We start from the raw sequence: 113,548 nt of genomic DNA, 5'->3' as shown, positions 1-113,548 counted from the left end.
GTAGGCCGCTTCGGCGGTCTTGCGTTCGGCGAGGCGCTTGGCCGCCAGCCGCTCCTGCGCGGCAACGATGTCACCGGGATAGTTGTCGCCGTCGGCGGCGATCGGCACGTAGCCGACCGATTCGAGATCGAGCAGTTCCTGGCGCACCTGGGCGCGCGTGAGCGTCGAGTGCGACGCCTGTGCGTACGACGCGGACGGTGCGGCGAGGAGAACGGTGGCGGTAGCGGCGACGGTGGCGATGGTGACGATGACGGATTTCACGGTTTCCTCAGACGGTTTCGTTACGGTCCGGCGCGCGTTTGGCTGGCTGAACCGACGACACAAGTTTAGGAACCCGGACCGCCCGGATAAATGCGGAATCCGTGCCAGCTGTGTTACAGAACGAGCAAGAGTGGGCCGGGCGGCGCCGTTGCGTCAGTCGCCGAACAACTGGCCCTGCCCGGAGATCACGCGTTCGAAATCGTCCCGCAGGAACGGCAGGATCGCATCGGCGACCGGCTGCAGCTGGCGGCTCAGATAGAACGCATAGTCGATCGGCGAGCGCATCGTTTCGAGCGGCTCGGGGCCGGCCGTCGTCATCACGTAGCTGATCCAGCCGCCGCGCTGATACTGCAGCGGCCGCCCCTGCGCGAGGTTGAACTCGTCGGCGATCCGCGCCGCACGCACGTGCGGCGGCACGTTGCGTTCGTATTCGCGCAGCGGCCGGCGCACGCGCTTGCGGTAGACGAGCTGGTCGTCGAATTCGCCGGACAGCGTGCGCTGCACGTAGTCGCGGATGAAGTCCTGGTACGGCTCGCGCCGGAACACGCGCCGGTACAGCTCGCGCTGGAACTGCTGCGCGAGCGGCGTCCAGTCGGTGCGCACCGTTTCGAGCCCCTTGAAGACGAGATCCTCGCCGCCGCCGGCCGCGGCCGCGAGGCCCGCGTAGCGCTTCTTGCTGCCCTCTTCCGCGCCGCGCACGGTCGGCATCAGGAAGCGGCGGTAATGCCGCTCGTATTGCAGTTCCAGCGCGCTCTCGAGCCCGAAGTGGTCGCGCAGGTGCGCGTGCCACCAGCGGTTCACGTGCTCGACGAGCGCGCGGCCCTTCGCGCCGGCTTCGTCGTCGTCATGCGTGCGGCCGAGCCACACGAACGTCGAATCGGTATCGCCGTAAATCACTTCGTAACCCTGAGCTTCGATCAGCTCGCGCGTGCGGTGCATGATCTCGTGGCCGCGCATCGTGATCGACGACGCGAGGCGCGGGTCGAAGAAGCGGCAGCCCGTCGAGCCGAGCACGCCGTAGAACGAATTCATGATGATCTTCAGCGCCTGCGACAGCGGCGCATTGCGCTGCCGCTTCGCGTCGTCGCGGCCTTCCCACACGCGGCGCACGATATCGGGCAAGCAGTGCGCGGTTCGCGAGAAGCGCGCGCCGAGAAAACCGGGCACCGATGCATCGTCGCCGGGGTTCGCGAGCCCTTCGATCAGGCCGACCGGATCGATCAGGAACGTGCGGATGATCGACGGGTAGAGGCTCTTGTAGTCGAACACGAGCACCGAGTCGTACAGGCCGGGGCGGGAATCCATCACGAAGCCGCCGGGGCTGTTCTGTCCCGTCACGTCGCCGAGGTTCGGCGCGACATAGCCGAGCCGGTGCATGCGCGGCAGGTACAGGTGCGTGAACGCCGCAACCGAGCCGCCGGTGCGATCGGCCGCGAGGCCCGTGACGCTCGCGCGTTCGAGCGCGAAGGACAGCAGGTCGGCCTTGCCGAAGATGCGCGTGACGAGCTCGCAGTCCTTCAGGTTGTAGCGCGCGAGCGCGGGCTTGTCGTGATCGAAGCGGCGCTGGATCTCGTCCATCCGCTGGTACGGGTTGTCGATCGACTTGCCTTCGCCGAGCAGCGACTGCGACACGTATTCGAGGCTGAACGACGGGAAGGTCCACGTCGCGGATTTCAGCATGTCGATGCCGTCGAGGATCAGCCGGCCGGCCGCGCCCGCGAAGAAGTGGTCGGGCTGCTGCCCGTGCGCGCGCCAGTCGAGCACGCTGCCGCCCCGGCCGAGCTTGAGCGGGATGCCGTATTGCTCGGAATGGGCATGCAGGATGCGCAGGTCGAACTGCACGAGGTTCCAGCCGATCACCGCGTCGGGATCGTGTGCGTCGAACCAGTCGTTGAGCCGCGTGAGCATCGCGGGCCGGCTGTCGCAGTAGTCGAGGTTGAAGTCCAGCGTGGCTGCAGCGCCGCTTGCGTCGCCGTTCGGCGGGCCGAGCATGTAGACCTGCCGTTGCCCGCAGCCTTCGAGCGCGATCGAATACAGCTCGCCGTGGACGCTGGTTTCGATGTCGAGCGACACGCAGCGCAGCGTCGGGCGGTAGTCGTTGGCGGGTTTCAGCTCGCCGCCGCTCAGCGTGCCGCCGCGGCCGGGCTGGCCGCGAAACTGCACGGAGGCCGTGATGAAGCGCTCCATCGCGTAGCGGTCGGGCGGCTGCACGTCGGCTTCGTAGACGTCGACACCGGCCGCGGCGAGCCGCTTCTGGAGCCCGGACAGGTGGCGATAGCGCTTGCAATAGAGGCCGACGACGGGGCGCTGCCGGAAGTCGCGCAGCGCGAGCGGGCGCAACTCGGCGTCGTGCTCGCCGGCCAGCGTGCGTTCGGCGAGCGCCTGCTGTTCGGCGGGGATGAACGCGACGGCTTCCTGCGGGCGCAAGCGCACGCGGCGCGGACCGTGTTCGGTTGCCAGCCAGAACTCGATCTCGATGCCGGATGCGGTGTCCCGCCAGTGGCGGGTAAGGATGAAGCCCTGCTCGAACGCCGTCAAAACGCTTGCTCGTCGTGGATGCTCAGGCGGCGGATTTTAGCGCTTGAATGGCGGTCGTGCCGACGGGGTGCGCGTGGCAACAGGTGGCAGGAAGCCGTCGGGCGATGCGCGATCCTGTGCGTGCCGACTGGTGTCGCGGTTGCTCAAAGCGGTCGGCGGCAGGCGTGCGACGGCAAGAAGAAGGCTACTCGCGACGCAGCGTTTCGAGCTCGGCGGATGGCGGCCGCTGGCTGGCGCCATAGCCCTTCGACTGCAGCCTGGGCATCATGCCGACGACGAAGTCGATGAACGCTCTTACCTTGGCCGGAACGTGGTTTCGACTGGGATAGTAGACATAGAGCGGGAACGTCTCGTCGCGCCAGTCCGTCAGAATCGGCTCCAGCGTGCCCGCACGCAGGTGCGTGTCGATGCCGAGGTCGATCACCTGAGTGATCCCGAAGCCTGCAAGGCAGGCGCCGATTTTGGTTCCCGCATCCGTGACGGTCAGGTTGCCTTTTACGGCCACTTTCACTTTTTCGTCGTCCCGCCAGAACTCCCAGTCGAAAGGCCTGCCGGTAGCCGGATCGATGGCCAGGATGCATTCATGGTCATCATCGACCAGATCCTGCGGCGACCCCGGCCGGCCGCGCTGGTCCAGATAGGACGGCGCGGCCACGGTCAGCACCCGCGGACTGTAGAGCCTGCGACAGACCAAGGTTGAAATGGATGGCGGTCCAAACCGGATGGCGAGATCGAATCCGTCGCTGACCAGGTCCGAGAGGTCGTTCCGGGTCTCCAGCTTCAGGTGAAGCGCGGGGTGATCCTTCATGAACTGGGCCAGCTCCGGCGCCAGCACGAGGCGGGCGAACACGGCATCGCACGCCACACGGAGCGTTCCGTTGACGACCGAGGTCTGGCCGGAGGCATCGACGGTCGCCGCTTCGATGCCCTGGAGTAGCGGCAGCACCTTCGATAACAGCTCATGGCCCGCGTCCGTCACTTCGACGTGGCGGCTGGTGCGATGCACGAGCTTCGCGCGCAGGCGGTCCTCCAGTCGCTGGATGGCGCGACTGACTGCAGGCTGAGTCTTGCCCAGGCGAGCGGCGGCACGACCGAAGCTGCCCGATTCGGCCAGCGCTGCCAGGACAAGCAAGCCGCTGACCAGTCCTCCATCGAGGTCTTCCATGATCCATGTGTTCCTGTAATGGCAGCGATAACCGGGTCGCCGTAGCCGATGGCGGGGACGATCGCTCACTATACGAGCCGTTCACTACCGAGGAAAGCCAGCCATGACCCAGACCCAGGCCGTCGTCGCGTTGATCGACGACTACTTCAATTTGGCTTATGAGCCGAAGAGCCGCGACTTCAACACGGTCTTTCACCCGAGCTGCCTGATTCAGTGGCTGGATGAAGGCCGGTTGCGCACCCTGTCGTCGCAGGAGTATGCGGCGCTCATCAACGGAAGGCCGAGCCCTCGATCGACCGGCGCGCCAAGGGACGAGGCGATCCTCTCGATGGAGAATGTCTCGGACGGCCTTTCAACGGCGACGGTGCGGGTGCGGATCGGCAACAGGCTGTTCAACGATCACTTCGTCATGCACAAGGTGGAGGGCCGCTGGCTGATAGCGACCAAGGCGTCGGCCGTTGTGCGTACTTTCGACTGAAGTGCGGCGCGGCAGATGCGCATCAAGGTCCGGATTCGTGAGAGTGCGACCGGAGAGGAGCAAACACTGGCGAGCGTTGTTCTCGGCGGAGCCTTTGTGGCCTACTGGGTGTGGTTCCGCGTGTTCTACGCTCCCGTGGGCCGCGACACCGTCGAAACGTCTCGGGGAATGTCGTCGTCGTAGAAGCCAAAGGCGGATGGAGGCGATTCGCCGGCGTACGGCACGCCGGCGGATCCCCGGAAGACTGCAGATCCCGGCCCCCTCAAACATGCCCCTCATGCTCGATCGCCCCACCACGCGTGGCCCTTTCCGCGACCCTCACCGGCACTCCTGACAATCTAGCCGCCCGCTTCGCCCACATCGCCGTCAAAATCGGCACGAGAATCGCCGTCACGAGGCAAGCCGTCGCGACGATCGCCGTCGCGGCCGGCACCATCGGCTTGAACTTCGGAATCATCTCGCCGATGATCGCCGGGTTCGCGACCGCGGCGCCGGCCGTCGACGACGCGGCAAGCCCGGCAGTGCCGTTGCCGCCGCCAAGCCACTTGTCCGCCAGAATCAGCGGCACACCCGTCACGACGATTACCGCGAGCCCGAGCGCAATGCCCGGCAGCCCGCTCTTCGCGATCACGTTCAGATCGATGCCGTTGCCGAGCGCGAAGCCGAAGAACGGGATCAGCGGATGCACGCAGCGTCCGAACAGCTCGCGCAAATCTTCATCGAGGTTGCCGAGCGTGAAGCCGATCAGGAACGGCAGCACCGCGCCGACGAAGAGCCGCGTCTCGAACACGGCGACACCGGCCGCGCCGAGGATCAGCATGCTGACGAGCGGCCCCGATTCGACCGACATCAGCACGAACGCGCCGGCTTCTTCCTTGCTGCCGTACTGCTGCATGACGGCCGCATAGAGGCCGCCGTTGGTCATGTCCATCGACGTCGTGATCGCGAGCAGCGACAGGCCCGCGAAGAGGCCCGTGCGGATGCCGTCGTCGGGGATGAACTGCGCGGCGATCACGGTCGCGAGCCACGCGACCACGATCTTCGTCGCGAGCAGCGTGCCCGATTTGCGCAGCACGACACCGGTCGCGCGCAGGTTGATCGTCGCGCCCATGCAGAAGAACCAGACGGCGAGGATCGGCACCGTGCCCGCGATCAGGCCGTTGGTGAACGAGCCGAAATACTTCCCGGCGTTCGGCGCGAACGTATGCACGCACGCGCCGAGCAGCATCGGGACCAGCATGAGCCCGCCCGGAATGCGGTCGATAGCCTGTTTCAGCTTCACGTCTCCTCCGTGGACGTCGATGCGTCCCGTTGTCGAATGATGTCTGCTGACTGACTATAGAACATGATTCGGAACGACGGTCCGTTTTTGTTATTTGGATGGATAGTCGTATACCCGCATCGGCATAAATCTATGATAATTATCGGAAATATGCGCCGATAGCACGGTACTCAAATTTCGGATCGGCGTTCCGTATTTGTGGAATCTGTGCTTCAATTCATCGTATGACCGCCGTCGAAACGGGGGCCGGCGGCCTATTCATTCCTCACGGAGAACCGGCATGGAAGTGCGGCAGGGCATACACAGCGAACACGCGAAGACGCTCGATACGGCCGGCCTGCGCCGGCATTTCCTGGTGGAGAACGTGTTCGCGCCGGACGCGCTGTCGCTCACCTACAGCCATATCGACCGGATCGTCGTCGGCGGCGCGTGGCCGGCCACGCGGCCGGTCGAGGTGCCTGCGTCGCTCGGCGCGGCGATGGGCGTGAGCCATCTGCTGGAGCGGCGCGAACTGGGCGCGATCAATATCGGCGGGCCCGGCTGGGTCGAGGTCTGCGGGCAGCGTCACGCGGTCGGCACCGAGGAGGCGATCTACATCGGGCAAGGCGGGCAGGGTGTCGTGTTCGGCAGCGACGATCGCGTGCATCCCGCGAAGTTCTACCTGAACTGCGCGCCCGCGCACACGGCCTATCCGACGCGCACCATCACGCTCGCGCAGGCGTCGCCCGAAACGCTCGGCGATGCGGCCACGAGCAATCGCCGCACGATCTACAAGTTCATCGTGCCCGACGTGCTGCCCACCTGCCAGTTGTCGATGGGGATGACGAAACTCGAGCCCGGCAGCCTGTGGAACACGATGCCGTGCCATACGCACGAGCGCCGGATGGAGGTGTATTTCTACTTCAACCTCGCCGACGACGCGGCCGTGTTCCACATGCTCGGCGAGCCGCAGGAAACGCGCCACGTCGTCGTGCACAACGAGCAGGCGGTGATCTCGCCGAGCTGGTCGATCCATTCGGGCGTCGGCACGCAGGCGTACACGTTCATCTGGGGGATGGCCGGCGAGAACCAGGTGTTCAAGGACATGGATCACCTCGCGGTTGCCGACCTGCGCTGACACCATGAAACGCGATACGCCCGATCTTCCTTCCCCCGACGCGCGCAGCGCGCTCGCCGGCCTGTTCGACCTGACCGGCAAGGTCGCGATCGTCACCGGCTGCAACACGGGGCTCGGCGCGGCGATGGCCGTCGCGCTCGCGTCGGCCGGGTGCGACATCGTCGGCGCGAACCGTTCGGCGCCTGCCGAGACATCGGCGCGTGTCGCAGCGGCTGGTCGGCGTTTCGTCGACGTGCGCGCCGATTTGTCGACGCTCGAACCGGTCGAGCGGATCGTCGGCGGTGCGGTCGATGCGTTCGGTCATGTCGACATCCTCGTCAACAACGCGGGCATGATCCGCCGTTGCGATGCACTCGAATTCACCGAAGCCGACTGGGACGCCGTGATCGACGTGAACCTGAAAAGCGTGTTCTTCCTGTCGCAGGCCGTCGCGCGGCAGATGGTGCGGCAGGGGCGCGGCGGCAAGATCGTGAACGTCGCGTCGATGCTGTCGTTCCAGGGCGGCATCCGCGTGCCGTCGTACACGGCGTCGAAGAGCGGCGTGCTGGGCCTCACGCGCCTGCTCGCGAACGAATGGGCCGCGCGCGGGATCAACGTGAACGCGATCGCGCCCGGCTACATGGAAACCGACAATACCGCACAGCTGCGCGAGGACAGCCGGCGCAGCGACGAAATCCTCGGCCGCATTCCGGCCGGCCGCTGGGGCGTGCCCGACGATCTCGCGGGCGCGGCCGTGTTTCTTGCGTCGCGTGCGTCGGACTACGTGCACGGTCACACGCTCGCCGTCGACGGCGGGTGGCTCGCGCGCTGAGCGCGCCGCACGGCGGACGCGTTATGCTCTCCCGATTCGCACTTACGGATTCACGGACATGACAGCAACGCCCAGGCAGCGCAAGCGCGATCAGGCGAACCCGGAGGCAGGGGCCGGCCGTCCGGGGGCCGGCCATCCGGGGGCCGGCCAGCCGGAGGCCGACGCGTCGTCGGCAGGCGGCGCGGAGAAGGCCGATTCGGTCGCGGCCGTCGGCAAGGTCTTCACGATCCTCGCGGCGCTCGGCGATCGCCGCGAAATCGGCATCAGCGAACTGTCGCATCAGCTCGGCATGTCGAAGACGACCGTGCATCGCTTCCTGCAGACGCTCAAGGCGCTCGGCTATGTCGCGCAGGAAGGCGAGACCGACCGCTACCGGTTGACGATCCGTCTGTTCGAACTCGGCAGCAAGGCGCTGGAGAGCGTGGACCTCGTGCGCGAGGCCGATCTCGAGATGCGCCGCATCGGGCAACTGACGCGCGAAGCCGTGCATCTCGGCGCGTTCGACGAGGACGCGATCATCTACATCCACAAGATCGACGCCGACTACGGGCTGCGCATGCAGTCGCGGATCGGCCGGCGCAATCCGCTCTACAGCACGGCGATCGGCAAGGTGCTGCTCGCGTGGATGTCGCCCGGCGAGGCGCGTGCGGTGCTGGCGGGCGTCGAGTTCCGGAAGTCGACCGCGAAGACGCTGGCGTCGGCGGATGCGGTGATGAGCATCCTGCCGCGCGTGCAGCAGCAGGGCTACGGCGAGGACAACGAAGAGCAGGAAGACGGCCTGCTGTGTCTCGCGGTGCCCGTGTTCGACCGTTTCGATCGCGTGATCGCGGGGCTGTCGCTGTCGTTTCCGACGATGCGTTGCGGTGCGGACACGAAGGCGCATTACGTCGCACTGCTGACGGAAGCCGGGCAGGCGATTTCCGCGCGGCTCGGCCATCGTCCGGCTGTGGCCGGCGTCGAGCCCGCAACGGTCGCGCACGATTGAGCGCGTGCCGGTCGCGAGCCGGCAGAATGAAAAACCACGACGACGTAAAGAACGGATCATGCAGATGAAAATGACGATGCGCATGGGCATCGCGATGCTGGTGCTCGGCGCGAGCCTGGCGGCGAACGGCGCGCAGGCAAAAAGCGCGGTGGATTGCGGGCAGCTCAACGCGGCCGCGAGCGGCCCGGACGACAACTTCCGGCCGCCGGCGTCCGGCAGGGTCGTCGGCGCGGGGCGCGCGTACTTCTACTCGGCGCCTGACGCACAGTGCATGACGAAGCGGACCTTCATCGTCCCCGGCGATTCGGTGACCGTCTACAAGCCGCACGGGCGCTGGTACAACATCATGTACGTGAACGGCAAGACCGGCGACGACTTCGAGGGCTGGGTCGAGCAGGGCCGCGTGCACCTCGACGGGCAGTACGGCGCGCAGTAGCCGCCGGCGGCAACGCCCCTATGCCGACGCCCACGCGAAGTCGCGCTGCAGGTGCGCCGCGCGCAGCGGCCGCTGATACAGGTAGCCCTGCGCATACTGGATCCCGACCGCATGCAGCGCGCGGTGCTGCGCTTCTGTCTCCACGCCTTCCGCGATGATCTTCAGGTCGTAATGATGCGCGACGGCCGCGATCCCCTCGATCAGCCCCGCGCCGCCGTCGTTCAGTTGCGCGACGAACTGGCGATCGATCTTCACGTAGTCGAACGGAAAGCGCGACAGCATGTCGAGATTGCTGTGATGGGTGCCGAAATCGTCGATCGCGAACTTCGCGCCCTTCGACCGCAGCGCCTGGAAGATCTCGGTGGTTCGCGCGTTCTTCTCGAGCAGGATGCGCTCGGTGATTTCGAGCACCAGCGTAAAGCCGGGCGGCAGCGCGTGGATCGCTTCCTCGACGATGGAGACGAACTTCGCGCGCTCGAGATCCTTTGGCGCAACGTTCACGGCGATGCGCAGCGGCACGGACGGCGTCAGCGCGGTCAGTTCGGACACGGCCGTGCTCAGTACGAAATCGGTGATCTTCGGCAGCACCGCGCTCGATTCCACCTGCGGGATGAACACGGCCGGGCTGATGGCCCCCCACTTCGGATGGTGCCAGCGCAGCAGCGCCTCGACGCCGACCGTCCTGCGCGTCTGCACGTCGACGATCGGCTGGTACACGACATGGAATTCGTTGCGCCTGAGCGCCTGGCGCACGGCTTTCAACAACAGCCGCCGCGGCGCCATCGCCAGCAGGTAGGCGGCCATCACGAGGCCGTCCGCCAGCAGCACGATCGTCGCGCAGATCAGCCGGTAGTGGCGCCGGACCTGTGAGGCGTAGCGCGCCGATGCCGTGACCGACACCGTGAATGGCCAGCGGTGCGACGCGATCGTGCTGCCGCCTGCGGGGGCCGCGTCCGCTTCCGGCGCGAACTTGCCGTGCTGATCGAGACGGCCCGAGCCCGCGATCGACAGCGTGGCGGCTTTCGCGCCGTTGCCCGCGCCGTGCGCGAGCGCGTCGGCCACGTAGTCGCCCTCGATCAGGTACAGGATGCCTGCGCCGCTCGCGGTGGCCCGGAACATGGACACCACCGGAATGCCGCGCTGAAACGGCGTCTGGCGCAGCAGCGTGACGGCCATCGATCCCGGTGCGGGCTCGCGTGTATACGCGTCGAGCGGGAGGTCGATCGCACCGAGCGCCGACGAGCAGGTGACGCGGCCGTTGTGTACCAGCGCGACCGCGCGCAGGTAGCGCAGGCGAGTACCCACTTCGGCCAGCGTCCGGAACACCGTCGAGCAGGGCCGTCCGACGAGTGCGGTCAGTTCGTCCGCATGTCGCAGGCGAGCACTGTCCAGGATGCGGTCCACCGACGCCGCGATGTCGTTCGCAACGACGCGCTCATGTGTGGTGACGGCCTCGCGTGCGTAGCGATCGGCCAGTGCGATGGCGAATGCGGGCACGAGCACGCAAACGATGACGGCGACGAAAAAGACAACACGCGGCCACGCGCCGCTGCGGTAGAAAACTGGCTTCGAGCCTGGCGTGAGCGCCGACATTCCCGCGGTTGCCTTTGGTGTTGTACGCATGGCGTGGCAAGTCGAACCGGTCGACGCGCAAACGGCGCGCATGCCGCATGCCTGGTTCGGGCCGTGCGGCTCGCGCGCCGGATTCGGGACGCCGGTCGATCCGGCCGGCGCGGCGGGCATGGCGGCAGCCTGCTCGCGATCGGTCCTTCATCTGGCAGCATTCCTCAATAACATGCGTTCATCAAGCATGTATATCGGCGCAGCGTACCGAAAAAAGCCCCGGCCGCACGAGGGTGCAGCCGGGACAAAAAACACCGTCTCTTGGCACGAGGATGGTGCGCGGCAAGTATAAGATGAGCCGAGGTATTACGAAATATTGTTGTCTAAAAATTGGTGCAGTTTTGTGATTGTGTCTCAAAAAGAAACATTTCCACGAGCGACGCCGTGTTCGATGGCCTGCCGCCGGCGCACGGACGGTCGCCGCGGGACGGCCGCACATCATGCCGGAGCGTCGCGATGATGGAAGACAAACCCGCGCCCACGGTCATCGTGACCGATGGCGCAGCCGCCGCGGACGGCGGCTCGCTGTGGATCCGGATTTCGGTGGACGGGCAGGTCCGCAACTATTCGCTCGATCGCGCGCTCGTGTCGCGCGGTACGCCGCGCTACGACACGATCAGCGGCGAGGACGGCGTGCTGTCGAAAGGAGAACGACAGGAACTGCGGGGGCTGCTGGCGCGCATTGCCGACCCCGCGATGTGGGCCGGCATCGTCGGCACGTTCATCGAGGTGCTGAAGCGGCCCGACGTGGCCTGACAAGGGATAAGCGATGCAGTGCCGGCGCGTGGCGTCGGCCGCGATTCAGAAATCGTTGCGCATCTTGTGCAACAGGTCGCCGGGTGATTGATGCGTATCCACTGCGGTGAGGACGTCGGTCACGAACCACGGCAGGTTCAGTTGCGTATCGGAATCGCCGACGCATACGCGGATCGGCGGGGCCTTCGATGGCGCGCCGGCGGGCTGCGCGGCGTCCCGCGACGGCACGCAATTTTTCCCATGCGTTTGAGCCGGAACCGGCGCACCGGCGATGGCCGGCACGCTGACGGCGGCGAGCAGGGTCAGGACAGCGGCAATGGCAACGCGTTTCATGAAGATTCTCCGGCGATGCTCGTTCGACCGTGCGGGCGCACGCGAGTTCGGCGGCGGCGCGGCCGCGTCGCGCGTTCGTCCGCTCAGCCGCTCAGCCGCGCGCGACGCTGGCCGCCCGCACCGGCTGCCGGTTGCGCCACTGCTGCGGCGATTCCCCGGTCCAGCGCCGAAATGCCCGCGTAAACGCGCTGTGCTCCGAATAGCCGAGCAGCCAGGCGACTTCCGCCAGCGTCAGCCGCGGATCGTTCAGGTGGTCGATCGCGAGCCGCCGCCGCGTGTCCTCGCGCAGGATCCGGAAGTTCAGCCCGAGGTCGGCCAGCCGGCGATGCAGCGTGCGCGACGACACATGCAGATCCGACGCGATCTGCTCGATGCTCGCTTCGCCCTGCGTCAGCAGGCGCGCGACGGCTTCGCGCACCGACTGTTCCAGGTCATCGGTCTGCCGCAGCTCGGCGAGCAGCGCGCTCGCCTGGCGTTCCATCATCTGCCGCAGCGCGTCGTCCGGCTGTTGCAACGGCTGCGTGAGCAGGCGCAACGGGAACGCGAGCCGGTTCACCGGCTGGCCGAAGCGCACCGGGCAGCCGAAGTAGTCGAGATATGGTTGTTCGTCGCCGGGTGACGGGTGCACGAAGCAGACTTCGTCGGGCCCGTTGCGTGTGCCGGTGATGTTCCGTGCAAACTGGACGATCGCGGTCAGCGCCACTTCGTCGACGAGCGGGCCGAGCGGTTCGGGCGCATCGTGCCATTCGATCGCGACCGATGCCGCCTCGACGCGCACTTCCATGCGCGCGACGTTCGCGATCAGGTGTTCGTATTGCTGCCAGCGCGCGAGCGCGGCGCCGGCGTCGCGGCACGCATGCAGCGCATAGCCGAGCGCGCCGAGATGCGCGGGCGTGATCCGCTGGCCGACATGCAGGCCGAGCAGCGGATCGTCGAGCGCGCGGACCGCGCGTTCGAGCAGGCTTCGCCAGTGCGCGCTCGCATACAGCGTCAGCCCGCGGTCGTCCTCGGGCGGCCGCGCCTCGCCGAGCACGTGCGCCGCATCCTGGCCCTGCGCGGACAGATAGTCGAACAGCAGCCGTACGTAGGTGCTCGAATAGTAGACGCGCTGGGTCGAGAGCGGGGAGGCGGCGGGCATGGCGGAAAGTGTCAAGTAATCGTCGGCAAGTGTCAACGCGGGGCGACCCGTGCGCGACCATACTGCCCGGCAGTTCCCGATCGAGGCTGCCGACATGCCGACCGAATTGATGACGTGGCTCCATGCGTTCCTGGGTAACGACGTGGACTGGAAGCAGGTGCTGCTGATCGGCATGACGCCGGTGTTCCTGGTCGCGTTCGCGATCGAATACGCGGTGATGACCGGGCGCGGCCGCCGCGAGCCGTTTCGCTGGAAGGAGATCGTCGCGAACCTGTCGCTCGGTGCCGGCTATCAGGTGGCCGAGACCGTGATGGGGCTGCTGTTCACGGGCGCGATCTTTGCGTGGGTCTACCGGCACCGGCTGTTCGACGTGCCGGTGAACGGCTTCACGATCGTGCCGATCTTCGTCCTCGTGGAGTTCTGCTATTACTGGTTTCATCGCACGTCGCACCGCGTACGCTGGTTCTGGGCCGCGCACGTGCCGCATCACAGCGGCGAAGTGATGAACTTCACGACCGCGATGCGGCAGTCGCTGTTGAACGCGTTCGTCGGCGTGTTCGTGTTCTACCTGCCGCCGGTGTGGCTCGGCATCCCGCCCGCCGTCGTGCTGTTCCTGCTCGCGGTCGATCTCGCGTACCAGTACTTCGTGCATACCGAAGCGGTCGGGCGGCTGCCGCGCTGGTTCGAGTACGTGTTCGACACGCCGTCGAACCATCGCGCGCATCATGGCCGTAATCCGCGTTATATCGACAGGAACTACGGCGGCGTGCTGATCATTTTCGATCGCATGTTCGGCACGTACGTGGAGGAAACGGAACCGGTCGACTACGGGATCACGCAACAGATTATTTCGTACAACTTCCTGGTTCTGAACGTGCACGAGTTCGTCGACATGTGGCGCGACGTGTGCGCACCCGGGCCGGTGCTGCAGCGATTGAAACATCTGTGGATGCCGCCCGAGTGGGAGCGGCCGGGGCATCGGCCGATCCATACGTGGAGCGTCGAGCGGAAGGGGGAGGAGGCGGACGTGGCGATTCCGCACGCCGCCTCCGTGGAAGAGGCTGCCGCATCCGGGCGCAAGATCGTACAAGCCACCGGGACGCGCCCGGGCTAGGCTCGGTGTTTTCTTCGGCGGAAGGCGTGGCGGGCGATGACAAGGAAAGTATTCTGGGACGATCCCTACCGGACCACGCTGGATACCGTCGTCACGCACGTCGACGGCGATCGCGTGCAGGTGGACGCGACCATCTTTTTCGCGTTTTCGGGCGGGCAGGAAAGCGACGCGGGGGCGCTGGGCGACTATCCGGTCATCCAGGCCGAGAAGCGGGGCCTCGACATCGTCTATACGCTCCCGCGTGACCACGCACTGCGGATCGGAGATCATGCGGCCTGGCGCATCGACTGGGCGCGCCGGTACCGGTTGATGCGCCTGCACTTCGCGGCCGAAATGGTGTTGCAACTGGTCTACCGGCTCAGGCCCGGTATCGAGCGCATCGGCGCGCATATCGCGCAGGACAAGGCGCGCATCGACTTCGCGAGCGACACGAGCCTGTCGCCGTTGTTTCCGGAGATCGAATCGGCCGCGGCCGACCTGTCGAAGCGCGACCTGCGCATCGTGACCGACTTCAGCGATGTCGATGCGCAGCGCCGGTTCTGGACGGTCGACGGCTTTGCGACGATGGCGTGCGGCGGCACGCATCCGGCGACGACCGGCGAGATCGGGATGCTGACGCTCAAGCGGAAGAACACCGGGAAGGGCAAGGAGCGGATCGAGGTGATGCTGCTCGAGCCGCAGGTGGCGGACGGGCATGCGGCGGTGCGGCTCGCGTGACCCGCACCGCGCTTCACCTGCGCGTCACCGATACCCGTAACACTGCTTCAACCCGGCGTAGTCGTAGAAGTGGCTGCCCGGCGCGATCTTCGCGCCGTCGCACGCGGCCTGGAAATCCGTCTCGCGCTCGTTGTACAGCATCTTCACGATGAGCCGCGATCCGTTGCGGTAGACATCCCACTGCATGTTCGCGGCCATCGGCGACACCTGGTCACCGCGCCACGGATTGTTCGCATACGTGTAGGTCTGCGCCTGCGGCGTCGGCACGAACACGTTCTTCAGGTTCATGATCGATGCGAACGGAATCACGATCTCCGCATGCGTGAAGCGCAGCTTCGCAGCGCGTGTCAGGTCGCCGCGCGCGATCGCGTCGACTTCGCCGAAGAAATCGTCCTGCAGCACCTTCGCCATCCGGTACGTCACGGGGTTCGCCTCCTGGATACCGGGCCCCTTCTGGTAGTAATCTTCGGCATCCTGCAGGTATGCAAGATACTGCGCCTGCTCCGCGCCGATGTATTTCTCCAACGTGACGCCACCGGTCTCCGCCGTCATCGCGGGCGCGACCTGCAGCAGGTTGTACAGTACGTTGGCCGCATCGACGGCCGTCGCGATTTTCGTCTTGCCGTCGCCCTTCAGCGTGTTGGTGAACTTGCCGTCCGTCGACGTGAACGCAAAGGTCCCCGTGTTCGCGAACGTGTAGCCGTCGGTGCCGAGCTTCGCGATGAACGCCGGCGACACGAGCGCGGACAACACCGTCTGCGCGACGTCGGCCGCCTGCGGCGCAGCCTTGATCGCCTTCAGCTTCGCGGCCACCGTCGTGTCGTTCGCATAGGCCTGGTACGTCTGGCTCGCCTGATAGGTCGCGTAGTACGGATCGCTCGTATCGGTGACGAGATCGGTGGCCGGCTTCAGCGAGTGGAAGTACAGCAGGAAGCGGTGGGTGCCGGCCGGTTGCACGGCGGGTGCGTTCGCCGGATAGCCGGACGGCGCAGCCGGCAGCGTGATGGCCGGCGCCAGCGCCGGCTGCGCGGCGACGAGTGCCGCGGAGAAATACGTCGAGCTGTCGACCGCGCGATCCTGGCCCGAGTTGACCACGACGACCTGCCGGTTGCCCGCTGCAAACAGCGCGGGCAGCCGCTGCGCGAGACGCGTGGCGAGTTGCTGGTGTTCGCGGATCCCGGTTTGCGTGAGGTTGCCGTACCCGGGTGTCGAGATGCCCTGCACGCCATAACCGAGCAGCGCATTGGCCTTCATCATCGCGTACGTGTCGGCCTTGAGCTGCGTGCCGAGCGCGGTCAGCGCGCCGTCGGCCTCGGCCTTGACCAGCATCGCGTAGATCGCGCCGTCGTACTTGAAGCCCGACAGCCCGCGCGAGCCGTGGCGCGCGACGAGCCCGGTATAGACGGGCGCGTAGCCGGCGGGCGGCGCTTCGTACGTCGCGGCGTCCTGCTGTGGCCGATACGGCGTCTTCGTCTGGTAGTAGGTCGCGGGCGCCGGTGTCGGCTTGGGCTGCGGCTGCGGTGCGGGTGTCGCGCCGCTGTTGTCGGCCGACGTGGCGGGCGGGGGCGAGTCATCCCCGCCGCAGGCGGCGAGCATCAGGCAGGCAATCGCGAGGGCGGCGGCGGTGCGGGTCGGGCGTGTCATCGTGGCGAGCAGCGGGCGGGACGATGCGGGTTCGCGTCGTCCCGTCTCCGGGAGAGGTCGGTCAAGCCCGGAAGTGTTGCAAGCAACTTTGACAGCAGAATGTCAGGATACGGTCGGGCAACCGTCGGATTGCCGCCGGATCGATGCTGGCCGGCCGCCGCCGGCCCGAGTGCCGGCGTTCAGTGCAGGCCGGCCGATGCGATCGAGCGCACGGTGTCGGTGATGTTTACGCAGCGCGACAGGCCAAAATGCTCGGCTTCGCGGCGTTCCGGTTCGCTGCTCGCGATGGCGACCGCGCGTTCGGGCGGCACGCCGAGCGCCTGCAGCGCGATCTCGAACGGATGCTGATTTGATCCGGAGTCCTGTTGATTGGCGTCGGTGACGACGACCGAGAAGCGGTCGAGGTTCGCGCGGCCGAACTGGCCTTCGAACATGTCGCTGAGCCGTGCGGCCGGCAGCGTCGTGACGAGACCGAGTCGATATCCTTCTTCCGATGCACGGTCGAGCCACTGGATGATCGCGTCGCGCTGATGGCGCGATTCCCGCGAATCCGGTGTTGCTTCGATCTGCGCGAATGCTGCGTCGAGACGGGTGACGATGGCTTCGATAACCACGGTGATTCCTCTTCAGAGACGTGATGATCCGTTCGCCGACGGGAATGCCACACACCTTAGCGTCGATCCGGAAAACGCGACCAATTAATATTTTTATCAGACCTATATGATTTGACTAATGAATGGGGTGGCGAGCCAGAGCGGGCGCGGGATGCGTGTCGTGCGGGGTGTTCCGCGCGAATTGCGTCGCATCGACGGCCCTCGATGTGATGCACCAAACTCGCGCACGTTGTGGATGCAACCGTTATATGCATATAAAAAAACGGCATATCGAGCGATGGCCGCCCGGTATGCCGTCATGCGATGCCGCGTGCGAATCGTCGCTCAGTGCAGCTTGATCGACGGCTGGTTGCGGCTTTGCAGCCAGTGGCTCAGCGACTGGAACAGCGCGCGCTTCACGCCGACCACGCTGAACAGGTGCTTGCGATACAGGAACTTGTACAGCCCGATCGCCGCCAGCCCGTCGACGATCAGCGAGCGCGACCGCACGCCGATATCCGCCTGGTACACGGCGCCCGCCTGCCCGAGCGACACGACGGTGCCCGCATCGTGGAACGTGAAGCCGGCCACCGGCTTGCCGGCGATGCGCCGCGCGAATGCGTTGACCAGATACACGGCCTGCTGGTGCGCGACCTGCGCACGCGGCGGCAGGAATCCGCTCGCGCCGGTCGAAGGGCACGCGGCGCAGTCGCCGAACGCATACACGTGCGGATCGTCGGGCGTCTGCAATGTGCCGGTCACGATCACCTGGTTCGAGCGGTTGAGCGCGATGTCGCCGATGTCGCGCAGCATCGCGGGGCCAGCCACGCCGGCCGCCCAGATCGTGATGTCGCTCGCGAGCCGTTCGCCGGTTGCAGTCGTCACGGCATCCGCGCCGACTTCCGCCACGCGCGTATCGGTCAGCACGTCGACGTTCAGCGCGCGCAGCTGCGCGTGCATCTTGCCGGACAGCCGTTCGTCGAGTGCCGGCAGGATGCGCGGGCCGCCTTCGATCAGCCGGATGTGCACGTCGCGTGCCGACACCAGTGCCTTGAAGCGGTACGTCGTCAGTTGCTGGACCGCGTGCCGCAGCGCGGCGGCCAGCTCGACGCCCGTCGCGCCCGCGCCGATCACGTTGATGCAGATCGGCGCCGCGCGCCGCGCCGGTTGCTGCTCGGCCACGTGATTCGCCTTCGTGCAGGCCGCGAGGAACTTGCGGCGGAAATCCTCGGCCTGGTCGAGGTTTTCGAGCGGCAGTGCGTGGCGAGCCGCACCCGGTACGTTGAAGAAGTTCGTCACGCTGCCGACCGCGAGCACGAGGTCGTCATAACCGAGTTCGCGTTGCGGCAGGATTTCGGTGCCGTCCGCGTCGTGCACGGCCGCGATCGTCGCGGTGCGGGCCGCGCGGTCGACCTGCTGCAGCGCGCCCTGCACGAAGCGGAAGCCGTGGCGCTTCGCCTGTGCCGCGTATTCGATCGTGTGGGACGCCGGATCGCGATGGCCCGATGCGGCTTCGTGCAGCAGCGGCTTCCAGAAGTGCGTCGGATAGCGGTCGACGAGCACGATGTCGGCCTGGCCGCGACGTCCGATCGTGTCGCCGAGACGCGTGGCGAGCTGCAGGCCGCCGGCGCCGCCGCCGACGATCACGATGCGCGGCAGGCGCGGTGCGCGGTCCGTTGCAAGGGTGGGCGTGGTGTTGTCCATGTTGGGCTCCCGCTGAATGACGATTCGGATGACATTGCTCAAGAACCGACGATATAGTTTGGAACCCACTCGAACAATTTAATGTTTATAAGCGACTCATATGTATTCACTTATAGGAAAGACCGCGACGTTCCGGCAGCTGAAGGCGCTGGACATGATCGCGCGGCTCGGCAGCGTGTCGCGCGCGGCCGAAGAGCTGAACCTGACGCAGCCGGCCGTGTCGCTGCAGGTTCGCCTGCTCGAGGAGGCCGTGGGCGCCGCGTTGCTGCAGCGGGTGGGGCGCGGCGTGCAGCTGACCGCGGCCGGCGAGATCGTGGCGCGCTATGCGCGCGAGATCCTGCATCTGTGGAGCGAGGCCGGCGACGAAGTGGCCGCGCTGACGGGCGACCTCGGCGGCACGCTGCGGATCGGCGCGATCACGACGGCCGAGTACCTGATCCCGCCGCTGCTCGTCAAATTCACCGCGACGCGCCCCCACGTGAAGACCTATTTCAAGGTCGGCAACCGCGACGACATCATCCGCATGCTCGCAACGCATGAAATCGATCTCGCGGTGATGGGGAGTGCGCCGAAGGAACTGCGCACGCATGCGGTCGAGTTCGCGAAGCATCCGATGGTGTTCGTCGCGGCGCCCGGCCATCCGCTGATGCAGCGCAAACGCGTCGCGCTGAAGGATCTGGAATCCGCGCACCTGCTCGTGCGCGAACGCGGCGCGGGCACGCGCTCGACCGTCGAAAGCCTGTTCAAGAACGCGGGCTACCGGTTCCATGTGGGCTCCGAACTGTCGAGCAACGAGGCCATCAAGCAGATGGCCGAAGCTGGGCTCGGCATCGCGTTTCTGTCGTTGCACGCGTGTGCGCTCGAACTGCGTACGGGACTGCTCGGGCAACTGCCGTTCCCCGGCAACCCGATCGAGCGCGAATGGTATGTGGTCACGCTCGCCGACCGGCGGATCTCGCAGGTGACGGGGCTGTTCCGCGACTTCCTGATCAAGCAGGGCGCGCCGGTGATCGACGGTGCGACGGTGGCGCCGCACGAGCGGCGGCGCAAATAGGTGGATACGTCGACCGGCCGGTCAGACGAGCCCGAAGTCGTCGTTGCTGTCGGGAATCGACGCCAGCAGCCGTTCGAGCCGGTACCAGCCGATGCGGCGCAGGCACCACGCGGCGACGGAAGTCCGGTCGTGGCGGGCGTCGGGGCCGGATGCGCGGTGGGTGGGGGTGGAAGGCGCGAGCGCGATTGAAGTCGCGCGCAGCGGGCAGGAATGGGGCATGACGGGCTCCGTAGGTGTCGGATGAGGCGATCGTAAGCGTCGCGGCGCCCGCCGGCGCGCACGCAAGGATCATCCGGAGCAGAAACGGATGATCTTTTTCTGCTCGACGTCGCGGCAGGCGCGCAGGCCCGGCACGCCGGCTCGAAACGCGTCACAATGCGCGTTCGGCACCCGATCTGGTGGAGACAAGCGATGAGCGATCCGATTCTTGCCGCGCCGACGGACAACGGCGTCCCGGTCAGCCTGCGCTCCAGCCGCGGGCTGGGCTGGCAGGGCTTTGGCGCGTCGCTGCTGGAGATCCGCGCGGGCACGTACCGGATTCCGGCGGCCGAGCATCACCGGATCGGCGTGCATATCGGCTCGCCGGTCCGTGCGGATTGCGTGTGTGACGGCGAACGTGTGTCGCGCATCCAGGCGCACGGCGACGTCGACGTGATTCCGGCCGGCCTGCCCGGCCAGTGGACCGACAGCGCCGACTGCCGGATCCTGCACATCGCGCTCAGCGACACGTTCGTGCGGCGCACGGTCGAACAGCTCGAGCTGAAGCCGTCGCAGGCACAGATCCGGCGCCGGCTGCAGGTGCGCGATCCGCGCCTGCAGCACATCGCATGGGCGATGGCCGCTGAACTCGAAGCGGAAGACGCGTCGGATCCGCTCTATGCGGAAAGTCTGTGCACGGCGCTCGTCGCGCGGCTGGTCGACGGCCAGCCGGCGTTCCGCGAACGCCGGCGCACGCTTGCGCCGAAAGCGGCCGCGCGCGTAATCGACTATGTCGAAGCGAATCTCGACCGGCGCATGACGCTGGCCGAGCTCGCGGCGCTCGTGTCGATCAGCGTGCCGCATTTCAAGGTGTTGTTCCGCGAAACGCTCGGGATGCCCGTGCACCAGTACGTCGTGCGGCGCCGGGTGGAGCGCGCGAAGGCGCTGCTGCTCGAAGGCCGGCTCAGCATCAGCCAGATCGCGCTGGAAGCGGGGTTTGCGCACCAGAGCCACATGGCGAACTGGATGAACCGCGTGCTCGGTGCGACGCCGACGGAGATTGCGCGGTCGGGGGCGCGGGGCGGGTTGCGGCTTGCTTATGACGGCGAGGACGGCGCGAAGCCTGCGCGTCGATAGCTGGACGGGCGGATGGCACGATCCGTGCGGACCTTTGCATCACGTCATCCTTTCCTGCTCGATTCATCCCTCCCTGCGCGCCGCGCCGGCCGCGCAACCCGACAATCACAGCACCTTCATCCCCCCAGGAGCGAACCGTGTTCGTGATCTTTGGAGCATCAGGCAACGTCGGCCTGTCGACCGTGACGACCTTGCGCAACGCAGGCCATGCCGTGCGCGCGGTGTTGCACGACGCACGTCATCGTGACCGCTTCGTACAACTCGGCTGCGATGTCGCGATCGCGGAACTGACGGACCCGAACGCGATCGCCGCGGCGATCGACGGCGCGCAGGCCGTGCAGATACTGTGTCCGGTGCCGGTTGCCGACCCGGATCCGGCCGCGACGATGACGCGGACGATCGACGTGGCGACCGCCGCGCTCGCCGCGAACCCGCCGCCGGCGCTGCTCGCGCTGTCGGACTACGGCGCGGAGCGCGATGGCAATACCGGCATCACCCGGCTGTTTCATCATTTCGAGGAACGGCTGAAGACGATGCCGACGCAACTGACGTTGCTGCGGTCGGCCGAGCATCTGCAGAACTGGGCGCGCGTCTTGCCGGTCGCGCTGGGCGCCGGCGTGCTGCCGAGCTTCCACCATCCGGTCGGCAAGGTCTTTCCGACGGTGTGGGCGCCCGATGTGGGCGTCGTCGCGGCGCGGCTGCTGCTGGATGCACCGGAAGGCGGCAGCGGGCCGCGCATCGTCAGCGTCGAAGGGCCGCGGCGGGTGAGCGTGACGGCCATCGCGGATACGCTCGGCGCGGCGGCCGGCCGCGCGATCGTCGCGCACGAGCTGCCGCGCGACACGTGGAATGCGACGCTGCTGCGCGCCGGGCTCAGCGAACGCCATGCGCAACTGATCGTCGATCTGTACGACGTGCACAACGCCGGGCAGATCGACGTCGAGGCAGGCGCGTCGGAGCGCGCTTACGGGACGACGTCGCCGGCGGACGCGCTTGCGCAACTGGTGCGCCAGCACGCGCGCTGACCGAAGCGGCCGCGCGGCGCGCATCACGCCGCGCGCCGCACCTTGTTCAGCACCGCATACGACAGCGACCCGATCACGATCCCCCAGAACGCGGAGCCGAGCCCGAGCCACGTCATCCCCGACGCGGTTGCGAGGAACGTGATCACCGACGCTTCGCGGTGGTTCTCGTCGTCGAAGATCCCGTGCACGTTCGCGCTGATCGCACCGATCAGCGCGAGCCCCGCGAGGATCGCGACGAATGCCTTCGGCAACGCGAAGAACACCGTGACGATCGTGCCCGCGAACAGCCCGCCGATCAGGTAGAACGCGCCGTTCGCGAGGCCGGCGATGTAGCGCCGGTCCGGATCCTCGTGCGCGTCCTTGCCGGTGCAGAGCGCCGCGGTGATCGCGGCAACGACGATCGTGATCCCGCCGAAGCACGCGACCGCGAGCGACATCACGCTGGTCGCGGTGATGATCGGGCGCGCGGGTGTGTGATAGCCGGACACGCGCAGGATCGTCATCCCCGGCAGGAACTGGCCGGTGAGGCTCACGACGACGAGCGGCAGCGCGAGGCTGAGCGTCGTGCCGAGCGTCCATTCGGGCGCGATGAAGATCGGCCGCGCGATGCTCGGCGACACGTTGCCCAGATGCGTCATCCCGAGCAGCGTCGCGAGCGCGGCGCCCGTCAGCAGCACGAGCACGATGCTGTAGCGCGGCAGCAGGCGCCTGAAGATCACGTAGGCCTCGATCATGCCGAATGCGAGCACGGGCTGATCCGACGCGGCGGAGAACGCATGCATGCCGAACGGCAGCAGGATGCCGGCCATCATCCCGCACGCGATGCCGCGCGGAATGTGGCGCACGAGCCGGTCGAAATAGCCGGTCACGCCGATCACCAGGATGATGAGTGCAGCGGTGATGTACGCGCCGACGGCCTGGTTGAGCGTCAGTTGCGGAAACAGGCCGACGAGCAGCGCGGTGCCGGGCGCCGACCACGCGGTGATGATCGGCACCTTCATCTTCCAGCTCGCGAACAGGCCCGATACGCCCGCGCCGATCGAGATCGCCCAGACCCACGACGACACCATTTCGTTGGATACGTGCGCGGCCTGCGACGCCTGGAAGAAGATCGCGAGCGGGCCCGCGTAGGAAATCAGGACCGCGAGAAAGCCTGCGGTGATCGCGGAAACGGACCAGTCGTTGCCGATCGTGCGGATCGCGCCGGGCGGGGAGTTGGGTTGCATCGTCGTCGGGGAGTGCGGCGCGCGGCCGTGAGGCAGAGCCGGGGCGAATGATTGTTGGAAGCCCCGGATGAGCCGTCATTCTGGACATTGCCGGCGCAATTGGCAATTCGCCGGCGAAGCTTGGCGTTGTCGGCGTTTCGTAAGGATTTGCGCCGATGCGGGCGGATCGATGGCCCCGCCGGGCGTCACGTACTGATCTGCAGCACCTTGTCGACCACCGCTACCTTCACCCCGCTTCCGGTCGACAGCGATGCCGTGCCTTCGTCGAACGGATGCACGGGCGGATCGGTCGGCGTCCACGCATGGCGCGCGAGCAACGCGCGATAGCCGCCGCGGATCACGAAGCCGCCGCATTTCCGCGCATACGCGTCGCGTCGCATCCGGTACGCGCGCGGCAGGTCGTACCACGGCAGCTTCGGCAGGTCGTGATGAACCAGGTGGTAGTTGTTGTTCAGGTACAGCAGCCGCATCGCGAAGCCGGCCTCGTTGATCGTGATGCGCGCCTTCGGATGCCGCGCGGCGCGGTGCTCGTACAGCGAGCGGATCATCGCGAGCGACAGCGCGGGCCACGTGACGGCCAGCAGGTAGTACCACCACGGCACGCCGATCGCCCATTGCAGCCACGCGAGCAGCGCGGCCACGCAGGCGGCATGCGTCGCCCACATCGGCAGATAACGGAAGTCGCCGCGCCGGAACGCGGCGAGCGCATCGGCGACCGTCGCCACGACGGAGAGTGGCGGCCCGACGACGATTCGTCCGATGAAAGTCTTGCGCGCGACCGTGAGCGCCCGGCGCCAGCGCGGCAGCCGCGCCCAGCGTTCGCGCGTCACGTAGTTCGTTTCGGGATCGACGCCCGGCACGGTCAGGTCTTCGTCGCGATGATGGTCGAGGTGCGTGTCGCGATACAGCGTGTACGGATACCAGACCGTCAGCGGCGGATAGCCGAGCAGCTTGTTCACGAGGGCAGAGCGTGTCGGATGTCCGTGCAGCAGTTCGTGCTGCAGCGACATGTGCCATGCGCCGAGCAGGATCAGCAGCGGCGTCGCGGCCGCGAGCGACAGGTGCCCGTCGCGCACGAGCAGCAGCACGGCGAGCCAGCCGCCGTAGATCACGGCGACCAGCAGCCAGGTCGGCCACTCGGTGCGGGCAGTGAAGCGGGCGTCGAGCGCGGCAATTGCGCGCGCATGATCGACGTCGAAGTATTCGGCCATGGCGTTGAGGCGGGATGGATCGGGCAGGGCGGGGAACGAGCGGTAGAACCGGTGCGCTCGGCCCGGGTGCGCAGGTGTCTCGCGGATCACGGTCGGCCTGCCCGGCATCGCGCACGATGGCGGCGCCGGCAGGCCTTCGAACGGTACCCGGCGGCGGCCGCCTGGCCAACCAATCGATTCGCATTTGCTTATCGTCGTGCGGCCGATAAGCATCGGGGCCGCCGCCGATGCGTAGAATGCCCGCATGAACCCTTGGATCGCAGTACTGCCGATGTACAACGTGACGCCGCGCCACGCCGCCTTGTGGCGTGCGCTGTTGCGCGACGCGCTCGATGCGTTCGCGAGCGCGGGCGGTGCGGCCGGCGTCGCGCTGCCCGATGCGCCGTTCGACGACCTGCACGCGCTGTGGCGGCGCGACGATCTGTTGCTGTCGCAGACCTGCGGCTACCCGTACCGGATGCTCGGCTTGCGTGACGCCGTGCGATTGATCGCGACGCCCGCTTTCGACGCGGACGGCTGCGACGGGGCGCGCTACCGCAGCGTGCTGGTCGTGTCGGCGCGCGTGCATGCGGGCGGCGCGACGACGCTCGCCGCATGCCGGGGGCTGCGCGCCGCCTTCAACGGCGAGGATTCGCATAGCGGGATGAACGCGTTCCGGCACGCAGTCGCGCCGCATGCGCATGACGGACGGTTCTTCGGATCGGTCACGCCGTTCGGCTCGCACGTGAACGTGCTGCGTGCGCTGGCCTCGGGTGAAGCCGATTGCGCGTCGATCGACTGCGTGACGTTCGCTTATGTGCGCGACGCATTGCCCGAGCTGCTGAAGGACATTCGAATCATCGGCACGACGGCCTCTGCGCCGGGATTGCCGCTCGTCGCATCGCGCGCGCTGCCGGAAACGCAGATCGGTGCATTGCAGGATGCGCTCGACCGCGCGGCCGCGGCCGATGCGGAACGCGCGCGTGTGCTGCGGCTGACGGGATTCGAACGGCTGTCACCCGCCGACTACGACACGATTGCGCGGTTCGCGCAGGATGCGGCCGCGCACGGCTATCCCGAACTGGCCTGATGCAAGGGCCGGCGCGCAACGCTGCGGCCGTTCGCGCCGCGTACTGTCATTCCTCGTCCATCAAGCGGACCTTGACCCGCTTGCCCTTGATCTTCCCGGCATTGAGCTTGCGCAGCGCGTCGTGCGCGACGCCGCGCTCGATCGCGACATAGGTCGAGAACTCGGTCACGTTGATCTTGCCGATCTGCTTGCCGTCGAACCCGGCGTCGCCGGTCAGCGCGCCGAGCACGTCGCCCGGGCGGATCTTGTCCTTGCGCCCGCCGAGAATCTGCAGCGTTTCCATCGGCGGCAGCAGCACGCTGTCGTCCGCCGGCTTCAGTTCCGCGAGCGGATGCCATTCGACTTCGCGCTTCTGCGCCTGCTCGATCCCGCCGACGCGGCCCATCTCGTCCATGCTCGCGAGGCTCAGCGCCCAGCCGTCCTGATCCGCGCGGCCCGTGCGGCCGATGCGGTGCACGTGCACTTCGGGATCGGGCGTCACGTCGACGTTGATCACCGCTTCGAGCTGCGCGATGTCGAGCCCGCGCGCGGCGACGTCGGTCGCGACCAGCACCGAGCAGCTGCGGTTCGCGAACTGGATCAGCACCTGGTCGCGCTCGCGCTGGTCGAGCTCGCCGTGCAGCGCGAGCGCGTGGAAGCCCTGCGCATGCAGAACGTCGAGCAGGTCGCGGCACTGCTGCTTCGTGTTGCAGAACGCGATCGTGCTCACCGGCCGGTAGTGGTTCAGCAACTGGCCGACCGCATGCAGCCGCTCGTCCTCGGTCACTTCATAGAAGCGCTGGCGGATCTTGCTGTCGTCGTGACGCTCCTGGAGCTTGATTTCCTTCGGGTTACGCAGGAACTGCTGGCTCAGCTTCGCAATGCCGTCCGGATAGGTCGCGGAGAACAGCAGCGTCTGGCGCGTCGTCGGGCACATCCGCGCGACCTTCGCGATGTCGTCGAAGAAACCCATGTCGAGCATCCGGTCGGCTTCGTCGAGCACGAGCGTGTTCAGCGCGTCGAGCTTCAGGTTGCCGCGATCGAGGTGATCCATGATGCGGCCCGGCGTGCCGACGACGATGTGCGCACCGTGCTCGAGGCTCTGCGCCTGCGGGCGCATCGGCGTGCCGCCGCACAGCGTCAGCACCTTCACGTTTTCCTCGGCGCGCGCGAGGCGGCGCACTTCCTGCGCGACCTGGTCGGCGAGCTCACGCGTCGGGCACAGGATCATCGCCTGCACGTCGAAGCTGCGTGTGTCGAGGCGTGCCAGCAGCGCGAGCGAGAACGCGGCGGTCTTGCCGCTGCCCGTCTTCGCCTGCGCGATCAGATCCTGGCCGGCCAGCGCGACCGGCAGGCTCGCGGCCTGGATCGGCGTCATGTCGACATAGCCGAGCTGCGCGAGGTTCGCGAGCGTGGCGGGCGTCAACGACAGCGCGCTGAAGGGCGTGGCGGTCGGCTGGGTCATTCGAGGTCTCCGAGGTAAGGCTTGCCTTCCATCTGTTCGTAGACGACGGTGCCGTCGTCGCCCTCGAAGCGTTCGAGATAGTTGCGCGCGCCGCACAGCGGGCAGCGGAACAGCAGCCCCTGGCCCTCGTCCTTGATGACGACGTCGGACTGCTCCCACTGCGTGCCGCAGCTCTGGTTTCGGCAGGTAAACACGGTCTTTCTCCAGCTGAATTCGGTTGATGGCGCGCCCCGGGCGGGCGCGGCAACGGCGGGCGGCGCTCGCGCGGCTTGGGCGCGGGCCGCACCGGCGTCGCTTGGGTGGCGTCGATGCGGATGATGGATCGGGCGGCGACAGGGTCGCGCGTGCCGCAATTCTAGCGGATGCGGGGGGCGGGCAGCCGGCTATCGGCAGCGGACGGCCCGGCCGCGGCACGATCGTCGAGGGTCCCGGCAGACGGCGCACGCCGCACCGCGCGCATCCACGATGAAAAACGGCCACCCCGTGGGGCGGCCGTGCAGTGCGATGAAACGGGGCCGGACGCGTTACAGCGCCATGTCGGCCGACGCCTTCGCCGGGCGGGCCGGCGCGTTGCCGGCCGGCTGCGACGGCACGCTGACGTCGATCTTCGGCGGCGGCGACAGTTGCAGCACGTCGCTCGTGTAGGTCCATTCCTCGACGACCTTCGCCGGGCTGTCGTTCAGCTTCGTACCGTAGCTCGGCACGATCTGGCGGATCTTCTGCTGCCACTCGGGCGTCGCGACCTTGTCCTTGAACACCTTCTTCATCAGGTTCAGCATGATCGGCGCGGCCGTCGATGCGCCCGGCGACGCGCCGAGCAGGCCCGCGATGCTGCCGTCCTGCGACGCGACGATTTCGGTGCCGAGCTTCAGCACGCCGCCCTTGACCGGGTCGCGCTTGATGATCTGCACGCGCTGGCCGGCCTGCCACAGGCGCCAGTCTTCCTTCTTCGCGTTCGGGAAGTATTCCTTCAGCGCGTTGAAGCGGTCGTCGTCGGACAGCATCAGCTGGCCGGCGAGGTACTGGACCAGCGGGAATTCGTCGACGCCCACGCGCATCATCGGCGCGACGTTGTGCAGGTTGGTGCTCTTCGCGAGGTCGAAGTACGAACCGTTCTTCAGGAACTTGGTCGAGAACGTCGCGAACGGCCCGAACAGGATGATCTTCTTGCCGTCGATGATCCGCGTGTCGAGGTGCGGCACCGACATCGGCGGCGAGCCGACCGATGCCTTGCCATACGCCTTCGCGAGGTGCTGCTTCACGACGTCGGGGTTGTCGGTCACGAGGAACGAGCCGCCGACCGGGAACGCGCCGTAGTCCTTCGCTTCGGGGATGCCCGACGCCTGCAGCAGGTGCAGCGCACCGCCGCCCGCGCCGATGAAGACGAACTTCGCGTCGACCGATTGCGGCGGTTCATCCGAGTGCAGCTTGACCCACGACACGTGCCACGTGCCGTCGGCATTGCGCGTGATCTCGCGCACTTCGCTCGACAGCGACAGCGTGAAATTCGGCTGCGTCTTCAGGTAGCCGACGAACTGGCGCGTGATCTCGCCGAAGTTCACGTCGGTGCCGATCGGCGTCCACGTCGCCGCGACCTTCTGGTTGCGGTCGCGGCCTTCCATCATCAGCGGCACCCACTGCTTGATCTGGTCGTAGTCTTCCGAATACTGCATCCCGCGGAACAGCGGGCTTGCCTGCAGCGCTTCGTAGCGCTTCTTCAGGAAGCGGACGTTGTCGTCGCCCCACACGAAGCTCATGTGCGGCGTCGAGTTGATGAACGAGTGCGGGTTCTTCAGCACGCCCTGCTTGACCTGCCAGGCCCAGAACTGGCGGGAGATCTGGAACGATTCGTTGATCTCGATCGCCTTCGAGATGTCGATCTTGCCGTCCGCCTTCTCCGGCGTGTAGTTCAGTTCGGCGAGCGCCGAGTGGCCGGTGCCGGCGTTGTTCCAGCCGTTCGAGCTTTCCAGCGCGACGCCGTCGAGGCGTTCGACCATCGTCATCGACCAGTCGGGCTGGAGCTCGTGCAGCCAGACGCCGAGCGTCGAGCTCATGATGCCGCCGCCCACCAGCAGGACGTCGACCTTCTTCGTATCGGCGGCATGCGCGGACGATGTCGCGACGCACAGCGCGAGCGCCGCCAGTATTACCCGTAACGTTTTGATCACAGCAGATCCCTTTTTCAACTTGGATGCATCGGTTTGCCATGCCGCCCGGCGCGCAGTTCCATCGCGCCGACACGCGGATCCGGAGATCCGGACCGCGAATCCGGAATTCCGGATCGACGCTGCGCGCCGTTGCATTTGCGCACGCGAAGCCGTTCGGAAGGACACCTTCGGATCGGCTTCCCGCGGGCAGGCAACTGCCTGCGTCGCGAGGGTGCGCAACGCGCCCGGGCCCTCGTGGCAAGCCTGAGCGGACGGCGCTTCAGGCTGCATGGAAAGAGGCCGCGCGCGACGCGTTTTTGCGGGGGCGGGTGGCAAGGGGCGCGTAATATAACCGAACTCGGACAACGTGTCGCAGACGACGAATGTCCCTGTTTTTGTGGGGTTTTTTGTGTGTCCGGATTTCCGGAACGACGGTGCGCGAAGCGGGAAAACGGGCGGGGTCGGAGGGGTGAAATGCGCGGGATGGGCATGCCGTGCACCACGCCGATACTTCATCGGGTCGCGGCGTTGCACCGCGACCCGTCCACATCAGATCACGTCACTTCGCTCCGCCGTTCCGGCAGAACTGCTCGTAGACCTGCGCCGAATTCGCGAAACCATGCGCCTTCGCGAGTTCCCACGGACGCTCGCATTGTTGCGCGCGTTCGCACCACGCATAGCCGGCCGAGCCGATGCAGCCGTGTGCATCGCGATCGCCGCCGACCATCGGCGGGGCTGCTTGCGCGGCGGTATCGGCCGGCGCCGGCGCATTGGCCGGTGCGGACGATTGCGCCGCACAGGCGCTCAATGCGAATGCGCAGGCGATCGCGGCGGCAAACGACGCGGAGGGAAGGTAACGTTTCATCGGGTAGCGCTCCATGGGATGACGATCGACTGCGGATGCCCGTGCGCGGGCGCATAACAGCATGAACGGTCACGCATCCGGCACCGGCACGCGCGACGAGAACTTCACCTCGCGCAACGCGAGGCTCGACTGGATCGACGACACGCCGGCCTGCTTTCTCAGCACGCGCTCGACGAATTCCGCATACGCGTCGAGATCGGCCGCGACGACCTGCAGGATGTAGTCGGCCGCGCCCGTGATCTTGTGGCACGACGTGACCTCGTCGTGACGCCGCATCACCTCCTCGAAGTGATCCGAATCCTGATCCGAGTGCATGTTGAACGTGACCTGCACGAACGCGAACACGTTCATGCCGAGCGCGCGCCGGTCGAGGTTCGCCTGGTAACCGGTGATCACGTGCTCGTCCTCGAGCCGTTTGCGGCGGCGCCAGCAGGGCGTGACGCTGAGCGACAGCTTCTCGCCGAGCGTCGCGTTCGACAGTGCGCCATCTTCCTGCAGCAGGCGGAGCATCGCGCGGTCTACGCCGTCCAGTTCAACTGAAGCGCGATTTTTGCTCATATCCGGAGTTCCGTAGGCAGATTTCTCAAAATTGTACGAAACGAAGAGGCGAAAAGCAAAGCTATTGCCAGCTGGCGTCAATAGACTGTTGCCACCCCTTTCCCCTCGTCATCACGGCAACGGTCAACCATGCTCACGGTCTACAGCAGCGATCACCACCTGCATCGCGGCGTCGAATTGAAGGACGGCGCGATTACCGAGTCGTTCGAAAACCCCCTTCGTGCCGAAACGGTGCTGGCGCAGGTCCGCGCGGCCGGCCTCGGCGACGTGATCGCGCCGCGCGCGTTCGACCGTGCGAGCTATGCCGGCGCGCACAGCGCGCGCTACGTCGATTTCCTCGCCGGCGCATGGGACGAATGGACGGCGACCGGCCGCACCTGCCAGGCGCTGCCGCTCGTGTGGCCGGTGCGCGCGATGCCGGCGTCGACGACGCTGCCCGGCTTCATCGATGGCAAGCTCGGCTTCTTCGCGATGGACGCCGGCGCGCCGATCAACGCAGGCACGTGGGACGCGGTGAGCGCGAGCGCGAACTCGGCGCTCACGGGCGCCGACCTGCTGTCCGGCGGCGGCGCGCGCGCGGCGTTCGCGCTGTGCCGCCCGCCCGGCCACCATGCGGGCCGCGAGTACATGGGCGGCTATTGCTACCTGAACAATGCGGCGATCGCCGCGCAGCACGGCATTGCAAGCGGCGCGGCGCGCGTCGCGGTGCTCGACGTCGATTTCCACCACGGCAATGGCACGCAGGACATCTTCTACGAGCGTTCCGATGTTCTGTTCGCGTCGCTGCACGGCGAGCCGCCGGTGTCGTACCCGTACTTCTCCGGCTATGCGGACGAGCGCGGCGCAGGGGCCGGCGAAGGGTTCAACCTGAACCTGCCGCTGCCGAAGGGCACGCAGTGGGACACGTATTCGGCCGCGCTCGGCCAGGCCGCTGCCGCGATCGCGAAGCACACGCCCGATCTGCTCGTCGTGTCGCTCGGCGTCGACACGTTCGAGCACGACCCGATCAGCCATTTCAAGCTGCGTTCGCCCGACTACCTGCGGATCGGCGAAGCGCTCGCGCGCCTGAACCTGCCGACGCTGTTCGTGATGGAAGGCGGCTACATGGTCGACGAGATCGGCATCAACGCAGTGAACGTATTACTGGGATTCGAAGGGCGCGCGTGAGCGTGCGGCATGACTTCGACGAACGACGGATCTGAACACGAACGAAGCGCGACAAGGACGGAGACAACCATGAATCGACATCACAAGACGGCACTCGCCACCGCGGCCGCACTGACGTGCGCGCTGTCCGCAGGGGCCGCGCACGCGGACGACATCGTGCGCATCGGGCACGTCGCACCGCTGACCGGCGCGATCGCGCACCTCGGCAAGGACAGCGAGAACGGCGCGCGGCTCGCGGTCGAGGAAATCAACGCAAAGGGGCTCGTGATCGGCGGCAAGAAGGTCACGCTGCAACTTGACGCGCAGGACGACGCGGGCGATCCGCGCACCGCGACGCAGGTCGCGCAGCGGCTCGTCGACGACAAGGTCATCGGCGTCGTCGGCCATCACAACTCGGGCACGTCGATCCCCGCGTCGCGCGTGTATCGCGACGGCGGTGTCGTGCAGATCTCGCAGGCCGCGACCAACCCGACGTACACGCAGCAGGGCTTCAAGACGACGTATCGCGTCGTCGCGACCGATGCGCAGCAGGGGCCGGCGCTCGCGATGTATGCGGCGAAGAACATGGGCATCAAGACGGTTGCCGTGGTCGATGACTCGACCGCATACGGGCAGGGCCTGGCGACCGAGTTCGAGAAGGCTGCGAAGTCGGCCGGGATGAAGGTCGTGTCGCGCGACGCGACCAACGACAAGGCGATCGATTTCCGCGCGATCCTCACGAAGATCAAGGGCGAGAACCCGGACGCGATCATGTACGGCGGGATGGACGCGACGGGCGGGCCGCTCGCGAAGCAGGCGCGCCAGCTCGGCATGCGCGCGAAGATCCTCGCCGGCGACGGCGTGTGCTCGACCGACCTGCCGAAGCTCGCGGGCCCGGCGTCGGACAACGTCGTGTGCTCCGAGGCCGGCATCGCGCTCGAGAAGATGCCGGGCGGCGCGGCGTTCGCGAAGCGCTACGAAGCGCGCTACCACCAGCCGATGCAGGTGTATGCGCCGTTCTCGTACGACGCGGTGTACATCATCGTCGACGCGATGAAGCGCGCGAATTCGACGGATCCGGCGAAGGTGCTGGCCGCGATGCCGGCCACCGACTATCGCGGCGTGATCGGCGAAACGAGCTTCACGCCGCAGGGCGACCTGAAGCACGGCGCGATTTCGGTATTCACGTACAAGAGCGGCAAGAAGGCGCTGCTCGATATCGTCAAGATGTAACGCGGCACGCACCGCTGTCGCGGCCCACCGCAGGCGCAGACCTCAGGCCGCGACACCGGCGAACACGTTGTGGACGACCACTCCTGGCACGAGGCGGGGCTGCCGCAGCCAGTCGAACGCGTGCGCGACGATGCGCACCGTCGGCTGGCTGCCGTGCAGCGACCCGAGCGATTCACGGTCGATCCACGCGCAAAGCGCGATCCCGTTCATCGGGCGTCGCCGTTACAGCCGCTGCACCTGCGCGCGCGTGCCGGCCTGGCGCGTTTCCGCGTCGTGCACGATATGCAGCTCGCGCGTGCGGATCGGCAGCGCGCAATTCGCGTCGGCGAGGGTCTTGCGCACCTGGCGCGCGAGGCGCCAGCGCATCGCCCAGAACCTGTCGGTATGCGTCCACACGCGCAGGTTCGCGATGGCCGTGCTGTCGTCGAAGCGCATCACCATCACGTCCGGCGCGGGATCCTGCAGCACGTCGGGATCGGCCACCGCCAGCGCCCGCAGCGCGTCGAGCGCGCGATCGATATCGTCGTGCACCGACACTTCCACTTCGAGATCGAGACGGCGCGTCGGGTTGCGTGTGTAGTTGCGGATCGCGCTGCCCCACAGCGCGCTGTTCGGTACGTACTCGCAGATGCCGTCCGGCTTCGTCAGCCGCGTCATGAACAGCCCGACCTCGTCGACGGTGCCCGCGACGCCCGTGCCGCCGTCGATGTAGTCGCCCACCTTGAACGGCCGCAGCAGCAGGAGCATGATGCCGGCCGCGATGTTCTGCATCGTGCCCTGCAGCGCGAGCCCGATCGCAAGGCCGGCTGCGCCGAGCACCGCGATGAGGCTCGCGGTCTCGATGCCGAGCTGCGACAGCGCGCCGACGATCGCGACGATGCGGATGCCCCACACGGCGACGTCGCAGAGGATCGGCCGCAGCGTGTCGTCGACGCGCTCCTTGTTCGAGAGCAGCCGGCTCAGCCAGTTGCCGATGCGTTTCGACAGCCACCAGCCGGCGACGAGCAGCGCCAGTGCGGCGCTCAGCTTGATCGAGAGGGTGGAAAGCGCGTTCCACAGGAACGTCCAGCGTTCCGGATGAAGTTGATCGAGAAACATGACGGAATTCCGGGTTGAGGACAGATGATGCAGCGCGTCGCGCTGCCGGCAGCGTTCGACTGTACACGCGGCGCGGTGGTTCACGCGAATGCCTGGGGTCGGAGCGCGTGGATTTAATGCGGGTACTAAGGGCGTGTTATAAAAAATAGGATTCGTCCTATTCAGCCATGTTGAGCGGACCGATACACTCGCCTTCATGTTGCCGGATCGCGATGCTGGCTCCTCCGCGATACCCGGTCCTTTCCCGGTTTTTCATCGATAGACAGTGAGTGACGACGTCATGCGGTCAGACCTGCGTTTTCGTCTCGCACGCGAGCAAGGTCGACCCGCACAACACGGCGTTCGCTGTTTCCCGTTTCGCCATGCGCTGCTGCGCGCCGTCATTGCGGCGCGATCGCGCAAGCGTTTCACGACGCCGCGCCGTTCACGCCCGTGGTGGCGGGCATGGCACACCTTGTCGCACCGGCAGGTCGCGCGGTGCATGCGTCGGAGCGCGGCGTCGTGACGTTCATCGGCACCGAGCCGCGCGGTTATGGCACGTACGTGGTGATCCGCCACGACGGCGGCTATGCGTCGTACTACGCACACCTGTCGGCGTTCGAGCCGACGTTGCGAACCGGCAGGCGGGTCGTGCGCGGCCAGCGCGTCGGCGCGGTCGGCCGCACCGGGACGGCCACCGGCCCGCATCTGCACTTCGAGATACGCAGGCATGCCCGCCTCGTCGATCCGGTCGCGCGGATGCAGGCGGCCAAGTCGGCGAAGCTGAAGGGCGAGCAGCGTGTCACGTTCAACCGCGTGGCGCGGGATGCGCGCACGCAACTCGCTTCGGCCGCGTGGACGCAACCGGTTGCGAGGTCGGAGCCTTCCGCGTCGCACGCAGGCTGATCGTTTGCCGGACGCGAGCCTTCGCGGCCGGCATTGCGTCATCGGGTACACACGTTGGCTGTCGCAGCGTCGTCACGATTCGGAGCGCGCGTGCGTTTGAATGACAGGTCATCGTGCGAAGCAACATCACTGAATGGCGTGCGGCATGTGCGTCGCCAATCATTCGTCGCATTGCGTCAAATTTTCCGATTGCTTCGGAATGCGGCGCGATCTCCTTCAACGCGTCAAGCAAAGCCGGCAATTTCAACCGGCAATTCGTTTCATCCGGCTACGGCGCCCGCGACGCCTTCATATGCCGCACAGCGGCAATTCCGCTTTCCTTATTTCCCAATCCGAAATTAATCGCGGCGTGATTGCCGATATCACGTCACCGGATCTTGCGATTATTTCAAGACAGGTGATATAACCCGTTTCACGCACCGATTTGCAGCAATAACGTCACCAATAAAGGCGAACGGCAAAATGAAAAGAAAGGCGCGGAACCTGGGTTTGGGTGGGATGGCGATCCTGACCGGCGCGATGCCGGTGGGCGTACATGCGGCGTGCTCGGCCACCGCGCCGGGTAGCGGCACGACGGTCACGTGCACGGGTGCGAATGCGCCGTCGGTCGTGGCCGCGACCGGCAGCACCAACGTGACGATCAACCTCGATTCGACGGTGACGGGCAGCTATGTGCTGACGTCCACCCCGACGCCGTTTTCCGTCGACACCTCGAGCGCGATCGCCAACAACGGCAACCTGTCGATGTCCGGCAACGGCACGGGCGTCGCGAACCGCGGCGCGGTGCTGCTCGGTGTGAACAACGGCAACACGCTCACCAACGGTGCGACCGGCGTGATTTCGACGACGGGCGCCTACAACGACGCGATCGCCGCGAACGGCAACAACAACACGCTCGTCAACAACGGCTCGATCGCGACTACCGGCAACAATTCCTACGGGATGACGGCCGCGTGGGGGCAGAGCAACCCCGGCGCGTCGGGCAACCAGATCGTCAACACGGGCACCGTGACGACGTCCGGCAACAACGCGCGCGCCGCGTCGCTGCTCGGCGGCAACGGCACGATCACCAACAGCGGCACGCTGACGTCGAATGGCCGCGATGCGCCGGCCGTCTACATGCAGGGCAACAACGACACGCTGGTCAACAGCGGCACGATCCAGACGACCGGCACCGCGACGAGCGGCGGCAGCGTCGACGCGGTCGTGTCGAACACGCTCGGCAGCTCGTTTACCGCGACGATCACGAACCAGGCCGGCGGAAAGATCATCAGCAACAACGGCATCGGCGTGCGCTCGACCAATGGCGCGACCACGATCACCAACGCCGGGCTGATCCAGGGCGGCGGCGGCACCGCGATCCAGGGCGGCAACGGCAACGTGACGCTGATCCTGCAGACGGGCTCGCAGATCGTCGGCACCGCGAACGGCGGCGGCGGCGCCAACACGGTGACGCTGCAGGGCACGGGTACCGCGTCGAACGCGTTCACGAACTTCCAGAGCCTGACGATGGCCGGCACCGACTGGACGTGGGCCGGCACCGGCACGTTCTCGACCGCGCTCGTGCAGAGCGGCACGCTGAACCTCACCGGCACGCTCGGCACGACGACGGCGTCGGTCGTCGCGACCGTCAATGCAGGCGCTACGCTGCAGGCGAACGCGTCGAACCTGCCGCTGTCCGTCACCGACAACGGGCTCGTGCGTTTTCAGCAGGACAGCGCCGGTACGTACACGGGCACGATCAGTGGTTCGGGCGCGGTGGAGAAGACCGGTGCGGGCACGTTGACGGTCACGCCATCGTCGGCGGGCGGCAACACGTACTCGGGCGGCACGACGATCACGCAGGGCACGCTGTCGGTCGCCGCCGACAACGCGCTCGGTGCGGCGCCGGGAGGCCTGACATTCAACGGCGGCACGCTGCAGCTTGGTAGCGCGTTCAACCTGGCGTCGGGCCGTGCGGTGTCGATCACGTCGAACAACGGCACGATCGATACGCAAGGCTTCAACTCGACGCTGACACAGGGCATCACGGGCGCCGGCGCGCTGACGAAGCTCGGCAGCGGCACGCTGACGCTGAACGGATCGAACAGCTATTCGGGTGGCACGAACGTGAACGCCGGCACGCTGGTGGTCGGCGATGGATCGAGCGCCACGTCGGCCCTGGTCGGCGGCGGCCCCGTGGCGGTCGCGCCGGGCGCGACGCTCGGCGGGTATGGCAGCGTGACGGGCAACGTGACGAACAACGGCACGATCTCGGTGGCCAACGCACTCGCGAGCCTTTCCGGCGGCGCGACCGGCAATTTCCTGATCAAGGGCAATCTGACGAACGCGGGGCGCGTGCAACTCGGCGGCAGCGGCGTCGGCAATACGCTGACGGTGGCCGGCAACTACGTCGGCCAGAACGCGACGATCGCGTTGAACACGACGCTCGCGGGCGACGGTGCGCCGTCCGACAAGCTGGTCGTCAGCGGCGGCACGGCGAGCGGCAGCAGCGCGCTGAAGGTGACGAACGTCGGTGGCGCGGGTGCGCAGACGACCGGCGACGGCATCCAGGTCGTGCAGGCGACCAACGGCGCGACATCGAGCGCCGGCGCGTTCACGCTGTCGGGCGGCACGGTGAGCGCGGGCGCTTATTCGTACTTTCTCGCGAAAGGCGGCGCGGCGAACGGCACCGGCGACAGCTGGTACCTGCGCAACACGGTGCCGCCGAAACCGGAACCGCCGGTCGTCGAGCCGGGGCAGCCGACGCCGCCCACGCCCGAGCCGGTCACGCCCGCCGAAGGCACGCCGGAGTCGATCGTCGAAGCCGTCACGGATGCCGGCGCCGGCGGCAACCCGGAGCCGATCTATCGCCCCGAGGTGCCGCTGTACGCGGAAGCGCCGGCCGTCGCGCGCCAGCTCGGCCTGCTGCAGATCGATACGTTCCATGACCGGCAGGGCGAACAGGGCTTGCTGGCCGAGAACGGTTCGGTACCCGCGTCATGGGCACGCGTATGGGGCGGCAACAGCAACATCAAGCAGAAGGGCGATGTGACGCCGTCGTTCGACGGCACGGTGTGGGGGATGCAGGTCGGCCAGGATCTCTACGCCGATACGACTGCCAGCGGCCATCGCAACCACTACGGCTTCTTCCTCGGCTTCTCGCGCGCGGTCGGTGACGTGAACGGCTTCGCGCTCGCGCAGCAGGACATGGGCGTCGGCTCGCTGCAGGTCAACGCGTACAACCTCGGCGGCTACTGGACGCATATCGGCCCGGGCGGCTGGTACACGGATGCCGTGCTGATGGGCAGCGCGCTGACCGTACGCACGCATTCGAACGACAACGTAAGCGGTTCGACGAACGGCAACGCGTTCACGGGTTCGGTCGAAGCCGGGCTGCCTATCGCACTCGGTTACGGGCTGACGCTCGAGCCGCAGGCGCAGCTCGTGTGGCAGTGGCTGTCGCTCGATCGCTTCAACGACGGCGTGTCGAGCATCGGATGGAACAACGGCAATACGTTCCTCGGCCGGATCGGTGCGCGGCTGCAATACGCGTTCGATTCGAACGGCGTGAGCTGGAAGCCGTACCTGCGCGCGAACGTGCTGCGTTCGTTCGGCACCGACGACAAGACGACGTTCGGCGGTTCGACGACGATCGGCACGCAGGTCGGGCAGACGGCCGGCCAGATCGGCGCGGGGCTCGTCGCGCAGCTGACGAAGCGCGGCAGCGTGTATGCGACGGTCAGCTACCTGACGAACCTCGGCGGCGAGCACCAGCGCACGATCACCGGGAACGCGGGCGTGCGGTGGGCGTGGTGATTGAAAGGGCAGGGATGCGTTGATCGATCGGCCGCGGCGCATATCGTCGCGGCCGGTCCGCGCACGCCACTTACGCAGCGTGTTCGACCGGTAACCAGATTTCCAGCACGCCAGCGCCCGTCACCGGATCGTAGTCGCCGCTGTAGCGCTCGAACTCGGGTGCGTCGACCGCCTTGAATCCCGACGCCGGCAGCCAGCCGTTCCAGATGCTGTAGAAGGTCTGGTGCAACGTCGAGATATGCCCGGCGTGTTCGAACACCGCATACCGCTGCGGCGCCAGTTCGACCCAGCGAAACGGCGCGGGCAGCCGGTCGCGGCTCGTGACTTCCACGCCCGCGATGTATTCGAAGCTGCCATCCGCATCGGGGTTGCAGCACACGCCGTACGTCACGTCGCCGACCTGGCCCGGAAGGGTACCGATGTATGGGATGAACGCTTGCCACAGCGCCGGAATCCCTTCGTTGGTTTCGAACGTATAGCGGTCGCTCATGCCCGCGATCAATCGCTTGCCGGCGGTTTCGAAGCGTGATGGCGTCACGTCGATGATCTTCAGTTCTTTCATGCGAAGCGGCTCCACAAGAGACAACCCGTCGAGTGTGCGCCGTGCCCGCACGTCCTCGGGCGTCTTGCCGAAGAGATCGCGGAAGGCGCGCGTGAACGCCTCATGGGAGCCATAGCCGGCATCGAGCGCCACGTGCAGGATGTCCGGCGCGCCTTGCGCCAGTGCCCGCGCCGCACGCGTGAGCCGCCGCGACCGGACGTAGCGCATCACCGGCCAGCCGGTATTCATCGAGAACAGGCGCGAGAAGCCGAAGCGCGACATGTCGCAACCGGCGGAAATCCTGTCGAGCGTCAGTTCCCTGTCCAGTTCGGTTTCGATCAACCAGAGTGCTTTTCCTACCGGGTTCATGGCGGGCCAATGAGGGTGTCGGGCGAACTATATGGTATCGGCGTCTCGGGCATTTGATCGTTCTTGCACGCGCAAGCGGGTTTCGTCGCGAAAAAGGTGTCACAAGTGACTTTGTCGCCGACCTGCGCTACGCTCCCAACTCCGATACCCCGAGTCGTAATAGCATGTCGTTCATCAGCACCGGCGTCGAGTATGGCCTGCATTGCCTGCTCTACCTCGCCGACACTTCCACGGGCGTGCGCGATGCCAGCGTGCGCGATCTGGCCGAGATGCAGGGCGTGTCCGTCGACTACGCGGCCAAGTTGTTCACGCGTCTCGCGAAGGCCGGGATCGTCGCGTCCAGCGAAGGCATTCGCGGCGGCTTTACGCTGGCGAAGCCGGCGCGTGACATCTCCGTGCAGGATGTCGTCGCAGCGATCGACGGCGACAAGCGGCTGTTCGACTGCCGCGAAGTACGCAGCCAGTGCGCGGTGTTCGAGGGTGACGCACCCGCGTGGGCTACGCGCGGCACCTGTTCGATTCACGCTGTGATGCAGGCGGCCGAACAGGCGATGCGGGAAGAACTGAAGAAGCAGTCGCTCGCCGATCTTGCCGGGCGGGCATGGTCGAAAGCGCCGGCCAGTTACGGTCCGAAGGTGGTCGGCTGGTTTGCCGATCGCGCGGCGAACCGTGGCGGCGAGCGCTGATTCGTGTTTGCGTGAAACGACAATATGCGGGACGCTTTCACCGCGCCCCGCGCATCATCGGCGCACGTGCGCCGGTCAGGCCACGACGATCCGCAACGGATCCGCGGCCGTCAGCGCTTCCGCACGATCCGCACGCGGCGGATAGATCCACTCCGAATTGATCCGGTGCTTGAGTTGCTTCGCTTCAGCACCCGTCAGTTTCACCTCGCGCTCCCAGCCTTCCGTATAGACCGCGCCCCACGGGCCGAGGTCCAGGCACGTCACGTACTTCGGCTGGCTGTACGGAATCGGTTCGAGACCCAGCAGATCGGCCGCCACGTTGTGCCCGGCCGAACGGCCCAGGTTCATCGCGTGCTGGCACGACATCATCGTATGGTTGCCTTCGTCGTCGGTTGCCGCATAGGCGACGTCGCCCGTTGCATAGACGCCCGGCACGCCGTCGACCGCGAGGTTGCGGTCGACGTGCAGGCGGCCCGTCGCGTCGCGGCGGCCCGGAATCTGTTCGGTCAGCGTGCTCGCACGCAGGCCGGCGGTCCAGATCACGGTGTTCGACTCGATGCGCTCGCCGTCGGCCGTCGTGATGCCGCCTGCGTCGACTGACGCGACGCCGGAACCGAGCTGCCACGTCACGCCGAGCGTGCGCAGCGCTTCCTCGATGACGGGGCGCGGCCCCGCGCCCAGATCGGGGCCGATCGCGTCGTTGCGCTCGACGATCACGACGCGCACGTCGGCCTGCTCGCCCAGCACGGTGCGCAGGCGCGCCGGCATTTCCGCTGCCGTCTCGATGCCCGTGAATCCGCCGCCTGCCACTACGACCGTATTGCGTGCGGCGGAAGCCGGCTGCCGCGCCAGGTCGCGAATGTGCGCTTCGAGTTCGACGGCTTCGTCGGTCTGATCAACGCTGAACGCGTGCTCGACGAGGCCCGGAATTGCCGGGCGGAACAGGCGGCTGCCGGTTGCCAGCACAAGGCGGTCGTAGTCGAGCGTCGACGCTTGGCCGCCGGTGCCCAGCACCTCGACGGCCCGGCGCGCGGCGTCGATGCGCTCGACCGTGCCCTGGACGAACGTCACGCCGACCGCGTCGAAGATCTCGCCGAGCGGCGCGCGGAAATTCGCCGGGCCTTCTTCGTAAAGGCGCGGACGAACGTGCAGGTGCGCGTCGGGCGCCACCACGGTGATCTCCACGTCGGTTCGGCCGTGCAGGTCGAGCAGACGCGCCGCGCTCAATGCGCTCCACATGCCGGCAAAGCCGGCCCCGATAACAAGAATTCGTTGTGCCACTGTTCCACTCCGGTTGATTGATGCACGAGGTCGGTAGAACACCGACGTTGCCTCCCGCATGGATGCGCTCCATAACTACGATTCTATGAGTCGTAGTTATGGAGCGCAAGTCCTGTGTTCGGAATGACCCGGCGAAAAATCAGGGAGTGACCCGGTTGGAGGCTGTGTCGCGCACCCGGTTCGGAGCCGGTTTGCCGGCATGCTCGCGGGGCATTGCCGCGCGACTGGACCGTAATCGGGTTGGCCTGACGCCGATCCGTCGCCCGCACCGTAACGATGTCGCAGTCGTTGGACGGGCGACCGTTGCTGCGTCATGACGCGAAGCGATGCTGAAGCGCAGGGGAACGTGCCGGCGCCGGGATCCGGCGTCCGGCTTCATGGTTGCCGGCCTTCGCCGACGGCGCTCAACGTCCCGCCGCGAGCGCGATCGGCGAGCGTCTTCCGTTGGCGACGTGATGACGCAGGCGTTCCCGGGCGGCCAGATACAGGTGCCCGGTGATGGCGGACAGTTGCTGATCGTGGATCAGCAGGATGCGGCTGACCGCTTCCGGTTCGTGATCGACCAGCCGGCAGCAGGCGCCCTGGTCGACGCGTGCGACGCACGCGTGAAGCGCGCGCTCTGCGCACCGGTATGCCATGACGTTCGTGTCGATCGACGCCGTATCGCGCAGGTAAAACGTCAGGTAGACGATGCGGACCAGGTAGCCGACCTGATCGAGGTTGCCGCCGCCCGACGTCACCGACTCCAGCGCCAGATGATGGGCCAGCGACAGGGTTTGCACGATGTCGGTCGGCAGCGGTTTCAACAGGTGCCGGGTGTCGCTGCGACGACCGGCCCATTTCATGATTGCCTTGCCTGCTGGCATTGCTTCCTCGTCAAATCCATTGACTGGCAATCGCCGGGTGAATCGGCCCCCGGCGATTGCCTTCCCGTTGATGGTGCGGCCGGTTAACCCAGCGGCCAGTTCAGGAACACGATGCCGTCGTTGTAATCGTCGTCCGTACCGTCTTCCGACCCGACGATCCCGAAGTACGACTTCTTGAAGAGGTCGACCTGCCGCGAGCCCAGGCGCGACGGCTTGCCGTTGGCCATGACGATCACGCGCACGCGTCCCTTGCCGGAGTCGAGCACCTTCGTGCCGAGGTTCTGGTCCTGCACGCCCGCGCCCTTGAACGTGGCGGCGGGTTTCGGGTTGTCGTCGATGTAGATGTCGATCGTCTGGTCGTTCGCCGCGTTGGTGAGCGCGGTGACGCCGAACTTAATGTTCGGCGGCAGGTTGAACGTGCCGTCGCGTTCGCCGCCGGCGCCGACGTTGCCGGCACCGGTGTTGCCGCCCGCACCGGTTTCGCTGCTTCCGCCTCCCTGCGACGACGATTGCGCGGCTGTTTCGCCGATCGCGGAAAGGCTCGCGTACGAATCGATATGCATCGCGCTGCCGCGCACGCTTTTCCACTGGCCTTTCACGAACGTGACGCCGCTGCCGACGTCGATCGTCGCGACGAGCGTGAACGGCATGCGCCCGGTCGACTCGGGCACCTTCGATGAATACGTGAAGCAGCCGTCCGCGACGAGGCCTTTGTCGGTCGCAATCGCGAAATAGATGCCGGGGAAGTTGTTGCCGGTCGCGTACGGCGTCGGCACGTTGAGGATGACCTGCAGCTTTCCGTTGCGAATCTCTGCTTTGGCGATGTCGATATACAGGCCCGGGATGTCGACGTAGGTTTCTGACGTCACGACAGGCGCGCTGACGATCGAAGCCGAAAGAAGCGGCATGGAAGTCTCCGGTGATAACGCAGTTCTGGATGGGGGGCGTGAGGGTCCGCCGAACGCGACGCAAATCCGCCGGCCGGCAGGCTGCCGGCCGGCGGCGGTCGGTCGTTTGTTGCGCGTCAGGTCAGCCGATCGGCCACTGGAGCACGACGATGCCGTCGTTGTAGTCGCTGTCGTGGCCGTCTTCCGACACGACGATGCCGAAGTTGACCGTGTACGGCGAGCCGTCCGACTTCTTGCCGTTGATCGGCGCGAGGCGTGCGTCGGTGGCCGACGGCTTGCCGTTGACCGACACTTCGAAGCGGAGCTTGCCGTTACCGGAATTCAGCGTGACTTCACGCGTGCCGTCGCGCGTCGTCAGCTTGTGATAGGCCGCGGGTTCGGCGCTGTCGCCGATAAACAGCTTGATGTGCTGTTGCTCGGCCGCATTCGCGAAGAAAATCGCGCGGAAATCGGTATTGGGCGGAATCGAAAACTCGCCAGCGCGGTTGGAAGACGTTTGAGAGTCGGCCATGCGTTCCTCCTGAGGAGTGTTGGGTAGGGCGTGAGGCCCTGTCGCGCAAACGTTTGCCGTTTGAAATGCGACTTCCCGAGCATGCCGAAAAATAAATAAAAAAATATTCGAAATTGAATGATTATTGTTTAATGAATCGAAAATCACGTTTAATCGATTCAATGAAATGGATTGAATGAAATGAGTTTCGAGGTATTCGGGAAATGATGTCGATGCGCGTATCGTTTTATTGAACGCTGCGTGGCTGTGCCGGCGGGGAGGGGGCGGGCGCGATTGGGCTTCGGAGCCGACACTCGGCGTTCGCATATGGCAGCGTTGTCGTTTCAACATCGACGCCTCGGTCGTGGCCGCGCCACCGGCCACCGTCGAACGCCCACACCGAAACCCGGTTACAAGGGGAAGGGGCGGCGACCGGCGAAGAGGATGGACCGACTCACTCCGAACATGAATAGGACCTCACCGGCGCCGCACCCGTGAAGCATATCGACAGGGCAGGGCGCCGCCTATCGGACACGACTGATTCTGCGCACACAAAAAACGCGCGATTCCCGCGCACCCCGTTGACAGCCCCGGCCACCCTGTGATTTGATTCTGGCCATGCAAGCCGCCCAGTCCCTCTTCTCGCTACGACTACTAGCCCGTTTCTCCGGGCTGGGTCTGCGGCTGCGCGCTTTCCATCTGCTTCTTTCCTGAAGCGCCAGATTTCCCCCGTATCGCCGACCTGGCCCCGGTTATCGACCGGCGCCTGAGTTCGTCTTTTTTCCGTATCGCTCCGCTCCGTCCCGGTCGCTCAACCGCCAAGGCTGTCGTTCGCCGTACCGCTTTGCCGTTGTGCCGTTTCATCGCTGTCACCGCTGCGCGCGCAGCCGGCCACTCCCGCCGATGGCCGCCGCGACGCGGTTTCCCGACAAACCGACCGAGGACCGAACACCATGATGCTGAAGAACCCCGCGACGAAGTACCGCCCGTTTACGCCCGTCAACTTGCCGAACCGCACGTGGCCGTCGCGCACGATCACGCAGGCGCCGATCTGGATGAGCACCGACCTGCGCGACGGCAACCAGGCGCTGTTCGAGCCGATGGACGCCGCGCGCAAGATGCGGATGTTCAAGACGCTGGTTGCGATCGGTTTCAAGGAGATCGAGGTCGCGTTTCCGTCCGCGTCGGAGACCGATTTCAACTTCGTGCGTGAATTGATCGAAGGCGGCCACATCCCCGACGACGTGACGATCGAGGTGCTGACGCAGGCGCGCGACGACCTGATCGAGCGGACCTTCGCATCGCTGCGCGGCGCGAAGCGCGCGATCGTGCACCTGTACAACGCAACGGCGCCGGAATTCCGCAAGATCGTGTTCGGCCTCGAGCGCGACGGCGTGAAGCAGCTCGCAGTGAACGCGGCGCGCACGATCAAGCGCTTCGCCGACGCGGCGACCGATACGCAGTTCACGCTGCAATACAGCCCCGAAACCTTCACGGCGACCGAGCTCGATTTCGCGAAGGAAGTCTGCGACGCCGTGTTCGACGTGTGGCAGCCGACGCCCGAACGCAAGTCGATCGTGAACCTGCCGGCGACCGTCGAAGTCGGCACACCGAACTTCTACGCGGACCAGATCGAGTGGATGCACCGGAACCTTGCGCGTCGCGATTCGCTGATCCTGTCCGTGCATCCGCACAACGATCGCGGCACCGCGGTTGCGGCGGCCGAGCTCGCGGTGATGGCCGGCGCGGACCGCATCGAAGGCTGCCTGTTCGGCAACGGCGAACGCACGGGTAACGTCGATCTCGTTACGCTCGCGCTGAACCTGTACACGCAGGGCGTCGATCCGGGCCTCGATTTCTCGCAGATCAACGAAGTCGCGCGCACGTCCGAGGCGTGCACGCAGTTGCCGATCCACCCGCGTCATCCGTATGTCGGTGACCTCGTGTTCACCGCGTTCTCCGGTTCGCACCAGGACGCGATCAAGAAGGGCTTCGCGGTGCAGCGTGCCGACGCCGTATGGGAAATGCCGTACCTGCCGATCGATCCGAGCGATCTCGGCCGCACCTACGATTCGATCATTCGCGTGAACAGCCAGTCGGGCAAGGGCGGCATCGCGTACCTGCTCGAACAGGGTTACGGCGTCGCGTTGCCGCGCCGCATGCAGGTCGATTTCAGCGCAGCCGTGCAGCGCCTGACCGACGACAGCGGGCAAGAGGTGACGAGTGTGCAGATCTGGTCGCTGTTCCAGCAGGAGTACGTCGAAGGCGATGCGCCGCTGCGCTATGTCGGCCACGAGCTGACCGAACGCGACGGCCGCGAGTCGATCGTGCTGACCGTCGACGTGCACGGCGAGCGCCGCGTGCTGCGCGGCGAAGGCAACGGCCCGCTCGACGCACTGATGCATGCGCTCCACACGCCGTTGCGGATCCAGCATTACGAGGAACGCGCGCTGTCGCAGGGCGCCGACGCGAAGGCGATCGCGATCGCCGAGCTGGCCGGTTCCGGCGTGCGCGGCAGCGCATTCGGTGTCGGCGTCGACGCGAACCTGACGACCGCGTCGATTCGTGCGGTGATCAGCGGCGTCAACCGCGCGTATGCCCGTGCGGACGAGGCCGTGCAGGCGACGTTTTTTGGCGCACGGGCCGCGGTGAAGGCCGTCGCGTAAGCGGAGCCGGGGTGGCCGCGCCGGGGTGCTCCGGCGCGGCGGCCTCGCCGGTCGCTGTGTCGCTGCTGCTGCACGATCCGGCAAGCGAGTCGTGCAGCGCTTTCTTCATGAAGTTCACCCACGCGCGCGTTTTCGCATCGAGAAGCTGGCGCGACGGATACGCCAGAAACACCCTCACGTCGTCCGCGCGATAGTCGGGCAGCACGCGCAGCAGCGCACCCGAACGCAGCGCGTCATCCACGACGAAATCCGGCAGCAGGCCGACGCCCGCCCCTTCCGTTACCGCGATCGCCAGCGAAGCCGCGATATCGGTCGTCATGGCCGGTTCGAACGCGATCGTCTCCGAAGCAGTGCCGTTCGTCAGCGTCCATTCGCGCGCCGGGTACGCGGGCGCGACCAGTTGCACGCAGCGATGCCGTGCGAGGGCGCGCGGCGAGTCAGGCATCCCGTAGCGTGCGACATACGCGGGCGAGGCGCACAGCACGCTGCGGATCCTGCCGACGTCGATCGCGACCTGGTCGGAACTCGGCAGGCTCGGCATCGCGATCACCGCGACGTCGTAGCTGCCGCGGATCAGGTCCGGCACCTGCGGCGCGAGCGTCAGGTCGACGCTGACGTCCGGATAGCGCGCCTGGAACCGCGCAACGAGCGGAATCACGAAGCGGTTTGCGATGCTCGCGCTGCAGTGCGCGCGCAGCCGGCCGTGCGGATGCCGTTGCGCGCCGCGGGCCTCGCGTTCGCTCGCGGCGACGGCGAGCGTGATGTCGCGTGCGCGCGCGAGGTAGCGTTCGCCGGCTTCGGTCAGGCACATCGAGCGCGTCGTGCGGTTCAGCAGCCGGATGCCGAGATGCGTTTCGAGTGCCGCGATCGTGCGGCTCACGTACGCGGTCGTGAGGTCGAGCCGCTTGCCGGTCTCGGTGAAGGTCCCCGCGTCGGCGAGTGTGACGAAGACCTGCATGCTTTGAATCAGATCCATCGGCGTGGCGCGTGTGTGGTGCGATGCCGCTACTGTAGCGAGCGGCCCGGCGCGCCGCGCGCGCCCGCCAGCGATCGATCGTCGCGAAACGGACAGTCCGGCTCAGCGCCGCCGGAAGTATTCGCTCGGCGGGACGCCGAGTGCCTTGCGGAACATCGCCGCGAATGCGCTCGGGCTGTCGTAGCCGTGTTCGAGTGCGAGTTCGAGGATCGGCGTGCCGGCCGCGAGGCGCGGCAGGCTCAGCAGCAGCCGCGCATGGCGGCACCACGCGCCGTGCGTCATCCCCGTTTCGCGCTTGAACGTGCGCGCGAGCGTGCGCTCGTTCATGTGCGCGTCGCGCGCCCACGACTGCAGCGTGACGGCCGTCGCTGGGTCGCTGATCAGCTGCGTACACAGCGCAGCGAGCGCCGGATGGCGCGGCATCGGCACATGCAGCGACAGCAGCGGCGCGATCTCGATTTCATCGAGGATCAGTGCGAGCACGCGGCCCGCGCGATGCGCGAGGTCGTAGTCGGCCGGCAGTTCGCATGCGGTCACGATCAGCTCGCGCAGCAGCGTGCCGACCTCGATCACGCGGCATTCGCGCGGCAGGCTCGGCCGCACTTCCTGCGCAACGAACACCGTGCGCATCTGCACGTCACCGGCCATGCGGATCTCGTGCCGCGTGCCGCCCGGCACCCAGACCGCGCGGCCCGTCGGCACGACCCAGCTGCCGGCGTCCGCATGCACGAGCATCACGCCGGAAATCGCGTGAATCAGCTGGCCATGCCGATGCGAATGCGGCGGATAGGCGATGCCGGCCGCTGCGTCCGACGCGACGGCGGCAATCTGCTTGTGCTTGTCCTTGCGCTCGAGCGCGCTGAAGAATTGATCCACGTGTCCTTTTCTCGACGACGAATGCGCTTTACGCGCGAGATCGACCGACCGGGTCGAAATTACCATAGGCCCATCGTTTTTGTTCGATTGCCATTGCACGATGCGCGCCTCGTTATTGCCTCCGGTTTTTCTTCGTTCGTCCGTTGCTGTTGTGTTGCTGAGCGCGGCGATGCTCACCGCGTGTTCGGTCGGTGCGCCGTACCGGCCGCCCGCACCCGATGCGGCGCGCATCGGACCGTTCGACGCGGTGTCCGACGTGCCGGTCGCGGCCGCCGGCGAACCGCCCGCGCGCTGGTGGCGGCTCTACGACGATCCCGTGCTCGACGGCCTCGTGCGCGACGCGCTCGCGCAGAACCGCGATCTCGCGGCCGCCGCCGCGCGGGTCGAGCGTGCGCGTGCGGTGTTCGACGAGGCCGGCGCCGCGCGGCTGCCCGACACGACGGCCGGGTTCGGCGTCGACTACGGCAAACACGCGCCCGACCAGATCGTCGCGGCGGCCAAGGGCACCGATGCGCATACGCGCGGGGGCTTCGCGCCGTCGTTCTCGCTGTCGTGGGAAGTCGATCTGTGGGGCCGCGTGCGCCATCTGGTCGACGCTGCGCGCGCCGATGCCGATGCCGTGCAGGCCGCATCCGATGCGATGCGCGTCGTGGTGGCTGCCGAAACGACGGCCGCCTATGCGCAGGTGTGCGCATACGGCGAGCGGATCGACGTGGCCCAACAATCGGTCGGGATCGCGGACCGGCTGGCCGCGCTGACGGCGAAGCAGCGCGCCCACGGGCTCGTGTCCGACCTCGAGGTGGCGCGCTCGCGCGCGTTCGCCGGCGACACGCGCGCCGATCTGCCCGCACTCGTCGGCTCGCGTCGCGCGGCGCTGTACGAACTCGCGGTGCTGACCGGGCGTGCGCCCGGCGCGTTGCCCGATGCCGCCGCGCATTGCCGCACGGCGCCGGTGCTCGCGCGGCCGTTCCCGGTCGGCGATGGCGCGTCGCTGCTGCGCCGCCGCCCCGACCTGCGCGAAAGCGAGCGCCAGCTGGCTGCCGCGAATGCGCGGATCGGCGTGGCGACGGCCGAGCTGTATCCGTCGATCTCGCTCGGCGGCTCGGTGAACTGGCTGTCGACCGGCAGCGACCCGTCGACGCTCGGCGACAAGTACGCGATCGCATGGGGTGTCGGACCGCTGATCACGTGGCGGTTTCCGAACCTGGCGGCGAGCCGCGCGCGACTCGCGCAGGCGCGCGCCGACGACACGCTCGCCCGAACTCAATTCGATGCGCAGGTGCTGCGCGCGCTGAAGGAAACCGAGCAGGCGCTCGCGCGGTACGGCGCCGCTTGGCGCCGCCGCGCCGCGCTCGAAACCGCGCGCGCCGAGCATGCGCGCGCCTATCGCCTCGCCGAGCTGAACTACGAGGCCGGCGCACTCGATTTCCTCGGCGTGCTCGATGCGCAGCGCAGCCTCGTTGCGGTCGATTCGGCGCTGGCCGAGTCGACGCAGCAGGTCTCGCTCGACCAGGTCGCCGTATTCAAGGCGCTCGGAGGCGGCTGGCAACCGTAGCCCGCCGCATTCGCTGCACCCCCGTCCGTTCTCTTGCACGCCCACTCATCATTCCGATCATGAGCACGACTGCCATACCCGAAAAAGCCAAAACCGCCCGATTCTCCCGGCGCCAACTGATTGCCGCGGGCGTCGTGCTCGCCGTCATCGCGCTTGCCGTGTCCGGCTCGCACTGGTGGACCGTCGGCCGTTTCATCGAGGGCACCGACGACGCGTATGTCCGCGCCGACGTCGTGACCGTCAGTTCGCGCGTATCGGGTTACGTCGTGCAGGTCACCGTCGACGACAACCAGCCGGTGAAGCGCGGCGACGTGCTCGTGCGGCTCGACGACCGCGACTATCGCGCGAAAGTCGACGATGCGCAGGCGGCCGTCGCGGCGGCCGATGCGACGCTGCAGGCCGAGCAGGCGGCGGCCGCGACGCTCGACGCGCAGGTCGGCCAGCAGCGCAGCCAGATCGCGCAGGCCGACGCCGACGCGGCCGCCGCACGCGCCGAAGCCGCGCGACGCGACGCCGATGCGACGCGCTACAAGCAACTGCTCGCCGAATCGGCAGCGAGCGGACAGCGCTGGGAGCAGGCGCACGCGGACGCGCTGAAGGCGCGCGCCGAGCTGGCCCGCGCGGGCGCGGCCGTGCGCGTGCAGACCGACCAGCAGACCGTGCTGCAGCGCCGTCGCGAGCAGAGCACCGCGGCGATCGCGCAGGCGCGTGCGCGGCGTGCAGCCGCCCAGGCGAAGCTGGCACTCGCACAGCTCGATCTCGACCACACGGTGATCCGTGCGACGCGCGACGGCAGTGTCGGCCAGCGCGCGGTGCGCTCGGGCCAGTACGTCGAAGTGGGGATGCCGCTGCTCGCGGTGGTACCGCTGAGCGACGTGTACGTCGTCGCGAACTTCAAGGAAACGCAGCTGGGCGCGATGCGCGACGGCCAGCCGGTCGAGATCGACGTCGACACCTATGCGGGCCGCACGCTGCACGGCCGCGTGATCGGCCTCGCGCCGGGTTCCGGCGCCCAGTTCGCGCTGCTGCCGCCCGACAATGCGACCGGCAACTTCACGAAGATCGTGCAGCGCATTCCGGTGAAGATCCGCGTCGATGTGCCGCCGGCCGGCGTCGTGCTGCGGCCCGGGATGTCGGTGATCGCGCGCGTCGACACGCGCGGCACGCAGGGGGCCGGCTCGTGACGGATACGACTGCGCAGGCTGCGCACGACGAGACCGTTTCGCTGCGCGCGTGGGTCGCGGTGCTCGGTGGCGTGTTCGGCTGCTTCATGGCAGGCATGAACGTGCACGTGACCAATGCGTCGCTGCCCGACATCCGCGGCTCGCTCGGCGCGAGCTTCGAGGAAGGCTCGTGGATCACCACCGCGTACCTGGTCGCCGAGATCGTCGTGATTCCGCTTACCGGCTGGCTCGTGCAGGTGTTTTCCGCGCGGCGCGTGCTGCTGGTCGGGGCGTCCGGCTTCCTCGCGTTTTCGCTCGCGTGCTCGGTCGCGCCGAGCATCTCGACGATGATCGCCGCGCGTGCGCTGCAGGGCGCATTCGGCGGCGTGCTGATTCCGCTGTCGTTCCAGTTGATCATCACCGAGCTGCCGCCGTCGAAGCACCCGCTCGGGATGGCGCTGTTCGCGATCGCGAACAACGTCGCGCAGGCGGCCGGGCCGTCGATCGGCGGCTGGCTGACCGACGTGTATTCGTGGCGCTGGATCTTCTACCTGCAGATTCCGCCGGCGATTGCGCTGGTCGCGGCGATCGGCTGGGCGATCCGGCCGGTGCCCGTGCAGCTTGGAATGCTCAGACGGGCCGACTGGTTCGGGATCGCGACGATGGCGGTCGGCTTGAGCGCGCTGCAGATCGTGCTGGAGGAGGGTGGGCGCAAGGACTGGTTCGCGTCGGGCCTGATCGTCGAGCTGTCGCTCGTCGCGGCGGCGGGGCTGGCCGCGTTCGTTGCGATCGAGCTGCGGTGCAAGGAGCCGTTCATCAACCTGCGCCTGCTGGGTCGCTACAACTTCGGTATCGCGAGCCTGATGCAGTTCCTGTTTGGCGCGGTCGTGTTCGGCGTGGTGTTCCTCGTGCCGAACTACTTCGCGGAACTGCACGGCTACAGCGCGCGCGACATCGGCCTCGCGATGATTCCGTACGGGCTCGTGCAGTTCGCGATGTCGTTCCTCACGCCGCCGCTGATGCGCCGCACGAGCCCGCGCACGACGATCGTGCTCGGTTTCGTGCTGGTCGCGGCCGGGTGCCTGATGAACATCCACCTCGACGCCGACGCCGCATCGAACGTGATCGTCCCGTCGCTGATCGTGCGCGGGATCGGGCAGTCGTTCGTCGTGATCGCGCTGGCCGTGATGGCCGTCGACGGGATCGAGAAGGCGCAGCTCGGCTCAGCTTCCGGCGTGTTCAACATGGTCCGCAACGTCGGCGGCGCGATCGGCATCGCGGTGATGAGCCAGCTCGTCGTCGAACGGCAGAAGCTGCACGCGATGCGCATCGGCGAGGCGGTCACGCCGTTCTCCGAAGCATTCCAGGAACGCATGGCGATGCTCGCGCGGCTGCTCGCACGCGTGCATGCCCCGCGTGTGGACGTACTGCCGGGCGGATCGATCTCCGGCGTGCACGAGCTCGCGCTCGGGCTCGTGAACCAGCGCGTGATGCGCGAGGCGCTGCTGATGGCGTACAGCGATGCGTTCCTGATTGCCGGGATCGCGATGATCGGGTGTACGGCGGCGGCGTTCGTGTTGAAGGGGAAGAGGAAGGGGTGACGGTGGAGGGGGCGCGATACCTCGTATTCGACGCCATCGCATCGTGCGATGCACTGCCCGGTTTCGGGCAGTGTCTTGTTGCGCGCACGCGAGTGCCGCGAGATGCGTACCAGCTTTCGGACGCGTGATTGACCGACCTCGAGGAAGCGCGGCGTCGGCCGTCAGACTGAAACCGTGATACCTGCCGAAGCCGAGTGTCCGGCCGGTCGCACGACGATTTCCACTTGCTGCCCAAACGCCACCAACGTGAGCATCAGTTGATCCAGCGACACGCTCCGGAGCGTGTCGCGCTGCTCCGGAGTCACCACCGGCCGGACCATTTCCGTGAGCGCGGCAGCCTCGTCGTCGCTCAGGCCGCGCGACGCGATCAGTGCATTGAGCTTCAGCACGAGCGCGGACTTGGCCGCCAATTCACCGACGTCATAGAAATCGAAATCGGCCGGCACGTCGTCGGCAGGTTGGTGCGGGGCGTTGCGATTCATCGTGCATTTCCCGTTGTCGGCGAAAGCGGTTGCTGCTGGTTTGCCGTCGCGGGACCGGGCTCGGGGAATCGTTCGCGCTCGAAAGAATCGCAGTCGCTTTCGTCGATTGGCGTGATCACCAGACGCCTGTGCGATACCTCGATTCTCAGGCGCTGCCCCGGATCGAAACCCGCTGCCTCGATCCAACGGCCGGACAGCTTCATCGATAGATACCGCTCGGGCGGCGCCATGTCGGTGAGTCGGAGGTGCGGATTGGTGCGGCGATGTTCAAACGCCGCGTGGGGCATGACGAAACGATTGGGGAACAGAACGGTTGCGCTATGATTCGCGTCAGCCATGGCTAACTCCTGCTGTGAGTCGGTTGTGGTCAGCGGCGCGTGGGTGTTCGTGCACCCGCGCGCCGCGCTCGTTTACACGACGGATTTTTGTCGGCCAGGCCATCGCATACATGACACGCTCGATGGCCATGCATCCTCGCGAAAACGCACAGCCACTGTAGCGTAGTCGCGATTGGGGCGGGTTATGGAAAGATGCGTTTTCCTAACTTTGGCCATGTGGACGATGCAGGGCGCGATCGTCTCTGCAACGATGTACATGCCGTTCATGCGCGTTCGCCGGTAGAGCCGGCAGCACGCGCGACACGCGTGAGAGCGTTGTGCTGTCAAGGTTCGGCACGTTGAGATCCGGCGTTGCCGGCACGGGGGGCGCGATGTTCGATGCGAGCTTGGTCATCGTGCAAACGAGATACGCCGATCAGTTGTGGAAACTGTGAAGAATTGTCCGTAACCGTTCGTGCCAAACCGATCGGCTCGATGCGGTCGAACCCGAGCGCCGGCCACCACGATGCGGCTGGCAGATCGAATTCGAACAGGACAACGTCGCAGCTCCGAGGGCGCCCGGCGTGGCGTGTGTCTTCGGTGCGATCGAAGCACAACGTACCGAACGGATCGGACAACGGCCCTTCGCCACCGGTGCGGACGCGAAGCAATACGACGTATGCGCCGGGCGGCCTGAATCGGGCAGTCGCGCGAGGCGCGGCGATGGCTGATTCCGATACGTCGGGCATCCCACCCCAATGTTCGGGGCGTACATCGCGCAATCCGGTTTCGAATGGATCATCGCAATCCGTTCCCGGCACGGGCAACGTCTCGGGCGGATTGCATCGAGAAGAACCGGATGCCGACAGGGCGTCGAGCCGGCGCCTCACGCGCATTGCTCGCCATCACGCCTGCTTCACATATTTCAATATTTCGACTATCATGGAAATATGGAAACGAAACAGACCGTTGCCGCGCTCGCGGCGCTCGCGCATGAATCCCGGCTTGCCGTGTTCCGCACGCTCGTGCAGGCGGGGCCGGAAGGCTTGCCGGCTGGCCAGATCGCCACGCTGCTCGATGTGCCGCCGTCGTCGCTTTCCTTCCACCTGAAAGAGCTGGCGCACGCCCAACTCGTTACCAGCCGGCAGGAAGGGCGCTTTGTGATCTATTGCGCAAACTTCGATACGATGAACGGGTTGCTCGGCTATCTCACGGAGAACTGCTGCGGCGGCAATCCATGCTCGCCCGTGTCCGTTTGTTCGCCGGCCGGTGGAACGGCTCGCGCCCGTCAACCGTGAAGCGCACGCGCGCCCCCATTCATGACGACCAACGTACTGATCCTCTGCACCCATAACTCGGCACGAAGCGTGTTGTCGGAAGGGATGCTGAACCATTGGGCCGCGAAGCTCGGCAAGGACGTGCGGGCGTACAGCGCCGGCAGTGCGCCGAGCGGGCGACTCAATCCGTTCGCGCTGGAGGCGTTGACGAACGCGGGTGTCGACGTCGACGGCTACCGCAGCAAGAGCTGGGACGAATTCGTCGGCGACGGCGCGCCTGAAATGCGCATCGTCATCACGGTGTGCGATGGCGCGGCGGCGGAAACCTGCCCGTACTGGCCCGGCAGTCCCGTGAAAATCCATTGGGGCTACGCCGATCCGTCGAATGCGACAGGGGGGGACGAAGGCAAGCGCCTCGCGTTCGAGCTCACGCGTCAGGCGATCGGTTACCGGATGCTGCAGTTGCTGGCGCTGCCCGTTGATCGCATGAGCAATGCCGAACTGCAGACGGCGCTGACCGCCATCTCGCAAAACTGATCGCATGCGTGGCGGCTCGAAGCATCGAGCCGCCACGCGCGACTTCAACACCGACGCCCACGCCATGAATACCTCCAACGTCGCCCCGCCGGGCAAGGCTGTCGCGAAGCCCGCCATCAATTTCTTCGAGCGCTACCTGACCGCCTGGGTTGCGCTGTGCATCGTCGCCGGCATTGCGCTTGGCCAGGCACTGCCGGCCCTGTTCCAGCAGATCGGCCGGATGGAATATGCGCAAGTCAATTTGCCGGTCGGGCTGTTGATCTGGGTGATGATCATCCCGATGCTCGTCAAGGTCGACTTCGGTGCGTTGCACGAGGTGCGCCGGCACGTGAAAGGCATCGGCGTCACGCTCGTCGTGAACTGGCTCGTCAAGCCGTTCTCGATGGCATTCCTCGGCTGGCTGTTCATCCGCCATCTGTTTGCACCGATGCTGCCGGCGGACCAGCTCGACAGCTACATCGCCGGGTTGATCCTGCTGGCGGCCGCGCCATGCACGGCGATGGTATTCGTATGGAGCCGGCTGACGGGGGGCGATCCGCTGTTCACGCTTTCGCAGGTCGCATTGAACGACAGCATCATGGTGGTCGCGTTCGCGCCGCTGGTCGGTCTGCTGCTCGGTATGTCGGCGATCACGGTGCCTTGGGCGACGCTGCTCACGTCGGTCGTGCTGTACATCGTCATCCCGGTGATCCTCGCGCAACTCTGGCGCAGGCGTTTGCTTGCAAAGGGGCCGGCTGCCTTCGATGCCGCGATGGCGAAGATTGGCCCGTGGTCGATCGCTGCGCTGTTGGCCACGCTCGTGTTGCTGTTCGCGTTCCAGGGCGAAGCGATCCTGAAGCAGCCGCTGGTGATCGCGCTGCTCGCGGTGCCGATCCTGATTCAGGTGTTCTTCAATTCGGCATTGGCCTACTGGCTCAATCGTGCGGTCGGCGAGCAACACAACGTAGCGTGTCCGTCGGCGCTGATCGGCGCATCCAACTTCTTCGAGCTGGCCGTCGCAGCCGCGATCAGCCTGTTCGGCTTTCATTCCGGCGCGGCGCTGGCCACGGTCGTCGGCGTACTGATCGAGGTGCCGGTGATGTTGCTGGTCGTGCGCATCGTCAATCAGTCGAAGGGCTGGTACGAGTGCCGGACCTGAGAACATCGGAGAACTCACCCATGACTGACTACCTGAACGATTTGCCGCAACTCGACGGCGACCTGTTCCGCGTGCCGGACGCCGCTCGATTGCGGCCTGCGACGCCCTCGACTCATCCGCCCCGGCTCCTGCTTCTTTACGGCTCGCTGCGCGAGCGTTCGTTCAGCCGTCTGCTGGTCGAGGAAGCCGGGCGCCTGCTCACGGCGATGGGGGCCGACGTGCGCGTGTTCAATCCGAGCGGCCTGCCGCTGCCCGATGACGCACCGGACAGTCATCCGAAGGTCGTCGAGCTTCGCGAGCAGGTGATGTGGTCGGAAGGAATGGTGTGGTGTTCGCCGGAACGGCACGGCGCGATGACCGGCATCATGAAATCGCAGATCGACTGGATTCCGTTGTCGGTCGGCGCCGTGCGGCCGACGCAGGGCAAGACGCTCGCGGTGATGCAGGTGAGCGGCGGCTCGCAGTCGTTCAACGCGGTGAACCAGATGCGCGTGCTCGGGCGCTGGATGCGCATGCTGACCATCCCGAACCAGTCGTCGGTGGCGAAGGCGTTCATGGAATTCGACGAAGCGGGGCGGATGAAGCCGTCGGCGTATTTCGATCGCGTGGTGGACGTGATGGAAGAACTGGTGAAGTTCACGCTGCTGACGCGCGATGTCGGTCCCTACCTCGTCGATCGGTACAGCGAACGCAAAGAGACTGCGGAGGCGCTGTCGCTGCGGGTCAATCAGCGCAGCATCTGACCTTTCTCGACGTCGATCGATGCGTGACGCTGCGTCACGCGTACCCGCGCTGCACATACGTGGCAGGCACGCGTCGACTTACGCGAGCAGCGCTTCCATCCGCTGGCGCGCATGCTCCAGCCCGGCATTGAAGCCGTGCGGCTTCATGTCGAGCCCTTCGGCATAGACGAATTCCACTTCATTGATACCCATCAGGCCGAGCACGGCGCGCAGGTATGGCGTGACGGCATCCGTCGCCTGGCCGACGTGCACGCCGCCGCGCGCGCTGAATACGATCGCGCTGACGCCTTCGACGAGGCCCATCGGATAGGTCTCCGTGTAGCGGAACGTCACGCGTGCACGCGCGACGAGGTCGAACCAGTTCTTCAACTGCGTCGGCACGTTGTGGTTGTACATCGGCGCGCCGATCAGCAGCAGGTCGCTGCTCTTGAGTTCGGCGATCAGCTTGTCGGACAACGCGATCGCCTGTTGCGCGCGTTCGCTGGGATTCTCCGCGCCGCGCAGTGCGTGAAACAGCTCGCTGTCGAGTATCGGCAGGTCGTCGCCGACGAGGTCACGCACGCTTACTTCATCCGTGTGGCCGTTGGCCTGGCGCTGCGCGAGGAACGTGTCGATCAGCGTACCGGTTTGCGACTGGCTGCCGTTGATGCTGGATTTGAGGGCGAGGATCCGGGCCATGGGGGCGTGCTCCATTGCGAATGTTGAGGACTGGAATCGATCCTATCATTCACTTTTTATCGCCAAAAGCGATAAGATCGACGCATTGTGTAGCGTAATTGTCCTCAATTGCATGCGAAACAACCTGAAAGGCATCGACGTGTTCGTCGCCGCGGTGGAAGCGAGCAGCTTCGTGCAGGCGGCCGAGAAGCTGCACATCACGCGTTCGGCGGTCGGCAAGAGCATCGCGCGCCTCGAGGAGCGGCTGGGTGTCGTGCTGTTTCAGCGCACGACGCGCAGCCAGAGCCTGACCGACGAAGGGGCGCTGTTCTACGAGCATTGCCTACGCGCGATGGACGAGATCCAGGCCGGCGAGGCACTGCTCGAAACCGGCAAATGGCAGATGAAAGGGCGGCTGCGCGTGTCGATGCCGACGCTGTTCGGTCATCTGTGCCTCGCGCCGATCCTGATCGAACTGGCGAAGGCGCACCCCGATCTCGATCTGGACCTGTCGTTCAGCGACCGGTCTGTCGATCTCGTCGAAGAGCGTTTCGATCTCGCGGTGCGCATCGGCACGTTGCCGAACAGCAGCGGGCTGGTCGCGCGTCCGCTCGGCGAGCACCGGATGGCGTTCTGCGCATCTCCGGCTTACCTGAGCCGTTACGGCGAACCGCGAACCCATGAAGCACTGGAACAGCACAAGGCGCTGGCCTACACGCGCTTTGGCCAGGTGCATCGCTGGCCCGTCATCGTCGACGGTCAGCGCGTGGAACTGCAGCCCGCTGTTCGGCTGCTGTCGGACGACCTGCGCGCGTTGATGGATGCCGCGCTGGCCGATCTCGGCGTGGCGTGGCTGCCGTACTGGCTGGCGCGCGATGCGTTGCACAGCGGCGCGTTGCGCGAGTTGCTGGCCGATCGGCCGGGCGTGATCTATCCGATCCAGGCGGTATGGCCTTACACGCTGCATCTCCCGCTGAAAGTCCGCGCAGCGGTCGATGCGCTGCTGGTGCACTTGCCTGCCCGGCTGGCGGTAGTCGAAGGGCGGATGTGATGAGGCGGCATCGCGCCGCCTCCCGTCCGCCGGCGCGCGTTACTGCCCGAAGCGTTGCGCGACGGCGTCCTTCAGTCGCGCGGCGGTCAGCTCGCCCATGTGCGACTCGACGAGGTCGCCTTTCGCATTGAAGAACAGCGTCGTCGGCAGCCCGCGCGACCCGTACGCATGCATCGTGTGCAGCGACGGGTCGAGCAGCACGTGATCGAAGCGCAGGCCCTTTTGTTCGAGGAACGCGCGCACGACCTGTGCATTTTCGCCCTGGTTGAGCATCAGCACGGTGATGCCCGGATGGTCGCGCTGTGCCTGTTCGAGAATCGGCATCTCGCGCTGGCACGGCGGGCACCATGTCGCCCACAGGTTCACGACGACCGGCTTGCCGACGAAGCTTGCCGGCAGCACGGGCGTTGCATCGAGCGCCTGGAGTTCCATTGCGGCCAGCGGCGGCGCGCTCTGCTGCAGTGTCGCCAGCGTGCCTTGCGCGATACCCCACGCACCGAGGCCCGCGACGATGCCGGCCAGTACCGGCCGCCGCAGCGCGGGCAAGCGGCGCAGGCGCCAGCCCGCGAACACCAGGGCGGCCGCCAGACCGATGCGCCAGTCGAAGCCGCCGTCGCCGAGCGCGACGATCGAGCGCGGCGATGCCGCATAGTCGCTCCACCACTGCGCGATATAGCCGACGCGCGCGGCGACCAGCCCGAGCAGCAGCACGTCGAGGATCAGGCTCGATGCCGTCTTGTGATGTCCGTCAGGCGGGCGGCGCTGGATGACACGCGCGACGAGCCACGCCAGCAGCGCGGCGGCAGCGACCGCGACGACGCGGATCGAGAAGGGACCGAGGCTCAGCATGAAAGGGAATGGTTGGACGTGAACGAGCGGGGCAGGAGAGGGGATTGTCCGCCGCGGCGATGAAACCGTCGACGGTGATGTCGGCGATTCGACCGGTTGCCACGTATGGGGGTTCCCTTCGAGAACGTAACGGCGTATTGCGGATTCGGCGAACGCGCGTGGATCAGGACTGCGTGATGTTCATGTGGATGGGCAGCGAATCAGACCGACCTGATGGCCAGCGGCATTTCGCTCATCAACAAGATGCATGCCGGTGAGATGTGGTGTCACCCGGTATCCCGAACCGGGAACGTTCTTTGACGGCCGCTCCTCTCGCGAGCGGCCGCTTTTTTATCGTCGTGCGAGCGGGGGTGAATGCCTAGTGGCGGCCGGTGGGCGCGGCCGCGCGCCGATGCCAGTCGGCCGGACCAACGGAACAGGAATGCTGCCAGATGCGAGCGCGGGGCATTCACTCGCGCATCGCATGATGTTGGTTGTCGACCGGCGAGGCTGCTCGTTGGCGGCGGCATGGGGTCTGCCGCCATGGCCCGACGGGCCGCGCATCCGCGTTCCGTCGGGCATCGGGCCTTACAGTTTCTTGGACGCTGCCGATGCGGCGGTGGCCTGCTGCGCCGCGGTCGCCGGATCGAGCGTCGCGAGCGTCTTCTCGGTGAATTTCTCGTACAGCCAGTCCATGCGGATGCTGTCGACACCGGCGATACCACCGAGCGCATACGACGCCGACACCTTGAAGTGGTCGACCGGATGATTGTCGGCATCGGCAAACGTGACGGCGCCGTCGATGTAATCGCTGCCGGCCATGAAGCCGAACATGACGGCAGAGAAACTCGACCGCACGCGAATACCGGTGACTTCGACATTCAGGTGCATCGCATCGGTTGAATCCGCCTTTGCCAGAAGCTTGCGTGCGTCCAGCGCGCTTTCGATTTTCTCCTGCAGCTTTTTGGCGTCGAACTTCAGGTTGTCTTTCAACGCCTCCTGCGCAGCATTGTCGAGCGTGACCTTGACGATCACGGGTTTCGTACCGAATTGGGTCGTCGATGCGGTCACGTCGGCCCCCGCCGGATTGCCGGCATCGCGTGTCACGCTGCTGGCGCAGCCCGACAGGAAGCCGATCGTCACCAGTGCCAGCGCGGCATGACGGAAAAGAGATTGCATGGTTTGGTCTTTTGATTGGGGTTATTTGAATTGGCTCTGTGGCCGGGCCGGAATCTAACATGACGCGATCCGATCCAGATAGTCGAATGGATCGAAATTCGATTCGGTGTTTATGCATCGTGGTGCTTAGCGCCGATGCATGGCGGCGGCACTGCGTGGTGTCGGACGACAGGTGTTGGAGACCGGCCTTTGCGGTCGCGGCGGCGACCCATTGCGTGCGATTACTGTCGGTTGGCAGATACCGCACCACCCAGCCGATACGCGGTAAAGAACTCGTACCACGGCGACCCTTCCCCGACCGGCACGCCGAGCGCCGCCGTCCGCTGCTTCAACGCGCCGAATACGTCGTTGATGCGCGCCGTCTGTCCCGCATCGTTGAACGGATAGGGCCGCGACCGGCCGGCCGCGAACGCGCCGTACGCGATGGCGAGCAGGCGTGCGTGGTCGTCGGTTGACGCGATCGCGCCGTTGATCGTCTCGGCGAAGCGCGGCCGGTCTTCGGCGCGCGATCCGGACAGGCACAGGAACACGATTGCCGACAGTTCATGCAGGTCCTTCACCCGCAGCAACGCGGGCAGCCGCGCGACGATCCGCTCGACCGGTTCTTCACGCAGCGCGTCGCCGAAGTCGAGCACGGCGGTCATCGGATTCGTGTCCGCCGTCAGGCGATCGAGCGCGGGTGGTGCGGCCGACGCGCCATCCGGCGCCGCACCCGGCGCGGACCGCAACGCAGCGGCCACCTGCTGCGTCCATTCCGGAAAGATCATCCGCACGTTGCCGAACTGCTCGCCGCCTTCCGCCGCCGGATTCCACCGATAGACGATCGTGCCGCCGCGAATGAACGGCGAATACAGGTGTTCGGGCGTTTGCGGCAGCGGCCGCCGGTTGATCGGCAGCCACGACAGCGTCAGCCAGTCATAGCGGCCCGTCGCGGGCACGGCGGGGCTCGAACTCGCGACGACCTGCCACGTGCCGCGGTTCGCATAGCGGCGGCGCGCATCGGGTACCGCGACGGTCTGGCCTTTTGCGGTGTCGAAATACGTCGTGCCGGTGACGTTCGTTCCGCTGTCCTTGGCGGGCGTGACGGTCGAGATGACCCACGATGCACCATCCGCCGAATGGTAGTCGGACGGTTTCAGCGTCGCCACGTCGTGCACCATGCGTGTTTCCGCCGCGACAGGGCTCGGGGGGAGGTTGGCTTGAGCGGCCAGGATGCTCGGCATGGACTTTCCTCGGAATCGGGTGCGCATCGTCGAGGGGGCGATACGCGGCGGCGCGGGTTGTTTCTCGTAACTGTAGGACGTTGCGGCCGGAAACGGAAACCGGCCCAATGCCGTAGCCGGCCCACGCCGTTCGCCGCTTCGGCTTACCATCCGCATCCTGGGCAACGACGAATACCGGGCGGAAGCGGACATGACCGACACGAAAGCCATTACCGAACACTGGATGCAGGTCGCCGACCAATGGATTGGCTGGGCCGGCAAGCCGGGGCACGATGCGTTCTGGAAATACCGTGCGGGGCTTGCGGCCTACATTGGCCGCGGCACCGGCCTCGCGCTGGAGATCGGTTGCGGCGAAGGCCGCGTGAGCCGCGAGCTGAAGGCGCTCGGCTACGACGTGACCGCGAGCGACGCGGTGCCCGCGATGCTCGACGCGGCACGCCACGCCGATTCCGCGCATCGCTATCAACTGGCCGACGCGGCGGCGCTGCCGTTCGACGCGGCCAGCTTCGATCTCGTGATGGCGTACAACGTGCTGATGGATCTCGACGACATGCAGCGCGCGTTGAACGAGGCGCGCCGCGTATTGAAGCCGGACGGGACGCTGTTCATCTCGCTCGTGCATCCGTTCCGCGATCGCGGCGGCTTCGCGGGGCCGCAACCCGATGCGCCGTTCGTGCTGAAGGGCAGCTATTTCGGGCGCGAGCATTTCGACGGCGTGGAAACGCGCGACGGGCTGTCGATGCATTTCGCGGGGTGGTCGTTGCCGCTGCAGGCGTACATGGAAGCGCTGGAGGCGGCCGGGTTCGCGATCGCGTCGCTGCGCGAGCCGCCGCCCGATCATGCCGATACGGATCAGCTGAAGCAGTGGGCGCGCGTGCCGCTGTTTCTGTGGATCAAGGCGCGGCCGCTGGGATGAGCGCCCGGCCCGCCACGCTCAGCGCGGCAGCGCCTTCCTGTACACCACCCCGCCTGTTCGATCCGCGACTGTGTCGTAGAGCCGCCGCGCCGTGTGATTTGTCTCGTGCGTCTGCCAGTACACGCGTTCGGCGCGATGCCGGTGTGCGGCGTCGTACACGGCCTCGATCAGCGCGCGGCCGACGCCCTTGCCGCGTTCGCTGTCGAGCGTGAACAGATCCTGCAGGTAACAGGACGGCCCCGTGTGCGTCGTGCTGCGGTGGTACAGGAAATGCGCGAGTCCGACGAGCCGGCCGTCGCGTTCGGCGACGAGCGCGTGCACGGGTTCGTAGCCGTCGAAAAAGCGCGACCACGTGAGCTGCGTGACGGACAGCGGCAGCGCGGTGGTGTCGAAGCGGCCGTAAAAGCGGTTGTAGCCGTCCCACAGCGGCAGCCATTGGTCGTAGTCGTCTTCCCGGACCGTGCGTACGGTCAGGTCGGTGTCGGTAACGTTCATGTTCGCGAGCCTGTCGATGAGGGTAGGGTGCGTTGCCCATCCGGCGGGCACGTCGCAGGCCTCTACGATAGGAAGTTCGCGGCTCGACGGGTAGGCCCATGACGACCGCACTTTCTGGTGCCACCGCCAGGGACCGGGCATCCGGCCAACGCGATCGCGAAGAGCCGGCAGCGCGTTTCGGGATGCGCCGACGGCCCGACTGCAATCGTGACTCTTCCTCGAATACCGGTGTTGGGCCTTACCAGTCGCACATGGGCGAGCGGACCTCGACCGCAGCGACGGGTACGGCGCGGTTGCTTACCCGCGCATCGGCGGATTGAGCTGCGCGAACGCCGCCTGCCGGCGATACGGGAAGTACGGATAAGGCGCTTCCACCGCGCTCGCTGCGTCGAGTTTCGCGACCTGCGCATCGGTCAGCGCCCAGCCGACCGCGCCGAGGTTCTGCCGCAGCTGTTCCTCGTTGCGCGCGCCGATGATCACCGACGACACGGTCGGTCGCTGCAGCAGCCAGTTCAGCGCGATCTGCGGCACCGTCTTGCCGGTTTCTTCCGCGATCGCGTCGAGTGCATCGACCACGTCGTACAAACGTTCGTCGTCGACCGGCGGCCCGTAGCTGGCCGTTTCATGCAGGCGGCTGCCTTCGGGCAGCGGCGCATTGCGCCGGATCTTGCCGGTGAGCCGGCCCCAGCCGAGCGGGCTCCATACGAGCGCGCCGAGGCCCTGGTCGGCGCCAAGCGGCATCAGGTCCCATTCGTAGTCGCGGCCGACGAGCGAATAGTAGACCTGGTTCGCCACGTAGCGCGACCAGCCGTGCCGGTCGGCCGCCGCGAGCGACTTCATGATCTGCCAGCCGGCAAAGTTCGACACGCCGATGTAGCGCAGCTTGCCCGCGCGCACGAGATCGTCGAGCGTCGACATCACTTCCTCGACCGGTGTGCCCGCGTCGAACGCGTGCAGTTGCAGCAGGTCGATGTAGTCGGTGTCGAGGCGGCGCAGCGCGTCGTCGACGGCGCGCACGAGCCGCGCGCGCGACGTGCCTGTATCGTTCGGGCCGTCGCCGGTCGGCAGGCCCGTCTTCGTCGAGATCAGCACCTGGTCGCGGCGGCCCTTGATTGCGGCGCCGAGCACGCGCTCGGACGCACCGTCGGAATACACGTCGGCCGTGTCGAACAGGTTGACGCCGGCTTCGAGGCAGATGTCGACGAGGCGGCGCGCTTCGTCGACGCCCGTGTTGCCCCATGCGCCGAACAGCGGGCCGGTGCCACCGAAGGTGCCTGCGCCGAAGCTCAGGACGGGAACCTTGAGGCCGGAGCGGCCGAGCGTGCGGTATTCCATGTGCGCTTCCTTTCGTCGTGAGCGCGGTGCGAGGCCGCGTGTCGTTTGTCAGGCGATCACTGTACCGTTTGCGGCTTTTCCTGATAATCCTGAAGATAGCGAAAATATCCTTCGGAAGAGGCGAACAATGCTGCTCGACAACCTCGCGCTGTTCCTGCGCATCGTGGAGAAGGGCGGGCTGGCCGCGGCGGGCCGCGAGGTCGGCCTGTCGCCGGCCACGGTGTCCGAGCGGCTGACGGCGCTCGAGCGCCACTACGGCGCGGCGCTGCTCACGCGCACGACGCGCGCGATCAGCCTGACCGACGAGGGGCGCACGCTCGCTGACGGCGCACGGCGCCTGCTGGCCGAGGCCGACGAACTCGAGAGCCGCGTGCGGCTGGGCGTGCAGACGCTGTCGGGGCCCGTGCGGCTGAGCGCGCCGGCCGATCTCGGGCGCGAGCGCGTCGTGCCTGTCGTCGATGCGTTCCTGGCCGAGCATCCGGGCGTGACGGTCGACCTGCATCTCGGCGACGGTTACGTCGATCTCGTCGGGCAGGGGCTCGATTTCGCGATCCGCCGCGGCACGCTGGCCGACAGTTCGCTGCGCAGCCGTTCGCTTGGCCGGGCACGGCGCGTGGTGTGCGCGTCACCCGCGTATCTCGCCGCGCACGGCACGCCGACGCATCCGGACGATCTCGCTGCTCACGACTGCATCGTGATGCGTTTCGGGCAGGAGCTCTATGCCGAATGGCCGTTCAGCATCGATGGACAACCGAAGCGTGTGATGGTGCGCGGCCGGCGTGTGGCCAACGACGGCGCGCTCGTGCGCGCGTGGTGCGTCGCGGGGCATGGCATTGCGCTGAAGTCGCTGGTCGACGTCGAACGGGATCTGACTTCGGGTGCGCTCATCGAGATCCTTCGCGACTTCTCGCCGGGTGAAGTCGATTTGCAGATCGTCTATCCAGGTGGTGTGGCGCAGCCGCGGCGCGTGCGCGCGTTGATCGACATGCTGACGCAGGCGCTGACGGCGGCGTAACGCGTCGCCACACGTTGCAGCGACGGTCTCGCTGCGATCGCATCGCCGGCTGAAATCCCCCGCCAAACCATTTGCCCACATTTCGTCATTTAGCTAATATTCAAAACGTCAAACGAAACCGCACCCCATGGACGACGTCACCCGCATCAGCGCTTTGGCCAACGAAAGCCGTCTGGCCGTGCTGCGCTGGCTCAAGCAGCCGCGCAGGCATTTCCCGCCGCAGCCGCATGGCGACTTCGACGAGCTCGGCGTGTGCTGCACGTACATCACCGAGAAGCTCGGCATCGCGCCGGCCACGACCACGCGCCACATGCGCATCCTCGCGGATGCCGGGCTCGTGCGGGCGACCCGCGTCGGCAAGTTCACGTACTACAAGCGGATCGACGGCGCGCTGCAGCAGCTCGGCCACGATCTCTCGCAACTCTGACTCCCACCGAGGCAACCGACATGGACGAACTTGCATTGCTGGCCGACGCCGACCGGCGCGCGCACGCGTATCTGGCTGCAACCGCCGACCGGCGCGCGTTTCCCGACGCGGCCGCGCTGGCTGGCCTCGCCGCGTTCGACGAACCGTTGCCCGATACGGGCCGCCCGGCCGACGACGTGCTGCGCCTGCTCGACGAGCACGGCACGCCCGCGACGGTCGCATCGAACGGCCCGAACTACTTCGGCTTCGTGATCGGCGCGACGCTGCCGGCCGCGGCGGCCGCCGAGCGGTTGATGCTTGCGTGGGACCAGTGCGCATCGTCGTATGCGAATTCGCCGGTGGCCGCGACGCTCGAACGGCAGGCCGCGCGCTGGGTCGTCGATGCGCTCGCGTTGCCCGAAGGCAGCGCGGTCGGCTTCGGCACGAGCGCGACGGCCTGCACGCTCGTCGCGCTGGTGGCCGCGCGGCGTGCGCTGCTCGCGCGCAAGGGCTGGGATATCGATGAAGACGGCCTGATCGGTGCGCCCGAAGTGAAGGTCGTGATTTCCGCGCTCGCGCACATCACGGTGAAGAAGGCGCTGCGCGTGCTCGGCTTCGGGATGAAGCGCATCGTCGTCGCGCCGGTCGACGTACACGGCCGCATCGACCCCGCGCAGATGCCGCCGCTCGACGACATGACCATTTTCTGCGTGCAGGCCGGCGAAGTGAACACCGGTGAATTCGATCCGTTCGCGGTGCTGATTCCGCCCGCGAAGGCGGCGGGCGCATGGGTGCACGTGGACGGCGCATTCGGCCTGTGGGCGCGCGCCTCGTCGAAGCGCGCGCTGACGGACGGCATCGACGGCGCGGACAGCTGGACGACCGACGGCCACAAGTGGCTCAACACGCCGTACGACGGCGCGATGGTGATCTGCCGCGACGCAGCCGCGCTCGCGACCGCGATGAACAGCGACGCCGTCTACCTGAGCGGCGCGCAGGATGCGCAGAAGAACCTGAACCTCGAATTCTCGCGGCGTGCGCGCGGCATTCCGGTCTGGGCCGCGCTGCGTTCGCTCGGCCGCGCCGGCGTGGCGACGCTGGTCGAGCGGCATTGCGCGCAGGCGGCGCGGGTCGCGGACGGCCTGCGGGCGGCCGGCTACGACGTGCTGAACCGCGTTGTGCTGAACCAGGTGCTCGTGCGCGCCGGCACCGACGACGAAACCGCCGCGATCCTCGACGCCGCGCAGGCGTCGGGTGACGTGTGGTTCGGTGCGACCGTGTGGCAGGGGCGGCCGGCGTTCCGGATCAGCGTATCGTCGTGGCGCACGGAAGATGCGCACATCGACCGGCTCGTCGCGTTGCTGACCGAGCTGCGCGGCGTGCACGTGCGTTGAACGTCACGTATCGTCCTGATTCACGACGGTTGCAGACGCCGCCTTCAGGCATTCGATGAAATGTAGCGCGGCCGGCGTCAGCAACGCATGCCGCCGCATCACGATCGCGACCGTCAACGCGGGCATCGGCTCGGCGAGGTCCAGCGCGACGATGCCGCGCGACTTGCGTTCGACGTCGGCGAGCGGCCGTGCGAACACGCCGAGCGCATCCGTCTGCGACACGAGCCCGAGCGTCGCCGCAAACGACGGGCAGTGCACCACCCGCTTCGGCGTGTCGATGCCGAACGGCATGAAGATCGAGCGCACCAGATCGTCCCCGCCTTCGCCGTAGCGCGGCACGCACCATTGCGCATCGACGAGTTCGCGCAACGAGCGGGCGTGCGCGAGCCGATGGCGGTTTCTCGCGACGACCGCGAACGCCGTCCGGAACAACGGAATGCTGACGAATTCGTCGGGGTCCGGCAGCGCGTTCGACAGCTGATGCGTGACGATGAAGTCGAGCGAACCGTCGCGCAGCCGTGCGAGATCCGTCGCGGTCAGCGCATCGTCGACGTTCAGCGTCGCGCCGGGCAGGTCGCGCGCGAATGCCGCGAACGCGCGCGGCAGGATCGTCAACGCGACCGTCGGGCTGACCGCGATCGACACCGAGCCGGTCGTGCCCAGCCGCAATTGCTCGATTTCGTCGCGCGTGCGCTGGATCTCCTCGACGATCAGGCGCGCACGAATCGCGAACGCGCTGCCGTAGTCGGTCAGTGCGATCCCTTTCACGCTGCGCATGACGAGCGGCACGCCCAGCTCCTGTTCGAGTTCACGCACGATGCTGCTGATGGCCGGTTGCGTAACGCCGAGCGCGCGCGCCGCGCCGCGAATGGTGCGATGCTCGGCGACCGCGAGAAACGCATCGAGCTGCTTGAGCTTCATGGGTGACCGATCCGGTGACGAAGAAAGCGCGGGGTTCCGGGCGGAACGCCAGGTGACAAGAAAAAATTATCGTCTACAACGAAATCTTGGATTTTTCTTATTGGGTCGAGTGTATATGCTCGGTGCTTTTCAGGAGCGGCGACGATGATGCTCGTTAACCAGCAAAGGCTGTGGGATTCGTTGATGGAGATGGCGGCGATCGGCGCGACCGCGCACGGCGGCAGTTGCCGGCTCGCGCTGAGCGACGACGACGCGCGCGGCCGGCGCCGCTTCATCGCGTGGTGCGAGGCGGCCGGTTGCGAGATCCGCGTCGATCCGATCGGCAACGTGTTCGCGCGCCGGCCGGGCACGCAGCCCGAGCTGCCGGCCGTGATGTGCGGCAGCCATCTCGACACGCAGCCGCTCGGCGGCCGCTTCGACGGCGTCTATGGCGTGCTCGCGGGCCTCGAAGCGATCCGCACGCTGAACGAGCACGGGATCGAAACGCGGCATCCGATCGAAGTCGTCGCATGGACCAACGAAGAGGGTTCGCGCTTCACGCCGGGCATGATGGGCTCGGCCGTCTACGCAGGCTCGCTGGATCTCGACTACGCACTGGATCGCCCGTGCATGCAGACGGGCGTGCTGCTCCGCGACGAGCTCGAACGGACCGGCTTCGCCGGCCCTGCGCGCGAGCGGCAGATGCCGCAAGCGTATTTCGAAGCGCACATCGAACAAGGGCCGGTGCTGGAGCAGGCCGGCTTGCCGATCGGCGTCGTGACGGGCGTGCAGGGCATCTACGAACTCGACGTCACGGTGACCGGTTTCGAATCGCATGCGGGCACGACGCCGATGAGCGTGCGTCGCGACGCGATGGGGGCGGCGGCCGCGATGATCGCCGCGATCATCGAGCACGGCCACGCGTTCGACGCCGACGCGCGCGTGACGGTGGGCCATGTTGCGTGCCAGCCGAATTCGCCGAGCACGATACCGGGCAAGGTCCGGTTCAGCGTCGACGTGCGCCACCCGTCGCAGCCTGCATTGCAGCAGCTCGTCGCCGACATCGAAGCGATCTGCGTAGAGCGCACCGCGCTGCGCGGCGCGAGCGTGGAGGTGCAGACGATCGCCGAATACGAGCCGGTGGTGTTCGATGCCGAATGCGTCGCACGCGTGCGGCAGGCAACGGCCGCCGCCGGCTATCCGTACCTGGAGATGTGCAGCGGCGCGGGGCACGACGCGGTGAACCTGTCGTACGTCGCGCCGTCCGCGATGGTGTTCGTGCCGTGCAAGGCCGGCCTGAGCCACAACGAAGCGGAAGATGCCGATCCGGTGCACCTCGCGCAGGGCGCGTCGGTGCTGGTGAACCTGCTGGCCGATTGCGCGCGCTAGCCGTATCGCAGGGGCGGCCTGGCGTACCTCTCGAGCGTGAAAATGTCGGACAATAGCCGCTGCGCGCGCCACGTCGGCGCCGCGTTCAATAGACGCATTCACGCTTGCGAGATCCCCATGCCAACGCCCTTTCCCCGGGAACTGCTGAAGGCCGCCGATATCGAGAAGATGGAACCGGCGCGCGCGGTGCATTCGCTGAATCCCAATGCCGTTCGTCTCAAGCGACAACTCAGCGACCTGACCGGTCTGACGCAATTCGGTGTCCATCTGCTCACGCTGATGCCCGGTCACGAATCGGCCGAATATCACCGTCACCTATACGAAGAAGAATTCGTGTACGTGCTGTCCGGCACGGGCTCGGTCATGATCGGCGAACGCGCCAGTGAAATCGGACCGGGCGACTTCATCGGCTTTCCGCGCGGCGGTGAAGCGCATACGGTGCAGAACACGGGCGAAGCGCCGCTGGAGCTGCTCGTCGGCGGGCAGCGGCTCGAACACGACGTCTGCGAATACCCGCGAATCGGCAAACGGCTTTATATCGCGGGCGAGCTTGAAGACTATGTCGAGCTGCCGAAACAGCCGTAAAGACCCATCGCATCCGCGATGCCGGATTCCATATAAAAAATCGAATCAACTCTATCTTGTTTAGATAAACAAAATAAAAATTCGTAAAAATACGGGGTAGAGAAATCGCGTTTATTTGGGCACGCTTGTGCGCATTGTCCGTTCCTGAGCGCCGGTATTTCGACATGCCGGCGCGTCTTTTTTCGGTCACCCGAATGCGGCAATAAATACACGCGTCCGGCAGTTTCGACCGATTGACTGCGTACGCGGCAAGTCACGAAAAGATTCCTGGCTGGAAGCTCAGTAGTTCGAACCAACAGCTTGATTCAAGAGCGAAACGGAGACAGGCGATGTCGAGGAACTGGGGGTTGGGAACGGCGCTGCTGGCGCTGTGCGTTGTCTTGGCTGCATGCGGCGGTGACGGCGATTCGCCGTCGGCAGCGGCTTCGAATCTGTCGGCCGCGGCGCATTCGCAAGGCAACGAAGACGGCAACGGCGGCGACGACAACAGCAATGGAAACGACGAGAGCAACGGCAACGAGGCGTCGAAGAAAAACGCCGACATCCGCGTCGTCCAGTACGTCAATCCGCTGATCGGCACCGATTACGCGACCGACCAGCCGGCCGACCCGGTCGGCTCGGGTCTCGGCGGCGGCACGTTCCCGGGGCCGACGGTTCCGTTCGGGATGATGCAGTGGAGCCCGATGACGCCCACTGCGCAATACGACAGCCGCAAAGGCGACGGCTCCGGCTTCTCCGGCGGCTACTGGTACGGCGATACGTCGATCGACGCATTCAGCATCCTGCACTTGAGCGGCACCGGCTGCTGGGCGAACGGCGGCTACCTGAACGTGATGCCGCAACTCGCGCCCGGCGACGCCGGCACGCCGGCCAGCTTCAGCCACGCGAACGAAACCGCGCAGGCCGGCTACTACGGCGTCACGCTCGGCAACGGCATCAAGGCCGAGCTGACGACGACGGTACGCACCGGCTTCGCGCGCTTCACGTATCCGGCACTCGCGCAGGGCCAGCAGGCGACGATCGCGATCGATCCGACCGTGCTGAACAACCGTGCGCAGGGCACGACGGCCGACACGGTCGGCCAGGTTGGCGACCGGGGGTTGTCGGGCACGATCGCGGGCGGCGGGTTCTGCTGGGCCGGGCATGCGGTGCCTGTCTACTACTACGCGGAATTCAGCCAGCCATTCGCGGCGAAGCCCGCGCTGTCGAACAACCGCCCCGTGACGTTGACGTTCAACGTCGACCGCAAGCATCCGGACGTGATGATGAAGCTTGGCATCTCGTTCGTCAGCGAAGCGAATGCGAAGGCGAACCTGCGCGCGGAGAATCCGGAAACGGATGCGCAAGGCGGCCGGAACTGGCGCTTCGACAAGGTGCGCAGCGCAGCGAGCGCCGCATGGAACGCCCGCCTGAACGCGATCCAGGTGACGGGCGGCAACGAAGCCGACAAGACGAAGTTCTACACCGCGCTGTATCACGCGTCGTTGCACCCGAACGTGTTCAACGACGTGAACGGCCAGTATCCGGACTTCTACGCGTCGAACGGCGCATCGACGGTGCCGACGCGCCAGGTCGACAAGGGCCGCACGATGTACGCGAACTTCTCCGGCTGGGACATCGACCGCTCGTTCATCCAGCTGCAGGCGCTGCTCGACCCGGTGCGCACCAGCGATATCGTGCAGTCGCTCGTGCTCGATGCGAAGGCGTGCGGCGCGTTCCCGCGCTGGGCGTACTTCAATACCGAAACGGCCGTGATGCCGGGCGATGCGGGGTCGATCATCACGGCGAACGCGTATGCGTTCGGCGCGACGAACTTCGATACGCAGGCCGCGCTGTCGATCATGAAGACCAGCACCGCGCCGGGCGCCGCGTGCGCGGGCACGCCGGTGATGGGCAGCCGCGCGGACTACGACCGGCTCGGCTACGTGCCGGCATCGGGCAACGGTGACAACCAGACCGCGTCGAACACGCTCGAATACGCGCTGCGCGATTTCGCGGTGTCGCGCTTCGCGACGGCGCTTGGCGATACGGCGACGGCCGGCACGCTGCTGAAGTCGAGCGGCAACTGGCAAAACCTGTTCGACCAGGGCGCGATCCGGCCGAAGACGTCGGCCGGTGCGTGGGTGACCGACGGTTCGGGCTTCATGGAAGGCAATTCCGAGCAGTACACGTGGTACGTGCCGCACGATCTCGCCGGCGTGGTCGCGCAGGCGGGCGGCGCCGCACCGGTCGTGAAGCGGCTCGACACGTTCTTCACGCACCTGAATATCGGCACCGTGCAGCCGTATTTCTACGTCGGCAACGAAGTGACGATGGCCGTGCCGTGGGCCTATGCGTGGGCCGGCGCACCGTCGCATACGCAGCGCGTGCTGCACGCGTCGCTCGCGAGCGAGTTCGGCACCGGTGCGGCAGGGCTGCCCGGCAACGACGATCTCGGTGCGATCTCCGGCTGGTACGTGTGGGCCGCGCTCGGTCTCTATCCGGTCGTACCGGGCGTGAGCGGCGTCGCGCTGTCGAGCCCGCAGTTCGAGAAGATCACGGTGCGCGTCGGGCAGCACGACGGCAGCTACCGCCTGCTGCACATCGCCGCGCCGGGCGCGGGCTCGGGCGACGGCGCGTCGTTCTACGTGAAGTCGCTGAAGCTGAACGGCGCACCTTACTCGACCGCGTGGCTGCCGTTCGAGCGCATCGCGAAGGGCGGGAAGCTGTCGTATTCGATGACGGCCGATGCGAGCGCCACGACGTGGGGCACCGATGCATCCGCGATGCCGTCGTTCCCGCGGGCGGGCGGCGCGCAGTAAATCCAGGGGATCAACGAGCGGTTCTTGCCAACAGGATCGACGAGAGAGAGGGAGGGACGAACGGATGAAGCTACGTCATGTGGTGGGTATCGGGTGCCTTGCCGTGTTGTCAGGGTGCGGAGGCGATCAGGGTTCGACGGATGCGAGCGTGCTGGCGCAGATATCGAACGCGCAGGGCAACCAGAACGATCAAGGCAACCAGAACGACCAGGGCGATCAGAACGATCAAGGCGAGAACGGCGGCGCGAGCAAGCGGTCGGTGCTGCGCAGCGTCGATCCGATGATCGGCACCGCGAACCTCGACATCAACGCGGACTGGGGCAGCGGTGTGCGCGGGCACGGTCACGTGTACCCGGGCGCGACCGTGCCGTTCGGGATGGTGCAGCTCGGGCCGGACACGACCGGCGGCGCGCATACGTTGCCGTGGAACTGGGATCGCACGTCGGGCTACCAGTACGACGATCCGTTCATCACCGGCTTCACGCATACGCACCTGTCGGGCACCGGCATCGGCTCGGGCGGCGAAGTGCGGTTCATGCCGACGCTCGCGCCGGTCGACAAGGCGACCTTGGCGAAGGTCGCCGCGGATGCGACGATCACCTACAACGCATCCTTCAGCCACGACGACGAAATCGCGAGCCCCGGCTATTACCGCGTGAAGATGGCGCCGGTCGGCAGCGGCAACACGCCGTGGAACGTGCAGGGCGCGAAGATCCTCGCGGAAATGACGGCGACCACGCACGCGGGCGTCCATCGCTATACGTACTTCCCGAGTGCGGCGACGCAGAAACGCAGCATGATCGTGAGCATCGACAACCCGATCGGCGGCTCGACCGCGAGCGGCAAGATCCAGATCATCGACGCGCAGACGATCGCCGGCTGGCAGTTCACGAACAACTGGGCGAACAACAAGCCGACGTATTTCGTCGCGCGTTTCTCGAAGCCGTTCGATACGAAGCACGTCGCGTTCAGCGCGGACGGCTTCAAGGCGTACCTGACGTTCGCCGACGGCAGCGACGGCGGCGCGGTCACCGTGAAAGTCGGCATCTCCCCGTCGGGCATCGCGGATGCGCAGGCCAATCTCGCGTCGGAAGTCGGCACGAAATCGTTCGACCAGGTGCGCGGCGCCGCGGAGCGCGTGTGGAGCGCCGCGCTCGACCGGATCCGGATCAAGGGCGGCACCGCCGACCAGCGGACGATGTTCTACACGTCGCTGTACCGCACGATGCTCGCGCCGACGGTCTACAACAACGCGGACGGCAGTTACGTCGGCATGGATTCGACCAATGACGGCACGAAGTCGCCGCCGACCACGAGCAAGCATGCGAACCCGGGCTTCGACTATTCGTCGACGTTCTCGCTGTGGGATACCTTCCGCGCCGAATCGCCGTTGATGACGCTGGTGCAGCCCGAGCGCGTCGACGGCTGGGTGAAGTCGCTGCTCACGCAGTTCAGGCAGAACGGCAAGGGCGAGCTGCCGGTGTGGCCGCTCGCGCAAACGGAAACCTTCACGATGGCCGGCCACCCGTCGATCCCGATGATCGCGGATGCGTACCTGAAGCACCTGACGAGCGCGGGCATCGACGACATCTGGACCGCCTTGACGACCACGCAGAGCGCAAGCGCGCACGGTTTCGATCAGTATCGGCAAAGCGGTTACGTGTTCGCCGGCGACAACGCGTCGGTGTCGACGACGCAGGACTATGCGTTCGACGACTGGGCGACGGCCGCGGTCGGCAAGGCGGCCGGCAGGAGCGCGGCCGACTACCGGCCGTACCTGCAACGCAGCCAGAACTACCGGAACGTGTTCAACCCGGTGCCGAACAACGGCTGGAAGTTCTCGCAGCCGAAGGACGCGCAAGGCAACTGGGTCGCGGGCTTCGATCCGTCGGCCGCCGAGAAGACGGACTTCTCCGAATCGAATTCGTGGGTCGATACGTGGAACATCTTCCACGACTTCCCGGGCCTCGTTGCGCTGCTCGGCGGCAAGAGCCAGTTCATCGCGCAGCTCGACCGCACGTTCGATCAGTCCAACCCGCTGACCTTCCTCAACAACCAGGGCTTTCCGGACCTGACCGGCCGCAGCGGCCAGTTCTTCGCGGGCAACGAGCCGGCGAACCACCTGCCGTACCTGTACGACGTCGCGGGCATGCCGTCGAAGACGCAGGACCGGGTGCGCACGGTGATGGACGACATGTACTCGCTGACGCTGACGGCCGGCGATCGCGCGTTACTGAGCGGCGACAGCCTGAAGGCCGCGGTGAACGATCCGCGGCGCGTACGCGATGCGGCGATTCCGGGCAACGACGATTGCGGCCAGCTGTCCGCGTGGTATGTGCTGTCCGCACTCGGCATCTATTCGCTGAATCCGGTCGGCGGCGTGTTCTATTTCGGCACGCCGCTGTTCGAGGAAGCGACGATCGACATCCCGGTTGCGTCGGGAAGCGGGGCGGGCGGGGTGTTGAAGTTCGGCGCGACGCGGCGCTTCAAGGTGAGCGCGCATACGGCGAGCGGCGGCGCGCCGTCGCCGGTCAACCGCTACGTGCAGTCGGTCAGCCTGAATGGCACGCCGCTGCACCGGCCGTACATCACCTATGACGAGATGAAGGCCGGCGGCACGCTCGACTTCGTGATGGGTTCGACGCCGAACGATGCGTGGGTTGGCCAGTGGAACGGCCAGGACCCGAACAGCGCGCTCGCGCCGTCGCTGGCGCTGGCCGGCAAGTAAGCCGCAAGCGGCCCGCTTCGACGGGGGCCGCGTTTCTTCACTCGGCCGTGTCGGTCTCGATCGCGAGGCCGGCCGCCTTCCACTCCGGAAAGCCGTCTTCGAGCCGCGCGGCCTTGAAGCCGCGTGCGCGCAATGCGGCGACGGCCTCGAACGCGAGCACGCAGTAAGGGCCGCGGCAATACGCGACGATTTCCGTGCCGGCCGGCAGTTCGCCGAGGCGTTCTTCGAGGTTGCTCAATGGAATGTTCATCGCGCCGGGCAGGTGCCCGAGCGCGAATTCGTCGTGCGGACGCACGTCCAGCAGCGTAACGAGCCCGTCGGCCATCCGGCCGGTCAGCTCGCCGCGCGACACCGGCTCCAGCGCATCGCGCGCATGGAAGTAGTCGCCCAGCACCTGGTTGACCTCCGCGACATTGCGCTCGCCCACGCGGCCGAGCGCCTTCATCAGCACGACGACTTCGCTGTCGCCGGCGAGCCGATACACGATGTGCTTGCCGCGCCGCTCGGTATCGACGAGGCGTGCGCGCCGCAGGATCTGCAGGTGCCGCGACGTGTTCGCGAACGTCATCCCCGACAGCGTCGTCAGTTCCTCGACCGACCGCTCGCGCTGCGCGAGGTGCTCGAGCAGTTCGAGCCGGTTCGGGTGACCGATCGCCTGCGCGACCTCGGCGAGGCTCGCATAAATCGCTTGCTTGGGTCCCGTGCTTGACACGTGGCCTCTCCTCGATCAATCATTCATCAAATTGATTGAATGTTACCGCATCCGCGGGACAGGGGCAAATCCGATGATCCTCAGACCATTCCTGCATCCCGATACGGGAGGCATTTCATACCTGTTCGGCTGCGGCGGCAAGGCGGCCGGCGCGGTCGTCGATCCGGTCGCTCCGCCTGACGACTACCTGCGCGCGGCCGAGGCGGTCGGCATGAAGATCGCATACGTGATCGATTCCCACGTGCATGCGGACCACCTGTCGATCGGCCGTGCGCTGGCCGACGTGGCCGGCGCGGCGTACGTGCTGTCCGCGCGGGCCGATGTGGCGGTGCCGTTTACCGGCGTCGGGGAGGGCGACCGGCTCGCGCTCGGCAACGTCGCCGTCGACGTGCTGCACACGCCTGGCCACACGCCCGAGCACATCAGCCTGCTGGTGACGGATCGCACGCGCGCCGATGAGCCGTGGTTCGTGCTGACCGGCCATACGCTGATGATCGGCGACGTCGGCCGCACCGAGCTGGCCGTCAGCGCCGAAACGGGGGCGCGCGACCTGTTCCGCAGCGTGCGGCGGCTGGCCGCGCTGCCCGACCACGTCGAAGTGCTGCCCGGCGCGTTCTCGGGCTCCGTGTGCGGACGCGCGCTCAGCGGGAAACCGGCGTCGACGATCGGGTTCGAGAAGCGCTACAACGCGGCGCTGTGCATCGACGACGAAGACGCGTTCGTCCGCTTCATGCTGGCCGACGTGCCGCCCGCACCGCCGGCCGCTGCGCAGCTGCGCGCGGCCAACGCGGGGCGCGACGCGGCGGGAGGCTGACGTGATGACGAATGGAGCGGTGGCGCGCGGCGGGCGCGCAGTGGCGCTCGGCCTGCGCGCGAACTGGCGGCAATTCGCGCTGCTCGTGCTGGTCAACGCGTTCGTGGGCGGGATGGTCGGCATCGAGCGCACGGTCGTGCCGCTGATCGGGTCGGAGCAGTTCCATCTCGAATCGACTACGCTGATCACGTCGTTCATCGTCAGCTTCGGGCTGGTGAAGGCGTTCGCCAACCTCGTGTCGGGCCAGCTCGCCGATACGTGGGGGCGCAAGCGCGTGCTAATCGTCGGCTGGCTGCTCGGCCTGCCGGTGCCGTTCATGATCATCGCGGCGCCGAACTGGGAATGGGTGATCGCCGCGAACGTGCTGCTCGGCTTGAGCCAGGGGTTCGCATGGTCGATGACGGTGATCATGAAGGTCGACCTGGTCGGCCCGAAGAGCCGCGGCCTCGCGGTCGGCCTGAACGAATTCGCCGGCTACTTCGCGGTGGGCGCGACCGCGTTCGCGACCGGTTATCTCGCGAGCCGCCATGGATTGCGGCCGACGCCGATCTATCTCGGCGTGTTCTACGCGATCGCGGGGTTGCTGCTGTCGATCCTCGTCGTGCGCGATACGCGCGAGCATGTGCGACTCGAAAGCGGCAAGCCGGGCGGCGCGTCCGCATTGTCGTTCCGCGAGGTTTTCCTGCTGACGTCGTTCCGCGACCGCAACCTGTTCGCGGCGTCGCAGGCCGGCCTGATCAACAACCTCAACGACGGGATGAGCTGGGGCATTTTCCCGCTGTTCTTCACGACGCTCGGGCTCGGCATCGAGCGGATCGGCATCCTGAAAGCCGTCTATCCGATCGTATGGGGAGGTTGCCAGGTCGTCACCGGCCCGCTGAGCGACCGGTGGGGCCGCAAGGGGCTGATCGTCGCCGGAATGTGGGTGCAGGCGGCCGGGCTCGCGCTGACCGCGCTGACGGGGCAGTTCCGCTGGTGGCTCGTCGCGAGCGTGCTGCTCGGTCTGGGCACGGCGATGGTCTATCCGAGCCTGATTGCGGCTGTGTCCGATGCGTCCGAGCCTGGCTGGCGCGCGCGTTCGCTGAGCGTGTACCGGTTCTGGCGGGATCTCGGCTATGCGATCGGCGCGCTGTCGGCCGGCCTGATGGCCGATCGTTTCGGCTTCGCGGCGGCGATTCTCGTGGTGGCGGCCGTCACGTTCGCGTCAGGGGGCGTCGTCGCGCTTATGATGCGGGAACGCCACTGACAGGGTTCCCCGATATGGACGCGCCGCTCCCGCCGATGTCTGCCCCGATAGCCGAAACGGCCCCTGAAACCGAAGCCGCCGGCGAGCCGCGCGCGTCGCGCCTGCACCGGCCGGTTGCGCTCGTCACCGGCTCGACGTCGGGGATCGGCGCGGCCGTCGCGCGCCGCCTGGCGGCGGACGGCTACGCGGTGATCCTGCATTCGCGCCACTCGGCCAGCACCGGGCGCGAGATGGCGCGCGAACTCGGCGGGGCCTACGTGCAGGCCGATCTTGCGGACGATGCGGAGCGCGTGCGATTGATCCGCGACGCGCTTGCCGTGCACGGGCGGCTCGACGTGCTCGTCAACAATGCAGGCGTCAGCCGCGTGATTCCGCATGACGACCTCGCGGCGGCCACCCCCGACGTGTGGCGCGAGATGCACGAGATCAACGTGATCGCGCCGTTCCGGCTCGTCGCCGAAGCGGAGGCCGCGCTGCGCGAGGCCGCGTCGCACGGGCGGGCCGGGTGCGTCGTGAACGTCAGCTCTCACGCGGGCGTGCGGCCGAAGGGCGCGTCGATTCCGTATGCGGCCGCGAAGGCCGCGCTCAATCACACGACACGGTTGCTCGCGCGTACGCTCGCGCCGGCGATCCGCGTCAATGCCGTGGCGCCGGGGCTCGTCGATACGCCGCTGACTGCCGACTGGACGGAAGCGCAGCAGTTGTGGCGCGAGCGCGCGCCGATGCGCCGCGCGGCGACGCCGGACGACATCGCGCAGACGGTCGCGATGCTCGTCGCATCCGATTACGTGACGGGCGAGATCATGATGCTCGACGGCGGATTGAACCTGACGTGATGGGGTGATGCAGCGGCGCGCACGCGTCGCGTGCGCAACCGCCGAGGCGATCGGAAAGGTCGGGCGATCAGCCGAGGTTCGACCGCAGCCGCGCGAGCGCCTGGTCGTGCGTGCGCTCGAACTTCAGCGGCGTGACCGCGATGTAGCCTTCGCCGAGCGCAACCGTTTCCGAATCCGCATCGTCGTCGCGCGGGGCACGCGCGAGCCTCAGCCAGTGATAGTCGATCTCGCGCGGATCGCGCCCCGACACGATCTCGACACCCTGCAGCGTGCCGGTGCCCTGGTTCGTCACCTTCAGGCCGCGTACGTCGTCGGCCGGTCGCGGCGGGAAATTCACGTTGAGGCACGCATCGCTGTCCCAGCCGGCGGCGACGAGCCGACGGATGACGTCCGGCGCATGCGCGCGTGCGGTGCCCCACGGCACCGCGTTGCGATCGGTGAACGCCTGGCTCAGCGCGATGGCCGGTACGCCGACCAGCATGCTCGTCATTGCGGCGCCGACCGTGCCGGAAAACACCGTTTCGGTGCCGAGGTTCGCGCCGCGATTCACGCCCGATAGCACGACGTCGGGCCGCGCATCCTTCATCAGGTGGCTGACCGCGATCGCGACGCAATCGCCGGGCGTGCCGCGCACCGCGAAACGGCGCTCGCCCTTGCGATGCACGCGCAGCGGTTCGTGCAGGCTCAGCGAATGCGACGTGCCGCTCTGGTCTTCCGCCGGCGCGACGATCCACACTTCGCGCGCCAGTTGCGTGGCGACCTGTTCGAGTACTTCAAGGCCGGGGGCGTCGAATCCGTCGTCGTTGGTGAGCAGGACACGGTCGAACAGCGGGCGGGTTGCTTGCATCGGGACGATCCTCGCGGAGATGGGCAATGAGAGGGGGAGTGCAGCGCCGCGGCCTGCGTGGCGCAAACCACAAGGCTAGCACCGCGGCGTGAGGATCGTCGTGTCACGCCACCGGCGTTCGGCGGCGCGGACGTGAAAACGGGCGCCTCGTGCGCCCGTTCGTCGTCGAATGTGCCGGCGATGCGGCGGGCCGGCACCGCTTAGCCGAGCAGGTAGCGCAGCAGGCCGGCCGAGACGACGCCGACGATGACGGTCGGCAGGATCGACAGGCGCGTCGCGGCGAGCAGCGTGATCGCGAGCGCGAGCAGGTCGGCGGGGCGCGTCGACACGAAGGCCGGCGCGATCACCGAGATCAGCACGCAGCCTGGCACGTTCTCCATCACCGACGCCATTCGCGGGCTCAGCGTGCGGTTGCGCAGCAGCACGTAGCCGAGGATGCGCGACAGATACGTCGTCGACGCCATCAGCACGATCGTCGCGACCGTGCTGAAATCCGGAAGCTCAGGCATCGCGCGGCTCCCACAGCAGCGCGGCGATCAGTCCCGCGCACGCGCCGGCCGCGACGTACCACGCGCCCGGCAACGCAAGATGCGTGGCCGCCGCGACGACGAGGCTCACGAACCACGGGCGGCTCGCGCGCATCCCTTTCCACATCCCGCGCAGCAGCACCAGAAACACGGCCGTGAACGCCATGTCGAAGCCGTACTGCTCGACGTTGCCGATCGTCGGGCCGACTGCTGCGCCGAGCGTCGTCATCGAGATCCACGTCAGGTAGAGCCCCATGCAGATGCCCGCGTAATAGGGCACGCTGATGTGCGTGGCCGAGCGCGCCCTGGCGTCGGCGAGCGACATCGCCCAGCTCTCGTCGCACATGAAGAACAGCGCGATGAACGCGCGGCGGCGCGGCAGGCGCCGGATGTACGGCTCGAATGCGGCGCCCATCAGGATGTGGCGCGAATTCACGAGGAACGACATCGCGACGATCAGCGCGATGTGCGGCGGCGACGTCCACAGATGGATCGCCGCGAATTCCGAGCCGCCGCCGAAGTTCAGGCCCGTCATCATCGGCACCTCGAACAGGCTCAGCCCTTTCTGCGCGGCCTGCGCGCCCAGCACGAGCGCGAACGGCACGAAACCCAGCATGACGGGCAGCGCCGCGCGCAAACCGCGACCCATCTCGGCGACATAGGCGGGCTTGTCGCGAAGCCCGGACGACGTTGAAACGCTACTGCTCATTACTCCTCCTTCGGGGGAGGGATTGTCTGCTTTTTTGACTCGAATCGGGTTGCGTTGTGGCCAGATTTTTCTCAGAATTTGGCATTGAACGCGTGATACATGAATTTTTTGGAATCGGATGCCAAATGAAACTTGACGCTATCGACCGCCGGATCCTGAGCGCGCTGCAGCGCGACGGCCGGATGCAGAACGTGGAACTCGCGCACGAGGTCGGGCTGTCGCCTTCGCCGTGCCTGCGGCGCGTGCGGCTCCTCGAGGAAGCGGGCGTGATCGAGAAATACGTGGCCGTGCTGAATCCCGCGAAGGTCGGCAAGGGCCTGACGATCTTCACGCGCGTGTGGCTGAAGGGGCAGGACGCGGAATCGGTGAACCGTTTCTCGGAGGCCGTCCAGCAGATGCCGGAAGTCGTCGAATGCCACCTGATGGCCGGCGATTGCGATTTCCTGCTGCGCGTCGTCGCGGCCGACATCGACGACTATCGGCGCTTCCAGATGGAATACCTCACGCGCATTCCGGGCGTGCTCAGCGTGAAGACCGACATTCCGATGCAGAAGGTCAAGCTCACGTCGGCGTTGCCGACGTAGTGCGACGCGGGTAGGCGGCGGCGCGTCGACGAATGGTCATGGCGCGGTGACAATCGGCGGATAAACTGGCGGGGTAAGTCGCATCGCACGGGTTGCCGGTGCAGTCGTGCGTCGTGCAACGTTCGATGCGCAAGCAACTAACGGTCAGTCTCGACGCGACCGGGCACACGGCGCGCCGCGCCGGGTCATGCGTTGAAGCGAGTGCGTTTCTTCTTGTCGGGCCATTCATGCAGCCATTCAACAATCCGTGGAATTCGCTGGAAATCGTCAAGCTCGTGCTCGGCGTGCTGACGCCGTTGTCGGTCGCGTGTCTTGGCTGGCTCGTCGCGCGCCGGCTGAAGCGGCTCGAACTCGTGCAGTGGACCAACCAGCGGCTGATCGAGAAGCGGCTGGCGCTGTACGATGCCGTCGCGCCGCAGCTCAATGCGCTGCTGTGCTTCTACACGTGGATCGGCTACTGGAAGGACATCTCGCCGGACGACGTGATCCGTGCGAAGCGCGACCTCGACCGCACGTTCCACATCTACCGCTACCTGTTCGACGACGACGTGTACGACGCGTATCACACGTACATTCACGCGCTGTTCGACGTGCATACGGGCCCGGGCCGCGACGCGCGGATCCGCTCGCTGATCCAGGCGCCCGACGGCGATCGCAGCGTGCATGGTTCTTATGACTGGAAGCCGGCGTGGTCCGACCGTTTCGCGACCGCGAATGTCGTGCCGAAGGACGACGTGCTGCGCCATTACACGCAGTTGATGGAGCGGCTGCGCGTGGCGCTCGGCGCGACGCGCTAAGGCTTCGGCGCCGGCGCGACGCTTCACGCCGGTATCGAAATCCGGCACCGGGCGGCGCGAAACCCCACCCTCGCACACGAAGCGGATGCGGAGCCCGGCCGCTGCTGACATGCTCGCGCCATCACCACTCGCGCGAGGTCCGTATGGTTGTCGACACTGGCTGCCAGCCGCTCCTGGTCCGCTCGCCCGGCGCGGGCCGGCGGCGTTTCTTCTCCGTTGCTTCTCTCGAAACGCATGACACGCCGTTGCCGGTCGACCCGGAGATCGGCGACATCGTGTTCATCCGTGTAACCGTGCGGCCGTTTCTCGAGGTGGCGAGCGCAACGCGCTCATGGACGAATCACGTCGGGATCATCGTCGGCGAGCGCGGCGGCGAGGCGCTGATCGCGGAGAGCACGTTTCCGCTGTCGCGCGTGACGACGATGTCGCGATTTCTCGCGCGCTCCGACCGCGGCGCATGCGTGATCGCGCGGCTCAGGCAGCCGCTCGACGCCGCGCAGCGGCGCGGCCTCGTCGACGCGGCGATGCGCCGGATCGGCGTGGTCTACGACACGGGTTTCAATCTCGCGTCGCGCCGGCAGTTCTGCTCGCGGTTCGTGCGCGAAGTGGTGCGCGATGCGACGCGGATCGTGCTCGGCGACGTCGAGACCTTCGACATGCTGCTGCGCCGGAATCCCGATCATCCGCTCGGTTTCTGGAAGATCTGGTACTTCGGCCGGATTCCGTGGCGTCGCCGCACCGTGACGCCGGCGAGCTTGCTCGACAGCGGCGCATTGCGGGTGGTGGTGGATACACGCGATCCGGGTAACGATCGAGCCGACTGACGAGCACGTGTATCGCCGCACCGCCCGTGCTCAGTTCCGTCCCGCCACCGCAAGCCGTGCCGCCAGCCCCACGAACACCGACCCGAGCAGATACTGCGGCAGCTTCGACGGCCGGCGGCGCGCGCCGATCCGCTGGCTCAGCCGGCTCGCGGAGAGAATCACGGCGCCGTTCACGACGATCCCGATCAGGTTCAGCACCGTCGCGAGCACGAGAATCTGCACGGCGATCGAACCGTGCTCGGGCCGCACGAACTGCGGGAACAGCGCGAGCACGAACAGCGCCATCTTCGGGTTCAGCAGGTTCGTCATCAGCCCCTGACGGAAGATCGTTGCGGTCGAGTGGCGACGTGGCGACGCGACGGGCGACAGCGCGGTCGCATCAGAACGGAACGTTTTCCACGCGAGATACAGCAGATACGCGGCGCCCGCGAAGCGCACGGCGTCGTACGCGAGCGGCACCGCGACGAAGAGCTGCGACAGCCCGAGTGCCGCCGCGAGCGCGTGGCAGTAGGTGCCGGCCTGAATGCCCGCGAGCGTGGCGAAGCCTGCGCGCCGGCCCTGGCTCACGCTGCGGGACGCGATCAGCAGCATGTCGGGGCCGGGCGTGGCCGTCAGCGCGAGACACGCGCCGGAGAATAGCGCGAGCGTGGAGAGGTCGATCATGGCAGTCCCTTTTGTCGATGCGACGTAAAAGGGAGGTCAGTTTAGGAGGGCGCGCGCAGCCGGTCAATCGAGCGAGCGGATGATGGTCAGGCGTCGCAGATCGCAACGTGACTCATCATCATGCGCGCGCGATCGGCGCACCCGTCACTGCTTGCGGCAAGCAACCTGATAGTCGATCACGGTGTTCGCCGAAGGCTTGTCCGGCTCGCCGCCGACTGTCGTCACGCCGAGCACGCCGGCCGCGTTCCGGTAGCGCAGCGCGCAATACCCCATGCCGGTGCCTGAACACGCTTCGGCTTCGATGATGCCGTGCTTTGCGAGCGCTGCCGCACCGTCCATCGCGTCCGGTTTCTCGCGCGGGGGCAGCGGTTGCCAGCCATGCGCGATCAGGATCTTGCGTGCCGCGTCGAGCGGCTTGCCGTACACGTTCGGCACGACCGCGCGGCCGTTGCAGTGCGTGCTTTCGGCGGCGACGCGGGTCAGCCGCAGGCTCCCGTTCTCTTCATGCAGTTCGCCGACGGGCGGCGCCGGGCCGTCGCCGCCCCAGATCAGCAGCGCGCCGTTGTCCAGACGATCGGCCGAGCCGAGCTGCCAGCCGGCCTTGCGAGCGGTATAGCCGAGCGCGACGAGCGTCGTGCCGTCGAACACACCGACGTTGCCGTTGCGCGCGAAACAGATCGCGCTCGTGCCGGCACTGAATCCGCTCGAGAACGTCACGACCGTGTAGCGCCCAAGCGGCGCTTCGGACGTCACGATCCAGTTGCGCTTCGCGACTTCGCGGCCGGCCGCGGTGGTGGTCTTCGCGCGATATTGCGGGCAAAACGGATCGAGTGACCCGTTCTCCGGCGAATGCGGCAGCACGCCGAGCGGCACCAGCGATGCGCCGGCGATCTCGGAGGCCGTGCGCAGCGTATCGGCCGATGCCGTGCCGCCGAGCGCGGCGCACGCAACGGCCGCGATCGCGGCTGCAGGGGCGAGACGGCGGGCCAAGGCCGGAGCGATGAAGCGGAACACGCGGGCGGTCTCCGTCGAAAGGGCGGCGAACGCGACGATCGCGATTTTCCGCGCGCGTGCCGCCAACGACTCAGCCCTTTGCGACGACGTCGATCCGCAGCGCTGCGCCGCCGTCGACGATCGCCAGCAGACGATCGACGTTCGGGTGCGCGCCCGGGCGGTTACGCGCGTCGGCCGTATGCTCGGCGAACACCGCGAGGCCATGCTCGGCAGCCTTCGCGTCGAGCGTGCCGAAGGCCTGCCGCAGATAGTTGTACACCGCGAGCGAGCCCTGCTTGCCCGGCTGGTTCTCGATGGTCGCGACCACGTCGCCGTTCGCGCCGACGAGATCGATGCGCGCGACGCCGTCGATGGCCGGCAGTTGCGCGAGGTTGTCCTTGAATACTGGGGTCGGTTGAATCACTGAAAACACTCCGTCGGTTCGGTCATGGGCCAAAGTGCGTGGCCGGCCGTATCTTATCCGATCGGCTTCGGCGAACTGGCCGGCGCGGCGGAGGACTCGACAGCGCTTCGCCTTCGGTGGCACGGATTCGCCGGGGACGAGGCGACGTGAACGGCACCTGAATCCGGGCGCATGACTGACGCGACATGGCAAATATGGCGCCGGCCGGGTCTGGCGCGCCCGATGGCGCAGCAGAGGCTTCCCCGCGTCGTTGGCACTGGCGTAACCGTGGGCGGCATGGCAGGACGCTTGCAGTCGACAGAAGAGGCCAGTGGTGATCGCGGGCGACGATTCGCGAGCCCCGCCAGCGTGCGCGCTCCGAAGCGGGCTATTGGCCCGAGGCGGCCGGACGTGTCATGGCCAGAAGCGAGTTGACGAATGCCTCGCGCTGCGCCGGGCCCAGCGGACGCAGTCCGCACACTTCGTCGAACCACAGCCCTTCCACCGCGAAGCGGATGATATGAGCGGTGCGTTCGGGCAACTGGTCGCGGCTCAGCAATTCTGCCCAGCGCGCCGCATGCGTCGCGTAAACAGGCAGCAGGCCGGGTTCCAGAAGCAGGCTGCCGATCACGGCAGAAAGGCTTCTCCCTTGCAGCGCCTGTTCGGAACTCGCGATGATGTAGGCGCGCGTCCAGGCGCCTGGCTGCCCATCGGCCTGTGCGGCTTCGGTGACTGCCCGCTCGAAGGTGGTGGCTTCGAAGTGAAGCAGCCCGGCCAGAAGTTCGGACTTGCTCGAGAAGTGATAGAGCAGTCCTCCTTTGCTGATGCCGGCAACCGACGCGGCCTCTGCAAGGGTTAATCCCAGGATGCCCTTGTCTTGCAGGATGTTTCGCGACGCTTCGAATATTTTTCTCTTTGTGTCGCTGATTTCATTGTTCATATGCTATCTGGCGGAATACTGCAGTAAAAATGATTCGAAACGAGCCATACCGGCTGGACGGTGCATTATACAAATTCCCTTTGCCATTTTTTTTGATTTCGTTACTGTACCGGCTGGACGGTACATAAGACGTGCGCCAATCAAAATCCCATCTGCCCCGGCCTGGATAGAACGATGAACGAGTACACGAGTTTCTCCGCGATCGACGAATGCGCCGAACGTCTCGACTGCGTATTGACGCTTTCGCAAGGGAAGGTCTGCGGCGCCCACATGGGCGACAGCATCCGGTTCGTTGGCATTCCGTATGGAATGCCAACGAATGGCGAGCTGCGTTTCAAGCCGCCTGCGCCCGCACCGGGATGGGACGGCATCCGGGATTGCTGCACTTATGGCGATGCATGCCCGCAGTTCAATGACGACTTGCCGGCCTGGCAGTTCGATGGAGGCCATTCGGCGAACTGCCTGAACCTCAATGTCTGGATGCCGGTCGCGGCCGCGCGTGGCGATCGTCTGCCCGTCATGGTGTGGCTGCATGGCGGCGCGTATCTGTCGGGTTCCGCAAACCTGCCGCTGTACGACGGGCGCATGCTCGCCGAGGAGCAGCAGGTAGTGGTCGTGTCGGTCAACCATCGCCTCAATGCGTTCGGCTACCTGTACCTGTGCGATCAGGATGCCCGCTATTCGCACGCGGCGAACGTGGGACAGCAGGATATCGTGCTGGCGCTCGAGTGGATCGCGGCGAACATCGGCGCATTCGGCGGCGATGCGACCAACGTCACGCTGTTTGGCGAATCAGGCGGTGGCGGGAAGATCTGCGCGCTGACGATGATGCCGTCAGCCGACGGCCTGTATCACAAGGCCATCATTCAGAGCGGCGCGTTTCTCACGATGCTGTCGCGGGAGCAGGCGAACGCCAGGGCCGGTGAATTCCTTTCGATGCTGGGCGCCGATGCGCGATCGCTCGACGGGATGCCGGAGGAGCGGGTGCTCGAAGCCGCGCGACGCCTGTTCGATCGCCATGGCTATACCGCGTTCTGGCCCGTCGACGATGGTGTCGTCATCGATGCGTCGAGAAGCCGGAGCCCGTCGATACCGATGATGATCGGTACGACGCGTCACGAGGCAGCGTACTTTCTGGAACCCGGGTTGCTCGCGCACGATTCGCTCGACTCGACCGGCCATCGCGACGCGCTGGAGAACGGTGTCCGCCCGTTCAGCACCGGCCCGGACGAGGTGACGGCAACCGTGGGAGCCGCATGGCGTACCCATGAAATCGAACCCGACACGATCGGTCGGGATCTGACGGACGCCGTGTTCTGGATGCCCGCGGTGGCGCTGGCGGAGCGCAACAGCCGGCGGGCGGACACATTCATGTACCGGTTCGACTGGGAATTCCCGTGCTGTGGCGGCAGCTACGCCATTCACGGCGCCGAGATCCCTTTCGTATTCGGTACGCTCGACTACGCGCTTCCGGCCTGGGACAGCACGGATTTCCCGGGCAACCGGTATCCGGGCGACACGCGAGGCGACCGGTTCGAACTGGCCGCGCGCATGCGGCGCGCATGGGCCGATTTCGCCCGATACGGAGATCCATCGGCGCGCGGCGCCCCGGTGTGGCCGCTTTACACGACGGAGGCGCGTTCGATACGGATTTTCGACCGCACCTGCCGCATCGACCAGGATCCCGATGCCGAGCGCCGGCGAGCGCTGTTCGCCGGGCACGCGGGCTTGTAATGCACCTCCCCTCATCGACAAGGAACCACCATGGAGACGTCAGCGGCCACCCCTGCATCCGCACCCACGCGGCCTTTGAACTGGATTGCCATCGTATTTTTCGTGCTTGCCACCAACGGGCCGCTCACCAGCCTCATCGGGTGCGTGCCGTATGGCGTTGCGTATGGAAACGGAATCGGGATCGCCGGTTCCTATCTCTGCGTGGGGCTGATCTATCTGTTCTTCGCGGTCGGTTTCACGGCGATGAGCCGCCACGTGAGTCATGCCGGCGCGCTCTATGCCTACGTCGGGCAAGGTCTGGGCCGGCCGGCGGGCGTGGGAGCCGCGTTCATGGCTGTCGCATCCTATTTCGTGATCACGCTCGCGTGCTATGCACTGCTGGGCTTCTATATCAGCTATTTCATCGGCACGCTGACCGGCGTGACCGTGCCGTGGTGGCTCGGCACGCTGGGCGCGGCGGTTGTCGTGCACGTGTTCGCGATCAACAATGTGCAGTTCAATGGCGCGGTGCTGTTCCTGTTGATGATCGTCGAGATCGGGTTGATCGTCGCTTTCAACATCAAGGTGGCTGCCACGGGCGGAGGCGTTGAGCACTTCAGTCTCGCACCGCTGCATCCCGCGAATGTATTCACCGCGAAGTTCGGCACTTCACTCGTGTTCGTCGTGGTGGCCTACATGGGATTCGAGACGACCGTGATCTACGCGAACGACGTTCGGAACCCGAGCCGGTCGATTCCGATCGCCACGTACGTCAGCGTTGCGGTCATCATGGCGATCTACGTGGTGTCGACGGTGCAGATGTCCAATGCGTTCGGTTATGCCGAAGTCGTTGCCCTTGCGGTGAAGTCCCCGGCGGATCTGTGGTTCGCCGTGACTGAGCGGGTACTCGGCAAGCAGATGGTGGTGGTCACCAATGCACTGCTGATCACCAGCATGCTGGCCGCGATCATCAGCTTCAACAACGCGACCGTGCGTTACTGGTATTCGCTCGGCCGCGACGGCATTGCGTTCGAGTGGCTTGCGCGGTTGAGCGTGAAGAAGGGGCTTCCGATCCGCGCTGCGAACATGCAGTCGACGATCATGGTCACGATGATCGTTCTGTTTGCCCTCTATCGTGTCGACCCGGTCATGGTGATCGCACCGTATCTGAGCATTCCGTCCGCGATCGGCATCGTGTGCGTGCAGGCGCTGACCGCGCTCGCGGTCATCCGGTTCTTCGCCGCCCGTCGCGAGCGCGAGACGCGGTTTGTCCGGTGGGCTGTTTTCCCGGCCATCAGCTTTGCGGGATTCGGCTACTTCCTGTACGCGATGATCGGCAACGTCTCGCTGATGGCCGGTACGTCGTCGGTCGTCGTGTCGATGCTGCCGTGGACGACACCGGCGATCGCTGTCATCGGTGCGACCTTCGCGGCGTGGCTGCGGTATGCGCGGCCGACGGTCTATACCCGATTGGGACGCTTCCTGAGCGACAGCTGATCACGCGGAATATTGCGGGAACCGGCGATCTCTTTTTAATTAGGTATACAGATTAATGATGCGTGTCCGGAGATCGCCGGAACGACGGATCTCGAGCACTTATCTGCCCGGTCGTGTCGTACCGGTCGGCACGCTGGCACCGGCCGTGCGCCACGCGAGCGCCGCGCCCGCGAGCTGCAGTGCGCTGCCCGTCAGCATCGCGACCCGCAGCCCGGTCGTACCGCCGCCGCACGCGTCGTACAGCGCGCCCAGCATCGCGACGCCGAACACCGCGCCGATCATCCGCGTCACGTTCATCAGCGATGCGGCCGTGCCCGCGCGCGCGGCATCGACCGCGCCGACGGCCGTCGCGGCCAGCGACCCGACGGCAAGGCCGAGCCCCGTACCCGTCAGTGCGAGCCCCGCCTCGGCCCACAGCAGCATCGGCGCGTGCGGGTCCGTCGAGCCGGCTGCGCCGATGCCGATCGCGGCGAGCCCGAGCCCCATCAGCGCGACCCCGCCGGCACCGGCCGTGCGCCCGCCGACGCGGGCTGCGGCCGCACCTGAGCCGAACGACACGAGCGCGAACGGGATCGACATCGGCAGCAGCGCGAGGCCCGCGCCGGTGGCGTCGAGCACGTGGTGGCTCTGCCACGCGAGTGGCAGCACGAACAACATCCCGTAGCCGCCGAACGTCATCGTGCCGTTGCCGACGAGCATCCCGCGAAACGCGCGGTTCGCGAACAGGCCGAGCGGCACCAGCGCGGCCGTGCCGAGCCGCTGTTCGATCCGCACGAACAGCGCGACGGCGGCAGCCGCAGCCGCGACCAGCAGCACCGCGCGCAGCGGGGCGTGGCGCGCGTCGATCGTCGCGAACACGACGCAGCCGATCGCGATCGCGCCGAGCACCTGCGCGGCCGGATCGAAGCGCCGGCCCTGCGGATCGGCCGATTCCGGCACGACGGCGCTGGCCAGCACGATCGCGGCGACGCTGAACGGAATCACGATGCCGAAGATGCTGCGCCAGCCGAATGCGGGGATCAGCACGCCGCCGAGCGTCGGCCCGACGATCATCGCGATGCCGCCGCACGCGGCCCAGATGCCGAGCGCGCGCGCACGTTCGGCCGGATCGCGCCAGGTCACGCGGACGATCGCGAGCGATGCGGGGATCAGCAGCGCGGCGCCGACCCCGGCAAGCGCGCGGCCCGCGATCAGCACGCCGAGCGTCGGCGCGAGCGCGCACACGACCGATGCGCCGCTCAGTACGGCCGCGCCGAGCACGAATGCGCGCCGCCGGCCGAACAGGTCGCCGATCAGGCCGCCCGTGAGCAGCAGCACCGCATACGCGAGGTTGTACGCGTCGATGACCCATTGCAGCGCACCGACACGCGCGCCGAACGCCGCGCCGATCGGTTCGGTTGCGAGATTGACGATCGCGGTGTCGATCTGCGCGATCAGCACGGCGATGCACAGGGCCGGCAGCACGAGGCGGTGCCGGGCGGGCGCGACGGCATCGGCCGCGCCGGTGGAAGCAGGACGAAGCGTCGGGTTCACGGGCAATCCCCTTGGCGACCCATTACCGTCCGGTACCGCTCAGTACGCCCGCGTCGCGCGAGCGCTCGATGTCGGGGCTGCGATACGCGCGCTCGGGAATCTCCGCGAGCCGCGACGCATGCACCTGCCGCGGCGCCAGCCCGTAGAACTTCTGGAAGCTCATGATCAGCGGCGACCACTTGTCCGGATCGATGCGGTCCGGCTGGCCGTCCATCAGCAGGTCGGGGTGGATGTGCACGCGCTGGATGCGCACTTCGAACACGCGGATATGGCCACGCAGGTCCGGCGCTTCTTCGCCGATTCCGTGTGTGGCCGCGACGACCGCTTCCATGTGCACCGGGCATTCGAGCGCGCGCGGCGGCGCGACCGTTTGCGAAGCGGCCGCGGTGAGCCCGGCCGTGCCGAACTTGTCGGGTTCGAACACGTAGCCTTTTGCGCGCTTGCCGTCGGGCACCGGATAGGTGCCGGTCGTGCGCGCGATCCGGTCGACCGCGTTCGCCTGCGCGGACGACGGCAGGTTCAGCACGCATTCGCCGGTACGCAGCAGGTTGCGGGTGGTCTGCGAGCTGGCGGCGATGCCGATCACGCCGCGCCAGCCGAGCCAGAACGCCGACGAGATCGGCGCGAGATTGGCCGTGCCGTTCTCGTTCAGCGTGCTGACCAGCACGACGGGCGTGCCGAAATAGAGGATGTTCGGTTCGGTGACGCAATGCGGTGCATTCATGGCTGGAGCCCTCGGTGACGGATCAGTCCACATGCTGATCGCGTCGCCGCGGCGCGGCGCTCCGAATCTTGTCGTGTCATTCCGAACGTGTGCGCAGGTGGCGATGACGCCGCAATGGACCGGTCGGCAGCGCGTGCGCTTTTCCGCTACAGTAGGAAATCGCAGGCCGCGCCCGCCGCACCACGCACGCGGGCGCGGCCACGTTCCGCCAACGCACCCGAGGGCCTGATGGACACCGAGCAACGCTACACCGCCAACGCGCCGACACGCGCGGAAGTCGATGCACTGGGCGGCGCCACCGTCATCGAATTCGGCGCGAACTGGTGCGGAATTTGCGCAGGCGCGCAGCCCGCGATCGTCGCGTCGTTCACCGCGCATCCCGCCGTGCGCCACCTGAAGATCGAGGATGGCCCGGGCCGCCCGCTCGGCCGCTCGTTCGGCGTGAAGCTGTGGCCGACGCTCGTATTCCTGCGCGACGGCGTCGAAGTCGCGCGCGTCGTGCGCCCCGCCGACGCGCAACAGATCGAAGCCGACGGCTTCGCCGCGCTGGCCTGAGATCACGGCGATGCAACAGGCCATCACGCACATCGGCGTCGACACGCGCGGCAGCGGCCTCGTCGAATTCACGCCGCAGGTGCGTGCGTTCGTCGACCAGCAGACGATCCGCACCGGCCTCGTCACCGTGTTCTGCCGTCATACGTCGGCCTCGCTGCTGATCCAGGAGAACGCGGATCCGTCGGTGCAGCGCGACATCGAACGCTATTTCGCGACGCTCGCGCCCGAGGACGACACGCGCTACGAGCACGACACCGAAGGGGCCGACGACATGCCGGCGCATCTGCGCACGGCGCTCACGCAGGTGCAGCTGTCGATTCCGGTCGAGCACGGCCGCATGGTGCTCGGCACGTGGCAGGGGATCTATCTGTTCGAGCATCGCCGTGCCGCGCACCGGCGCGACATCGTGCTGCACGTGATCGGGGAGTAGGCGGGCGCGCGGCGCCAGCCTGCCGGGTCGCCGGGCCGCCGGTTCAGGCGAGCAGCTTCTCGACGAGCGCGCCGAGTTCGCGCAGGTGGACGGGCTTCGGCAGGAATGCGTCGAATACCCGCTGGTTCTCGCGCAACGCGGCCGATTCGTACGCGCTGACACCGAGGATGGCCGGATGGCGGCCGTCGTCGTCGGGTTGCGCGACCGCGCGAATGCGCCGCGCGACCTCGAAGCCGCTCAGGTCGGGCAGTTCGAGATCGAGCACGACGATGTCGTAGCGGCCCGTGCCGAAGCGCGCGACGCCTTCCTGCCCGGTGCCGCACAGATCGGCGTCGATGCCGAGCGCCGACAACATCGCGCCGAGCGTTTCGCGCGCGTTGTCGTTGTCGTCGACCACCAGCGCGCGCCGGTCGTGATGCGGGATCGCGAGCGGCAGCGCGGGCCCGTCGCCGGCCGCGTGGCCGGCGGTGTCGACACCCGGCACTTCGGCCGGCAGCGTCACGACGAACTCGCTGCCTTCGCCGACCACGCTGTGCACGTCCACATGCCCGCGCAGCGTCGTCACGATTTCGCGCACGACCGCGAGCCCCATCCCGATCCCGTCGACGTGCAGCCCGACCGCGTCGTTCGCGCGATAGAACGGCTCGAAGATCTTCGACAGGTGCTGCTTCGCGATGCCGGCGCCGGTGTCGCGCACGGCGATCCTCACCTGCTGGCCGGCTGGTGCGTCGGCGAGCGTGATCGATACCCGGATCGAGCCGCCGAGCGTGTACTTGACCGAGTTCTCGATCAGGTTCGACAGCACCTGCCTCAGCAGCTTGCGATCGGAGCGGATCGCGAGGCCGGGCGGTTCGACCAGCTGCGTGACCGCGATCCGCTTCGCGGCGATCTTTTCGCGCAGCGGTTCGAGCACTTCGGCGAGCAGCGGCGCGATGCCGACGGTATCCAGTTCGGCGAGGCGTTTCGTCGAGCGCAGCTTGATGTAGTCGGTGAGGTCCTTGACGAGCGCTTCCAGCGACAGCGCGGAATTCTGCAGCCGCCGGATCGTCTTCAGGTTCGCGTCCGACTGCGGGCGCGCGAGCAGGATCTCGATCGACCCGCAGATCGCCTGCAGCGGCGTGCGCAGCTCGTGGCTCACCATCCCGAGGAACGCATTCTTCGCCTCGATCATCTCGAACGCGCGGTCGGACGCCTTGCGTTCGGCGTCGAGCGCCGCGTCCTGCCGTTCGAGCAGGTCGTCGCGCGTGCGCATCGTGTAGAACAGCAGCAGGAACAGCGCGCACAGGATCACGCCGAGCACGATGCCGAGGATCAGGATCGCACGCTGCTTTTCCTTCAACTGATGAAACGTGAAGTCGCGCTGCGCCATCTCGATCGCGCGGAAGTAGTTCGCGAGGCCGTTGACCTTCGGCCAGTACGCGTCGACCTCGTCGATCACCTTGTGCGCGTTCTTCGGCGAGTCGCGCAGCAGCGGCACGTCGCGCTTCAGGCGCGTCATGAATTCGCCGAGCGCGTCGATCTCGTTGCGCGCGCGCGGGATGCGCAGCCAGTATTCGGACACTTCGGACGGCCGCTGCAGGAAGCCGAACGACACCGACAGGCTGTCGAGCTGCATCTGCACGTGATCGAAATCGTCGTCCTCGTGCGTCGCGTAGAGAATCAGCTGGCGGTCGAACCGCGTGTAGACGTTGCGGTATTGCGCGGCGGTCCAGAACACGCCTTCGCGCGGCCCTTCGAGCACACCCTCGTTGACCGAGGTGGCGAGGAGGTCCCACAGCAGGAACGCCCACGCGGCGAACCCCATGATCCACAGCGAGCCGAGGACCAGGATGATCTTTCTGTTCTTCCACCGCCGCCGCTTCATGTCACTTCACGGTCAGGCCGATGATCTGCCACGCGAACTTAGCTTCGCCGAGCGGCGTCTTCAGCTCGTCGGGATACTCGTCGCGCGGATACATGATCCACAGCGGGCCGTAGTTGTCGTTGCCGAGCACCTTGCCGTTCATCGTCCGCGCGAGGATCACGCCGTACCGGTCGGCATCGGATACGGGAATCGTGAACGTGTACTCGTCGATGCAGCGGAATTCGATCTGCGTGCCGTGCGCGCCGACGGTCTTCAGCACGTCGGACAGGAGCGGGCCGGTGAAGGCCGCCTTCGGCGTCCAGCTCGTCGACGTGACGATCGTGTGCTGCGGCAGCGCCATCAGTTCCTGCTCGGAAAAGATGTAGGTCATCTTCCCCTGCTGGTTGCTCTTGCCGATCTTGCCGTCGACGGTGAACGTAAACGACGAAGCGGCCCATGCGGCGGCGGCCATGCCGAGCAGGCAGGCTGCCAGCACGCTCTTGGTCCAGATGGTTGAAACGCGCATGTCTTTCCCTCGGTATTGTGGTTCGTTTGGCGGGTTGTCGTTCCGGTTCCGGTTCTCAGTTCGCGGCGGCCGCGGCCGGCAGCGCGATCTTCAGTTCGCGCGCCACTTCGGCGAACAGGATCGGCAGGCGCACCGGCTTTTCTTCGCAGCGTGCGTTGTAGTGCGACACGATGTGCGCGATTTCGTCCTCGCTGGCTTCGCCGGTCGAGATCTTGCCGGTCAACAGGAAGATCGGCGCGCCGCTGTTCTCGCTCGAGCGGATGCCGCGCACGAGTTCGGCGGCGGTCTGGTCGCCGAGCATCCAGTCGAGGATGTAACCGTCGAAATCCTCGACTTCCAGCGCCTTGCGGAACGTCGCGCCGTCGAAGTACGGAATCGCGTTCACGCCTTTTTCGATGAAGTATTCACACACCGTTTCGGCGACGTCCTGCGAATCGTCCACCACGGCGATCCGCGCCGCATACACGCTCGGCTGGGCCGAGCGCAGCTCGATCACGTCGACTGGATAGGTGCGGCCCTCGCGCGCGTGCTGGCGCTCGGTGACGATCCATTCGCCCTGCCACTGCATCGCGACGAAATCCGTTTCGATCTGGCTGCTGGCCTTCGCCGAAATCGCGGCGCGGCAGCGGAAGCGCTTCGATTCGATCACGAGCGTCGCATCGATCATCTCGGCGGCGGCCGGCTGCGAGCCCTTGTCGTCGAGCAGGATCGCGGGCGGCACGCCGAAGTGCGTCGCGATGTCCTGCAACTGCGACAGGTTCCACGGGATCAGGCCTTTCATCTTGCGCGTGACGACCGAGAAGCTCAGGCCGAGCACGTTCGCGATCGTCGTGTTGTGACTTCGCGGCGGAATGCCGTTCCGGTTCAGTAGGTCGCGCACCTTGTTGGCGGTCATGAGATCGACATTGGCCTGCTCGGTGGTGGACATCTCGATGGGGTCTCCGGGGGTTGTGGCGAGGAAGAGCATATCAAAGTTGACGCATCATGCAAGTTTTGAGAAAGCGAATGACCTTGACATGCCATTTTTCTCCATTATTATTGCTCACCACGTCACTATTGTTTGTCGCGTCATGTTTGGAGATCGAGCCGGCAGCAGCCGGTACAGCGAAAAGCGGCAGCAGTGAGGCAGTGACGGAACGATTCGAAGAGAGAACCTGAGAGAGCCTTGGGCGCGTGTCGGCGTTGGCGGATGGCATTGTATCCGCTGCGCCGCGCGCAACCGGGTACGAGCTCCTGGGGTGGGACAGCTCGAAGAATTGCGGCGCCAATAAAACTTGAGGAAAGTACCAATGTATCGCCGTTTACTCGCACCGGGGCTGCTGTTGCTATTGGCCGCGTGCGCGCAGGATCCGTCCGTCACCAGCAACACGGTGCGGATCTGCGACGACACAGGTTGTTCCGACCGTCCAAAAGATCAGGTGTCCTATCAAAAAAGGGACGATACGGAAGACCGGGAAGACCCGCGCATCGCCGCACTGAAGCAGACCGCGAAGACCCAGCCGAAGGCGGCCTACGACCTCGGGCTGCGCTATTTCCGCGGCGACGGCGTGCGCCAGGACAGCTACCAGGCGCTCAAGTGGATGCGCGAGGCCGCCGAACGCGGCGACCTCCAGGCGCAGAAGGCGCTCGGCAGTTTCTACCTGTTCGGCCTCGAGGAAATGGGCTCCGACGCGCGCGAAGCGGAGAAGTGGCTGTCGATCGCGGCGGGCCGCGGCGACAAGGAATCGAAAAAGCTGCTCGATCTCGCGCGCAAGGCCAAGAAGGAAGACGAGGAAGACTGGAAATGGCGCACGCAATGGCGTGACGTCTATTACGGCTACTGGTACTCGGGCTATCCGTACTACGGCGTCTGGCAGCAGACGTACTGGTACTACTGACCGGGCCTAAAGCAACGGGGGCAGCAGCGGGGAGACCACCATCGCGCGCCACGCCGGGGGGCTTATCGAAGTTCGCACGAACACATAAGCCGAACAACGACTCTAATCGATCGACAACGACATGAAGACCAACCTTTCCCATCGTCTCACTCAAGGTGCGCTGGTTGCAGCGCTTTGCGCGTCCGTCGCAGGCTGCGGCGGCATGGTGACGCCCGGCGGCCAGAACGCCGGCGTGACGGGCGCGGCGGCGGGCGGCACGAGCGCCGGCGCCGATTCGGGGTTGCAGCGCTGCGCGTCGCCGCTCGGCACGATCGCGGTCGACGACGGCCGCAATGCCGACTGGTGGGGCCCGTTCGGCAGCGCGACCAAGATGACGACGATCGATCCGCTGCTGCGCCTGGCGGTCCAGCAGTCGAACTGCTTCGTGATCACGTCGATCGGCAATCAGAAGAGCGACGCGCGGCTGTCGCGCATCACGCAGCTGCAGCGCAACTCGGGCGAATACCGCGCGGGCTCGAAGCAGCAGAAGGGCCAGCGTGTCGCGGCCGACTACTACATGGAACCGCAGATCGTCATCAACGATTCGCCGATCGGCGGCATCGGCAGCATGATCGGCGGCCTGATCGGCAACAGCGCGGTGGCGGCGGTGGCCGGCCACCTGCAGACGAAGGCGTCGGTCGTGACGCTGACGCTGTTCGACGTGCGTTCGGCCGTGCAGATCGCGGCGTCGGAAGGCAGCTCGACGTCAACCAACTACGGTGCGGCGCTGGGCGGCTTCGGCGGCGGCGTGGGCGGTGCGCTGGCCGGCTTCTCGACGACGCCGGAAGGCAAGGCGACGGTCGTCGCGTTCATCGACGCATACAACAAGATGGTCGTTGCACTGCGCAGCTACAAGGCGCAGGACGTCAAGGGCGGCCTCGGCCGTGGTGGCCAGCTTCAGGTCAACTGACGTCCCCGGCCGGCGGAGCGCCGCTGGCCGATTCCTGATTCATGACTGTCCGTGCGCGCGGCGTGAGCCGTGCGTACTGGCTTCGTCCGTCCTTTTTGCAGTGAGGTGATCCCGATGAAGGCCGTTGCATTGATCGCATTGACCTGTCTGGCGCTGACCGCTTGCGGCGGCGGCGACGACAATTCCTCGCCCGGCGGTGGATCGGGCACGAGCAACAACGGTGGCAGCGGCGGGTCGGGTTCGGGCGGGACGGGAAGTGGTGGCAGCGGCGGTAGCGGCGGGTCGGGCGGCTCGGGCGGCAGCACGCTGACGTGGCGCTACGAGGCGCAGCCCGTCGCGGCCGACAAGGCGAGCTTCCTGACGCTGGTCAACAGCGAAGGCGCGAAGGGCTATCGCTATCTGGGCGACTACTTCTACAACGCGGGCAGCGGCGGTTCGCAATCGATCTTCGTGAACGACGGCACTGCCCAGACCTACACGTACCAGTTGCAGACGGCCGCGGCCGACATGCCGTCCTTCGTCAGCCAGGCGAACGCGCAAGGGGCGAGCGGCTACCGCTATGAAGGGCCGCTCACGTTCGGCGAGCTTTATCGCAAGGACGGCGGCTCGTCGGCTACTTATACGTACACGACGACGGGCCTGCCGGCCGACACGAACGCGTTCCTCACGCAGGCAAACGGCCAGGGCCAGTCGGGCTACTGGTTCCTCGGCCCGATGGCGATCGGGGCCGTGCAGGCGAACGTGTACATGAAGAACAACGCGTCGAACGCGACCTATACGTACGATGCGCTGGTGCCGACGACGACCGTCAGCGACTTCATCGCCCAGGCCAACAGCGAAGGCGCGAAGGGCTATCGCGCGAAGGGCGGGATGCTGTTCGGTTCGACGATCTCGTGGGTCTACGTGAAGGACCAGACGCAGTCGCCGACCTTCACGTACCAGTCGGCCGCGATCCAGTCGACCGGCGCCGCCTTCGTCCAGCAGTCGAACACGTTCGGCGCGCAGGGTTCCGCCTATCTGGGCGATCTCGCGCTCGGTACGACCAGCCCGGTGATGGCGTCGTTCTACTTCAAGCCGACGAACTGCACGGGCTTCCTGTGCACGACGCTCAACCCGCTCACGCAGAACTGAACCGGCCGTCGCTTGCCGGTTGTCCATGTGCCTCGCCGCTTGCGCGGCGCTTCCGCGGGGGGCCGCCGCTTTCGGGCCCACCCCCGCTTTTTTCCTCGTTTCTTCCCCTCGCGGTCACGCGTCGCCTGTTTCGTGCGCGGCCGGGACGCGTCCTGTCACGGTTTTTCCCCGCATCGAATCTAGGTCAAGTTCTAAATATCTAACCAATAGACTCTGACGTGTACGAAACGGTTCATTCGGGGTGGACGCTCGCACACGCGTTTGGCATCGTCGGAATTCATTCCATCCTTTCCATGGTGAGTTCCGGCGAGCGCTTGCGATCCGAATCGGTCGTGTTCGGGGTCGCGGCCGCCGCCGCGCGTCATGCCGCAGAGTTCGCTTCAATCCCTCCGCCGCTACCAGAGCATTTCGGTGTTCGGTGGCGGCATCGTCGTTACGGTCCTGGTCCTGATCGCCTGCGGTCTCGGGATGGTGGCGATCGTCTCGGGCCATGTCGAGGGCGAGCGGCGCAACTACCTGAACGGGCTGGAGCAGACGCTCAACGAGATCCAGGTGAGCGAGGCGTCGTTCCGCAACGGCGTCGCGAATGCGCAGCTGATCTGGCGCGAGGCCGATAGCGCGCCCGAGTCGGCTGTCGCTGCATTCTTCCGCGACGACCAGCGCGTCGCGATCCGGCCGCATCCGTCGCTTGTGCTCGGCGTGCCCGGGCACACCGGCGACCGCGCCGAGGTCGCGCGCTACCTGTCGTTGTCGGTGCTGCTGTCGCGCATCAGCGCGGCGAGCTCGATCAATCGCGGGCGCACGCTGGAGGGTTACCACTACAGCACGCGCACGGGCATGTTCGGGCTGGTGCCGAACCGGAACCGCGACGATCCCGCGCTGGTGTCGCCCGACGCGCGCGCACGCGTGCTCGACGCGCTGCATATCGATTTCGGGCGTACGTATCCGGGTGTCGTCGATGCCCGTCCGCAGGTGCGCTGGCTGGCGCCGTTCGCCGATCCCGTATCGGGGCAGCCGCGCATCCGGATCGCGGCCGAGGCACATGACGACGGCGGCACGTTTGCCGTGCTCGCGACCGAATACCCGCCCGATTACCTGCTGTCGTGGCTGGCCGATTATCGTCCCGAAGGTGCGTTCTACATCACGACGGCCGATGGCCGGCTCGTCGCGATGGATCCCGCCGCGGGCGACGCCGGCCGTGTTGCGCGCCTGCTGGAACTCGCCCCGTGGCGGGGCCGTGCGTCGGCGGGTTCGCCGGTGTTCCGCGACGGTTTCCTGTTGTTCCACGGCACGCTCGAATCGACGGGCTGGACGTTCGCGTATGCGTTGTCGTGGGCCGACGTTGCGGCCGGCGTCGCCCGTTCGGCCGGCACGCTGGTGGCGGCAACGCTGCTCACGCTCGCGGTCATGTGGGGGTTGCTGCTGCGCTTTCACCGGCGCGAATTCGCGCCGCTCTACGCGCGCTCGCAGCGCGTGTTCGACAGCGAGGCGCTGTGCCGCAGCGTGATCGAGATGGCGCCGATCGGGCTCGGGCTGATCGCGCGTGACGACGGACATTTCCTGCTCGCGAGCCCTGCGTTGACGGACATGGTCACGCGGATCGGCGGCGACTATCACGCGCTGTCGAATCAGGTGGCTGCCGCGTGGCAAGCGCATGTCGCGAGCGGCGACGAGGGCGGCGTGCTGCATGATGATCTCGTGCTGGGCGACGATGAAGCCGCGCACCCGCATTTCGAATTCATTGCGTGCGGCGCGCGTTACCAGGGCGCGGACGTGCTGATTGCCGCGGTCGCCGACACCACCGCGAAGCGGCAACTCACGCAGCGACTCGAAGAGGCCGTGCGTGCGGCCGATTCGGCCAATGCAGCGAAATCGTCGTTCCTCGCGGCGACGAGCCACGAGATCCGCACGCCGCTGAACGTGATCCTCGGCAACCTCGAGTTGCTCGAACGCTCGGCGCTCGACGCGGCCCAGCACGGCCGCATTCGCACGCTGCGCTCGTCGGCGACGAACCTGCTCGCGCTCGTCAGCGACATTCTCGATTTCTCGAAGATCGAGGCGGGCGCGATGCAGGTCGAGTCGATCGAATTCGACGTGATCGCAACGGTCGAGCGCGAACTGAACGCGTTCGCGCCGATCGCGAAGGCAAAAGGGCTGCAGCTGTTCTGCGAATTTCGTGCGTGCGTCACGCAGCGGATGCGCGGCGACCCGACGCGGCTCGCGCAGGTGCTCGCCAACCTGTTGAACAACGCGATCAAGTTTACCGACACGGGCCGCGTGAGCGTGCGCGTGGCCGTCGTCGCCAACGGCCGCGGCGCGCCGGAGTTGTCCATCGAGGTCGAGGATACGGGGATCGGCATCGCGGCCGAGCATCGGCACAAGCTGTTCAAGGTGTTCTCGCAGGTCGACACGTCGATCACGCGCCGCTACGGCGGCACGGGGCTCGGGCTCGCGCTGTGCGACCGGCTGGTCACCGCGATGGGCGGCCGCATCTCGGTGGCGAGCGAGGTTGGCGTCGGCAGTTGCTTCGCGGTGCGCCTGCCGCTTGGTGCGACGGTCGTCGCGCTCGGCCGGCCGCGCGCCTGCCGCGTAGGCACGCTGACGCTGATCGCCGCGCAACCCGAGTGGCGCGATTTCGCGTGGCCGCACCTGGATGCGTGGGGATTCGACGTCGTCGTGTACGACAGCCCGTCGAACCTGCCGCGCGACGCCGCGTGGCGCGGGCCGGTCGTGTTGTTCGGCGATGCCGATGCATGGTCGCAGGCGGACCTGGACAGCCTGCGCGGCTGTACGCCGCTGATTCTCGCCACGCGCGACGGGCCGCTCGAACCGTACCGCGCGGGCGCTACCGTACGCGTGTCGAGCTATGCGCTCGGCGGCCTGCGCGCGGTGCTGACGCAGGGCGGGCCGCCAGCCGGCGAAGGCTCGCTCGACGCTTCGTCGTCCGGCGAGCGGCCGGGCGCCGGCCGCGGGCCGCGCGTGCTGGTGGCAAACGACGAAGCCGTCGACGGTTCGATTTTCCGCGAGCAACTGCATGCGCTCGGCTGCATGGTGGCCGAAGTGAGGGCCGGACACGCGGCGCTTGAAGCGTTGATGGGCGGCGGCTGGGACGTGTTGTTGATCGGCGCGGATCTGCCCGACATGCGCGCGTATGAACTGGCCGAGGCCGCGCGCGCCGCCGCCGCCGGTTGCGACGTATTGGTCGTGACGTCGCACCTGACGCCCGAAAGCATGCGCCGTTGCGTGGCGGCAGGCGTGCGGCGCGTCCTGACGAAACCCGTGACGCTCGCACGCTTGCGCGGCGCGCTCGCGCCGGTGTGGCAGCGTGGTGCCGCTTCGGCGCGCGCGGTTTCCGGGCCAACGGGGCCGGCCGATCACGCAACAGCGTGGTGCGACGAATAACGATCGACCGCAGGCGTGCGAGTGCGGGTCAAGAAAAAGAAGGCAGGATGCCGTCGCATGTCGCGCGGCAGATTTCCAATCAACCTTGGAGGGGAAGGTCGTGCGCCATGCGAGGAAGACATTCACAATGCTGCTTGAGTTTGCCGCGCTCCCGGAGAAATCCCGCCGGGAATTTCTGACGTCGATGAACGAGTTTTTGTTGATGTCGCCGGCACAGAAGCGGCGCGCGATCAGCGAATGGAAAAGCAGAGCGGATGGCCACGCGCATGACCTGCCCGTCAATCCGGATGGTCGATAGCCGATCGCGATGGGGCGCGATGGGGCTCGGGTGCCGTCGCGGTATCCAGTAGCGGCGCCGGACCAATTGCGAGGTTCGGCGAATCGTGCGAAGAAGTCGTGCGAATGCGTCATGCGCGCGGTGTGTGGGGGTGCATCGAATGCCTGATCGCCACGGGGATGGTGCCGATGGAGAGGCGAAACGGGATTTATCTTAAAATTGAGTCACCTTTTGTCCGGTGTGCCGATCACGGCCAGCCATCGACGCGATGGCGCTTGCACGCCCCCGCCTGGGCGGGGAACCGGATGCGTGACGGAAAGCCTCGGGGAAACAGGAACATGGACGAATTCTTTGTGCGCGTAATGGTGGCGGACGACCATCCGGCGTCCGCGCTCGGGATGTCGCAAGCGCTGCAGGGAAGCAGCACGATCAAGCTCGTGGGCGCCGTTTCGAATTCGACGGACCTGGTCGCGGCGCTCGACGCGCAACAGAGCGACGTGCTCGTGCTCGATTACGTGATGCCGAGCGGCAAGTACGGCGACGGTCTCGCGCTGCTGTCGTTCCTGCAGCGCCGCTATCCCGCGCTGCATATCGTGTCGATCACGATGATCGACAGTCCGAGCGTGCTGCGCGCGATCGGCAGGCACGGCGTGAATTGCATCCTCAGCAAGTCGGATGCGATCTCGCACCTGATCGGCGCGGTGCACGCCGCGTACGTGGGCGGGAACTACCTGTCGCCATACATCAAGCAGCTTCTGCAGGACGGCGATCTCGCGCCGGTCGCGCGTGCGCTGACGACGCGCGAGATCGAGGTCGTCCGGTTGTTCTGCGCGGGCTATACGGTGGGCGAAATCGCCGCGCAGCTCCATCGCAGCAAGCAGACCATCAGTTCGCAGAAGTCGAGCGCGATGAAGAAGCTCGGGATCGTCCGCGATGCCGATCTGATCCGCTACGCCGACGACGAAAGGCTTCAACCGGTACCGGGCGCGTCGGACGCGAGCGAATAGCGTGGATACGCGGCACGCGTTCATGCGCGGCCATCTCGCAAGACTTGCCCGCCCCGTCGCCCCCGGTCGACCCTCAGCAACGGAACGATGCCAGCAAAACTGAAACGGCACGCCGCGCAAGTCGCCGCGGTGGGCGGCAAACCCTTCGATCCCGGCCGCGTGCGGCGCCAGCAGCAAGCGTTGCTGTACGGGGGCGGCATTGCGATCACGGCGTTTATCGTGCTCTGTGCGATGCTCGTGATGCGGCTCGACGTCACCGACTATCTCGCGCGCACGCGTTCGGCCTTCCTCGGGCGCAAGGCCGAGCTGTACGCCGAGCTGCAGGTGACGACGGTGCTGCTGAACCGCCATGTGGACAACCTGGAACTGCTGTGGCGGCGCGGCGAGCAGGCATCGCCGGACGCGCTTGCCCGCTTTGCGCCTTCCGGCGACAAGCGGGTGTTTCGCAATCGCAACGGACAGGCGACCTTCGTCGCATTCGCGCGCGTGACGCCGACGCATCCGATCGCAAGCTATTCGCGGTATCTCGCGATCGTGCTGCGGCAGGCCGAAGTGACGGTCCTGCCGACGCAGGAGGCCAGGGATTCCGGGATCAACGCCTATCTGATCGGATTGGATGGCGAGTTTCTTGGCGTGGCGGGCCGCAGGCTCGCGCAGCGGGCGCTCGCGCTGCCGCCCGGTTTCGATCTCGCGGCGTTGTTGCGCCAGTTGACGCCGCGCGATGACCGCGCGCTGCCGGTGGCACCGGTGGGCGACAGCGATACGATCGTGGACGCCCGCGTCGATCCGTTGCTCGGCCGGTCGGTGCTGCGCGTCGCGGAACCGTTTCGCGACGCGGACGGCCACCCGGTCGGCTGGCTCGTGTTCAACGCCCGCCCCCGCATCGACGATCTGATGGCGTCGCAGGAGGTCGATCAGGCGTTCGCACTGGTCGATCAGGATGGCGACGTCGTGACCGGCGGGCAGCCTGACCGGGCGATGATTGCGCACGCGCTGGATGCAGCGCGAGAGGCGCGGGGCGACCATGTCGCCCCGCGTCGCATCGGCAGCCGCTTCGTGATCGGCGACCGCCTGCCCGATACCGGTCTCGTGCTGATGACGACATTCTCGTGGCGCAGCGTACTGGCGGCCGTCGCCGCGTCCGCGAGCCTGACGGCAGCCGCGGCCTTGTTCGCGATCGCGGTTCTGTGGTTCGTGATCGTCACGTTCGATCGACGCGCGCTGCGCACCGCGAACCGCCGTGCGATTCGCCTGATCGAGAGCGAGGCGCTCAACCGGACGCTGATCCGCACGGCGCCGGCCGGGCTCGCCTTGCTGTCGTTTGCCGATGGCGACACGATCGTGCGCAACGAGGTGATGACCGCATACGATCGGGACGTGTCGGGCGAGCCGCTCGGCAAGCGGCTCTGGCGTGCTTATCGCGATCACGTGCCCGCGCTTCCGCGCGACGGCGGTCGCGCGCTCGTCACGCACGAACTGGCGGTCGAACGCACGGGGTTCGGCACCGCGTATCTGGCCGTGCACATCATGCGCACCAAGTATCGCGGGATCGATGTGTTGCTGTGCACGCTGCTCGACATCACGGCGCGCAAGCAGGCGGAGGAGGCGTTGCGCGCCGCGCGCGAAGCGGCCGAGCATGCGAACAAGGCGAAGTCGACGTTCCTCGCGACGATGAGCCACGAGATCCGCACGCCGCTCAACGCGATCATCGGCAACCTGGAGCTGATGGAGCGCGCGTCGATGGCCACGCCCCTGCGCCGTCGGCTCGGTACGATCATGTCGTCGTCCAATGCGCTGCTGCGCGTGATCAACGACGTGCTCGACCTGTCGAAAGCCGAGTCGAACCAGATGGCGCTCGAGCATATTCCGTTCGACCTGCGCGGCGTGTTGCGCGATGTCGCCGCGATCTTCCGGCCGCTCGCGGACGCAAAGCATCTGACGCTCGTGTGCCGGCTGGCGCCCGAGCTGGCCGACGGCTACGTCGGCGATCCCGTGCGGCTCCAGCAACTCGTCACGAATCTCGTCAGCAACGCGATCAAGTTCACGAAGCGCGGCGGCGTGACGATCGACGCGCGGCGCGCGGCGGCGGCGGGCGCGGGCGGGCCAGGCGTCGAGATCGTCGTGACCGACACGGGGGTCGGCATTCCCGAGGACGCGATGCCGACGCTGTTCGACGTGTATATCCAGGCCGATGCGTCGATCTACCGGCGCTTTGGCGGCACCGGGCTCGGGTTGCCGCTGTGCCGGCGCATCGTGAAGCTGATGGACGGCGAGCTGTCCGTCAGCAGCCGGCCCGGCGAAGGTTCGATGTTCGTCGCCGCGCTGCCGCTGCCGGAGGCGCCGCCCGGCTGGTGCGCGGAGCAACCGGCATCCGGTATGCACGTCGACGGCGAGCCGTTTTCCGACGAGGGAGCGGCAACAATCCCCGCTGACGACGCGGTGCCATTGCGCGTGCTCGTAGCCGAGGATCACCCCGCGAGCCGCGCGCTGCTGCGCGACCAGCTTGACGCGCTGCGCTTCGATGCGACGATCGTCGCAAACGGCGTGGAGGCGATGCGTGCATTTTTCGAGCGGCAGTACGATGTCGTGCTGACCGATCTCGGGATGCCCGAACTCGACGGCTTCGCGCTGGCGAATTTCCTGCGCGAGCAGGGGGCGAAGATACCGGTGATCGCGATGACGGCGCACGCGACCGACGAGGATCGCCGGCGCTGCGTGCAGGTTGGGGTCGTGGAGGTCGTGTTGAAGCCGTTGTCGATCGATGCGCTCGACGAAGTATTGCGAAGACATACCGGGCACGGCGAGCGCTCGGATAACGGGCGTTCGGATGTCGTGATGACGGACGAGATCAGGCAGGCACTGCATGTGGCCTCGATGCGCTCGTTGACGATGATCGAAAGCGGTTTGTCGAATGGCGATGTCGATCAGGTCAAGATCGAATTGCACTCGATGCGTGGCGGTTTCGCGCTGGCCGGATACGCGGAGGCGATGGACGCGTGCGCGCGCGCCGAGCGCGCGGTTCATGACGGCGGCCTCGATGCACTCGCGCCGATCTGGCCGACGGTTCGGCACGCGGTCGAGGAAGCGCTTGACCGGCTGGCGGACGGGCCCTCGTCGATCGATACCTGATGTCGGTCGAGTGCCGGCATGATCCGCGCTGGCGGGTCCTCCGAATGGATGGCGGGCCGCGCGCGTTGCCCCGACGATGCCGGATGAACATGCCATGATCCGGCTTGCCGCGATACGCGGCCTGTCAAGCGCGGGCCGCTATTGATAGGAGAACGTGAACGACGCGCGCGCGTCGACTGTTCCCGGGGTGATGGTCGGCGCCGTTTTCACATACTTGGCCACCAGCGGAATCGTCACGGTGCCGCCGTCGTTGACCTCGTCGACGAACCATTGGTTGGTGTTACCCTTTGCCGCGGAGTCGGGGCCGAAGCGAATCGGTGTCGAATTGCCCTGACGGAACAGCTGAACGCCTACGCCGCTCGCCCCCGACGTCGAGGACAAGCTCAGCGTGTCGCCGGTGTTCGCGGGCTGGTTGATATCGGTCATCGTTACATGAACACTCACCTTTCCGCGGCAGGCGACGCTCACGGAAAGATTCTTCGATGCATCGGAGACGTCGCCGACGGCCTTGAGCGCGCCGCCGTAGATGCCGGGAAGGGGGATCGTGTTATGTGTGCCGGAAGTCAGCGAGCAGCCGTCGGTCGTCACGTTGACCGAAAGGGCCGGCAAGTACAGGGTGTGATTCGTATGCTGGGTTGAAGAGTGGACGCCGCTTTCGCCGATCGCCTTTTGCGGATTCTTGTAGGAACCGGTAGCGAGTGAACCGCTGAAAACGAGTGCGAGCCGGAACTCGGGCCCTACCTGCTTGTTGCCGTTGCCGTTGGCAGGGGTGGGCTCCGAGCGGGTCTCCGATGTAAGCGCATGCCATGGCCCGACGACCGACGGGTGTTTCAGCCGGACCATTGCGGCAAAGCCGATGCCGGGAATCCCCGTTTCATAGACCGGAACCGATTGCCCTTCGAAAAGATAGGTGACGTTGGGGACGAGCACGCTGGTGCCGAGCAATTTGGCGTCCCATTTGTTCGGATTGCAGTCTTCCGTCAATCCTCCGGGGGCCGTGATGTTGCTCAACGAACCGGCCTCGACCAGGGTGCCCGGAATCTGGGCATCCCGCGCGCTGGAGATACTTGCGGGAATCGTAGGACGCGGGAGGGCGTTGCCGGGAATGACGACGCAAATCGCATGCACGGCGGACGGAGCGATCAGCACCGCGAGTGCAACGACGATCAGATGAACGAAGTGGCGAGAAGAGCGGGTCGAATTGCGTGTCATGGTGTGTCTCTGCGATGAGATGTCGGTTGGGTTTCCGTTGCCGCATGCATTGGCCGGCCGGTCAAGGCGGCGCATTCGCCGGAACGGGGGCGTTCGGGAGTCGGACGGCGTGTCAGGTCGCATTCGTCCTGCATACGCCGCCGACCTGTTCCAGCACGGCCGATCGACGCTTGCCCGCCTTGACCGGAAGGTTGTATTCGATCCGGCAGATCGAACGCGCATCGTTGCCCCACGTGACCGTGAGCGCGCCGTTGTCCTTCAGGCCGCGAACGAAGATCTTGCTCGCCTGACCGACGACGCCGAGGCTCTTGCCGGTTTCGTCGGTGACCGCGGCGCCGAACGGCAGCGGCGTGCCATCCGGCTTGCGCGCCTGGATCACGGCCGCGCGTCCGCTGTCGGTGTCGAACTTGAGCAGCGGCACCGCGCCGGCGCGCGGCGCGACCTGCTGGCTCGTTTCCTTCAGCTCGACGTCCATCGAAATGCCCTTCGGGTCGAGCTCGACCGTGTTCATGTTGTACGGCGTGAGGTAAGGCACGATCGCGTAGCCGCGGCTGTCGACCCGCACCCCGGATGCGTTCGTGAGCCGCGCGCCTTCCGCCCCCTTCGCCTCGACGATGCCGAAGGTCTCCGACAGCGGCTGCGACAGCGTGATGCCGCCCGGGTGCGCGACCGCCGCGCCGCGGATGCCGATCGAACCCTGCTGGTAGTTCGAGCTGCCGCCGGCGCTGACGTTGAGCTCGGCGACGCGCGCGCGATACGTCAGGTTGCCGCTGCCGTCGGTGTTCGCGTTGCCGCGGTTGTTCGTATAGTTGGCGCCGACGCTGTACGACAACGCGTTGTCCTCGCCGAGCGAGCCGGATACCATCGACTGCACTTGCGTGCGGCCTTGCGTATCGCGCGACACGTTGCTCGTCAGCATCGTCGGGCTGGACTTGCCGAGCGGAATCGTCACGCTCGCGTAGTACAGCGTGCTCATGGCGCCGCCGAAATCGCGCTGGCGCGTTGCCGACAGGCTGTATGAGATATTCCGGAACGAATTGTTGTAACCGGCCGAGTAGTTGATGTCCGAGCCGGGGCGATTCCAGTAGTTGGCGGCGGACGCGGTCAGGCTCAACTGGCCGCCTTTCTCGCCGAGACGCTGGCTGACCATCAGCGACGCACGGCTGCGCTGCCGCCAGACGGTGTCGACCGATTGGCCCTTGCGCACCGTATCGCGCGCGTTCATCGCGTCGTTCAGGTTGAAATAGCCGTTCGTCGAGTAGCGGTACGCGGCGATCGACACGTCGGTGCCCGTCGCCGCGACGGATTTCGCATAGCTGACGCGCAGGCTCGAGCCGCTGAAGCGCTTCACGCCGGGGATCGACGTGGCGGCCTGCGTGAAGTCGAGGCCGAGCGCGCCGAAGCGCGTGTTGAATGCACCGCCCAGCATCGCGGACGCATAGCCGGCCGCGATCGTGACGCCGCCATACCCGGTGACCAGGTTCGTGAGGCCGCGCTGGTAGGTCGCTTGCGCGAACAATGGGTGGCCCGAGTTCTGCTGGTTGCGCAGCGTGCCCGCGACGAAGCTGTAGCGCTGGATGCCGGGCCGCAGCGACAGCGGCACCGCCGCATACGGCACCGAGAACGTGTGCACGGAGCCGTCCGCTTCCGTGACGGACACGCGCAGGTCGCCGCCGTAGCCCGTCGGATACAGATCATTGATCTCGAACGGGCCGGGCGAGACGGTCGTTTCGTACAGCGTCACGTCGTTCTGCCGGATCGTGACCTTCGCATTGGTGTTCGCGACGCCGCGCACGACCGGCGCATAGCCGCGCAGCGAGTCAGGCAGCATCCGGTCGTCGGTCGACAGGCGCACGCCGCGGAACTGTGTCGAGTCGAACAGTTCCCCGGACGTGAAGGTTTCGCCGATCACCAGTTGCGACGAAAGCGACGGCAGATCCCGCTGCACATAAGTCGAGATGTCCTGATACCGGCTGCCGCCGCGTTCCGACCACGTGTACGAACCGTTGTGGCGGAAGTGCCAGTTGCCGATATTGATGCCGCCGTTCAGGCCGAGATAGGCTTGCGTATCGGTGCGGCTGCCCCTCGGCTTCGAGCTGTAGACGTTGAGGCTGTAGTCGAGCATCCCGACGGGCACGCCGGCATCCCACTGATCCCGGCTGACATGCCCGCGTGCCTGGCGAACGAGCGACGCCTGCGGAACGGCGAGCGTCAGGCGCTGCTCGCTGAAGTCGAACGATGCGCTGGCCTCAGGCACGATCTGGCCAATGCGGCGGCACTCGCCTTTGACGGTGATCGCGGCCACGGTCTCCGCGGGCAGCTTCGTGAAATCGACGCCGATACGGCGCAGCAGCTTTTCGTCGAAGCAGGGTTGCGCGTCCGGCATGCCGGGGACGGCCGCGAACGCGATGTCGTAGCGCCCGATCCAGCGCGGCCCGACCATGAGGTCGACGCTATAGGTGGCCGGCTCGACGAGGTTGCCCCGCGCGAAGCGCGTGATGTCGACCGGTTGCCCGTTGCCGTTGTTCAGGAAGCCCGGATCGAACTCGACCTGCGCGATCTGCATCGTATCGGACCCGCCCGTCTCGGGGAGGCCGCCGTCGGCATGCCCGTCCCCAGCCCACGCGGCGAGGCTCGACAGCACCAAGGCGCACATCGGTTTGAGGCGCGTGGTAGACGGCGCATCCTTGAGCGGATGCTGGATGGGCTGAGTCATGGTGGATGAGCCTCGAGTGGAGAGGATGCGTGGCGGCGTGCGCAATTGCACGAACCGGGCGTGACGTCGATGCAGACAACGTGGGCATGGGCTCGCCGGTCGCCCGCGTGCGTGGCCGTGTGGCCACGTTGCGAGGCTAGGCGGTCGGGCGGGGACGCGCGGGCAACCCGCGCGGCGTCACGGCTGCATCGACACCGGCTGTTCGTTGTTGGTCGACGCGCCCCAGTCGTTGATGCTGCCGAACTGGACCTTTGCGCCGGCGGCGGGCTGGGTCTTGAGCCCCGCGATCGGGAATGACTGCGTGGTGCCCGGCAGCACGTAACCGGCACCGGCGTCGTATTTGCTGCCACCCGAATGCAACAGCACGCTGCCGATATTGACGACGTACGGCGTCGGATTCGTCGCCTGCAGGACATATTTGCCTTCCGCGCCGCGCGCGACCTGCCAGCGCATCTGTGCGGGCGCGCCTTGCGCGTTGCCGGGCAGATCGCGGGGGCGGAACATGATCTTGATGCGTGACCGGAACGCGATCTGAAGCTGGTTGCGATCGGCGTTGCCGGCCGCTTTCGGCGGAATTTCCAGCACGTTGAGCCAGAACAGCGACTCCTTGTCGGCCGGAAGCGGGTCGTTCGTGTAGATGAGCCGCAGCGTCTGACCTTTCTGCGGCTCCATCCGGAACATCGCCGGCGTCAAGGTGAAAGGGACGTCGATGGTATCGGGCGATGCGTCCGCGTCGCCCGTGTCGATCCAGGTCTGCACCAGCGCCGGCGCGGAACCGTCGTTCGTGAGTTTGATCGTCACCTCGCGGTCGTTGCCGGGGAAAATGACGCGCGTACCCGAGATCACGACGTTCGCATACGCATGCGAAGCGATCAAGGTGGTAGTCAGCGCGATGGCTTGAAGCGATTTGAGGATGACGTTCATGGCGAGCCGGATAGGTTTGCCGATCGTTGTCGTCGATCGGTGGGACGAAGCGGCGGCGTGCGCCGCACGCCGCCGGAAGGCCTCCTGTGCAAGCGGGGCCTGGTCGAGCGGAGGATTACTGATAGACCAGCGAGTACTGGACCTTCGAATTTGCCGGGCCGCCGATTGCCACGCCGGTCGCCAGGTACTCGGCGAAGAAGTTCAGCTGCGCGGTGCCGTCCGCGCCGATCGAGACCACTTGCGATTGCTGGTCGGATGCGTTCGCGCCGACCACGATCGGGCTCTGGCCGTCGTTCAGGATCTGGAGAACGACGTTTTGCGCCTCGGGATTCTCTGCCGTGCCCTTGTCGAGCGACAGCTTGCCGTCCGCCGTCACGTTGGTCGCGTTTTCGAACGAGACCTGAACCTTGGTCGGGTTGCCCGAGCTGGATTCGCCGTCCACCGCGCAGCCCGACAGCTTGAAGCCGAACGCCGTGCGGCCCGCCACCGCGCCGGCGGCATTCAGCGCGCCGGCGCTGACCGTTGGCATCGGGACGGCCTTGTTGGACGTGCTGCCGGCATCGGTGCCGTCGATCTTGCAGGTTGCCGCGGTGACGTTGCCGGTGAACGTGATCGTGCCGTCCGCCGCATGGGCGGCCGACGCCAGGCCAAGGCCAGCCACGGCGAGCAGCGTTGAAATGAGTTTGGTGCTTGCGAGTTTCATAGTCTTGATCTCAAACGGTGGTTGATGTTGTGAAACGCACGAAAGCCGCTTTTTGACAGTGCACATTTGGGGCATGGCAAGTCTTGGAATGGCGAGGTACGAATCAGGAACGATTGTCGAGAGTTCGACCAGTGGATGAAATGGGATTCGAACGAGATTGATTGTTGATTTAATAGTACAAGTACTAAATCGGAATTTATGGTGTGGTTTGCGGGGTTGCGAGGTGGAATTGTTCGGTGGATTTAACATTTTTAAATCAGCGGGTTATGCTGATTCGGGTCTCCGTGCCGAAGACAATCGGACAGCCTCCGGTCCCTCGGGGGTGATGAATCGTAAGTCAGT

The 113,548-nt window shown here is 66.6% G+C and carries 106 protein-coding genes and 1 pseudogene (1 of these 107 only partly in view); 53 read left to right on the top strand and 54 right to left on the bottom strand.

The annotated features are described in order from the left end of the window. From ACWMMN_RS31340 to ACWMMN_RS31330, 3 genes are all read right to left on the bottom strand, one after another. A protein-coding gene (locus tag ACWMMN_RS31340) for a DUF4148 domain-containing protein (RefSeq protein WP_059237961.1) crosses the window boundary here: on the bottom strand, positions 1-261 show its 5' portion. Its footprint begins 63 nt before the window's first position; 261 of the gene's 324 nt are visible here — the first part of the coding sequence; its start codon is at positions 259-261; the stop codon falls past the left edge of the window. 153 nt (positions 262-414) lie between these two features. Further along, a complete protein-coding gene (locus ACWMMN_RS31335) occupies positions 415-2,799 on the bottom strand; it encodes a DNA polymerase II (RefSeq protein WP_486423627.1) in 2,385 nt (794 codons plus the stop codon). Between the two features lie 184 nt (positions 2,800-2,983). Continuing rightward, positions 2,984-3,964 (bottom strand): LysR family transcriptional regulator, encoded by a 981-nt coding sequence (locus ACWMMN_RS31330; RefSeq protein WP_486423626.1) that lies wholly within the window; start codon positions 3,962-3,964, stop codon positions 2,984-2,986. Positions 3,965-4,067: 103 nt separating this feature from the next. Here ACWMMN_RS31330 and ACWMMN_RS31325 point away from each other — a divergent pair, with 103 nt between their 5' ends. Beyond that, on the top strand, positions 4,068-4,442 hold the full coding sequence (locus tag ACWMMN_RS31325) for a nuclear transport factor 2 family protein (protein WP_059237954.1): 375 nt from the start codon (positions 4,068-4,070) through the stop codon (positions 4,440-4,442). A gap of 262 nt (positions 4,443-4,704) precedes the next feature. Here ACWMMN_RS31325 and kdgT read toward each other — a convergent pair whose 3' ends face one another. Further along, positions 4,705-5,724 carry a 2-keto-3-deoxygluconate transporter gene (kdgT, locus tag ACWMMN_RS31320; RefSeq protein WP_486423625.1) on the bottom strand — a complete coding sequence of 340 codons (1,020 nt, stop codon included), beginning with the start codon at positions 5,722-5,724 and terminating at the stop codon, positions 4,705-4,707. 280 nt (positions 5,725-6,004) lie between these two features. Here kdgT and kduI point away from each other — a divergent pair, with 280 nt between their 5' ends. The 4 genes from kduI to ACWMMN_RS31300 all read left to right on the top strand — a co-directional run bounded on the left by kduI (position 6,005) and on the right by ACWMMN_RS31300 (position 9,073). Further along, entirely contained in the window at positions 6,005-6,841 is an 837-nt protein-coding gene (kduI, locus tag ACWMMN_RS31315) for a 5-dehydro-4-deoxy-D-glucuronate isomerase (protein WP_486423624.1), read from the top strand. A 4-nt stretch (positions 6,842-6,845) separates the two neighbouring features. Beyond that, on the top strand, positions 6,846-7,652 hold the full coding sequence (kduD, locus tag ACWMMN_RS31310; protein WP_486423623.1) for a 2-dehydro-3-deoxy-D-gluconate 5-dehydrogenase KduD: 807 nt from the start codon (positions 6,846-6,848) through the stop codon (positions 7,650-7,652). Between the two features lie 58 nt (positions 7,653-7,710). Continuing rightward, positions 7,711-8,637, top strand: coding sequence for a DNA-binding transcriptional regulator KdgR (gene kdgR / locus ACWMMN_RS31305; protein ID WP_342705589.1), 927 nt, complete (start codon positions 7,711-7,713; stop codon positions 8,635-8,637). 64 nt (positions 8,638-8,701) lie between these two features. Beyond that, complete coding sequence (locus ACWMMN_RS31300; RefSeq protein ID WP_059240852.1) at positions 8,702-9,073, top strand: SH3 domain-containing protein; 372 nt, start codon at positions 8,702-8,704, stop codon at positions 9,071-9,073. Between the two features lie 18 nt (positions 9,074-9,091). Here the strand turns inward: ACWMMN_RS31300 and ACWMMN_RS31295 are convergent, their stop codons facing one another. Next, on the bottom strand, positions 9,092-10,696 hold the full coding sequence (locus ACWMMN_RS31295; protein WP_486423622.1) for an EAL domain-containing protein: 1,605 nt from the start codon (positions 10,694-10,696) through the stop codon (positions 9,092-9,094). Here ACWMMN_RS31295 and ACWMMN_RS31290 point away from each other — a divergent pair. Further along, entirely contained in the window at positions 10,653-10,988 is a 336-nt protein-coding gene (locus ACWMMN_RS31290; protein WP_174992543.1) for a hypothetical protein, read from the top strand. The two genes, ACWMMN_RS31295 and ACWMMN_RS31290, sit on opposite strands and share 44 nt — an antisense overlap. A 167-nt stretch (positions 10,989-11,155) precedes the next feature. After that, positions 11,156-11,452, top strand: coding sequence for a hypothetical protein (locus ACWMMN_RS31285; RefSeq protein WP_059240850.1), 297 nt, complete (start codon positions 11,156-11,158; stop codon positions 11,450-11,452). A 45-nt stretch (positions 11,453-11,497) separates the two neighbouring features. Here the strand turns inward: ACWMMN_RS31285 and ACWMMN_RS31280 are convergent, their stop codons facing one another. Both ACWMMN_RS31280 and ACWMMN_RS31275 read right to left on the bottom strand, forming a co-directional pair. Continuing rightward, positions 11,498-11,785, bottom strand: coding sequence for a hypothetical protein (locus ACWMMN_RS31280; protein ID WP_059237945.1), 288 nt, complete (start codon positions 11,783-11,785; stop codon positions 11,498-11,500). Positions 11,786-11,876: 91 nt separating this feature from the next. Then, positions 11,877-12,923, bottom strand: a complete 1,047-nt coding sequence (locus ACWMMN_RS31275) for an AraC family transcriptional regulator (RefSeq protein ID WP_059237943.1) — start codon at positions 12,921-12,923, stop codon at positions 11,877-11,879. Between the two features lie 94 nt (positions 12,924-13,017). On the opposite strand from ACWMMN_RS31275, the gene ACWMMN_RS31270 reads away from it, so the two are divergent. Further along, complete coding sequence (locus ACWMMN_RS31270) at positions 13,018-14,037, top strand: sterol desaturase family protein (protein WP_486424113.1); 1,020 nt, start codon at positions 13,018-13,020, stop codon at positions 14,035-14,037. 36 nt (positions 14,038-14,073) lie between these two features. Continuing rightward, complete coding sequence (locus ACWMMN_RS31265; RefSeq protein ID WP_486423621.1) at positions 14,074-14,754, top strand: alanyl-tRNA editing protein; 681 nt, start codon at positions 14,074-14,076, stop codon at positions 14,752-14,754. Positions 14,755-14,778: 24 nt separating this feature from the next. On the opposite strand, the gene ACWMMN_RS31260 is transcribed toward ACWMMN_RS31265, so the two are convergent. The 3 genes from ACWMMN_RS31260 to ACWMMN_RS31250 all read right to left on the bottom strand — a co-directional run bounded on the left by ACWMMN_RS31260 (position 14,779) and on the right by ACWMMN_RS31250 (position 18,695). Next, positions 14,779-16,398, bottom strand: a complete 1,620-nt coding sequence (locus ACWMMN_RS31260) for a histidine-type phosphatase (protein WP_486423620.1) — start codon at positions 16,396-16,398, stop codon at positions 14,779-14,781. A gap of 179 nt (positions 16,399-16,577) precedes the next feature. Next, positions 16,578-17,012: an HAD family hydrolase gene (locus ACWMMN_RS31255; RefSeq protein WP_059237939.1), complete on the bottom strand. Its 435-nt coding sequence runs from the start codon at positions 17,010-17,012 to the stop codon at positions 16,578-16,580. A gap of 324 nt (positions 17,013-17,336) precedes the next feature. Further along, positions 17,337-18,695 carry an NAD(P)/FAD-dependent oxidoreductase gene (locus tag ACWMMN_RS31250; RefSeq protein ID WP_174992583.1) on the bottom strand — a complete coding sequence of 453 codons (1,359 nt, stop codon included), beginning with the start codon at positions 18,693-18,695 and terminating at the stop codon, positions 17,337-17,339. Positions 18,696-18,795: 100 nt separating this feature from the next. On the opposite strand from ACWMMN_RS31250, the gene ACWMMN_RS31245 reads away from it, so the two are divergent. Continuing rightward, a complete protein-coding gene (locus ACWMMN_RS31245; RefSeq protein ID WP_059237937.1) occupies positions 18,796-19,749 on the top strand; it encodes a LysR family transcriptional regulator in 954 nt (317 codons plus the stop codon). 21 nt (positions 19,750-19,770) lie between these two features. Here the strand turns inward: ACWMMN_RS31245 and ACWMMN_RS31240 are convergent, their stop codons facing one another. Beyond that, positions 19,771-19,968, bottom strand: coding sequence for a hypothetical protein (locus ACWMMN_RS31240; RefSeq protein ID WP_174992584.1), 198 nt, complete (start codon positions 19,966-19,968; stop codon positions 19,771-19,773). A gap of 192 nt (positions 19,969-20,160) precedes the next feature. Between ACWMMN_RS31240 and ACWMMN_RS31235 the strand changes: the two genes are divergently transcribed. Next, positions 20,161-21,084, top strand: a complete 924-nt coding sequence (locus ACWMMN_RS31235) for an AraC family transcriptional regulator (protein ID WP_174992585.1) — start codon at positions 20,161-20,163, stop codon at positions 21,082-21,084. A 137-nt stretch (positions 21,085-21,221) separates the two neighbouring features. After that, complete coding sequence (locus tag ACWMMN_RS31230) at positions 21,222-22,109, top strand: NAD(P)H-binding protein (RefSeq protein ID WP_486423619.1); 888 nt, start codon at positions 21,222-21,224, stop codon at positions 22,107-22,109. A gap of 23 nt (positions 22,110-22,132) precedes the next feature. On the opposite strand, the gene ACWMMN_RS31225 is transcribed toward ACWMMN_RS31230, so the two are convergent. Further along, positions 22,133-23,335 (bottom strand): benzoate/H(+) symporter BenE family transporter, encoded by a 1,203-nt coding sequence (locus tag ACWMMN_RS31225; RefSeq protein ID WP_486423618.1) that lies wholly within the window; start codon positions 23,333-23,335, stop codon positions 22,133-22,135. Positions 23,336-23,520: 185 nt separating this feature from the next. After that, entirely contained in the window at positions 23,521-24,546 is a 1,026-nt protein-coding gene (locus ACWMMN_RS31220) for a fatty acid desaturase (protein ID WP_174992588.1), read from the bottom strand. A gap of 244 nt (positions 24,547-24,790) precedes the next feature. On the opposite strand from ACWMMN_RS31220, the gene ACWMMN_RS31215 reads away from it, so the two are divergent. Continuing rightward, a complete protein-coding gene (locus tag ACWMMN_RS31215) occupies positions 24,791-25,615 on the top strand; it encodes a phosphate/phosphite/phosphonate ABC transporter substrate-binding protein (protein ID WP_486423617.1) in 825 nt (274 codons plus the stop codon). 46 nt (positions 25,616-25,661) lie between these two features. Here ACWMMN_RS31215 and dbpA read toward each other — a convergent pair whose 3' ends face one another. The 5 genes from dbpA to ACWMMN_RS31190 all read right to left on the bottom strand — a co-directional run bounded on the left by dbpA (position 25,662) and on the right by ACWMMN_RS31190 (position 30,629). Continuing rightward, positions 25,662-27,059: an ATP-dependent RNA helicase DbpA gene (gene dbpA, locus ACWMMN_RS31210; RefSeq protein WP_059237930.1), complete on the bottom strand. Its 1,398-nt coding sequence runs from the start codon at positions 27,057-27,059 to the stop codon at positions 25,662-25,664. After that, the gene (locus ACWMMN_RS31205; protein ID WP_059237929.1) at positions 27,056-27,253 is read right to left on the bottom strand and encodes a hypothetical protein; all 198 of its coding nucleotides are present in this window, start codon (positions 27,251-27,253) and stop codon (positions 27,056-27,058) included. Before ACWMMN_RS31205 ends, dbpA begins: the two co-directional genes overlap by 4 nt. Positions 27,254-27,583: 330 nt before the next feature. Next, a complete protein-coding gene (gene mqo / locus ACWMMN_RS31200) occupies positions 27,584-29,227 on the bottom strand; it encodes a malate dehydrogenase (quinone) (RefSeq protein WP_059237928.1) in 1,644 nt (547 codons plus the stop codon). Between the two features lie 538 nt (positions 29,228-29,765). Next, positions 29,766-30,071 carry a hypothetical protein gene (locus ACWMMN_RS31195; RefSeq protein ID WP_486423616.1) on the bottom strand — a complete coding sequence of 102 codons (306 nt, stop codon included), beginning with the start codon at positions 30,069-30,071 and terminating at the stop codon, positions 29,766-29,768. A 69-nt stretch (positions 30,072-30,140) separates the two neighbouring features. Then, entirely contained in the window at positions 30,141-30,629 is a 489-nt protein-coding gene (locus tag ACWMMN_RS31190) for an Lrp/AsnC family transcriptional regulator (protein WP_059237927.1), read from the bottom strand. Between the two features lie 129 nt (positions 30,630-30,758). Here ACWMMN_RS31190 and ACWMMN_RS31185 point away from each other — a divergent pair, with 129 nt between their 5' ends. Together ACWMMN_RS31185 and ACWMMN_RS31180 are read left to right on the top strand one after the other, a co-directional pair. Beyond that, entirely contained in the window at positions 30,759-31,796 is a 1,038-nt protein-coding gene (locus ACWMMN_RS31185; RefSeq protein WP_059237926.1) for a histone deacetylase family protein, read from the top strand. 69 nt (positions 31,797-31,865) lie between these two features. Then, positions 31,866-33,008, top strand: a complete 1,143-nt coding sequence (locus ACWMMN_RS31180) for a branched-chain amino acid ABC transporter substrate-binding protein (RefSeq protein WP_486423615.1) — start codon at positions 31,866-31,868, stop codon at positions 33,006-33,008. Between the two features lie 42 nt (positions 33,009-33,050). On the opposite strand, the gene ACWMMN_RS31175 is transcribed toward ACWMMN_RS31180, so the two are convergent. Both ACWMMN_RS31175 and ACWMMN_RS31170 read right to left on the bottom strand, forming a co-directional pair. Continuing rightward, complete coding sequence (locus ACWMMN_RS31175; protein ID WP_196486643.1) at positions 33,051-33,218, bottom strand: hypothetical protein; 168 nt, start codon at positions 33,216-33,218, stop codon at positions 33,051-33,053. 12 nt (positions 33,219-33,230) lie between these two features. Then, positions 33,231-34,106: a mechanosensitive ion channel family protein gene (locus ACWMMN_RS31170; protein ID WP_059237924.1), complete on the bottom strand. Its 876-nt coding sequence runs from the start codon at positions 34,104-34,106 to the stop codon at positions 33,231-33,233. Positions 34,107-34,556: 450 nt separating this feature from the next. Between ACWMMN_RS31170 and ACWMMN_RS31165 the strand changes: the two are divergent. The 3 genes and pseudogenes from ACWMMN_RS31165 to ACWMMN_RS31155 all read left to right on the top strand — a co-directional run. Next, positions 34,557-34,991: pseudogene (locus tag ACWMMN_RS31165) on the top strand (M23 family metallopeptidase); the annotation flags it as partial. Between the two features lie 113 nt (positions 34,992-35,104). Continuing rightward, positions 35,105-35,344 (top strand): hypothetical protein, encoded by a 240-nt coding sequence (locus ACWMMN_RS31160; RefSeq protein WP_486423614.1) that lies wholly within the window; start codon positions 35,105-35,107, stop codon positions 35,342-35,344. 145 nt (positions 35,345-35,489) lie between these two features. Continuing rightward, complete coding sequence (locus ACWMMN_RS31155; protein WP_486423613.1) at positions 35,490-38,789, top strand: autotransporter family protein; 3,300 nt, start codon at positions 35,490-35,492, stop codon at positions 38,787-38,789. Between the two features lie 70 nt (positions 38,790-38,859). On the opposite strand, the gene ACWMMN_RS31150 is transcribed toward ACWMMN_RS31155, so the two are convergent. Then, entirely contained in the window at positions 38,860-39,699 is an 840-nt protein-coding gene (locus ACWMMN_RS31150; protein ID WP_486423612.1) for an AraC family transcriptional regulator, read from the bottom strand. Between the two features lie 164 nt (positions 39,700-39,863). On the opposite strand from ACWMMN_RS31150, the gene ACWMMN_RS31145 reads away from it, so the two are divergent. Then, positions 39,864-40,385 carry an RrF2 family transcriptional regulator gene (locus tag ACWMMN_RS31145; RefSeq protein ID WP_059237921.1) on the top strand — a complete coding sequence of 174 codons (522 nt, stop codon included), beginning with the start codon at positions 39,864-39,866 and terminating at the stop codon, positions 40,383-40,385. A gap of 75 nt (positions 40,386-40,460) precedes the next feature. Here the strand turns inward: ACWMMN_RS31145 and ACWMMN_RS31140 are convergent, their stop codons facing one another. The 4 genes from ACWMMN_RS31140 to ACWMMN_RS31125 form a co-directional block, all read right to left on the bottom strand. Beyond that, positions 40,461-41,666: an NAD(P)/FAD-dependent oxidoreductase gene (locus ACWMMN_RS31140; RefSeq protein WP_342705602.1), complete on the bottom strand. Its 1,206-nt coding sequence runs from the start codon at positions 41,664-41,666 to the stop codon at positions 40,461-40,463. Positions 41,667-42,070: 404 nt separating this feature from the next. Beyond that, a complete protein-coding gene (locus ACWMMN_RS31135; RefSeq protein WP_342705603.1) occupies positions 42,071-42,532 on the bottom strand; it encodes a hypothetical protein in 462 nt (153 codons plus the stop codon). A gap of 83 nt (positions 42,533-42,615) precedes the next feature. Then, the gene (locus ACWMMN_RS31130) at positions 42,616-43,440 is read right to left on the bottom strand and encodes a fucose-binding lectin II (RefSeq protein WP_256086921.1); all 825 of its coding nucleotides are present in this window, start codon (positions 43,438-43,440) and stop codon (positions 42,616-42,618) included. Positions 43,441-43,561: 121 nt separating this feature from the next. After that, on the bottom strand, positions 43,562-43,951 hold the full coding sequence (locus ACWMMN_RS31125) for a fucose-binding lectin II (RefSeq protein WP_059237917.1): 390 nt from the start codon (positions 43,949-43,951) through the stop codon (positions 43,562-43,564). Between the two features lie 935 nt (positions 43,952-44,886). Between ACWMMN_RS31125 and leuA the strand changes: the two genes are divergently transcribed. Beyond that, on the top strand, positions 44,887-46,596 hold the full coding sequence (gene leuA, locus ACWMMN_RS31120; protein ID WP_486424112.1) for a 2-isopropylmalate synthase: 1,710 nt from the start codon (positions 44,887-44,889) through the stop codon (positions 46,594-46,596). On the opposite strand, the gene ACWMMN_RS31115 is transcribed toward leuA, so the two are convergent. Together ACWMMN_RS31115 and ACWMMN_RS31110 are read right to left on the bottom strand one after the other, a co-directional pair. Beyond that, positions 46,514-47,572: a LysR family transcriptional regulator gene (locus ACWMMN_RS31115; RefSeq protein WP_486423611.1), complete on the bottom strand. Its 1,059-nt coding sequence runs from the start codon at positions 47,570-47,572 to the stop codon at positions 46,514-46,516. The two genes, leuA and ACWMMN_RS31115, sit on opposite strands and share 83 nt — an antisense overlap. Before the next feature lie 102 nt (positions 47,573-47,674). Beyond that, the gene (locus ACWMMN_RS31110) at positions 47,675-48,448 is read right to left on the bottom strand and encodes an AraC family transcriptional regulator (RefSeq protein WP_081051962.1); all 774 of its coding nucleotides are present in this window, start codon (positions 48,446-48,448) and stop codon (positions 47,675-47,677) included. 169 nt (positions 48,449-48,617) lie between these two features. On the opposite strand from ACWMMN_RS31110, the gene ACWMMN_RS31105 reads away from it, so the two are divergent. Genes ACWMMN_RS31105 through ACWMMN_RS31095 form a run of 3 tightly spaced genes read left to right on the top strand, consistent with a single transcriptional unit; the run spans position 48,618 to position 52,767 of the window. After that, on the top strand, positions 48,618-50,003 hold the full coding sequence (locus tag ACWMMN_RS31105; protein ID WP_226196159.1) for an efflux transporter outer membrane subunit: 1,386 nt from the start codon (positions 48,618-48,620) through the stop codon (positions 50,001-50,003). 59 nt (positions 50,004-50,062) lie between these two features. Then, complete coding sequence (locus ACWMMN_RS31100) at positions 50,063-51,187, top strand: HlyD family secretion protein (RefSeq protein ID WP_059237912.1); 1,125 nt, start codon at positions 50,063-50,065, stop codon at positions 51,185-51,187. Next, positions 51,184-52,767, top strand: coding sequence for an MDR family MFS transporter (locus ACWMMN_RS31095; RefSeq protein ID WP_059237911.1), 1,584 nt, complete (start codon positions 51,184-51,186; stop codon positions 52,765-52,767). Before ACWMMN_RS31100 ends, ACWMMN_RS31095 begins: the two co-directional genes overlap by 4 nt. A 161-nt stretch (positions 52,768-52,928) precedes the next feature. On the opposite strand, the gene ACWMMN_RS31090 is transcribed toward ACWMMN_RS31095, so the two are convergent. The 3 genes from ACWMMN_RS31090 to ACWMMN_RS31080 all read right to left on the bottom strand — a co-directional run bounded on the left by ACWMMN_RS31090 (position 52,929) and on the right by ACWMMN_RS31080 (position 54,204). Beyond that, positions 52,929-53,249, bottom strand: a complete 321-nt coding sequence (locus tag ACWMMN_RS31090) for a helix-turn-helix domain-containing protein (RefSeq protein ID WP_486423610.1) — start codon at positions 53,247-53,249, stop codon at positions 52,929-52,931. Continuing rightward, positions 53,246-53,587: a SymE family type I addiction module toxin gene (locus tag ACWMMN_RS31085; protein WP_486423609.1), complete on the bottom strand. Its 342-nt coding sequence runs from the start codon at positions 53,585-53,587 to the stop codon at positions 53,246-53,248. Before ACWMMN_RS31085 ends, ACWMMN_RS31090 begins: the two co-directional genes overlap by 4 nt. Positions 53,588-53,910: 323 nt before the next feature. Continuing rightward, positions 53,911-54,204, bottom strand: a complete 294-nt coding sequence (locus ACWMMN_RS31080) for a hypothetical protein (RefSeq protein ID WP_486423608.1) — start codon at positions 54,202-54,204, stop codon at positions 53,911-53,913. 312 nt (positions 54,205-54,516) lie between these two features. On the opposite strand from ACWMMN_RS31080, the gene ACWMMN_RS31075 reads away from it, so the two are divergent. The 4 genes from ACWMMN_RS31075 (at position 54,517) to arsH (ending at position 57,261) form a co-directional block, all read left to right on the top strand. Next, positions 54,517-54,864 (top strand): ArsR/SmtB family transcription factor, encoded by a 348-nt coding sequence (locus ACWMMN_RS31075; RefSeq protein ID WP_174992677.1) that lies wholly within the window; start codon positions 54,517-54,519, stop codon positions 54,862-54,864. Between the two features lie 21 nt (positions 54,865-54,885). Then, positions 54,886-55,380 carry an arsenate reductase ArsC gene (locus tag ACWMMN_RS31070; protein WP_059237907.1) on the top strand — a complete coding sequence of 165 codons (495 nt, stop codon included), beginning with the start codon at positions 54,886-54,888 and terminating at the stop codon, positions 55,378-55,380. A gap of 64 nt (positions 55,381-55,444) precedes the next feature. Next, positions 55,445-56,518 carry an ACR3 family arsenite efflux transporter gene (gene arsB / locus ACWMMN_RS31065; protein ID WP_486423607.1) on the top strand — a complete coding sequence of 358 codons (1,074 nt, stop codon included), beginning with the start codon at positions 55,445-55,447 and terminating at the stop codon, positions 56,516-56,518. Positions 56,519-56,538: 20 nt separating this feature from the next. Then, a complete protein-coding gene (gene arsH, locus ACWMMN_RS31060; RefSeq protein WP_340625462.1) occupies positions 56,539-57,261 on the top strand; it encodes an arsenical resistance protein ArsH in 723 nt (240 codons plus the stop codon). Positions 57,262-57,339: 78 nt separating this feature from the next. Here arsH and ACWMMN_RS31055 read toward each other — a convergent pair whose 3' ends face one another. Further along, positions 57,340-57,939: an FMN-dependent NADH-azoreductase gene (locus tag ACWMMN_RS31055; RefSeq protein ID WP_059237905.1), complete on the bottom strand. Its 600-nt coding sequence runs from the start codon at positions 57,937-57,939 to the stop codon at positions 57,340-57,342. A 112-nt stretch (positions 57,940-58,051) separates the two neighbouring features. Between ACWMMN_RS31055 and ACWMMN_RS31050 the strand changes: the two genes are divergently transcribed. Next, on the top strand, positions 58,052-58,969 hold the full coding sequence (locus tag ACWMMN_RS31050) for a LysR family transcriptional regulator (RefSeq protein WP_486423606.1): 918 nt from the start codon (positions 58,052-58,054) through the stop codon (positions 58,967-58,969). Between the two features lie 39 nt (positions 58,970-59,008). Here ACWMMN_RS31050 and ACWMMN_RS31045 read toward each other — a convergent pair whose 3' ends face one another. From ACWMMN_RS31045 to ACWMMN_RS31035, 3 genes are all read right to left on the bottom strand, one after another. Further along, positions 59,009-59,818 carry a TlpA family protein disulfide reductase gene (locus ACWMMN_RS31045; RefSeq protein WP_059237903.1) on the bottom strand — a complete coding sequence of 270 codons (810 nt, stop codon included), beginning with the start codon at positions 59,816-59,818 and terminating at the stop codon, positions 59,009-59,011. A gap of 567 nt (positions 59,819-60,385) precedes the next feature. Continuing rightward, complete coding sequence (locus ACWMMN_RS31040) at positions 60,386-60,976, bottom strand: DUF4410 domain-containing protein (protein ID WP_059237902.1); 591 nt, start codon at positions 60,974-60,976, stop codon at positions 60,386-60,388. 221 nt (positions 60,977-61,197) lie between these two features. Next, positions 61,198-62,199, bottom strand: a complete 1,002-nt coding sequence (locus tag ACWMMN_RS31035; RefSeq protein ID WP_256086909.1) for a hypothetical protein — start codon at positions 62,197-62,199, stop codon at positions 61,198-61,200. Between the two features lie 190 nt (positions 62,200-62,389). On the opposite strand from ACWMMN_RS31035, the gene ACWMMN_RS31030 reads away from it, so the two are divergent. Next, entirely contained in the window at positions 62,390-63,115 is a 726-nt protein-coding gene (locus ACWMMN_RS31030; RefSeq protein ID WP_059237900.1) for a class I SAM-dependent methyltransferase, read from the top strand. A gap of 18 nt (positions 63,116-63,133) precedes the next feature. Here the strand turns inward: ACWMMN_RS31030 and ACWMMN_RS31025 are convergent, their stop codons facing one another. Both ACWMMN_RS31025 and ACWMMN_RS31020 read right to left on the bottom strand, forming a co-directional pair. Then, complete coding sequence (locus ACWMMN_RS31025; protein ID WP_486423605.1) at positions 63,134-63,610, bottom strand: GNAT family N-acetyltransferase; 477 nt, start codon at positions 63,608-63,610, stop codon at positions 63,134-63,136. Between the two features lie 297 nt (positions 63,611-63,907). Next, positions 63,908-64,945, bottom strand: coding sequence for an aldo/keto reductase (locus tag ACWMMN_RS31020; RefSeq protein ID WP_059237898.1), 1,038 nt, complete (start codon positions 64,943-64,945; stop codon positions 63,908-63,910). A gap of 127 nt (positions 64,946-65,072) precedes the next feature. On the opposite strand from ACWMMN_RS31020, the gene ACWMMN_RS31015 reads away from it, so the two are divergent. The 3 genes from ACWMMN_RS31015 (at position 65,073) to ACWMMN_RS31005 (ending at position 67,760) form a co-directional block, all read left to right on the top strand. After that, positions 65,073-65,960, top strand: a complete 888-nt coding sequence (locus tag ACWMMN_RS31015) for a LysR family transcriptional regulator (RefSeq protein ID WP_486423604.1) — start codon at positions 65,073-65,075, stop codon at positions 65,958-65,960. A 127-nt stretch (positions 65,961-66,087) separates the two neighbouring features. Next, positions 66,088-66,387 (top strand): ArsR/SmtB family transcription factor, encoded by a 300-nt coding sequence (locus ACWMMN_RS31010; protein ID WP_059237896.1) that lies wholly within the window; start codon positions 66,088-66,090, stop codon positions 66,385-66,387. Positions 66,388-66,407: 20 nt separating this feature from the next. Beyond that, positions 66,408-67,760, top strand: a complete 1,353-nt coding sequence (locus ACWMMN_RS31005) for a pyridoxal phosphate-dependent decarboxylase family protein (protein ID WP_486423603.1) — start codon at positions 66,408-66,410, stop codon at positions 67,758-67,760. A gap of 3 nt (positions 67,761-67,763) precedes the next feature. Here ACWMMN_RS31005 and ACWMMN_RS31000 read toward each other — a convergent pair whose 3' ends face one another. Beyond that, positions 67,764-68,681: a LysR family transcriptional regulator gene (locus ACWMMN_RS31000; RefSeq protein ID WP_059237894.1), complete on the bottom strand. Its 918-nt coding sequence runs from the start codon at positions 68,679-68,681 to the stop codon at positions 67,764-67,766. Positions 68,682-68,825: 144 nt separating this feature from the next. On the opposite strand from ACWMMN_RS31000, the gene ACWMMN_RS30995 reads away from it, so the two are divergent. From ACWMMN_RS30995 to ACWMMN_RS30980, 4 genes are all read left to right on the top strand, one after another. Then, positions 68,826-70,049, top strand: a complete 1,224-nt coding sequence (locus ACWMMN_RS30995) for a Zn-dependent hydrolase (protein WP_059237893.1) — start codon at positions 68,826-68,828, stop codon at positions 70,047-70,049. Positions 70,050-70,166: 117 nt separating this feature from the next. Beyond that, positions 70,167-70,634, top strand: a complete 468-nt coding sequence (locus ACWMMN_RS30990; protein ID WP_486424111.1) for a cupin domain-containing protein — start codon at positions 70,167-70,169, stop codon at positions 70,632-70,634. A 329-nt stretch (positions 70,635-70,963) separates the two neighbouring features. Beyond that, the gene (locus tag ACWMMN_RS30985; protein WP_486423602.1) at positions 70,964-73,435 is read left to right on the top strand and encodes a GH92 family glycosyl hydrolase; all 2,472 of its coding nucleotides are present in this window, start codon (positions 70,964-70,966) and stop codon (positions 73,433-73,435) included. A gap of 64 nt (positions 73,436-73,499) precedes the next feature. After that, on the top strand, positions 73,500-76,163 hold the full coding sequence (locus ACWMMN_RS30980) for a GH92 family glycosyl hydrolase (RefSeq protein WP_340625450.1): 2,664 nt from the start codon (positions 73,500-73,502) through the stop codon (positions 76,161-76,163). Positions 76,164-76,200: 37 nt separating this feature from the next. Here the strand turns inward: ACWMMN_RS30980 and ACWMMN_RS30975 are convergent, their stop codons facing one another. After that, positions 76,201-76,875, bottom strand: coding sequence for an ArsR/SmtB family transcription factor (locus ACWMMN_RS30975; protein WP_174992618.1), 675 nt, complete (start codon positions 76,873-76,875; stop codon positions 76,201-76,203). 73 nt (positions 76,876-76,948) lie between these two features. Here ACWMMN_RS30975 and ACWMMN_RS30970 point away from each other — a divergent pair, with 73 nt between their 5' ends. The 3 genes from ACWMMN_RS30970 to ACWMMN_RS30960 are packed head-to-tail and all read left to right on the top strand — an operon-like array spanning position 76,949 to position 79,771. After that, on the top strand, positions 76,949-77,689 hold the full coding sequence (locus ACWMMN_RS30970) for an MBL fold metallo-hydrolase (protein ID WP_486423601.1): 741 nt from the start codon (positions 76,949-76,951) through the stop codon (positions 77,687-77,689). Between the two features lie 4 nt (positions 77,690-77,693). Beyond that, the gene (locus tag ACWMMN_RS30965) at positions 77,694-78,935 is read left to right on the top strand and encodes an MFS transporter (RefSeq protein ID WP_486424110.1); all 1,242 of its coding nucleotides are present in this window, start codon (positions 77,694-77,696) and stop codon (positions 78,933-78,935) included. A 14-nt stretch (positions 78,936-78,949) separates the two neighbouring features. Continuing rightward, positions 78,950-79,771 carry an SDR family NAD(P)-dependent oxidoreductase gene (locus ACWMMN_RS30960; protein WP_486423600.1) on the top strand — a complete coding sequence of 274 codons (822 nt, stop codon included), beginning with the start codon at positions 78,950-78,952 and terminating at the stop codon, positions 79,769-79,771. A 67-nt stretch (positions 79,772-79,838) separates the two neighbouring features. Here ACWMMN_RS30960 and surE read toward each other — a convergent pair whose 3' ends face one another. The 3 genes from surE to ACWMMN_RS30945 form a co-directional block, all read right to left on the bottom strand. Then, a complete protein-coding gene (surE, locus tag ACWMMN_RS30955) occupies positions 79,839-80,618 on the bottom strand; it encodes a 5'/3'-nucleotidase SurE (protein ID WP_059237886.1) in 780 nt (259 codons plus the stop codon). Positions 80,619-80,818: 200 nt separating this feature from the next. Beyond that, a complete protein-coding gene (locus ACWMMN_RS30950) occupies positions 80,819-81,127 on the bottom strand; it encodes an AzlD family protein (protein WP_059237885.1) in 309 nt (102 codons plus the stop codon). Next, positions 81,120-81,854, bottom strand: coding sequence for an AzlC family ABC transporter permease (locus ACWMMN_RS30945; protein WP_059237884.1), 735 nt, complete (start codon positions 81,852-81,854; stop codon positions 81,120-81,122). Before ACWMMN_RS30945 ends, ACWMMN_RS30950 begins: the two co-directional genes overlap by 8 nt. Before the next feature lie 125 nt (positions 81,855-81,979). Here ACWMMN_RS30945 and ACWMMN_RS30940 point away from each other — a divergent pair, with 125 nt between their 5' ends. The 3 genes from ACWMMN_RS30940 (at position 81,980) to ACWMMN_RS30930 (ending at position 84,059) form a co-directional block, all read left to right on the top strand. Next, complete coding sequence (locus ACWMMN_RS30940) at positions 81,980-82,438, top strand: Lrp/AsnC family transcriptional regulator (RefSeq protein WP_059237883.1); 459 nt, start codon at positions 81,980-81,982, stop codon at positions 82,436-82,438. A 227-nt stretch (positions 82,439-82,665) separates the two neighbouring features. Then, positions 82,666-83,235, top strand: a complete 570-nt coding sequence (locus ACWMMN_RS30935) for a hypothetical protein (RefSeq protein ID WP_059237882.1) — start codon at positions 82,666-82,668, stop codon at positions 83,233-83,235. Positions 83,236-83,378: 143 nt separating this feature from the next. Continuing rightward, positions 83,379-84,059 (top strand): YebB family permuted papain-like enzyme, encoded by a 681-nt coding sequence (locus tag ACWMMN_RS30930; protein ID WP_059237881.1) that lies wholly within the window; start codon positions 83,379-83,381, stop codon positions 84,057-84,059. A gap of 30 nt (positions 84,060-84,089) precedes the next feature. Here the strand turns inward: ACWMMN_RS30930 and ACWMMN_RS30925 are convergent, their stop codons facing one another. The 4 genes from ACWMMN_RS30925 to ACWMMN_RS30910 form a co-directional block, all read right to left on the bottom strand. After that, positions 84,090-84,722: a LysE family translocator gene (locus tag ACWMMN_RS30925; RefSeq protein ID WP_486423599.1), complete on the bottom strand. Its 633-nt coding sequence runs from the start codon at positions 84,720-84,722 to the stop codon at positions 84,090-84,092. Between the two features lie 144 nt (positions 84,723-84,866). Beyond that, positions 84,867-85,736, bottom strand: coding sequence for a PASTA domain-containing protein (locus tag ACWMMN_RS30920; protein WP_174992622.1), 870 nt, complete (start codon positions 85,734-85,736; stop codon positions 84,867-84,869). Between the two features lie 70 nt (positions 85,737-85,806). Beyond that, on the bottom strand, positions 85,807-86,139 hold the full coding sequence (locus ACWMMN_RS30915) for a DUF2322 family protein (RefSeq protein ID WP_059237879.1): 333 nt from the start codon (positions 86,137-86,139) through the stop codon (positions 85,807-85,809). Between the two features lie 367 nt (positions 86,140-86,506). Beyond that, entirely contained in the window at positions 86,507-87,058 is a 552-nt protein-coding gene (locus tag ACWMMN_RS30910) for a TetR/AcrR family transcriptional regulator (RefSeq protein WP_059237878.1), read from the bottom strand. A 174-nt stretch (positions 87,059-87,232) separates the two neighbouring features. Here ACWMMN_RS30910 and ACWMMN_RS30905 point away from each other — a divergent pair, with 174 nt between their 5' ends. Together ACWMMN_RS30905 and ACWMMN_RS30900 are read left to right on the top strand one after the other, a co-directional pair. Next, positions 87,233-88,792, top strand: coding sequence for a carboxylesterase/lipase family protein (locus ACWMMN_RS30905; protein WP_486423598.1), 1,560 nt, complete (start codon positions 87,233-87,235; stop codon positions 88,790-88,792). A gap of 102 nt (positions 88,793-88,894) precedes the next feature. After that, a complete protein-coding gene (locus ACWMMN_RS30900) occupies positions 88,895-90,268 on the top strand; it encodes an APC family permease (RefSeq protein ID WP_486423597.1) in 1,374 nt (457 codons plus the stop codon). Between the two features lie 99 nt (positions 90,269-90,367). Here the strand turns inward: ACWMMN_RS30900 and ACWMMN_RS30895 are convergent, their stop codons facing one another. Both ACWMMN_RS30895 and ACWMMN_RS30890 read right to left on the bottom strand, forming a co-directional pair. Then, the gene (locus ACWMMN_RS30895) at positions 90,368-91,801 is read right to left on the bottom strand and encodes an MFS transporter (protein ID WP_486423596.1); all 1,434 of its coding nucleotides are present in this window, start codon (positions 91,799-91,801) and stop codon (positions 90,368-90,370) included. A gap of 22 nt (positions 91,802-91,823) precedes the next feature. After that, positions 91,824-92,525 (bottom strand): flavin reductase family protein, encoded by a 702-nt coding sequence (locus ACWMMN_RS30890; RefSeq protein WP_059237874.1) that lies wholly within the window; start codon positions 92,523-92,525, stop codon positions 91,824-91,826. Between the two features lie 228 nt (positions 92,526-92,753). On the opposite strand from ACWMMN_RS30890, the gene ACWMMN_RS30885 reads away from it, so the two are divergent. Together ACWMMN_RS30885 and ACWMMN_RS30880 are read left to right on the top strand one after the other, a co-directional pair. Further along, entirely contained in the window at positions 92,754-93,080 is a 327-nt protein-coding gene (locus ACWMMN_RS30885; protein WP_059237873.1) for a thioredoxin family protein, read from the top strand. A 10-nt stretch (positions 93,081-93,090) separates the two neighbouring features. After that, on the top strand, positions 93,091-93,510 hold the full coding sequence (locus tag ACWMMN_RS30880) for a secondary thiamine-phosphate synthase enzyme YjbQ (protein WP_059237872.1): 420 nt from the start codon (positions 93,091-93,093) through the stop codon (positions 93,508-93,510). A gap of 43 nt (positions 93,511-93,553) precedes the next feature. On the opposite strand, the gene atsR is transcribed toward ACWMMN_RS30880, so the two are convergent. Genes atsR through ACWMMN_RS30865 form a run of 3 tightly spaced genes read right to left on the bottom strand, consistent with a single transcriptional unit; the run spans position 93,554 to position 96,807 of the window. After that, a complete protein-coding gene (atsR, locus tag ACWMMN_RS30875; protein ID WP_059237871.1) occupies positions 93,554-95,374 on the bottom strand; it encodes a hybrid sensor histidine kinase/response regulator AtsR in 1,821 nt (606 codons plus the stop codon). 1 nt (position 95,375) lies between these two features. Then, positions 95,376-95,879, bottom strand: a complete 504-nt coding sequence (locus ACWMMN_RS30870; protein WP_059237870.1) for a putative pterin-binding protein — start codon at positions 95,877-95,879, stop codon at positions 95,376-95,378. 55 nt (positions 95,880-95,934) lie between these two features. Beyond that, positions 95,935-96,807, bottom strand: coding sequence for a response regulator (locus ACWMMN_RS30865; protein ID WP_059237869.1), 873 nt, complete (start codon positions 96,805-96,807; stop codon positions 95,935-95,937). A gap of 361 nt (positions 96,808-97,168) precedes the next feature. Here ACWMMN_RS30865 and ACWMMN_RS30860 point away from each other — a divergent pair, with 361 nt between their 5' ends. From ACWMMN_RS30860 to ACWMMN_RS30830, 7 genes are all read left to right on the top strand, one after another. Then, positions 97,169-97,756: a tetratricopeptide repeat protein gene (locus ACWMMN_RS30860; RefSeq protein ID WP_059237868.1), complete on the top strand. Its 588-nt coding sequence runs from the start codon at positions 97,169-97,171 to the stop codon at positions 97,754-97,756. 121 nt (positions 97,757-97,877) lie between these two features. Further along, a complete protein-coding gene (locus tag ACWMMN_RS30855) occupies positions 97,878-98,705 on the top strand; it encodes a hypothetical protein (RefSeq protein WP_059237867.1) in 828 nt (275 codons plus the stop codon). 114 nt (positions 98,706-98,819) lie between these two features. Then, positions 98,820-99,836: a hypothetical protein gene (locus ACWMMN_RS30850; RefSeq protein ID WP_059237866.1), complete on the top strand. Its 1,017-nt coding sequence runs from the start codon at positions 98,820-98,822 to the stop codon at positions 99,834-99,836. A 363-nt stretch (positions 99,837-100,199) separates the two neighbouring features. Next, complete coding sequence (locus ACWMMN_RS30845) at positions 100,200-103,238, top strand: ATP-binding response regulator (RefSeq protein WP_486423595.1); 3,039 nt, start codon at positions 100,200-100,202, stop codon at positions 103,236-103,238. Between the two features lie 127 nt (positions 103,239-103,365). Next, the gene (locus ACWMMN_RS30840; protein ID WP_196486641.1) at positions 103,366-103,536 is read left to right on the top strand and encodes a hypothetical protein; all 171 of its coding nucleotides are present in this window, start codon (positions 103,366-103,368) and stop codon (positions 103,534-103,536) included. A gap of 317 nt (positions 103,537-103,853) precedes the next feature. After that, positions 103,854-104,522 (top strand): response regulator, encoded by a 669-nt coding sequence (locus ACWMMN_RS30835; RefSeq protein WP_059237863.1) that lies wholly within the window; start codon positions 103,854-103,856, stop codon positions 104,520-104,522. A gap of 87 nt (positions 104,523-104,609) precedes the next feature. Then, positions 104,610-107,651 (top strand): ATP-binding protein, encoded by a 3,042-nt coding sequence (locus ACWMMN_RS30830; protein ID WP_486423594.1) that lies wholly within the window; start codon positions 104,610-104,612, stop codon positions 107,649-107,651. 138 nt (positions 107,652-107,789) lie between these two features. Here the strand turns inward: ACWMMN_RS30830 and ACWMMN_RS30825 are convergent, their stop codons facing one another. From ACWMMN_RS30825 to ACWMMN_RS30810, 4 genes are all read right to left on the bottom strand, one after another. Beyond that, a complete protein-coding gene (locus ACWMMN_RS30825; protein ID WP_342705625.1) occupies positions 107,790-108,863 on the bottom strand; it encodes a fimbrial protein in 1,074 nt (357 codons plus the stop codon). Positions 108,864-108,975: 112 nt separating this feature from the next. Further along, entirely contained in the window at positions 108,976-111,579 is a 2,604-nt protein-coding gene (locus tag ACWMMN_RS30820; RefSeq protein ID WP_486423593.1) for a fimbria/pilus outer membrane usher protein, read from the bottom strand. Between the two features lie 177 nt (positions 111,580-111,756). Next, a complete protein-coding gene (locus tag ACWMMN_RS30815) occupies positions 111,757-112,503 on the bottom strand; it encodes a fimbria/pilus periplasmic chaperone (protein WP_059237859.1) in 747 nt (248 codons plus the stop codon). A 115-nt stretch (positions 112,504-112,618) separates the two neighbouring features. Beyond that, entirely contained in the window at positions 112,619-113,281 is a 663-nt protein-coding gene (locus tag ACWMMN_RS30810; RefSeq protein ID WP_226196168.1) for a fimbrial protein, read from the bottom strand. Between the last annotated feature and the right edge of the window lie 267 nt (positions 113,282-113,548).

This window comes from Burkholderia cepacia complex sp. TUM26381 (genome assembly GCF_057439935.1).
This window is presented reverse-complemented; position numbering and strand designations above follow the sequence as displayed.

Coding starts and splice junctions, on each gene's coding strand:
- ACWMMN_RS31330 (WP_486423626.1), bottom strand. CDS start 3,964: ATGGAAGACCTCGATGGAGGACTGGTCAGCGGCTTGCTTGTCCTGGCA.
- ACWMMN_RS31325 (WP_059237954.1), top strand. CDS start 4,068: ATGACCCAGACCCAGGCCGTCGTCGCGTTGATCGACGACTACTTCAAT.
- kduI (WP_486423624.1), top strand. CDS start 6,005: ATGGAAGTGCGGCAGGGCATACACAGCGAACACGCGAAGACGCTCGAT.
- kduD (WP_486423623.1), top strand. CDS start 6,846: ATGAAACGCGATACGCCCGATCTTCCTTCCCCCGACGCGCGCAGCGCG.
- kdgR (WP_342705589.1), top strand. CDS start 7,711: ATGACAGCAACGCCCAGGCAGCGCAAGCGCGATCAGGCGAACCCGGAG.
- ACWMMN_RS31300 (WP_059240852.1), top strand. CDS start 8,702: ATGAAAATGACGATGCGCATGGGCATCGCGATGCTGGTGCTCGGCGCG.
- ACWMMN_RS31295 (WP_486423622.1), bottom strand. CDS start 10,696: ATGCGTACAACACCAAAGGCAACCGCGGGAATGTCGGCGCTCACGCCA.
- ACWMMN_RS31285 (WP_059240850.1), top strand. CDS start 11,156: ATGGAAGACAAACCCGCGCCCACGGTCATCGTGACCGATGGCGCAGCC.
- ACWMMN_RS31280 (WP_059237945.1), bottom strand. CDS start 11,785: ATGAAACGCGTTGCCATTGCCGCTGTCCTGACCCTGCTCGCCGCCGTC.
- ACWMMN_RS31275 (WP_059237943.1), bottom strand. CDS start 12,923: ATGCCCGCCGCCTCCCCGCTCTCGACCCAGCGCGTCTACTATTCGAGC.
- ACWMMN_RS31270 (WP_486424113.1), top strand. CDS start 13,018: ATGCCGACCGAATTGATGACGTGGCTCCATGCGTTCCTGGGTAACGAC.
- ACWMMN_RS31265 (WP_486423621.1), top strand. CDS start 14,074: ATGACAAGGAAAGTATTCTGGGACGATCCCTACCGGACCACGCTGGAT.
- ACWMMN_RS31260 (WP_486423620.1), bottom strand. CDS start 16,398: ATGACACGCCCGACCCGCACCGCCGCCGCCCTCGCGATTGCCTGCCTG.
- ACWMMN_RS31250 (WP_174992583.1), bottom strand. CDS start 18,695: ATGGACAACACCACGCCCACCCTTGCAACGGACCGCGCACCGCGCCTG.
- ACWMMN_RS31245 (WP_059237937.1), top strand. CDS start 18,796: ATGTATTCACTTATAGGAAAGACCGCGACGTTCCGGCAGCTGAAGGCG.
- ACWMMN_RS31240 (WP_174992584.1), bottom strand. CDS start 19,968: ATGCCCCATTCCTGCCCGCTGCGCGCGACTTCAATCGCGCTCGCGCCT.
- ACWMMN_RS31235 (WP_174992585.1), top strand. CDS start 20,161: ATGAGCGATCCGATTCTTGCCGCGCCGACGGACAACGGCGTCCCGGTC.
- ACWMMN_RS31225 (WP_486423618.1), bottom strand. CDS start 23,335: ATGCAACCCAACTCCCCGCCCGGCGCGATCCGCACGATCGGCAACGAC.
- ACWMMN_RS31220 (WP_174992588.1), bottom strand. CDS start 24,546: ATGGCCGAATACTTCGACGTCGATCATGCGCGCGCAATTGCCGCGCTC.
- ACWMMN_RS31215 (WP_486423617.1), top strand. CDS start 24,791: ATGAACCCTTGGATCGCAGTACTGCCGATGTACAACGTGACGCCGCGC.
- dbpA (WP_059237930.1), bottom strand. CDS start 27,059: ATGACCCAGCCGACCGCCACGCCCTTCAGCGCGCTGTCGTTGACGCCC.
- ACWMMN_RS31195 (WP_486423616.1), bottom strand. CDS start 30,071: ATGAAACGTTACCTTCCCTCCGCGTCGTTTGCCGCCGCGATCGCCTGC.
- ACWMMN_RS31190 (WP_059237927.1), bottom strand. CDS start 30,629: ATGAGCAAAAATCGCGCTTCAGTTGAACTGGACGGCGTAGACCGCGCG.
- ACWMMN_RS31185 (WP_059237926.1), top strand. CDS start 30,759: ATGCTCACGGTCTACAGCAGCGATCACCACCTGCATCGCGGCGTCGAA.
- ACWMMN_RS31180 (WP_486423615.1), top strand. CDS start 31,866: ATGAATCGACATCACAAGACGGCACTCGCCACCGCGGCCGCACTGACG.
- ACWMMN_RS31175 (WP_196486643.1), bottom strand. CDS start 33,218: ATGAACGGGATCGCGCTTTGCGCGTGGATCGACCGTGAATCGCTCGGG.
- ACWMMN_RS31170 (WP_059237924.1), bottom strand. CDS start 34,106: ATGTTTCTCGATCAACTTCATCCGGAACGCTGGACGTTCCTGTGGAAC.
- ACWMMN_RS31155 (WP_486423613.1), top strand. CDS start 35,490: ATGGCGATCCTGACCGGCGCGATGCCGGTGGGCGTACATGCGGCGTGC.
- ACWMMN_RS31150 (WP_486423612.1), bottom strand. CDS start 39,699: ATGAACCCGGTAGGAAAAGCACTCTGGTTGATCGAAACCGAACTGGAC.
- ACWMMN_RS31145 (WP_059237921.1), top strand. CDS start 39,864: ATGTCGTTCATCAGCACCGGCGTCGAGTATGGCCTGCATTGCCTGCTC.
- ACWMMN_RS31135 (WP_342705603.1), bottom strand. CDS start 42,532: ATGCCAGCAGGCAAGGCAATCATGAAATGGGCCGGTCGTCGCAGCGAC.
- ACWMMN_RS31130 (WP_256086921.1), bottom strand. CDS start 43,440: ATGCCGCTTCTTTCGGCTTCGATCGTCAGCGCGCCTGTCGTGACGTCA.
- ACWMMN_RS31125 (WP_059237917.1), bottom strand. CDS start 43,951: ATGGCCGACTCTCAAACGTCTTCCAACCGCGCTGGCGAGTTTTCGATT.
- leuA (WP_486424112.1), top strand. CDS start 44,887: ATGCTGAAGAACCCCGCGACGAAGTACCGCCCGTTTACGCCCGTCAAC.
- ACWMMN_RS31115 (WP_486423611.1), bottom strand. CDS start 47,572: ATGGATCTGATTCAAAGCATGCAGGTCTTCGTCACACTCGCCGACGCG.
- ACWMMN_RS31105 (WP_226196159.1), top strand. CDS start 48,618: ATGCTCACCGCGTGTTCGGTCGGTGCGCCGTACCGGCCGCCCGCACCC.
- ACWMMN_RS31100 (WP_059237912.1), top strand. CDS start 50,063: ATGAGCACGACTGCCATACCCGAAAAAGCCAAAACCGCCCGATTCTCC.
- ACWMMN_RS31090 (WP_486423610.1), bottom strand. CDS start 53,249: ATGAATCGCAACGCCCCGCACCAACCTGCCGACGACGTGCCGGCCGAT.
- ACWMMN_RS31085 (WP_486423609.1), bottom strand. CDS start 53,587: ATGGCTGACGCGAATCATAGCGCAACCGTTCTGTTCCCCAATCGTTTC.
- ACWMMN_RS31075 (WP_174992677.1), top strand. CDS start 54,517: ATGGAAACGAAACAGACCGTTGCCGCGCTCGCGGCGCTCGCGCATGAA.
- ACWMMN_RS31070 (WP_059237907.1), top strand. CDS start 54,886: ATGACGACCAACGTACTGATCCTCTGCACCCATAACTCGGCACGAAGC.
- arsB (WP_486423607.1), top strand. CDS start 55,445: ATGAATACCTCCAACGTCGCCCCGCCGGGCAAGGCTGTCGCGAAGCCC.
- arsH (WP_340625462.1), top strand. CDS start 56,539: ATGACTGACTACCTGAACGATTTGCCGCAACTCGACGGCGACCTGTTC.
- ACWMMN_RS31055 (WP_059237905.1), bottom strand. CDS start 57,939: ATGGCCCGGATCCTCGCCCTCAAATCCAGCATCAACGGCAGCCAGTCG.
- ACWMMN_RS31050 (WP_486423606.1), top strand. CDS start 58,052: ATGCGAAACAACCTGAAAGGCATCGACGTGTTCGTCGCCGCGGTGGAA.
- ACWMMN_RS31045 (WP_059237903.1), bottom strand. CDS start 59,818: ATGCTGAGCCTCGGTCCCTTCTCGATCCGCGTCGTCGCGGTCGCTGCC.
- ACWMMN_RS31040 (WP_059237902.1), bottom strand. CDS start 60,976: ATGCAATCTCTTTTCCGTCATGCCGCGCTGGCACTGGTGACGATCGGC.
- ACWMMN_RS31035 (WP_256086909.1), bottom strand. CDS start 62,199: ATGCCGAGCATCCTGGCCGCTCAAGCCAACCTCCCCCCGAGCCCTGTC.
- ACWMMN_RS31030 (WP_059237900.1), top strand. CDS start 62,390: ATGACCGACACGAAAGCCATTACCGAACACTGGATGCAGGTCGCCGAC.
- ACWMMN_RS31025 (WP_486423605.1), bottom strand. CDS start 63,610: ATGAACGTTACCGACACCGACCTGACCGTACGCACGGTCCGGGAAGAC.
- ACWMMN_RS31020 (WP_059237898.1), bottom strand. CDS start 64,945: ATGGAATACCGCACGCTCGGCCGCTCCGGCCTCAAGGTTCCCGTCCTG.
- ACWMMN_RS31015 (WP_486423604.1), top strand. CDS start 65,073: ATGCTGCTCGACAACCTCGCGCTGTTCCTGCGCATCGTGGAGAAGGGC.
- ACWMMN_RS31010 (WP_059237896.1), top strand. CDS start 66,088: ATGGACGACGTCACCCGCATCAGCGCTTTGGCCAACGAAAGCCGTCTG.
- ACWMMN_RS31005 (WP_486423603.1), top strand. CDS start 66,408: ATGGACGAACTTGCATTGCTGGCCGACGCCGACCGGCGCGCGCACGCG.
- ACWMMN_RS31000 (WP_059237894.1), bottom strand. CDS start 68,681: ATGAAGCTCAAGCAGCTCGATGCGTTTCTCGCGGTCGCCGAGCATCGC.
- ACWMMN_RS30995 (WP_059237893.1), top strand. CDS start 68,826: ATGATGCTCGTTAACCAGCAAAGGCTGTGGGATTCGTTGATGGAGATG.
- ACWMMN_RS30990 (WP_486424111.1), top strand. CDS start 70,167: ATGCCAACGCCCTTTCCCCGGGAACTGCTGAAGGCCGCCGATATCGAG.
- ACWMMN_RS30985 (WP_486423602.1), top strand. CDS start 70,964: ATGTCGAGGAACTGGGGGTTGGGAACGGCGCTGCTGGCGCTGTGCGTT.
- ACWMMN_RS30980 (WP_340625450.1), top strand. CDS start 73,500: ATGAAGCTACGTCATGTGGTGGGTATCGGGTGCCTTGCCGTGTTGTCA.
- ACWMMN_RS30970 (WP_486423601.1), top strand. CDS start 76,949: ATGATCCTCAGACCATTCCTGCATCCCGATACGGGAGGCATTTCATAC.
- ACWMMN_RS30965 (WP_486424110.1), top strand. CDS start 77,694: ATGACGAATGGAGCGGTGGCGCGCGGCGGGCGCGCAGTGGCGCTCGGC.
- ACWMMN_RS30960 (WP_486423600.1), top strand. CDS start 78,950: ATGGACGCGCCGCTCCCGCCGATGTCTGCCCCGATAGCCGAAACGGCC.
- surE (WP_059237886.1), bottom strand. CDS start 80,618: ATGCAAGCAACCCGCCCGCTGTTCGACCGTGTCCTGCTCACCAACGAC.
- ACWMMN_RS30950 (WP_059237885.1), bottom strand. CDS start 81,127: ATGCCTGAGCTTCCGGATTTCAGCACGGTCGCGACGATCGTGCTGATG.
- ACWMMN_RS30945 (WP_059237884.1), bottom strand. CDS start 81,854: ATGAGCAGTAGCGTTTCAACGTCGTCCGGGCTTCGCGACAAGCCCGCC.
- ACWMMN_RS30940 (WP_059237883.1), top strand. CDS start 81,980: ATGAAACTTGACGCTATCGACCGCCGGATCCTGAGCGCGCTGCAGCGC.
- ACWMMN_RS30935 (WP_059237882.1), top strand. CDS start 82,666: ATGCAGCCATTCAACAATCCGTGGAATTCGCTGGAAATCGTCAAGCTC.
- ACWMMN_RS30930 (WP_059237881.1), top strand. CDS start 83,379: ATGGTTGTCGACACTGGCTGCCAGCCGCTCCTGGTCCGCTCGCCCGGC.
- ACWMMN_RS30925 (WP_486423599.1), bottom strand. CDS start 84,722: ATGATCGACCTCTCCACGCTCGCGCTATTCTCCGGCGCGTGTCTCGCG.
- ACWMMN_RS30910 (WP_059237878.1), bottom strand. CDS start 87,058: ATGAACAATGAAATCAGCGACACAAAGAGAAAAATATTCGAAGCGTCG.
- ACWMMN_RS30905 (WP_486423598.1), top strand. CDS start 87,233: ATGAACGAGTACACGAGTTTCTCCGCGATCGACGAATGCGCCGAACGT.
- ACWMMN_RS30890 (WP_059237874.1), bottom strand. CDS start 92,525: ATGAATGCACCGCATTGCGTCACCGAACCGAACATCCTCTATTTCGGC.
- ACWMMN_RS30885 (WP_059237873.1), top strand. CDS start 92,754: ATGGACACCGAGCAACGCTACACCGCCAACGCGCCGACACGCGCGGAA.
- ACWMMN_RS30880 (WP_059237872.1), top strand. CDS start 93,091: ATGCAACAGGCCATCACGCACATCGGCGTCGACACGCGCGGCAGCGGC.
- atsR (WP_059237871.1), bottom strand. CDS start 95,374: ATGAAGCGGCGGCGGTGGAAGAACAGAAAGATCATCCTGGTCCTCGGC.
- ACWMMN_RS30870 (WP_059237870.1), bottom strand. CDS start 95,879: ATGCGCGTTTCAACCATCTGGACCAAGAGCGTGCTGGCAGCCTGCCTG.
- ACWMMN_RS30865 (WP_059237869.1), bottom strand. CDS start 96,807: ATGTCCACCACCGAGCAGGCCAATGTCGATCTCATGACCGCCAACAAG.
- ACWMMN_RS30860 (WP_059237868.1), top strand. CDS start 97,169: ATGTATCGCCGTTTACTCGCACCGGGGCTGCTGTTGCTATTGGCCGCG.
- ACWMMN_RS30855 (WP_059237867.1), top strand. CDS start 97,878: ATGAAGACCAACCTTTCCCATCGTCTCACTCAAGGTGCGCTGGTTGCA.
- ACWMMN_RS30850 (WP_059237866.1), top strand. CDS start 98,820: ATGAAGGCCGTTGCATTGATCGCATTGACCTGTCTGGCGCTGACCGCT.
- ACWMMN_RS30845 (WP_486423595.1), top strand. CDS start 100,200: ATGCCGCAGAGTTCGCTTCAATCCCTCCGCCGCTACCAGAGCATTTCG.
- ACWMMN_RS30840 (WP_196486641.1), top strand. CDS start 103,366: ATGCTGCTTGAGTTTGCCGCGCTCCCGGAGAAATCCCGCCGGGAATTT.
- ACWMMN_RS30835 (WP_059237863.1), top strand. CDS start 103,854: ATGGACGAATTCTTTGTGCGCGTAATGGTGGCGGACGACCATCCGGCG.
- ACWMMN_RS30830 (WP_486423594.1), top strand. CDS start 104,610: ATGCCAGCAAAACTGAAACGGCACGCCGCGCAAGTCGCCGCGGTGGGC.
- ACWMMN_RS30825 (WP_342705625.1), bottom strand. CDS start 108,863: ATGACACGCAATTCGACCCGCTCTTCTCGCCACTTCGTTCATCTGATC.
- ACWMMN_RS30820 (WP_486423593.1), bottom strand. CDS start 111,579: ATGACTCAGCCCATCCAGCATCCGCTCAAGGATGCGCCGTCTACCACG.
- ACWMMN_RS30815 (WP_059237859.1), bottom strand. CDS start 112,503: ATGAACGTCATCCTCAAATCGCTTCAAGCCATCGCGCTGACTACCACC.
- ACWMMN_RS30810 (WP_226196168.1), bottom strand. CDS start 113,281: ATGCCCCAAATGTGCACTGTCAAAAAGCGGCTTTCGTGCGTTTCACAA.